Origin of the sequence: Streptomyces sp. NPDC058198, assembly GCF_042882605.1 — a bacterium.
Lineage (GTDB): Bacteria > Actinomycetota > Actinomycetes > Streptomycetales > Streptomycetaceae > Streptomyces.
On sequence record NZ_JBHVVP010000004.1, the window covers coordinates 395,505 to 493,125 of the forward strand.

91 protein-coding genes, 1 tRNA gene, 3 pseudogenes and 1 riboswitch (1 of these 96 running past the window's edge) are annotated in these 97,621 nt (G+C 71.1%); of the genes and pseudogenes, 53 read left to right on the plus strand and 42 right to left on the minus strand.

Features of this window, described 5'->3' with window-relative positions; genetic code table 11:
- A protein-coding gene (locus ACFVWW_RS17880) for an HAD-IC family P-type ATPase (protein WP_386878625.1) crosses the window boundary here: on the plus strand, positions 1 to 2,231 show its 3' portion. The gene continues 304 nt to the left of window position 1, outside the view; 2,231 of the gene's 2,535 nt are visible here — the last part of the coding sequence; the start codon falls outside the window, past its left edge; the stop codon is at positions 2,229 to 2,231.
- 63 nt (positions 2,232 to 2,294) lie between these two features.
- Here the strand turns inward: ACFVWW_RS17880 and ACFVWW_RS17885 are convergent, their stop codons facing one another.
- The 6 genes from ACFVWW_RS17885 to ACFVWW_RS17910 form a co-directional block, all read right to left on the minus strand.
- Entirely contained in the window at positions 2,295 to 3,155 is an 861-nt protein-coding gene (locus ACFVWW_RS17885; protein WP_386878624.1) for a DUF5707 domain-containing protein, read from the minus strand.
- A gap of 114 nt (positions 3,156 to 3,269) precedes the next feature.
- Entirely contained in the window at positions 3,270 to 6,407 is a 3,138-nt protein-coding gene (locus tag ACFVWW_RS17890) for a sacsin N-terminal ATP-binding-like domain-containing protein (RefSeq protein ID WP_386878623.1), read from the minus strand.
- Positions 6,408 to 6,634: 227 nt separating this feature from the next.
- Entirely contained in the window at positions 6,635 to 7,288 is a 654-nt protein-coding gene (locus ACFVWW_RS17895; RefSeq protein WP_386878622.1) for a response regulator, read from the minus strand.
- Positions 7,289 to 7,292: 4 nt separating this feature from the next.
- The gene (locus ACFVWW_RS17900; protein WP_386878621.1) at positions 7,293 to 8,798 is read right to left on the minus strand and encodes a sensor histidine kinase; all 1,506 of its coding nucleotides are present in this window, start codon (positions 8,796 to 8,798) and stop codon (positions 7,293 to 7,295) included.
- A gap of 135 nt (positions 8,799 to 8,933) precedes the next feature.
- Positions 8,934 to 10,151 carry a Clp protease N-terminal domain-containing protein gene (locus tag ACFVWW_RS17905; protein WP_386878620.1) on the minus strand — a complete coding sequence of 406 codons (1,218 nt, stop codon included), beginning with the start codon at positions 10,149 to 10,151 and terminating at the stop codon, positions 8,934 to 8,936.
- Positions 10,152 to 10,306: 155 nt separating this feature from the next.
- Positions 10,307 to 11,275, minus strand: a complete 969-nt coding sequence (locus ACFVWW_RS17910) for a DUF3027 domain-containing protein (RefSeq protein WP_384332072.1) — start codon at positions 11,273 to 11,275, stop codon at positions 10,307 to 10,309.
- Positions 11,276 to 11,786: 511 nt separating this feature from the next.
- Here ACFVWW_RS17910 and ACFVWW_RS17915 point away from each other — a divergent pair.
- The 9 genes and pseudogenes from ACFVWW_RS17915 to ACFVWW_RS17955 all read left to right on the plus strand — a co-directional run.
- Positions 11,787 to 13,184, plus strand: a complete 1,398-nt coding sequence (locus tag ACFVWW_RS17915; protein ID WP_386878619.1) for an MFS transporter — start codon at positions 11,787 to 11,789, stop codon at positions 13,182 to 13,184.
- Between the two features lie 62 nt (positions 13,185 to 13,246).
- Positions 13,247 to 13,726: a DUF2771 domain-containing protein gene (locus tag ACFVWW_RS17920; RefSeq protein ID WP_384332069.1), complete on the plus strand. Its 480-nt coding sequence runs from the start codon at positions 13,247 to 13,249 to the stop codon at positions 13,724 to 13,726.
- Positions 13,727 to 13,799: 73 nt separating this feature from the next.
- The gene (locus ACFVWW_RS17925) at positions 13,800 to 14,552 is read left to right on the plus strand and encodes a futalosine hydrolase (RefSeq protein WP_384178771.1); all 753 of its coding nucleotides are present in this window, start codon (positions 13,800 to 13,802) and stop codon (positions 14,550 to 14,552) included.
- Positions 14,549 to 15,388 (plus strand): 1,4-dihydroxy-6-naphthoate synthase, encoded by an 840-nt coding sequence (locus ACFVWW_RS17930; protein ID WP_384332063.1) that lies wholly within the window; start codon positions 14,549 to 14,551, stop codon positions 15,386 to 15,388. The genes ACFVWW_RS17925 and ACFVWW_RS17930 overlap by 4 nt, the downstream gene beginning before the upstream one ends.
- Positions 15,389 to 15,984: 596 nt before the next feature.
- Entirely contained in the window at positions 15,985 to 16,497 is a 513-nt protein-coding gene (locus tag ACFVWW_RS17935; protein WP_384178767.1) for a hypothetical protein, read from the plus strand.
- Entirely contained in the window at positions 16,494 to 16,892 is a 399-nt protein-coding gene (locus tag ACFVWW_RS17940; protein WP_386878618.1) for a transcriptional regulator, read from the plus strand. Before ACFVWW_RS17935 ends, ACFVWW_RS17940 begins: the two co-directional genes overlap by 4 nt.
- Complete coding sequence (locus tag ACFVWW_RS17945) at positions 16,889 to 17,866, plus strand: ABC transporter ATP-binding protein (RefSeq protein WP_386878617.1); 978 nt, start codon at positions 16,889 to 16,891, stop codon at positions 17,864 to 17,866. The genes ACFVWW_RS17940 and ACFVWW_RS17945 overlap by 4 nt, the downstream gene beginning before the upstream one ends.
- 23 nt (positions 17,867 to 17,889) lie before the next feature.
- Complete coding sequence (locus ACFVWW_RS17950) at positions 17,890 to 18,834, plus strand: ABC transporter permease (RefSeq protein WP_386878708.1); 945 nt, start codon at positions 17,890 to 17,892, stop codon at positions 18,832 to 18,834.
- A 124-nt stretch (positions 18,835 to 18,958) separates the two neighbouring features.
- Positions 18,959 to 19,269 (plus strand): annotated as a pseudogene (locus tag ACFVWW_RS17955) (hypothetical protein); the annotation flags it as partial.
- 35 nt (positions 19,270 to 19,304) lie between these two features.
- On the opposite strand, the gene ACFVWW_RS17960 reads toward ACFVWW_RS17955, so the two are convergent.
- The gene (locus ACFVWW_RS17960) at positions 19,305 to 19,688 is read right to left on the minus strand and encodes a cold-shock protein (RefSeq protein ID WP_384178759.1); all 384 of its coding nucleotides are present in this window, start codon (positions 19,686 to 19,688) and stop codon (positions 19,305 to 19,307) included.
- Positions 19,689 to 19,858: 170 nt separating this feature from the next.
- On the opposite strand from ACFVWW_RS17960, the gene ACFVWW_RS17965 reads away from it, so the two are divergent.
- On the plus strand, positions 19,859 to 20,149 hold the full coding sequence (locus ACFVWW_RS17965; protein ID WP_384332057.1) for a hypothetical protein: 291 nt from the start codon (positions 19,859 to 19,861) through the stop codon (positions 20,147 to 20,149).
- Positions 20,150 to 20,201: 52 nt separating this feature from the next.
- Here the strand turns inward: ACFVWW_RS17965 and ACFVWW_RS17970 are convergent, their stop codons facing one another.
- Positions 20,202 to 20,852, minus strand: coding sequence for an HAD family hydrolase (locus ACFVWW_RS17970; RefSeq protein ID WP_384332054.1), 651 nt, complete (start codon positions 20,850 to 20,852; stop codon positions 20,202 to 20,204).
- A 170-nt stretch (positions 20,853 to 21,022) separates the two neighbouring features.
- Here ACFVWW_RS17970 and ACFVWW_RS17975 point away from each other — a divergent pair, with 170 nt between their 5' ends.
- The 3 genes from ACFVWW_RS17975 to ACFVWW_RS17985 are packed head-to-tail and all read left to right on the plus strand — an operon-like array spanning position 21,023 to position 24,014.
- Positions 21,023 to 22,069 carry a FecCD family ABC transporter permease gene (locus ACFVWW_RS17975; RefSeq protein ID WP_384178753.1) on the plus strand — a complete coding sequence of 349 codons (1,047 nt, stop codon included), beginning with the start codon at positions 21,023 to 21,025 and terminating at the stop codon, positions 22,067 to 22,069.
- A complete protein-coding gene (locus tag ACFVWW_RS17980; protein WP_386878616.1) occupies positions 22,066 to 23,181 on the plus strand; it encodes a FecCD family ABC transporter permease in 1,116 nt (371 codons plus the stop codon). The genes ACFVWW_RS17975 and ACFVWW_RS17980 overlap by 4 nt, the downstream gene beginning before the upstream one ends.
- A complete protein-coding gene (locus ACFVWW_RS17985; protein WP_386878615.1) occupies positions 23,178 to 24,014 on the plus strand; it encodes an ABC transporter ATP-binding protein in 837 nt (278 codons plus the stop codon). Before ACFVWW_RS17980 ends, ACFVWW_RS17985 begins: the two co-directional genes overlap by 4 nt.
- A 24-nt stretch (positions 24,015 to 24,038) precedes the next feature.
- On the opposite strand, the gene ACFVWW_RS17990 is transcribed toward ACFVWW_RS17985, so the two are convergent.
- Positions 24,039 to 25,052, minus strand: coding sequence for a hypothetical protein (locus tag ACFVWW_RS17990; RefSeq protein WP_386878614.1), 1,014 nt, complete (start codon positions 25,050 to 25,052; stop codon positions 24,039 to 24,041).
- Between the two features lie 217 nt (positions 25,053 to 25,269).
- Between ACFVWW_RS17990 and ACFVWW_RS17995 the strand changes: the two genes are divergently transcribed.
- Positions 25,270 to 27,855, plus strand: a complete 2,586-nt coding sequence (locus ACFVWW_RS17995) for a helicase-associated domain-containing protein (RefSeq protein ID WP_386878613.1) — start codon at positions 25,270 to 25,272, stop codon at positions 27,853 to 27,855.
- 12 nt (positions 27,856 to 27,867) lie between these two features.
- Here the strand turns inward: ACFVWW_RS17995 and ACFVWW_RS18000 are convergent, their stop codons facing one another.
- Together ACFVWW_RS18000 and ACFVWW_RS18005 are read right to left on the minus strand one after the other, a co-directional pair.
- Positions 27,868 to 29,670, minus strand: coding sequence for a pectate lyase (locus ACFVWW_RS18000; protein ID WP_386878612.1), 1,803 nt, complete (start codon positions 29,668 to 29,670; stop codon positions 27,868 to 27,870).
- Positions 29,671 to 29,898: 228 nt separating this feature from the next.
- Positions 29,899 to 30,633 carry a VanZ family protein gene (locus ACFVWW_RS18005; RefSeq protein ID WP_386878611.1) on the minus strand — a complete coding sequence of 245 codons (735 nt, stop codon included), beginning with the start codon at positions 30,631 to 30,633 and terminating at the stop codon, positions 29,899 to 29,901.
- A gap of 175 nt (positions 30,634 to 30,808) precedes the next feature.
- Between ACFVWW_RS18005 and ACFVWW_RS18010 the strand changes: the two genes are divergently transcribed.
- From ACFVWW_RS18010 to ACFVWW_RS18020, 3 genes are all read left to right on the plus strand, one after another.
- A complete protein-coding gene (locus ACFVWW_RS18010) occupies positions 30,809 to 31,567 on the plus strand; it encodes a hypothetical protein (protein WP_386878610.1) in 759 nt (252 codons plus the stop codon).
- A complete protein-coding gene (locus ACFVWW_RS18015) occupies positions 31,564 to 31,953 on the plus strand; it encodes a GntR family transcriptional regulator (RefSeq protein WP_386878609.1) in 390 nt (129 codons plus the stop codon). Before ACFVWW_RS18010 ends, ACFVWW_RS18015 begins: the two co-directional genes overlap by 4 nt.
- Before the next feature lie 283 nt (positions 31,954 to 32,236).
- Complete coding sequence (locus ACFVWW_RS18020; protein ID WP_386878608.1) at positions 32,237 to 33,922, plus strand: DNA repair helicase XPB; 1,686 nt, start codon at positions 32,237 to 32,239, stop codon at positions 33,920 to 33,922.
- Between the two features lie 58 nt (positions 33,923 to 33,980).
- On the opposite strand, the gene ACFVWW_RS18025 is transcribed toward ACFVWW_RS18020, so the two are convergent.
- The gene (locus ACFVWW_RS18025; protein WP_384178737.1) at positions 33,981 to 35,180 is read right to left on the minus strand and encodes a glycosyltransferase 87 family protein; all 1,200 of its coding nucleotides are present in this window, start codon (positions 35,178 to 35,180) and stop codon (positions 33,981 to 33,983) included.
- A 78-nt stretch (positions 35,181 to 35,258) separates the two neighbouring features.
- Positions 35,259 to 35,456 (minus strand): hypothetical protein, encoded by a 198-nt coding sequence (locus tag ACFVWW_RS18030; RefSeq protein WP_384178735.1) that lies wholly within the window; start codon positions 35,454 to 35,456, stop codon positions 35,259 to 35,261.
- A gap of 378 nt (positions 35,457 to 35,834) precedes the next feature.
- On the opposite strand from ACFVWW_RS18030, the gene ACFVWW_RS18035 reads away from it, so the two are divergent.
- Positions 35,835 to 37,976 (plus strand): HelD family protein, encoded by a 2,142-nt coding sequence (locus tag ACFVWW_RS18035; protein ID WP_386878607.1) that lies wholly within the window; start codon positions 35,835 to 35,837, stop codon positions 37,974 to 37,976.
- Between the two features lie 116 nt (positions 37,977 to 38,092).
- Here ACFVWW_RS18035 and ACFVWW_RS18040 read toward each other — a convergent pair whose 3' ends face one another.
- Positions 38,093 to 38,806, minus strand: coding sequence for a copper homeostasis protein CutC (locus ACFVWW_RS18040; protein WP_384332027.1), 714 nt, complete (start codon positions 38,804 to 38,806; stop codon positions 38,093 to 38,095).
- 197 nt (positions 38,807 to 39,003) lie between these two features.
- Between ACFVWW_RS18040 and ACFVWW_RS18045 the strand changes: the two genes are divergently transcribed.
- The 5 genes from ACFVWW_RS18045 (at position 39,004) to ACFVWW_RS18065 (ending at position 46,953) form a co-directional block, all read left to right on the plus strand.
- Positions 39,004 to 41,301 carry a heavy metal translocating P-type ATPase gene (locus tag ACFVWW_RS18045; RefSeq protein WP_386878606.1) on the plus strand — a complete coding sequence of 766 codons (2,298 nt, stop codon included), beginning with the start codon at positions 39,004 to 39,006 and terminating at the stop codon, positions 41,299 to 41,301.
- A gap of 93 nt (positions 41,302 to 41,394) precedes the next feature.
- The gene (locus ACFVWW_RS18050) at positions 41,395 to 42,072 is read left to right on the plus strand and encodes a hypothetical protein (RefSeq protein ID WP_386878605.1); all 678 of its coding nucleotides are present in this window, start codon (positions 41,395 to 41,397) and stop codon (positions 42,070 to 42,072) included.
- Positions 42,073 to 42,256: 184 nt separating this feature from the next.
- Positions 42,257 to 43,561: a Cmx/CmrA family chloramphenicol efflux MFS transporter gene (locus ACFVWW_RS18055; RefSeq protein ID WP_386878707.1), complete on the plus strand. Its 1,305-nt coding sequence runs from the start codon at positions 42,257 to 42,259 to the stop codon at positions 43,559 to 43,561.
- Positions 43,562 to 43,630: 69 nt separating this feature from the next.
- Positions 43,631 to 44,050: a hypothetical protein gene (locus ACFVWW_RS18060; protein WP_386878604.1), complete on the plus strand. Its 420-nt coding sequence runs from the start codon at positions 43,631 to 43,633 to the stop codon at positions 44,048 to 44,050.
- 188 nt (positions 44,051 to 44,238) lie between these two features.
- Complete coding sequence (locus ACFVWW_RS18065; RefSeq protein WP_386878603.1) at positions 44,239 to 46,953, plus strand: hypothetical protein; 2,715 nt, start codon at positions 44,239 to 44,241, stop codon at positions 46,951 to 46,953.
- Between the two features lie 11 nt (positions 46,954 to 46,964).
- Here the strand turns inward: ACFVWW_RS18065 and ACFVWW_RS18070 are convergent.
- Positions 46,965 to 47,063 (minus strand): annotated as a pseudogene (locus ACFVWW_RS18070) (IS5/IS1182 family transposase); the annotation flags it as partial.
- 84 nt (positions 47,064 to 47,147) lie between these two features.
- Here ACFVWW_RS18070 and ACFVWW_RS18075 point away from each other — a divergent pair.
- Entirely contained in the window at positions 47,148 to 47,888 is a 741-nt protein-coding gene (locus tag ACFVWW_RS18075) for a hypothetical protein (RefSeq protein WP_386878602.1), read from the plus strand.
- Between the two features lie 112 nt (positions 47,889 to 48,000).
- Positions 48,001 to 48,477 (plus strand): hypothetical protein, encoded by a 477-nt coding sequence (locus tag ACFVWW_RS18080; protein ID WP_386878601.1) that lies wholly within the window; start codon positions 48,001 to 48,003, stop codon positions 48,475 to 48,477.
- Between the two features lie 17 nt (positions 48,478 to 48,494).
- Here the strand turns inward: ACFVWW_RS18080 and ACFVWW_RS18085 are convergent, their stop codons facing one another.
- Complete coding sequence (locus ACFVWW_RS18085) at positions 48,495 to 48,764, minus strand: DUF4031 domain-containing protein (protein WP_384178717.1); 270 nt, start codon at positions 48,762 to 48,764, stop codon at positions 48,495 to 48,497.
- Positions 48,761 to 49,210: a hypothetical protein gene (locus ACFVWW_RS18090; RefSeq protein ID WP_384179072.1), complete on the minus strand. Its 450-nt coding sequence runs from the start codon at positions 49,208 to 49,210 to the stop codon at positions 48,761 to 48,763. Before ACFVWW_RS18090 ends, ACFVWW_RS18085 begins: the two co-directional genes overlap by 4 nt.
- A gap of 117 nt (positions 49,211 to 49,327) precedes the next feature.
- On the opposite strand from ACFVWW_RS18090, the gene ACFVWW_RS18095 reads away from it, so the two are divergent.
- The 3 genes from ACFVWW_RS18095 (at position 49,328) to ACFVWW_RS18105 (ending at position 52,977) form a co-directional block, all read left to right on the plus strand.
- Positions 49,328 to 50,248 (plus strand): MurR/RpiR family transcriptional regulator, encoded by a 921-nt coding sequence (locus ACFVWW_RS18095; protein ID WP_384178715.1) that lies wholly within the window; start codon positions 49,328 to 49,330, stop codon positions 50,246 to 50,248.
- Between the two features lie 120 nt (positions 50,249 to 50,368).
- Positions 50,369 to 51,382: an N-acetylmuramic acid 6-phosphate etherase gene (gene murQ / locus ACFVWW_RS18100; protein WP_384178713.1), complete on the plus strand. Its 1,014-nt coding sequence runs from the start codon at positions 50,369 to 50,371 to the stop codon at positions 51,380 to 51,382.
- 41 nt (positions 51,383 to 51,423) lie between these two features.
- Complete coding sequence (locus tag ACFVWW_RS18105; RefSeq protein WP_386878600.1) at positions 51,424 to 52,977, plus strand: PTS transporter subunit EIIC; 1,554 nt, start codon at positions 51,424 to 51,426, stop codon at positions 52,975 to 52,977.
- 25 nt (positions 52,978 to 53,002) lie between these two features.
- Here ACFVWW_RS18105 and ACFVWW_RS18110 read toward each other — a convergent pair whose 3' ends face one another.
- Positions 53,003 to 54,169, minus strand: coding sequence for a permease (locus ACFVWW_RS18110; RefSeq protein WP_386878706.1), 1,167 nt, complete (start codon positions 54,167 to 54,169; stop codon positions 53,003 to 53,005).
- A gap of 132 nt (positions 54,170 to 54,301) precedes the next feature.
- Positions 54,302 to 54,958 (minus strand): DUF305 domain-containing protein, encoded by a 657-nt coding sequence (locus ACFVWW_RS18115; RefSeq protein WP_386878599.1) that lies wholly within the window; start codon positions 54,956 to 54,958, stop codon positions 54,302 to 54,304.
- Between the two features lie 292 nt (positions 54,959 to 55,250).
- Here ACFVWW_RS18115 and ACFVWW_RS18120 point away from each other — a divergent pair, with 292 nt between their 5' ends.
- The gene (locus ACFVWW_RS18120) at positions 55,251 to 55,424 is read left to right on the plus strand and encodes a hypothetical protein (RefSeq protein ID WP_386878598.1); all 174 of its coding nucleotides are present in this window, start codon (positions 55,251 to 55,253) and stop codon (positions 55,422 to 55,424) included.
- A gap of 229 nt (positions 55,425 to 55,653) precedes the next feature.
- Here the strand turns inward: ACFVWW_RS18120 and ACFVWW_RS18125 are convergent, their stop codons facing one another.
- Both ACFVWW_RS18125 and ACFVWW_RS18130 read right to left on the minus strand, forming a co-directional pair.
- The gene (locus ACFVWW_RS18125) at positions 55,654 to 55,878 is read right to left on the minus strand and encodes a hypothetical protein (protein WP_386878597.1); all 225 of its coding nucleotides are present in this window, start codon (positions 55,876 to 55,878) and stop codon (positions 55,654 to 55,656) included.
- Positions 55,875 to 56,108 (minus strand): hypothetical protein, encoded by a 234-nt coding sequence (locus ACFVWW_RS18130; RefSeq protein WP_384179068.1) that lies wholly within the window; start codon positions 56,106 to 56,108, stop codon positions 55,875 to 55,877. Before ACFVWW_RS18130 ends, ACFVWW_RS18125 begins: the two co-directional genes overlap by 4 nt.
- A gap of 119 nt (positions 56,109 to 56,227) precedes the next feature.
- Between ACFVWW_RS18130 and ACFVWW_RS18135 the strand changes: the two genes are divergently transcribed.
- Together ACFVWW_RS18135 and ACFVWW_RS18140 are read left to right on the plus strand one after the other, a co-directional pair.
- The gene (locus ACFVWW_RS18135) at positions 56,228 to 57,064 is read left to right on the plus strand and encodes a helix-turn-helix domain-containing protein (protein ID WP_386878596.1); all 837 of its coding nucleotides are present in this window, start codon (positions 56,228 to 56,230) and stop codon (positions 57,062 to 57,064) included.
- The gene (locus ACFVWW_RS18140; protein ID WP_386878595.1) at positions 57,048 to 57,413 is read left to right on the plus strand and encodes a DUF397 domain-containing protein; all 366 of its coding nucleotides are present in this window, start codon (positions 57,048 to 57,050) and stop codon (positions 57,411 to 57,413) included. The genes ACFVWW_RS18135 and ACFVWW_RS18140 overlap by 17 nt, the downstream gene beginning before the upstream one ends.
- Before the next feature lie 65 nt (positions 57,414 to 57,478).
- On the opposite strand, the pseudogene ACFVWW_RS18145 reads toward ACFVWW_RS18140, so the two are convergent.
- The 8 genes and pseudogenes from ACFVWW_RS18145 to thrC all read right to left on the minus strand — a co-directional run.
- A pseudogene (locus ACFVWW_RS18145) lies at positions 57,479 to 57,850 on the minus strand (VOC family protein); the annotation flags it as partial.
- Between the two features lie 50 nt (positions 57,851 to 57,900).
- On the minus strand, positions 57,901 to 58,818 hold the full coding sequence (locus ACFVWW_RS18150; RefSeq protein ID WP_386878594.1) for a transglutaminase-like domain-containing protein: 918 nt from the start codon (positions 58,816 to 58,818) through the stop codon (positions 57,901 to 57,903).
- A gap of 118 nt (positions 58,819 to 58,936) precedes the next feature.
- Entirely contained in the window at positions 58,937 to 59,926 is a 990-nt protein-coding gene (locus ACFVWW_RS18155; RefSeq protein WP_386878593.1) for an endonuclease/exonuclease/phosphatase family protein, read from the minus strand.
- Between the two features lie 125 nt (positions 59,927 to 60,051).
- Complete coding sequence (locus tag ACFVWW_RS18160; protein ID WP_386878592.1) at positions 60,052 to 60,981, minus strand: ADP-ribosylglycohydrolase family protein; 930 nt, start codon at positions 60,979 to 60,981, stop codon at positions 60,052 to 60,054.
- 141 nt (positions 60,982 to 61,122) lie between these two features.
- Positions 61,123 to 62,748 carry a chaperonin GroEL gene (gene groL / locus ACFVWW_RS18165; RefSeq protein WP_384178693.1) on the minus strand — a complete coding sequence of 542 codons (1,626 nt, stop codon included), beginning with the start codon at positions 62,746 to 62,748 and terminating at the stop codon, positions 61,123 to 61,125.
- A 365-nt stretch (positions 62,749 to 63,113) separates the two neighbouring features.
- Positions 63,114 to 63,317 carry a cold-shock protein gene (locus tag ACFVWW_RS18170; protein ID WP_005315736.1) on the minus strand — a complete coding sequence of 68 codons (204 nt, stop codon included), beginning with the start codon at positions 63,315 to 63,317 and terminating at the stop codon, positions 63,114 to 63,116.
- 359 nt (positions 63,318 to 63,676) lie between these two features.
- Complete coding sequence (locus ACFVWW_RS18175; RefSeq protein WP_384178691.1) at positions 63,677 to 63,952, minus strand: MoaD/ThiS family protein; 276 nt, start codon at positions 63,950 to 63,952, stop codon at positions 63,677 to 63,679.
- Positions 63,953 to 63,985: 33 nt separating this feature from the next.
- A complete protein-coding gene (thrC, locus tag ACFVWW_RS18180) occupies positions 63,986 to 65,281 on the minus strand; it encodes a threonine synthase (RefSeq protein ID WP_384178689.1) in 1,296 nt (431 codons plus the stop codon).
- 17 nt (positions 65,282 to 65,298) lie between these two features.
- Positions 65,299 to 65,428: riboswitch (SAM riboswitch) on the minus strand.
- A 168-nt stretch (positions 65,429 to 65,596) separates the two neighbouring features.
- On the opposite strand from thrC, the gene ACFVWW_RS18185 reads away from it, so the two are divergent.
- The 4 genes from ACFVWW_RS18185 to ACFVWW_RS18200 all read left to right on the plus strand — a co-directional run bounded on the left by ACFVWW_RS18185 (position 65,597) and on the right by ACFVWW_RS18200 (position 69,503).
- The gene (locus ACFVWW_RS18185; protein WP_384332334.1) at positions 65,597 to 66,556 is read left to right on the plus strand and encodes a glucosyl-3-phosphoglycerate synthase; all 960 of its coding nucleotides are present in this window, start codon (positions 65,597 to 65,599) and stop codon (positions 66,554 to 66,556) included.
- A gap of 171 nt (positions 66,557 to 66,727) precedes the next feature.
- On the plus strand, positions 66,728 to 68,140 hold the full coding sequence (locus ACFVWW_RS18190; RefSeq protein ID WP_386878591.1) for a trehalose-6-phosphate synthase: 1,413 nt from the start codon (positions 66,728 to 66,730) through the stop codon (positions 68,138 to 68,140).
- Between the two features lie 252 nt (positions 68,141 to 68,392).
- Positions 68,393 to 68,869 (plus strand): GNAT family N-acetyltransferase, encoded by a 477-nt coding sequence (locus ACFVWW_RS18195; protein ID WP_386878590.1) that lies wholly within the window; start codon positions 68,393 to 68,395, stop codon positions 68,867 to 68,869.
- Between the two features lie 160 nt (positions 68,870 to 69,029).
- A complete protein-coding gene (locus tag ACFVWW_RS18200; RefSeq protein ID WP_384178683.1) occupies positions 69,030 to 69,503 on the plus strand; it encodes a hypothetical protein in 474 nt (157 codons plus the stop codon).
- Positions 69,504 to 69,625: 122 nt separating this feature from the next.
- Here the strand turns inward: ACFVWW_RS18200 and ACFVWW_RS18205 are convergent, their stop codons facing one another.
- From ACFVWW_RS18205 to ACFVWW_RS18225, 5 genes are all read right to left on the minus strand, one after another.
- On the minus strand, positions 69,626 to 70,069 hold the full coding sequence (locus ACFVWW_RS18205; RefSeq protein WP_386878589.1) for an SRPBCC domain-containing protein: 444 nt from the start codon (positions 70,067 to 70,069) through the stop codon (positions 69,626 to 69,628).
- A 135-nt stretch (positions 70,070 to 70,204) separates the two neighbouring features.
- Positions 70,205 to 70,477 (minus strand): hypothetical protein, encoded by a 273-nt coding sequence (locus ACFVWW_RS18210; protein ID WP_384178679.1) that lies wholly within the window; start codon positions 70,475 to 70,477, stop codon positions 70,205 to 70,207.
- 56 nt (positions 70,478 to 70,533) lie between these two features.
- A complete protein-coding gene (gene otsB, locus ACFVWW_RS18215) occupies positions 70,534 to 71,382 on the minus strand; it encodes a trehalose-phosphatase (RefSeq protein ID WP_386878588.1) in 849 nt (282 codons plus the stop codon).
- Between the two features lie 203 nt (positions 71,383 to 71,585).
- Entirely contained in the window at positions 71,586 to 71,876 is a 291-nt protein-coding gene (locus tag ACFVWW_RS18220; RefSeq protein ID WP_384178675.1) for a DUF3263 domain-containing protein, read from the minus strand.
- Positions 71,877 to 71,888: 12 nt separating this feature from the next.
- Positions 71,889 to 73,109 (minus strand): extracellular solute-binding protein, encoded by a 1,221-nt coding sequence (locus ACFVWW_RS18225; protein WP_386878705.1) that lies wholly within the window; start codon positions 73,107 to 73,109, stop codon positions 71,889 to 71,891.
- Positions 73,110 to 73,426: 317 nt separating this feature from the next.
- Between ACFVWW_RS18225 and ACFVWW_RS18230 the strand changes: the two genes are divergently transcribed.
- From ACFVWW_RS18230 to ACFVWW_RS18245, 4 genes are all read left to right on the plus strand, one after another.
- Positions 73,427 to 74,359, plus strand: a complete 933-nt coding sequence (locus ACFVWW_RS18230; RefSeq protein WP_384178673.1) for an ROK family protein — start codon at positions 73,427 to 73,429, stop codon at positions 74,357 to 74,359.
- Positions 74,359 to 75,513 (plus strand): N-acetylglucosamine-6-phosphate deacetylase, encoded by a 1,155-nt coding sequence (gene nagA / locus ACFVWW_RS18235; RefSeq protein WP_386878587.1) that lies wholly within the window; start codon positions 74,359 to 74,361, stop codon positions 75,511 to 75,513. The genes ACFVWW_RS18230 and nagA overlap by 1 nt, the downstream gene beginning before the upstream one ends.
- Before the next feature lie 150 nt (positions 75,514 to 75,663).
- On the plus strand, positions 75,664 to 76,635 hold the full coding sequence (locus ACFVWW_RS18240) for a 1-phosphofructokinase family hexose kinase (RefSeq protein ID WP_384178669.1): 972 nt from the start codon (positions 75,664 to 75,666) through the stop codon (positions 76,633 to 76,635).
- Positions 76,636 to 76,719: 84 nt separating this feature from the next.
- Positions 76,720 to 77,583 (plus strand): ketose-bisphosphate aldolase, encoded by an 864-nt coding sequence (locus ACFVWW_RS18245; protein ID WP_384178668.1) that lies wholly within the window; start codon positions 76,720 to 76,722, stop codon positions 77,581 to 77,583.
- Here ACFVWW_RS18245 and ACFVWW_RS18250 read toward each other — a convergent pair whose 3' ends face one another.
- Together ACFVWW_RS18250 and cdgB are read right to left on the minus strand one after the other, a co-directional pair.
- The gene (locus ACFVWW_RS18250; RefSeq protein WP_384331956.1) at positions 77,584 to 78,618 is read right to left on the minus strand and encodes a CBM35 domain-containing protein; all 1,035 of its coding nucleotides are present in this window, start codon (positions 78,616 to 78,618) and stop codon (positions 77,584 to 77,586) included.
- A 200-nt stretch (positions 78,619 to 78,818) separates the two neighbouring features.
- Positions 78,819 to 80,537, minus strand: coding sequence for a diguanylate cyclase CdgB (gene cdgB, locus ACFVWW_RS18255; RefSeq protein WP_386878586.1), 1,719 nt, complete (start codon positions 80,535 to 80,537; stop codon positions 78,819 to 78,821).
- 299 nt (positions 80,538 to 80,836) lie between these two features.
- Between cdgB and ACFVWW_RS18260 the strand changes: the two genes are divergently transcribed.
- Complete coding sequence (locus tag ACFVWW_RS18260) at positions 80,837 to 81,448, plus strand: flavin reductase family protein (protein WP_384331953.1); 612 nt, start codon at positions 80,837 to 80,839, stop codon at positions 81,446 to 81,448.
- A gap of 143 nt (positions 81,449 to 81,591) precedes the next feature.
- Here ACFVWW_RS18260 and arfB read toward each other — a convergent pair whose 3' ends face one another.
- On the minus strand, positions 81,592 to 82,023 hold the full coding sequence (arfB, locus tag ACFVWW_RS18265) for an alternative ribosome rescue aminoacyl-tRNA hydrolase ArfB (protein ID WP_384178660.1): 432 nt from the start codon (positions 82,021 to 82,023) through the stop codon (positions 81,592 to 81,594).
- Between the two features lie 179 nt (positions 82,024 to 82,202).
- Here arfB and ACFVWW_RS18270 point away from each other — a divergent pair, with 179 nt between their 5' ends.
- Both ACFVWW_RS18270 and ACFVWW_RS18275 read left to right on the plus strand, forming a co-directional pair.
- Positions 82,203 to 82,778 (plus strand): TerD family protein, encoded by a 576-nt coding sequence (locus tag ACFVWW_RS18270; RefSeq protein ID WP_384178658.1) that lies wholly within the window; start codon positions 82,203 to 82,205, stop codon positions 82,776 to 82,778.
- Between the two features lie 275 nt (positions 82,779 to 83,053).
- Positions 83,054 to 83,563, plus strand: coding sequence for a GNAT family N-acetyltransferase (locus ACFVWW_RS18275; protein ID WP_383914375.1), 510 nt, complete (start codon positions 83,054 to 83,056; stop codon positions 83,561 to 83,563).
- A 58-nt stretch (positions 83,564 to 83,621) separates the two neighbouring features.
- Here ACFVWW_RS18275 and ACFVWW_RS18280 read toward each other — a convergent pair whose 3' ends face one another.
- Positions 83,622 to 85,025 (minus strand): M1 family metallopeptidase, encoded by a 1,404-nt coding sequence (locus ACFVWW_RS18280; protein ID WP_386878585.1) that lies wholly within the window; start codon positions 85,023 to 85,025, stop codon positions 83,622 to 83,624.
- 199 nt (positions 85,026 to 85,224) lie between these two features.
- Between ACFVWW_RS18280 and ACFVWW_RS18285 the strand changes: the two genes are divergently transcribed.
- Complete coding sequence (locus tag ACFVWW_RS18285) at positions 85,225 to 85,773, plus strand: hypothetical protein (RefSeq protein WP_384178654.1); 549 nt, start codon at positions 85,225 to 85,227, stop codon at positions 85,771 to 85,773.
- Positions 85,774 to 85,933: 160 nt separating this feature from the next.
- On the opposite strand, the gene ACFVWW_RS18290 is transcribed toward ACFVWW_RS18285, so the two are convergent.
- Positions 85,934 to 86,191 carry a hypothetical protein gene (locus ACFVWW_RS18290; RefSeq protein ID WP_384178652.1) on the minus strand — a complete coding sequence of 86 codons (258 nt, stop codon included), beginning with the start codon at positions 86,189 to 86,191 and terminating at the stop codon, positions 85,934 to 85,936.
- Positions 86,192 to 86,302: 111 nt separating this feature from the next.
- Here ACFVWW_RS18290 and ACFVWW_RS18295 point away from each other — a divergent pair, with 111 nt between their 5' ends.
- Entirely contained in the window at positions 86,303 to 86,800 is a 498-nt protein-coding gene (locus ACFVWW_RS18295; protein ID WP_384178650.1) for a hypothetical protein, read from the plus strand.
- Between the two features lie 258 nt (positions 86,801 to 87,058).
- Here ACFVWW_RS18295 and ACFVWW_RS18300 read toward each other — a convergent pair whose 3' ends face one another.
- Entirely contained in the window at positions 87,059 to 87,796 is a 738-nt protein-coding gene (locus ACFVWW_RS18300; RefSeq protein ID WP_384178646.1) for a pentapeptide repeat-containing protein, read from the minus strand.
- Between the two features lie 98 nt (positions 87,797 to 87,894).
- Here ACFVWW_RS18300 and ACFVWW_RS18305 point away from each other — a divergent pair, with 98 nt between their 5' ends.
- From ACFVWW_RS18305 to ACFVWW_RS18315, 3 genes are all read left to right on the plus strand, one after another.
- Positions 87,895 to 89,196, plus strand: coding sequence for an NAD(P)-binding protein (locus tag ACFVWW_RS18305; RefSeq protein ID WP_386878584.1), 1,302 nt, complete (start codon positions 87,895 to 87,897; stop codon positions 89,194 to 89,196).
- Positions 89,197 to 89,243: 47 nt separating this feature from the next.
- Positions 89,244 to 90,242, plus strand: a complete 999-nt coding sequence (locus ACFVWW_RS18310) for a zinc-binding dehydrogenase (protein ID WP_386878583.1) — start codon at positions 89,244 to 89,246, stop codon at positions 90,240 to 90,242.
- A 93-nt stretch (positions 90,243 to 90,335) separates the two neighbouring features.
- Entirely contained in the window at positions 90,336 to 91,868 is a 1,533-nt protein-coding gene (locus ACFVWW_RS18315; protein ID WP_386878582.1) for an MFS transporter, read from the plus strand.
- A gap of 20 nt (positions 91,869 to 91,888) precedes the next feature.
- On the opposite strand, the gene ACFVWW_RS18320 is transcribed toward ACFVWW_RS18315, so the two are convergent.
- A complete protein-coding gene (locus tag ACFVWW_RS18320; protein ID WP_386878581.1) occupies positions 91,889 to 92,371 on the minus strand; it encodes a GNAT family N-acetyltransferase in 483 nt (160 codons plus the stop codon).
- 170 nt (positions 92,372 to 92,541) lie between these two features.
- Between ACFVWW_RS18320 and ACFVWW_RS18325 the strand changes: the two genes are divergently transcribed.
- Entirely contained in the window at positions 92,542 to 93,198 is a 657-nt protein-coding gene (locus ACFVWW_RS18325; protein WP_386878580.1) for a rhomboid-like protein, read from the plus strand.
- Positions 93,195 to 94,586, plus strand: a complete 1,392-nt coding sequence (locus ACFVWW_RS18330) for an NAD(P)/FAD-dependent oxidoreductase (protein ID WP_386878579.1) — start codon at positions 93,195 to 93,197, stop codon at positions 94,584 to 94,586. The genes ACFVWW_RS18325 and ACFVWW_RS18330 overlap by 4 nt, the downstream gene beginning before the upstream one ends.
- 126 nt (positions 94,587 to 94,712) lie before the next feature.
- On the opposite strand, the gene ACFVWW_RS18335 is transcribed toward ACFVWW_RS18330, so the two are convergent.
- Positions 94,713 to 94,786 (minus strand) — tRNA-Thr (locus ACFVWW_RS18335).
- A gap of 204 nt (positions 94,787 to 94,990) precedes the next feature.
- Between ACFVWW_RS18335 and ACFVWW_RS18340 the strand changes: the two genes are divergently transcribed.
- The 3 genes from ACFVWW_RS18340 (at position 94,991) to ACFVWW_RS18350 (ending at position 97,515) form a co-directional block, all read left to right on the plus strand.
- Entirely contained in the window at positions 94,991 to 96,115 is a 1,125-nt protein-coding gene (locus tag ACFVWW_RS18340) for an ABC transporter ATP-binding protein (protein ID WP_384178631.1), read from the plus strand.
- A gap of 222 nt (positions 96,116 to 96,337) precedes the next feature.
- On the plus strand, positions 96,338 to 96,760 hold the full coding sequence (locus ACFVWW_RS18345) for a hypothetical protein (RefSeq protein WP_386878578.1): 423 nt from the start codon (positions 96,338 to 96,340) through the stop codon (positions 96,758 to 96,760).
- A gap of 38 nt (positions 96,761 to 96,798) precedes the next feature.
- Positions 96,799 to 97,515: an NDP-sugar synthase gene (locus ACFVWW_RS18350; protein WP_384178625.1), complete on the plus strand. Its 717-nt coding sequence runs from the start codon at positions 96,799 to 96,801 to the stop codon at positions 97,513 to 97,515.
- The last annotated feature ends 106 nt before the right edge of the window (positions 97,516 to 97,621 follow it).

Genomic DNA, 97,621 nt, shown 5'->3' on the forward strand with positions numbered 1-97,621 from the left:
CGCCGATCCAGGACACCCTGTTCGGCTTCGTGATCATCGCCAACACCGGGATCGGCATCGTCCAGGAGATGCGCGCCAAGCGGACCCTCGACGGCCTCGCGGTCATCGGCGAGGCCAAGCCGACCGTACGGCGCGACGGCGTCGCCGCCGAGATCTCCACCACCGAGATCGTCCTCGGGGACGTGATCGAGCTGGGCCCCGGTGACAAGGTCGTCGTCGACGGCGAGCTGACCGAGGCCGAGAGACTCGAAATCGACGAGTCGCTGCTCACCGGCGAGGCCGATCCCGTCCTGAAGCGGCCCGGCGACCCCGTGATGTCCGGCAGCTTCGTGGTCGTGGGCGGCGGCGCGTTCCAAGCCACCAAGGTCGGCCGCGAGGCGTACGCGGCGCAGCTCGCCGAGGAGGCGTCCCGCTTCACGCTCGTCGACTCCGAGCTGCGCAACGGCATCAGCACGATCCTCAAGTACGTGACGTGGATGATGATCCCGACCGCGATCGGGCTGATCATCAGCCAGCTCGTCGTCAAGCAGAGCGACTTCAAGAACTCGCTCGCCAGGACCATCGGCGGCATCGTCCCGATGATCCCCGAGGGCCTGGTGCTGCTGACGTCCATCGCCTTCGCGATCGGCGTCATCCGGCTCGCCCGTCAGCACTGCCTGGTGCAGGAGCTGCCCGCCATCGAGGGCCTCGCGCGCGTCGATGTCGTCTGTCTCGACAAGACGGGCACGCTCACCGAGGGCGGGATGGACGTCCGCGAGCTGCGGCCGCTGGGCGGCGCGGACGAGACATACGTACGGAAGGTCCTCGGCGCGGTCGGGGCGTCCGACCCGCGTCCGAACGCCAGCCTCCGGGCGGTCATCGACGCCTACGGCGGCGACCGCGAGGACTGGCGGGTCACGGGGGCGCTGCCCTTCTCCTCCGTACGGAAGTACAGCGGCGCCGCCTTCGTCGAACCCGGCGCCGCCGACGAGTCACGCTGGCTGCTGGGGGCGCCCGATGTCCTGCTGCCCGCCGGCGATCCCGCGCTCAAGGAGATCGACCACCTCAACGAGCAGGGCCTGCGGGTGCTGCTCCTCGCCCGCGTCACCCGTGACCTGGACGACCCGGACGCGGCAGCCGGGGCGCGGGCGACCGCGCTCGTCGTCCTGGAGCAGCGGCTGCGGCCCGACGCCGCCGACACCCTCGCGTACTTCGCCCGGCAGGACGTCGCCGCCAAGGTCATCTCCGGCGACAACGCGGTCTCCGTCGGCGCGGTGGCCAACAAGCTCGGCCTGGCCGGCGCGGAGCACACGGTCGATGCCCGCGAACTCCCCGCCGAGCGGGAGAAGATGGCCGAGGTGCTGGAGTCCGCCACGGTCTTCGGCCGCGTCACCCCGCAGCAGAAGCGCGACATGGTCGGCGCGCTGCAGTCGCGCGGGCACACGGTCGCGATGACCGGGGACGGCGTCAATGACGTACTGGCGCTGAAGGACGCGGACATCGGCGTCTCGATGGGCTCGGGCTCGGAGGCGACCCGGGCCGTCGCGCAGATCGTGCTGCTCAACAACAGCTTCGCGACGCTGCCTTCGGTGGTGGCGGAGGGCCGCCGGGTCATCGGCAACATCACGCGCGTGGCGACGCTCTTCCTGACGAAGACGGTCTACTCGGTGCTGCTGGCGATCCTGGTGGCCTGCTTCCAGGTGGAGTATCCGTTCCTGCCGCGGCATCTGACGCTGCTGTCGACGCTGACGATCGGCATCCCGGCGTTCTTCCTGGCGCTGGCCCCGAACAGGGAGCGGGCGCAGCCGAACTTCGTGCGCCGGGTGATGCGTTACTCGATTCCGTCGGGCATCATCGCCGGCATCGCCACCTTCGTCACGTACATGCTGGCCAGAAGCTACTACGTCGGTGCGGACGCCCTGACCGCCGAGACCAGCGCGGCCACACTCACGCTGTTCCTGGTCTCCATGTGGGTGCTGGCGATCGTCGCCCGCCCGTACACCTGGTGGCGGTACGTCCTGGTCGTGGCGATGGCGCTGGCGTTCCTGGTGGTCCTGGCCGTGCCGTCGCTCCAGCACTTCTTCGCCCTGCGGCTGGTGGGCGCGACGATGCCGTGGACGGCGGTGGGTGTCGCGGTGGTGGCGTCGGTGGCGGTGGAGTTCTGCTGGCGGTGGGTCGGGCGCCACTTCCCGGCGAACGCGAAGGGCTTCCTTCCGAAGCGGGCACAAGCCGCTCCGGAAGAAAGCCCGTAGAACCGCCGTACGCGGAACTGCTCCCGCGCGGGACTGCTCAGCGCGGGACTACTTCGCGCGGGGCTACTTCACGTCGACGAAGTCACCGGTGGCGTTGACCGCGGGGGTCGAGACCGTACCGGCGAAGTTCCAGCGCCAGTAGCCGTCCTCCACCGCCTTCATGGTGGTCTTCAGCTCGCCGGTGCTGGAGCCGGTCACCGTCTTGACGGTGGTGTAGGTGTCGCTGTTCTTCTTACGGAACTGGAGCTTCACCGACTGCGTCGCGTAGCCCTTGTAGGTGCTGGTCTCCCAGTTGGCCCGGGACAGCTTGCCGGTGACCGTGATGGTGCCGCCCTTCTTCACCGGCTCCGGCGCGGCGTTGACGGTCAGCTTGGAGTACCGCTGGAACCTGATCTTGGTGGCGTAGTCGTTCTGGACGACCTCGCCATCGTTGGACAGCACGATGGCGCCGACGTTCCACCACGTGGCGTTGTCGTTGATCAGGTACCACGGGTCGACCGTGACGCTGAGCGTGCAGGTCGAGGTGGTGGCGCTGGCCGCCTTGCAGCTGGCGGCGTCCTCGTTCTGGCCGAAGCCGTAGTAGGTCTCGCTGTCCTTGTTGAACCAGAGGAGCGTGGCGGCGTCGGCGATCCCCGAGCTGTGGGACGCGGTGATCGCGATCGACACCTTCTTGGTGTCGGTGGTGCCGACGACGATGGGCTTGCCGCCGTTCACGACGACCTTGCTGATGACCGGAGCCACGGCCGCCTTCGCGGCGGCGAGGCCCTTCGCCTTCGGCGCGGCGGCGCGCTCCGGCGCCGAGAAGCCGTAGGACGGGACGGCCGGGAGGTCCTCGTGGGACTGAGCGGCCTGCGACGCCGGGACGGCGAGGGCGGACAGGGCCAAGGCGCCGGAGACAGCGGCAACGGTGGCACGAATACGCATGTGTTCCCCAAGTCTGGTCTGCGGGTCTGTTGACCCACGGACCAGACCTGGGACGCACGTGAAAGGTTGTACAGAAAGATGAATTCTTGGCGAAGAAGAGTTTGAGGCGGCCCGTCAGTCGAACCAGCGGTCCCGCGCCAACTCCGCTGTCCGTGAAGGATCTTCCAGCAGCGCCGCCACCTCGAAGCGCCGTGGCCACTGCCCCGCCGACCAGGCCAGGCCCGCCGCGACACCCTCCAGCGTCGCCGCGTGCACGACGCCGTCCGGCGTACGGCGCCAGTCCAGTTCGACGCCGCCCGCGAGGAGTTCCTCGTGCTCGACGTACGTCTCGGGCGTGCCCGCCCCCAGCAGTACGTGGACGGAGTCCGGGACCGTGTGTTCCTCGCCGGCCGAGGTCACGTCCGCGACGACCGTCTCGCTCAGCCGGCGTACCTGGAGCAGCTCCGCCAGCTCGGCCGCCCGCGCCGGTGACACCGGCAGCAGCGGCAACTCGGCGGCCAGCGGCAGCAGATCGGGCGCGTCCGCGATCACGGCGTCCGCCGCGTCCACGACCCGCACCTCTCCGTCGACGACCGCACGCAGCTCGTCCGGCAGGGTCACCTGGTCCGGGTCGAGGTCGGCGAGCGCGGTGTAGAGCGCGTGGAGTTGCTCCGCGCTGACCGGCCGCTCCGGTTCGGCCAGCCGGCCGAGCAGTTCGGCCGCGCCGCCGGGCTCGTCGAGCAGCGCGGCGACCGAGGTCCGTACGCCCAGCGCCCGCAGCACCTGCACATCGTCGAAGCCCGTCGCGTCCACGGAGTCGTACAGCCCCGCCAGCATCGGGTCGCCGCCCGCGGACCGCAGCCCGGCCGGGCGCCGCCCGTCGAGCACCGGATGATCGCGCAGCCACCACGCGGTGTACGAGCGCACGGTCTCCGTCGTGCCGTCCGGCAGCAGGATCCGCACGGGCTGGATCAGCGCGTCCCGCAGCGGCGGACGGGCCAGCAGCGCCAGCGCCTGCGGCCACGCGTCGTCGTCCACCAGGTCCAGGTCCCGTACGGCCACGATCTCCGTGGCGACCGGCGGCACCGGCGTGTCGGGCAGCCGGTCGAGGACGTCTTCGCACCACACGTCGACGGCGTCCAGCAGCCCGGCGTCGTCGGGCTCGGCGAAGTCCCCGTCGCGGGGCTCCAGTTCGTCGGGGTCGAGGACGACGTCCGTGGCGCGTACGAGCGCGAAGCCGGCCAGCACCCCGCAGGCGGCGAGCGGCTGCTCGCCCCAGCGCTCGGCCAGTTCTGCGTCGCAGAGGGCGAGTTCGTCCTCGCGCATCACGGCGGCGAACGCGCTGCCGGGCAGGACGAGTTCACCGGCGGGCGCCAGTTCACCGTCCTCGTCGGTCAGGGCGAGCGCCGCCAGCCACGGCTCGTCGCCCGCTTCCAGGCCCGCGTCCCGTACGAGCCGCAGGACGGTCTCGGCCAGCTCCTCGGCGTCCGGCGTCGTGTCGTCCTCGTCCCACACCTCGCCGGAGTCCAGCGAGGCGGCGACCGCCGCGCGCACCTGAGGGGTCGTCAGGACAGCGCGCGGCGTGGCGGGCAGCGCGCCCAGCTTCTCCAGCAGGGGGTGGGCTGCGTCGGGGTGCGCGACCTTCAGACCGAGCCTGGCGAGGTCGGCGGGCGCCCCTCCCCCGTCCGTGTCCGTGCCCGTGTCGGGCAGGGGCAGCAGGACCTGGCGCGGGCCGATCGTCGTACGCCCGTTGGCCAGCGGCACCGGCAGTCCTGACAGCCGGTCCGGGTCGACACCCGCGAGGGACTCGTACAGCCGTCGCCACCACGCGGGCGGCCGCTCGGCGCCCGCGATCCGCTCGATGGCCTCACCGAGCGGGAGCCGGCCGACGCCCAGCGTGCGCAGCTCCGTGCGCCGCTCGAACCCGGCGGGCAGCAGGGTCGGCAGCACCTCGGCCAGGACCTGTACGGTGTCGGCGCCCGCGCCCTCCACGACCTCCGCCTCGAAGGGCCGCAGCGCGGTCAGCTCCTCGCTCGGCGCGGCCGGGGCGAGGAAGGCGACCCGCGGCAGCCGCTCGAGGATCGCGGCCCGCAGCCGGCCGTCCAGCTCGCCCTTGCCGAGCGGTCCAGGGACGAGATCGATGGTGCCGGTGGAGACGGGCTCCCAGCCGCCGAGCAGCTCGGCGTACGCGTCGGCGGCCTTCCCGACGAGGAAGTCGGTGAGCGGTCCCGGCGCGGGATGGCGCCGGGTGGTGTCCAGCGGCAGCGAGGCGATCAGCAGCGCGGGCACACCGAGGGGCTCGTCGGTGGGCGTCGGAGCGTGCACGACGGGTGCGGTACGGGGCCGGGCCGGGGCGCCCTCGCTGTCCACGGGCACGGCCCAGGTGACGGACCAGTGGGGGCGCAGCCGCTCCTCGACGGGCCGTCCTTCGAGCAGCGCGGGCGCGGTGGGGCCGTTGTGGCTGACCACGCGCCAGCGGTGGATGTCGCCGCCGCCCGCGCTGTCGTCGACATGGACGTACGGACCGTCCTGGGACCGGCGCAACACCCGTTCCCCGTCAGCGGTTTCGACCGCGATCTCGGCGAGCCCGGCGAGGGTCAGCAGCAGGGCGTCGTCGATCCCGGTGAGGAGCCGCTCGACCAGGTCGGCCGCGGTGCCGTCGCGCAGCGGCAGGATGACGACGGTGTCGTACCCGTCGGGGGCCGTGCCCTCGGCGGGCAGCGGCAGCCGCAGCAGCGGTACGTGCCCGTCGCGGCGGCGCAGCTCGTCCCCGAGGCCGGGGCTGGCCTGGGAGGTCTGCCGGGCCAGCTCGCGGGCTTCGGTGAGGGACCAGCGGACTCCGCCGTGCCGGCCGATGACGGCGGGCTCGTCGCTGACGGCCAGGACGGCGGCGAACCCGACGCCGAACCGCCCGACGGCGGCCTCGTGCCCCTCGCGCTTGGCGGAGGCACGGAGGGTGCTGAGGGACTCGACGCCGGTCGCGTCGAGGGGCGCGCCGGTATTGGCCGCCACCAGCACGGCGGGGCTGTCGGCGGTCCCCGGCCGCAGGGTCAGCCTGAGCCGGCCGGGCACCCCGGCGCGGGCGGCGGCATCGGCGGCGTTCTGCGCCAGCTCGATCACGAGCCGGTCGCGATAGCCGCCGAGCGCGAGATCCTCCTCGGCGTTGGCGTCCTCCCGGAACCGCGCGGGACTGGCGCCCCACGCGTCGAGCACCCCGCGCCGCAGCCGCGCCGTTCCGAACGGGTCGGCCCCCTCGGTCGTCCTGACGCTCACGCTGTGACTCCGCTCTGTCCGCCTGCCTCTACTACGTGCGGGCCCGAAGGTACCGCGCCCGGGCGGCCGCCCTCGCCCCGCACCGGCCGGGTGAGACGGGACGGTGCCCCGGGGTGCCGTTCGCGGGCGGTCTCTTCGAGTGTCGCGCCCGCCGGGCGAGCGTCAAGGCGGGGTTCCGGGCGGGCGGCTCGGGGCGCGCGCCCGGGGGTCGTCACCCGGCCCAGGGGTCAGCGGTCGGCGAGCAGGTCCGCGTCGTGCGCCAGGACCGCGGCCTGTACGCGGTTGACGCAGCCCGTGCGCGTCAGGATCCGGCTGATGTGCGCCTTGACCGTGCTCGCGCTCAGATACAGCTGATCGGCGATCTCGGCGTTGGACAGGCCGGTCCCCAGCAACCGCAGGATGCCGCGCTCGGCGGCGGTCAGGTCCTCGATCCTGCGCAGGGCGGCCTGGGTGTCGTGGGCGGACCGTACATGCTGTTCCATCAGCCGCCGGGTGATCCGGGGCGCCAGCACCGGCTTGCCGCCGGCGGCGAGCCGCACCGAGTGGATCAGCTCGACGGGGTTGGTGTCCTTGAGCAGGAAGCCGCTCGCGCCGACCCGCAGGGCCCGCGTCACGCTCTGCTCCTCGCCGAACGCCGTGAGCATCACCACGTAAGTCGAGGGCGAGACACGGGCGATGTCCTCGGCGGCGGCGATCCCGTCCCCGCCCGGCATCTGGATGTCGAGCAGCGCCACGTCGATGGTCCGGTCGCGGCAGGCCGCGACGGCTTCATGGCCGTCACCCGCCTCGGCCACCACCTCGATGTCCTCGGCGTTCTCCAGGATCAGCCGGATGCCGGCGCGCATCAGCGCCTCGTCGTCGGCTATGAGGACTCGTATCACCGGTTCATCGTAGAGCGGCCGTCGTGAGGAGCACGATCAGGAAGGTCACGGTGGGCAGGATCACGAGCGCGGACGCGCAGCCCGCGCCCAGCACCCGTGGCCAGGTGAGGACCTCGCCCGACAGGGGGGCGCGGGCCCCTGCGGGTGCGGCGCCGCCCCACGAAGCCCCGCCGCCCCACGGGGCTCCGCCGCCCCACGGGGCCCCGGGGCCGCCTGCGGCCGCCTCGCCCGTGGCCGGCGGGGGTACGGCCAGGGTGATTCCGTTCGGACGGGCCGGCAGGACGGCGATCAGGCGAAACCCGCCGTCCGGCAGGGGGCCCGCCGTGAAAGAACCCCCGAGCAGTGCGATGCGCTCCTCCAGGCCGGCCAGCCCGCTGCGGTTTCCGGCCTGCGGGTGATGTCTCTCGCGCGGCGCCTCGTTGGTGACGGAGACTTCGATCTCGCGGTGGGTGCCCCTGACCTCCACCCGCGTGGGCGCCCCCGACGCGTGCTTGAGCACGTTCGTCAGTCCCTCGCGGACCACGCGGTGGGTCGAGTGGCGGGTGGGCGCGCTCGGATCAGCGGTGTCGGGGACCGACCAGTCGAGCTCGACGGTGACCCCCGCCTGCCGGGACTCCGCCACCAGAGCGGTGATGTCCTCGCGGGTGCCCCGATGCCCCTCGGACTCGGGCTCCGCGTCCTCGCGCCGCAACACGCCCAGGATCTCGCGCAGTTCCTCCATCGCAGTCCCGGCGGTGGTGCGCAGCAGCTCGGCCCGTCCGGCCAGCGGCGGGGCCTGACGCGCGGCGGCCAGTTCCAGCGCCCCGGCGTGCACCGATATCAGGCTCAGCCGGTGGCCGAGGAGATCGTGCATCTCGCCGGCGATGCGGGTGCGTTCCTCCATCCGCGCGGCGGCGGCGGTCAGTGAACGGGCCTGTTCCAGATAGGCGTTGCGTTCGCGCAGCAGACTGACCAGCGGCCGGCGCCGCCCCAGCAGTATCCCGGCGAGCGCGGGGAGCAGCACCAGGAGAACCGCGGAGAGACCGTTCCCGGCCAGCTCCTCCAGCCAGGCGCCGGGCCGGATTAGGCTGCCGACCGCCGTCAGCACCACGATCACCGCGCAGGCCGCCCCCACGGCGTGCCACGCGCGGCGCGGCGGAGCGATCCGGCGGGTGGCAGCCGCCACGATCAGCGGCACCACCGCCAGCGTCCATACGTTGGGGCCCACGAGCAGTGGCCCGGTGCCCAGCACCGCCAGGACCGGCCGGTGGCGCCGCAGGGGCATCAGGAACGCCGCGTACAGCGCCTCCACCACGGCCAGTACCGGCCGGTCGGGGTGCACCAGCAGCAGGGGGACCAGTCCGAGGGCCGCCGTCAGCGCACCGGCCAGTGCCTCGGTGGCGACGGTACGGCGCGGGGCGCGGCGCAACGCGGCCCAGTCTTCCGCGACCGCGCGCCGCACCGACCGCGCGGCGTGCGCTATCCCGCGCCTCGCGGCGTGCACCATTCCGTCCCGCGCGGTATCCGCCATCCCGCCCCTCGCGGCATCCGCCGTCCCGCGCCTCGCCCGTGCCCGGACCCACCGCGCACGTTCGGGCGCCCGCCCCACTGTCATCCCCGCCCTCACCCCTCGTTCCCGTACAGCTCCCGTACAGCGCCCGGCCCCTCACGCGCTCAGTCGGAGGCTCAGGCCCGTCTTCAGCGCGGCCAGGTCCACACCCTGCGCCCGCAGCCGCTGGGCGACCGGTCCCTCGGCGTCGTCGAGGAGCGCGGCCACGAGGTGCACCGTTCCGACCGTGGTGGCGCGGTGCTCGGCAGCGCTGAGCCGTGCCACGGCCAGGGTCCGCTCGGCCTCGGCGGAGAGCGGCACCTCACCGGATACGGGGAGCGGGTCGGCGGCGACGGCCGACAGGGCGAGCGAAGCGGGCCGTACCCCGTGCGTACGCAGCAGCCCTGCGGCCTCGTTGACGGCTGCCCGCTCCTCGGGCAGCGACCGTCCGGCGAGGGACAGCGCCCGGTCCAGAGCCAGGACGGCCAGCAGCAGATCCACCGGTTCCGCCGCACTCCGTCCGCACCGTACGGCCTGGCGTGAGGACTCCGCGGACACCGCGAACAGGACGGGCGTACCGTCGCCGGTGCTCCAGGTCATCCACGACGTCAGGGCGCGCGCCAGCCAGTTGCCCCGGTCCTCCAGCACCCCGGCCCGGAGCAGGAGGGTGACGGCCGCGGATTCCGGCTCGTCGGTCCCCGCAGTGGCCGCGGCCTCCGTGTCCAGCGTGTCCAGCGCGGCGTACGCGGCGGCCAGGTCCAGCCGCCTCAGCGTGAACGCTTCCCTCGCCCTGCTGTCGGGGAAGTCCAGCAGGGCGCGGGCCACATGCCGGCAGCGGACACCGGGCGATGCCTCACCACGGGCGAGCCGGAGGGCATGGAGCAGGCAGGCACGCAGCGCCCCTGACAGCTCGGGCCACTGCTGGTCGCCCTCAGTGACCGGCCGGGGGGAGCGCTGTGCGGTGCGCCACTGCGCCAGGCGCCAGGCGGCGGCGACCTCGTGCTCGTGCTCATCAGCGGCTACGGCCGACGTGCCGTCGTCGCTGTCGCTGTCATCGCTGTCGTCGCTCACCCATCCGCGCCCCGCCCGGCCGGAGATCACTCCGCTCAGTGCGCCGGCCCGCCGCATGCCGGGGGCGATGGCCGCGCCGGCTGCCGAGTCACCCATGACCAGTGCGGCCAGGAGGTCCTCGGTGCCCACCTTCGGGGACGCGTGCTTGAGCGCGCGGAGCAGCGTCTCGCCGAGGAGGTCCATGACGTCGGGCGCGAACTCCGTTGCCTCGGCGCTGAGATGTGCGGCGCCGGTGCGCTCCGTGACGGGAGGTCGGTTTTCCATCGGGCGGTTCCCCTCGGGGTGCGGTGGGCTGTTCCGCGACCGACGCTAGGTGCGCGCCCCGTACCGGCACATCGGCCGACCGGTCAGACGCGCGGTCCGATCGGCCATGGCACCGTCGGCCCCACCGACCGGCCCGCCTTCGAGCCGCTCCCGCCTCAGGAGTGGCCCAGGTCCTCCGACTCCCCGTCCGCCTCCGGCGGCACCGAGCCGCTGTCGGGCGACGGGCGCAGCGAGAAGGCGTCCGTGGCCAGCGAGTCCAGGACCGGCGGCGCCGGGCGCAGGGGCTTCGGCATGACCGCCGCCTCCGAGTGGCCGCCGCAGCCGTACGCCAGGGAGACGACCCGGCCGTCCGCCGGGGAGAACTCGTTCGCGCAGACACCGAAGGCCTGTCTCAGCGAGCCCGCCAGCGGCAGCAGGAAGCCGCAGGACACGCACGGCGCCGGGGCCGCCTGCGCCATGGGGGTCTTCGGGCCGAATGCCTCGTCCCAACGGTCGGCCGCCACGTGCAGTCCGTACCGCGACAGCACCCGCGCCCGGCGCATGCCGAGCTCCTCCGCGACCGAAGCGATCGTGCCGCGTGCCGGTACGGCGCCCGCCGTACGGTCCCCGGGCTCCGCCTCCGCCGTCGGACCCGCGTCCTCCGCCTCGACGAGATCCGCGAGGGTCTGCGGGGTCACCGCCGTGTCCGGCACCGCCCCGTCCATCACGACCGAGTTCGGCGGCGGGGCGTCCTCGCCCGTGTAACCGGGCTCCAGCCGCAGATCCTCCGCCTCCGTCGGCAGCAGATCTCCCGGGCCCATGTCGCCCGGCCTGAGCCGCTCGCTCCACGGCACCCATTCGGGGGCGAGCAGTGAGCCGGGGCCCGGCAGCAGCACCGTTTCGTCCAGCGTGACGACCTTGGCGCGGGATGCCCGCGCGACCGTCACCGCCCAGCGCCAGCCGCGGTAGCCCGCGTCCTCGCACTCGAAGAAATGGGTGACGACCCTGTCCCCGTCCGCCACCGCCGAGACATGTTCCCCGACGATTCCTGGCGCGGCCGCCTCCTCGGCAGCCGACCGGGCGAGGTCTACCGCCTCGGCGCACAGACGGTCGGGGGTTCGGCTTCGCGTCGTCGCTGCACTCACAGGTCTCGCTTCTCTCCTACGCCGTCTCACGGGTGCGCCGGCCGAATCGCGATGTACGAGCCGAGGGCGGAGCGGACCTGAGGGCCGCATCGACGTCCACGCCCGATCTCTCCTCGGGCACACCTACCGTCATCCATTCTGCGGGATGACAAAGAGGCGCGCGGCCGAGAACAACCGCCGGTGGCGCGCTACGCACGCTACCTCCTCTGCCGCCCCCCGCCCACCTGCACGCCGCCTTTCCCGTACTTCGGGCCACACCGCAACAAGGCCGTAACCCTGTAAACAGCGGTCAGGGGCGCGGTCAGAACCCGCGCAAGAGAATTTCGGGACCGCCGAGAACACCGGCCCGAAGACCCGCACGAAGACCCGCACGAAGACTCGCACGAAGACCCGTAAGAAGACCCGCCCGAAAGCTGGCACGAAGGCCCGCGTGAACGCTTTCGGTGAACACCTCCTGTCCCACCGGTGACACGTCCCGGCTCGTCCGACATGGCGCCGTCACGGCCCCGTCATGCCCGGAATCGGTTCGCACCACGGCCCCTTGGGGCACTATGACGGAGTGGCAGCCGCAAGGTCGTCCAACGACGCAGCCGGCCCGCTCCGCAGGACGGCGCGGGCGATCGGCCATGCCCTGCGGCTTCCGTTCACCGGCACCGCGAAGGGCATCCGCAAGGCCACCCACGCGCACGGCGCGGGGGAATCCGGGCTCGGCAAGCTGATCGAGCTGCACGCCGTGAACGGCGCGGGCGATGTCATGATCACCGTCGCCCTCGCCTCGACCGTGTTCTTCTCCGTGCCGACCGACGAGGCACGCGGCCGCGTCGCGCTCTATCTCGCCATCACCCTGGCCCCCTTCGCCCTGCTCGCCCCGGTGATCGGCCCGCTCCTCGACCGTATTCCGCACGGCCGCCGCGCCGCGATGGCGGCCGCCATGCTCACCCGCGCGGTACTCGCCATCGTTATATCGACGTTAGTGGTCACCGGCGGCCTGGAGCTCTACCCGGCGGCGCTGGGGGTGCTCGTCGCGTCCAAGGCGTACGGAGTCGTCCGCAGCGCGGTCGTACCCCGTCTGCTGCCGCCCCGGTTCTCGCTCGTACGAGCCAACTCCCGGGTCACGCTGGCCGGGCTGCTGGCCACCGGAGTGGCCGCGCCGATCGGTGCCGGGCTCCACCAGATCGGCCCTCAGTGGCCGCTCTACGGCGCCTGCGTGATCTTCCTCGCCGGTACGGTGCTGGCCTTCACGCTGCCGCCCAAGGTGGACTCGGCGAAGGGTGAGCACAAGGCCCGGCTGGCCACGCACGGCGAGAAGCGGCCGAGTCTGCGTACGGTCGGCCCGTCGGTCCTCCACGGTCTGCAGGCCAACGCGGCGCACCGCGCCCTCTCCGGCTTCCTGATCTTCTTCCTCGCCTTCCTGCTGCGCGAGCACCCGCTCTCCGGCTACAGCGCGGCGGTCTCTCTCGGCATCGTGGGCGTCGCGGCCGGAGCCGGCAACGCCCTGGGCACCGCGGTCGGCGCCTGGCTCAAGGCCCGCGGTCCTGAACTGATCATCGCCACAATGCTGGGCCTCGCCCTCAGCGCGGCGGTCCTGGCGGCGCTGTTCTTCGGCGGCGCGCTGATGGCCGTGGTGTGCGCGGTCGCGGGTCTGTCGCAGGCGCTGTCGAAGCTGTCCCTGGACGCGGTGATCCAGCGCGATGTCCCGGAGGAGGTGCGGACGTCCGCGTTCGCCCGCTCCGAGACCCTGCTCCAGATGGCCTGGGTGCTGGGCGGCGCGGTCGGTATCGCGCTGCCGCTCAACGGTGTGCTCGGCATGTCGGTCGCCGCCTGCATCGTCGCGGCCGGGGCGCTCTTCGCCGTACGGGGGCTGCTGACCACGGCGAGGCGCGGCTCACCGCACCCCCGCGTTGCGTGACCTGCGGCGGCTCGCCGCACCCCGGCGCGGCGTGGAGCCGGGCGAGCGATAGCCTTCGACCCATGACCGTTGCGTTCTTCTCTGGTAAGGCCCGCCGGGCCGGCGTCGCTCTCGGCGCCGTGTCCGCCGGACTCCTCGTCCTCGCCGCCTGTGACAAGCCGACGCCGCTCGCGACCGTGACGGTCGGCGACAACTCGGTCAACACCGAGGCGACCTGCTACAACGACGGCAAGGCGATCAGCGAGTCCGACATCCAGCCCTGCCTGAACAAGAAGGCGGACAAGACCATCGACGTCGCGATGGACGACAAGATCCGCTTCGGGGTCGACCCGGAGATCGCGGACCACGGCTGGACGCTCTTCATCAACGGCCAGCAGGCCGAGCAGGAGCCGTACAAGAAGACGTACCGGACCATCCCGGGCAGCGCCTTCTTCACCAGCCAGACCGGCGAGACCACGAAGGACACGCAGGTCAGCATCGTCGAGACCGACGGCAAGAAGCTGACCGGCATCTGGCACTTCGAGTTCAAGAAGACTTCCTGACCCGACCCCGACCCCGGCTTCGGCCCCGCGCCCCGGTGCGGTGGACGGCCGGGCGTCCCTGAGAGGCTCCGCCATGCGTGTGCTTGTGGTGACGGCGGTGGCGGCGGAGGCGGACTCCGTCGCCGCGGGGCTCGGCCGGTTCGCGGGCGGTGCCGTCCGGGAGATGACCGGCGGGTACGAGCTGACGAGCCACGCGCAGTACATGCCCCGGCCGTCGTCCGTGCAGATACCGGTGGTGGACGTCCTGGCGGGCGGGGTCGGCCCGGCCGCGGCGGCGGTCGCCACGGCGACGGCGCTGGCCTCCTCGCCGTACGACCCTCCGTACGACCTGGTCATCTCGGCCGGCATCGGCGGCGGCTTCCCGCACCGTGCCCCGCTCGGCTCGCTCGTCGTCGCGGACTCGATCATCGCCGCGGACCTGGGCGTCGAGACCCCCGACGGCTATCTGCCGGTCGACGAGCTGGGCTTCGGCCGCAGCGTCCACCGGCCCCCGGCGGAACTGACGGTACGTATGGCCAAGATCCTGGGCGCCGAAGCGGCGGCCGGCGCGGTCCTCGCACCCGTCCTCACCGTCTCCACCGTGACCGGCACGGCCGCCCGCGCGGCCGAACTGACCGCGCGTCACCCGCTCGCCGCCGCCGAGGCGATGGAGGGCTTCGGTGTCGCCGAGGCGGCCGCCGTCCACTCCGTACCGTGCGTCGAGATCCGCGCGATCTCCAACGCCGTCGGCCCCCGCGACCGCGCGGCCTGGCGGATCGGCCCGGCGCTGGACTCGCTGCGGACCGCGATCACGCTGCTCACCCCAGTCTTCGAGGAGCCGTCATGACCGTGCGGATCGCCTACTCCCCCTGCCCGAACGACACGTTCGTCTTCGATGCCTGGGCCCACGGCCGGGTGCCCGGGGCCCCCGGCCTCGATGTCACCTTCGCGGACATCGACGTCACGAACGGCATGGCGGAGCGCGGTGAGTTGGACGTACTGAAGGTCTCGTACGCCGTGCTGCCGTGGGTTCTCGACGAGTACACCCTGCTGCCCTGCGGCGGCGCGCTGGGCCGGGGCTGCGGCCCGCTCGTCCTGACGAAGGAGCCGGGCGCCGATCTGACGGGCCGGACCATCGCCGTACCGAGCGAGCGCTCCACGGCCTATCTGCTCTTCCGGCTGTGGGCGGCGGAGGTCGTTCCCGGTGGGGTGGGCGAGGTCGTCGTCCTGCCCTTCCACGAGATCATGCCGGCGGTACGGGACGGCAAGGTGGACGCCGGACTCGTCATCCACGAGGCGCGCTTCACCTACCAGGACTACGGGCTGCACCGCCTCGCCGACATGGGCGAGCACTGGGAGTCCACGACGGGCCTGCCGATCCCGCTGGGCGCGATCATCGCGAAGCGCTCGCTGGGCGCGGAACGGCTCCAGCTGCTGGCCGAGTCGACCCGCAGGTCGGTCCGTATGGCCTGGGACGACCCGGAGGCCTCACGCCCGTATGTCCTGGAGCACTCCCAGGAGATGGACCCGTCGGTGGCCGACCAGCACATCGGCCTGTACGTCAACGAGTTCACCGCGGACCTGGGCGTCGACGGCTACGCGGCGATCCGCGGCCTGCTCACGCGCGCCGCGGCCGAGGGGCTGGTGCCGCCCCTCGGCCCCGACGCGCTGCGTTTCGTCTGATCCGCGAAGATCCCGCCGGACAGGACCTGCTGGACAGGGCCTTCCCGCAAGGCCGGGTAGTTAGCGTTCCCGCAGAGGTGGAGCACACCCCAGGTTCGAAGCGTCGATCGCGCGATGGAGCCTGTCAGACGTTCGGGAGATGTGGCTTCCGTGGGCTCTCATCCCGTTGCCGGCCAGGGAGTTGGGATCTTCGTTCCCCGGTATCGGTAGCGTGTCGTGCCTGCCTTCGCCGGATTGAACAGTGATCGTTCCTCCGAGGCCGGCCACCACACCGCCCTTGCGGTAGCGGCAGCGCAGGTCCTTCCAGCTGGACCAGCGGTGTTTGCGGCGCAACCATCGGCCGACCTGTTACCCCCTCGTGGCGCGCCGCGGGATGTCGCACACAACTGCTCCTCACTCCTGCCGGTTGAACTCGGCGAGACCCGCCGACACCGACACACTCACGACTTGCCTTCCGGGAAAGTCGGGGGTACTTTCCCAGTAGGAAAGTAAAGTGGGGCTCTTCTCGCACGGCCATATGCCGTTCCGACCCCTCTCGAACTTCCTTGAACCGCACATGAAGTGTCTTGAACTGTCTTGATTCGTCATGGGAGGCGATGGCCGTGAGCACACCGGTGGATGCCGAACAGGCCTGGAAAGATCTTCAGCGCATCCGGGTGCCGCAGGAGCGGGTGTACGACGAGATCGAGCGGTGCGCGTCCGGCGGCCCCGGCGCGGCATACGCCACGGCCGCGATCATGTGGGTCTTCCTGGCCGGTCTGGGCCTGGACCTGCCCCGGTGGGGCGTCTGGCTGCTCGTCGCCGCGTACGTCGCGCTGCTGAGCGTGCTGGCCGTGATCTACAGCCGCAGGAGCCGGATGCGACTGCACCGCTCCCGCTACAACTGGCGGACGTCCGCCACGTTCGTCGCTGGGGGAGGAGTGACCGGCGGGACGGTCCTGCTGTCCGGCCACCTGGTCGAGTCACTGGAGCCAATGTTCGCCAGTCTGATCCAGGCCACGGTCTCGGCGGCCGTGTTCCTGCTGTTCGTCGGGCCGGCGAGCCGCTGGTCGGCCGGCTCGTTGCGCGGCCACGGCGAACGGGCGGCCCGCGAGGAGGCCGGCCGATGAGCACCCCCACCGGCTTCGACGAGCTGATCCATCCCGCCACCCGGCTGTCGGTGGTCGCACTGCTCGCCACCACCGAATGGGCGGACTTCGCGTTCATCCGCGACAGCCTCTCGCTCAGCGACTCCGCGCTCTCCAAACAGCTGCACACCCTGGAAGAGGCCGGATACCTGGAAATCCACAAGGAGGGCGGCGGCCGCAAGCGGCGCACGAAGGTACGGCTGACGGACCGCGGCCGCACCGCCTTCGAGGGTCATGTGGCGGCGCTCCGGGCGATCGTCGAGGGCGCCGCCCCCACGGCGGCGACCGGCCCGGCAGCGACAGCGGACGACGTTCCCGCGACGGCCGCGACCGGGGCGGCACAACGGCAGCAGCACCACGCGGAGGCCGGACGATGACGACGCTCAAGCACACACCCGCACAACCCGCACCGCCCACCACGCCCCCCGAGCCCACCCCGACCACGGCGTTCACCACAACCGCCCAATCCGTCATCCGGGCACGCGGTCTGGCCATGGCGTACGGCGACGTCGACGTCCTCCACGGCATCGATCTGGACATCCACCGCGGCGAGGTCTTCGCACTCCTCGGGCCCAACGGCGCCGGGAAGACCACCACCGTGGAGATCCTGGAGGGCTTCCGGCAGCGCTCCGCCGGGGAGGTCAGCGTCCTCGGTGCGGACCCGGAGCGGGGCGATGACGCCTGGCGCGGCCGAATCGGACTGGTCCTGCAGTCCTGGCGCGACCACCGCCGCTGGCGGGTCGCCGAGCTGCTGACGCACTTCGCGACGTACTACCCCGACCCGCGCGACCCGGCCGAACTGCTGGCCCTGGTCGGCCTCACCGACCAGGCCGACCAGCAGGTGGACCGGCTGTCCGGCGGACAGCGCCGGCGGCTGGATGTCGCGCTCGGCATCGTCGGCCGCCCCGAGCTCCTCTTCCTGGACGAGCCGACCACCGGCTTCGACCCGCAGGCGCGGCACGAGTTCCACGCCCTGGTCGAACGACTGGCCCGCGACGAAGGCGTCACCGTCCTGCTCACCACACACGACCTGATGGAGGCCGAGCGGCTCGCCGACCAGATCGCCATGCTGGTCAGCGGCCGGATCCGGGCCTGCGGCACCCCATCGGAACTGGCCCGGCGGGCCGCCGCACAGGCCGAGGTCCGCTGGACGGCCGACGACGGGACGTCCCACCGCGAACGCACCGAGGACCCCTCACGGCTGGTCTGGGAACTCCATCAGGACGCGGACGGCCCGATCGCCGACCTGGAGGTCCGCCGCCCGACGCTGGAGGACACCTATCTGCACATGGTGCATCGGGAGGACGACGGCACGGACGGGGTCGTGGACGGGGAGGCACAGGCCGTATGAGGGGGACACACGTGACGAACAAGATGAAGAAGGCGGACGCGGCCGACGCGGCAGACGCGGCAGGCGTGACGGACGTGAACGACGCGCCGGGTGGGACGGAGAAACCGCGCCGCCCCACCCGCGGCTACTGGCGTGCCGGCTTCCTTCGCGGCGGCATCGAGCTACGGCACCTCCTCCGCAATCCCAAGGAGATGTCCGGCCACCTGACCAATGTGGCCGTCGCGCTGCTGGTCGCCGCGTACGTCAGCAAGGATGTGCCCGGCACCGATACCCCGATGTCCCATCTGGTGCTTGCGGGCTTCGCCGCCTATCTGGTGTTCCAGATCGGGCTGATCAACCTCCCGCAGATGCTCGTGACCGAGCGGGAGGAGGGCGTCCTGCTGCGGCTGCGCGCCACGCCCGGCGGGATACCGGCCTATCTCGTCGCCAAGTGCCTGCTGGTGGTCGTCGTGACGGTCGGCAACCTGGCCCTGCTCCTGGTAGCCACGGCGCTGCTGGTGGACGGGCCACTGCCGCACGGGCCGGGCGGCTGGCTGACGCTGCTGTGGGTCACCACGCTCGGGCTGCTCGCCGTCGTACCGCTGGGCGCGGCCATCGGCGCCGTGCTGCCCAACCCGCGCGAGGCGCTGGCGTTGATCATGCTGCCCACGATGGGGCTGCTGGTCACCTCCGGAGCGGTGTTCCCGATCACCTCGCTGCCCGTGCCGGTCCAGCAGGTGGCCTCTGTCTTCCCGCTCAAGTGGATGGCACAGGGCCTGCGCTCGGCGCTGCTGCCGGACGCCGCACGGGCCGCCGAGCCGGCCGGCTCCTGGGAGCTGCCCACGGTCGCCCTGGTACTGACCGCCTGGGCAGTCCTCGGGTTCCTCCTCGCGATACCCCTCCTGCGCCGCGCCGCCCGCCGCGAGTCCGGCTCCCGCCTGACCGCGCGTCACCGCAAGGCGGCACAGAGCGGGGCGCTGCCCGCGTAGGCGGGCTCGTCAGAGGGGCAACGAGGGGTGATCCGGTAATCGCGGAAGGGTTGGTCCGCTGTCGGACCTACGCCATACGATCGGACGACAGCACGCCACCGCCCGTCGGAGAATGAGCCCCTCCATGGCCCAGCAGCCGCCCCTGCTCCGCGATGTCATCGACATCAAGGAGCCCCTCTCGGCCTCGGACTTCGTCCTCCAGCTCTCGGAGGCGACGACCCCGCAGGGCGCCGAGCGCGGCCTCCGGGACCAGTGGTCACGGAGCGGCTGCGGGACAACTTCGACCAGGCGCTGGGCCTCATCAAGGCGGCGCTGGACGGACACACGTCCGCCGCCCGTGCCCGCACCGACCTGGATCCCGTGCTGACCGAGCACGACTGGCTCGGCACCGACGGGAAGAGGTTCCTGCTCGTGCCGTACCACCTGCTCGGGGCCAGCCAAAACCCTGGCGGCCGCCTTCCCGACAGGACTTAGACGTCGAGCTGGTCCGCGACCGCGCGGAGCAGGCCCGCGATCTTCGCGCCGTTGGCCTTGTCGGGGTAGCGGCCGCGCTCCAGCATCGGCGTGATGTTCTCCAGCACCGTCGTCAGATCCTGGACGATCGAGGCCAGTTCGTCGGGCTTGCGGCGCTGGGCCGCCGCGACCGAGGGGGTCGGGTCGAGGACCGTCACCGAGAGCGCCTGGTCACCGCGCTGGCCTGCTACGACGCCGAACTCCACGCGCTGGCCCGGCTTGAGTACGTCGACTCCGGCAGGGAGGACCGACGAGTGAACGAAGACGTCGCCGCCGTCGTCACGGGAGAGAAAGCCGAAGCCCTTCTCGCTGTTGAACCACTTGACCTTGCCGGTAGGCACGTCTGTCCTCGTCCTCGTTGGGGCGCTGGCGCGCACAAAAACGGCTCTGAATAGCACTACAGCGGGTCGACCGACCCGCCACTCCCCAGGCTAATGGTCCAGGGGCTGGTGACAAGACGTTGCCGAGTGGTTCCTGTCCGCTGCTGTCCGCAGGGAACTACCCTGGTGGCGTGACTGCTACTCCTTCATCCCGCGCACTCAGCGCGACGGACGAGGCCGGACCCGGCGACGGGCTGGTCCGTATCGGCGCGATCGTCTTCATCATCGGCGCCGTGGCCACTCTGGTCACCGTGGCGCCGCTGTTCCTCGGCTCCGACCCGTTCCCGTCCCTCGCGTATGCCGTCTGCATGCTGATGGGGGTGGGGTTCCTCATCGCCGGCGCGGGCGTGCTGCGGACGATCGCGGCGCAGCGCCGGGATGCCAGGTCGGCTGCCGCCGCCGCGTCCTCGCCCGCCGCGTAGGGCGGCGGGCGCCGGCCGCGCGGGCCCGTACCCGAAGCCCCGTCAGACGACGTCAGAGCGCGTCCGCCACGGCCTCACCTGCGGCGTAACGCTCCAGCCAGGCCGGGAACTGCGTCAGGTCCCGCAGGATCACATCCGCTCCCGCCGTACGCAGCTCCTCCGCGTCGCACGGCCCTGTCGGTACGGCGACGGAGAGCGCCCGCGCCGTGCGCGCCCCGCGCACATCGCCCGTGTGGTCGCCGACGTACACCGTCGCGCCGTGCTCGCGCAGCGCCACCGCCTTGGCCTCGGCCCACAGCTTGCCGACGATCACATCCGGCTCCATGCCGAGGTGAGCGAGGTGGAGTTCGGCGTTCGGCGTGTGCTTGGCGGTGACGACGATCGCGCGGCCGCCCAGCGTCTGGACGGCGGCGATGGCCTCGCGGGCGCCGGGCATCGCGAGGGTCGGGACGATCGCGAATGTGGGATAGATCTCCCTGTAGCGGTCGCCCATTTCCGCTATCCGGTCCTCGGGGAACCAGTGCGCCAGCTCCAGTTCGAGCGGCGGCCCGAGCCGGGTGACGGCGAGATCGGCATCGATCGGAACCCCGGTCTCGGCGGAAAGCGCCAGGTAGGCGGCGTGAATACCCGGTCGTGAGTCGATCAGGGTCATATCGAGGTCGAAGCCGACCGTGGGCGCGGGCCGAGCCGTGAGGGAAGCCATAAGAGCCATTGTGCCCAGGCGAGTGGCTTGATCCAGGTGCTTAGACTTAGCCAAGCCTAACCATGGCCCTCACCATGACCTGTCCGCATCGCCCGTCTTCGCCCCCTGTCTTCATCGTCTGTCCCACCCTGCCCGTACCCGCTTCCGGCCGCACCTCCTGATTGGTTCCGATGCCAGCCGCCGCCCCGACGACCCACAGCGTGCCCCACAGCGCCCGACGCGTCCTGACAGCCCGCCGTATCGGCTGGACGGCGGCAGCCGTCGTGGCCGTGCTGCTCGCCGTCCTGCTGAGTCTCGCGGTCGGGGCGCGCGCCGTCGCTCCGTCCGCCGTCGTCGACGCGCTGCTGCGCGGCGGGCACAGCGACGACGCCCAGGTCGTACGGCAACTGCGCGTGCCCCGGACGCTGATCGGCCTGATGGTCGGGGCCGCGCTCGCCCTCGCCGGCACCGTCCTCCAGGGCATCACCCGCAATCCGATCGCCGACCCCGGCATCCTCGGCATCAGCCAGGGCGCCTCCGTGGGTGTCGTCCTGGCCATCGCCTTCGCCGGGGTGCACACCCTCTCCGGCTATGTGTGGTTCGCCTTCGCGGGCGCGGGGGTCGCCTCCGTGGCGGTGTACGCCATCGCCTCCGGCGGACGCGGCGGCGCGACGCCGGTCAAACTCGCCCTCGGCGGCGCCGCGATCAACGCACTGCTGGTGTCGGTGACGATGGCGGTGCTGACGACCAACGCGGCGACGCTGGACGAGTTCCGCTTCTGGCAGGTGGGGTCGATCGCGGGCCGGGACGCCGAAGTGGCCGGTCAGGTCTGGCCGTTCCTGCTGATAGGCACGGTGCTGGTGATATCCGTGGCCCGCGGTCTGGACGCGCTGGCACTGGGCGAGGACGTCGCGAAGGGCCTCGGCCAGAATGTCGCCGCCGTACGCGTCCTGGGCGGCCTCGGCGCGACGGTGCTCACCGGCGTGGGGGTGGCGGCGGCCGGCCCGATCGCGTTCATCGGCCTCGCCGTTCCGCACATCGCCCGCGCGATCGTCGGCACCGACCATCGCTGGGTGCTCCCGATGGCCGCCCTGATCGGGCCGGTCATGCTGCTGGTCTCCGATGTCATCGGCCGGATCGTCTTCCCGCCGAGCGAAGTCCCCGCGGGCGTGATGACAGCCCTGCTCGGGGTGCCGTTCCTGGTCGCTCTCGTACGACGGAAGGCGGTGCCGGCATGACCACGGCCACCAAGGCCGCCAAGGCCGCCGGCGCCGACGGCCGGGCGGATCCGGCCCCCGGCGGCATACGGCCCGCGGGCTACGCGCTCGTACGGACCGGGCGCGGATCGTTCCTGCTGCACCGGCGGGCGGCCGTCGTCGCCGCCGCGCTCACCGTCCTGCTGGCCGGGGTCTGCGTCGCGTATCTGAGCGTGGGCGAGAGCTTCGTACCGCCCTCCGAGGTCCTGAAGGTGCTCCTCGGGCAGCCGTCGGCGGACGAACTCGTCGTCGGCACGCTGCGGCTGCCGCGCATGGTGGTCGGGCTGCTCGTCGGCCTCGCCTTCGGCATCGCGGGCGCGCTGATCCAGACGGTCGCCCGCAACCCGCTCGCCAGCCCCGACATCATCGGCATCAGCCAGGGCGCGAGCGCGCTCACCGTCGGCGCGATGACCTTCGGTGTCACCTCGTTCAGCGTCCTGCCGTATCTGTCCGTGACGGGCGGGATCGTGGCGGCGGCGCTGGTGTACGTCTTCGCCTGGCGCGGCGGGCTGCACGCCACGCGCTTCGTGCTCATCGGCATCGGCTTCGCCATCGCGCTGCGTTCGATCACCACGCTCTTCCTGACCAAGGGCGACTATCTGGTCGCCCAGCAGGCCCAGGTCTGGATGACCGGCTCGCTCAACGGCCGCGGCTGGGACGAGGCGGCGCCGCTCGGCTGGGTGCTGCTGGCGCTGCTGCCCGGGGTGCTGTGGGCGGCGTACGCGCAGCGCACGGTGTCGATGGACGACGACACGGCCACCGCGCTGGGGGTACGGCTCGGCCGCGTCCGGCTGGGACTCGTCCTGCTGGGCGTGGTGCTGGCGTCGGTCGCGACGGGCGCGGCGGGCCCGGTGGACTTCGTGGCGCTGCTGGCACCGCAGATCGCCCGGCGCATGACCCGTACCGCGCAGATCCCGCTGCTGTGTTCGGCGCTGCTGGGCGCGGTGATCGTCGTCCTCGGCGATCTGCTGGCCCGCAAGCTGCTGTCCCCCACGGAGCTGCCGGTGGGTGTACTGACGGCGGCGGTGGGCGCCCCGTATCTGATCTGGCTGATCATCCGCGGCCGTACCGCGGGAGCAGGAGGCACAGCATGAGCAGGCTCGTCGCCCGGGAGCTGACGCTCGCGTACGAGGACCGTACGGTCGTCCACGAACTGGAACTGGCCGTCCCCGACGGGCGGGTGACCGTGATCGTCGGCCCGAACGCCTGCGGCAAGTCGACGACGCTGCGCGCGCTGGGACGGCTGCTGAAGCCGCGGGGCGGGGCGGTGCTGCTGGACGGCGCCGAGCTGGCGAAGATCCCGACGAAGAAAATCGCGCAGTCGATCGGGCTGCTGCCGCAGTCGCCGGTCGCGCCGGAGGCGATCACGGTCGCGGACCTGGTCTCGCGCGGCCGCCAGCCGCACCAGCACTGGTGGCAGCAGTGGTCGGACGAGGACGAGCGCGCGGTGACGGACGCGATGGAGCGCACGGACGTGACCGCGCTCGCCGACCGGCCGGTGGACGAACTGTCGGGCGGTCAGCGGCAGCGGGTCTGGATCGCGATGGCGCTGGCGCAGGAGACGGACCTGCTGCTGCTGGACGAGCCGACGACCTTCCTGGACATCGCGCACCAGGTGGAGGTGCTCGACCTGGTCCGCCGCCTCAACCACGACCAGGGCCGTACGGTCGTGATCGTCCTCCACGACCTCAACCAGGCGGCGCGCTACGCGGACCACCTGGTCGCGATGAAGTCGGGGCGCATCGTGGCGGAGGGCCGTCCGCAGGACATCGTGACGGCGGAGCTGGTACGGCAGGTCTTCGGCCTGGAGTCCGTGGTGGTCCCCGACCCGGTGACGGGCTCCCCGCTGGTAGTCCCGGGAGCCCCCTACCGCCCGAACCCGACCGGCGACGCCCAGGCCGCATCCACCCGCCCGAGCCCGGCTTAGGCGTATTTACGACCTGGTGCACGGCTACTTCCGCCGGGATCGCGAGATCAGGTACAGCGCCGAGGTCACCGCCGCCGTTCTGACCACCACCGGCCAGGTGCCCGACAGGGCCTCGGCCATGGCGTCGTCCGGGATCGGGTCGCCCCAGCGGCCGTCGAGGCGGCCCCAGAGCCAGACCAGGCCGCCCGCGGCCGAGACGCTCGGGAGGCCGAAGACCGCCCATTTCGCCTCGGCGCGGGAGAGCGTGCGGGAGGCGTAGGCGAGGAGCCAGCCGCCGCCCAGGGCGATCCAGGAGCCGAGGAAGGCTCCGACGACCAGCAACGCCGCCGCCAGCAGCAGGAACGGGTTGGACAGGGCCCTGGCGCCGGACTGCTTCCCCGCGCCACGGCGGGGCAGCCGCAGGCGAAATCTGCGGCGGCCCTCGTCCTCCTCCGCCCCCTTCTCGACCGCCTCCCCGGACTCGGACCCGGCCTCACCCTCCGTCTCGCCCTCCGCCTCGTCCTCCGGGTCCTTCGGCGGCGGTTTGAGGATGTCCGGGATCTCCACCCCGCCCACGAACCCCGGCACACCCGTCGGCGCCACGCCCATCGGCCCCGACTCGATCCGCCACCAGTCGGGCTCCCTCCCGGGGGCCTGCGCGCCGACCGGACCCGGTCCGTCCGTGGCGGCCGGATACGGCGCCGCCCCCGAAAGCGCCCCCGACGGCGGCGCCGACGCCTGCTCCGGGATCACCGCCTTCCTCAGCCGCCGCGCCCGCTGCTCAGGCACGGCCGGCTCGGGCAGCACCGGCGGCGGCGCGGCGCCCGTGCCGCGCGCGGAAGCCGCCCGTACCAGCGCGTCCGGTTCCCCCAGCCGCCCCAGAATGCGGCGCACGGCCGCCGGGCTGTCGCTGCCGAACTTCCCCCGCTGTCGGTCGATCTCGTTCCGCAGCGTCGACACCAGCCGCATCCGGTCCCCGGACTCCAGCTGCTGTTGCTGGGCCGCGTCACCGACGCGGCTCAGGTAGTCGTAGACCAGCTGGTCGCTCTCGATCCCCACACAGTCCTCCGCACCCAGCGCACAGCCCTACCGCCACACGGCACCCGCACGCGATGGTGTCGGAGTCATCCCCGTAACGTCCACCCCGAACCTCCCGCCGAACGTCCCGTACGAACAAGGCCCGCCGCGCCCCCGGGCCCCGGGGGCGCGGCGGAGCGCCCCTCAGGGGCTAACGTGGAACGGATGGGGACCAGCGAAGCCTGAGCAGGAGGCGCACGTGCCAGAAGGAACCGGCGGTACGCCACCGCGCACGCTCGCGGAGGCCCTGCGCATCCAGGGCGACGACTCACTCGCCGCCCTCCTGCGTGCCCGCCCCGATCTGCTCACTCCCGTACCGAACGACCTCTCGCAGCTCGCGACACGTGCGGGCACCCGCGCCTCTGTCGTACGGGCGCTGGAGCGGCTCGACCGGTTCACGCTCCAGACGGCGGAGGCCCTGGCCGTCGCCCCCGAGCCGGCGCCGTACGCCACCCTGAGCGCGCTCCTGACCGGCGACGAAGGGGACGCGCGGATCGAGGCGGCCCTGCCCCTCGCGGTGCGGACCCTGCGCGACCAGGCCCTCATCTGGGGGGCGGACGACCGGCTGCGGCTGGTGCGTACCGCACGCGAGCTCCTCGCGCCCTCCCCCACCCACCCCTCGCCGACCGGCCTCGGCCCGACCGTCGCCGAGGCCACCGCGGGCATGTCGCCCGGCCGGCTCCAGGAGATCCTGACCGCGGCCTGGCTGCCCTCCACCCACGACCCGGTCTCCGCGGTCGCCTCGCTCACCGCGCTCTTCACCGACCGGACGCGGATGGCGGCCCTGCTCGACACCGCCCCGATGGAGGCGCTCTCGGTCCTGGACCGGCTGGTGTGGGGGCCTCCGTACGGAGAGGTCACCTCCAGCCCCACCCCGCCCGTGCGATGGCTGCGCGACCGCGGGCTGCTGCTGCCCGCGACCACCCGCACGGTCGTCCTGCCGCGCGAGGCCGCGCTGCATCTGCGCGCCGGGCGCGCGCACCGTACGCCGGAGCCCGTGGCGCCCGACGTCGCGCCCCGCTCCACGGAAGCGAGCGCCCCAGGCCGCCCGCAGATCGTGGACAGCACGGCCGCCGGGCAGGCGTACACCGCGCTCGCCACCATCGAGGAGCTGGCCAAGGACTGGAACGAGGGCGGTCCGAACGTCCTGCGGGCCGGAGGTCTGTCCGTACGTGACCTCAAGCGCACCGCCGCCGCCCTGGACGTCACCGAGCCCGTGGCCGCCTTCTGGGTCGAGCTCGCCTACGCGGCGGGACTGCTGGCGGCGGACGGCGAGGCCGACGAGAGATACGCCCCGACGCCCGCGTACGACGACTGGCAGGAGCTCCCCTCCCCCGAGCGGTGGGCCCGCCTCGCCACGGCCTGGCTGACGGCCACCCGTACCGCGGGACTGGTCGGGAGCCAGGACACCAAGGGCCGTACGCTCGCCGCGCTCGGCCCGGATCTGGACCGCGGCCCTGCACCCGAGGTACGGCGACGGATCCTCGACCTCCTCGCGACCCTCCCCGAGGGCACGGCCCCCGACCCCGAATCACTGCTGGCCAGGCTGCGGTGGGAACGGCCCCTGCGCGGCGCGTCCGCGGCCGGGCGGCCCGACGATCTGCGCGCGCGGCTCGCGGCCTGGACCCTGAACGAGGCGGAAATGCTGGGGCTCACCGGCCGGGGCGCGCTCTCGTCGCACGCCCGCGCGCTGCTGATGTCCGTATCCGACCCGTCCGAGGACCCGGCCCGCGCCCGGGCCGAACTCGCCGCCGCCGGTACCCGCGCCGCCCTCGCCCTCGCCCCGCTCCTGCCTGAGCCCCTCGACCATGTCCTCCTCCAGGCCGACCTGACCGCCGTCGCCCCCGGCCCCCTGCTGCGTCCCCTCGCCGAGCTGCTCGCCATCGCCGCCGACGTCGAGTCGAAGGGCGGCGCGACCGTCTACCGGTTCACGCCCGCGTCCGTACGCCGCGCCCTCGACGCGGGACAGTCCGCCACCGATCTGCACGACCTGCTGAAGACCCACAGCCGCACGCCCGTCCCCCAGCCGCTCGCCTACCTCATCGACGACGTGGCCCGTAAGCACGGCCATCTCAGGGTCGGCTCGGCCTCCGCGTACGTCCGCTGCGACGACGAGGCCGTACTCGACGAGATCCTCGCCGACAAGCGGTCGCACGGACTGCGGCTGCGCCGCCTCGCCCCGACCGTACTGGCGGCCCACGCCGACCCGGCGGCGGTGCTCGACGGGCTGCGCGCGATCGGGTTCGCGCCGGCCGCCGAGTCCGTCGAGGGCGACGTACTGATCACCCGTGCCCACGCCTACCGCACCCCTCCGCGCACCGCGCCGGTCCCCGTCCCCGACGGGCCGCGCGCGCCCGGCGCGACGCTGCTCGGGGCGGCGGTGAAGGCGATCAGGGCGGGAGACATGGCCGCCACGGTCGTCCGCAAGCCGGTGCCGGAACCGTCCACGTCCGGATCCACGACGGCCGCGGCTGCCGCAGCGGCGCGAGCGGCCGGGAGGGCGGCCGGGAAGACCCCCGCCCCCGGCTCCCCGTCGGGGAACGGCGACCTCCCCCGCACCACCTCCGCCGAGACCCTCGCGACCGTCCAGGCCGCCGCGATGACCGGCTCGGCGGTCTGGATCGGCTACGTCAACGCGGACGGCGCGGCCAGCCAGCGCGTCATCGCGCCGGTGCGCGTCGAGGGCGGGTACGTGACGGGGTACGACCACACGGCGGACGAGGTCCGTACGTACCCCCTGCACCGCATCACGGGAGTGGCCGAACTGGCCGACGACCCGGCCTGACCGCACCAGACGTCAGGGCCGCGCCACATACCCGATGAGCTTGGCCATGTTCGCCACGTACGCGGACGAACTGATCCCCAGCGGGTGTTCGACGGGCTGGTAGGGCGGCTCCTGCGGCGGGTCCTGCGGGTTGTACGGCGAGGTGTCGCGCAGGTCGCCGACGTTCTTGCTCATGTACGCCTTGCCGTCGTACGGCGTCGTCGAGCCGGGCCCCTGATAGGGGTTCGTGACGGCGTCGATCGGGGTCAGCCAGTAGTCCTTCGTACCGAGGCCGTCGACGAGCGCCGACGCCTCGGCGTCCGTCACCACCGGCAGCGGCAGCGGCGCGTCCCGCAGCAGATCGGACAACTGGAGGTCACGGACCGAGAAGTAGCGGGGCAGCGGAATCGGCCGGCCGTGCGAGGACGCGGGCGAGAGCGGCGACCGGGCGCGCATGGCGGCCACTTGCGCCGGCGTCATCGCGGCCAGCTCCTCGTACGTACCGCGCAGACCCGCCAGGTCCACGGAACGCCCGGCCGAGTAGTGGCTCAGCGTCTCCCGGTGGTCGTAGTCGTTGTAGTACGCGCCGTTGCGGATGTTGGAGCCGAAGCGGTGGACGAACCGCGCCCGATTGGTGCCCAGTTCGACGAAGGTCGGGTGGGTACGGCCGGCGAGCAGCGGGTTCTCCGCGATCTGCTCGCTCGTCAGCTTGCAGCTCTCCAGCCAGTCGAGTGCCTCGGGCACCCGCCCGAGGAAGGCGCGGTCGCCGGTCAGCCGGAAGTAGTGGAACAGCTGCTGGACGTTCGTCTGGGTGGTGTGCGTGGCGAGGGCGCGCGGTTCGTACGACCGTGCGCCCGCGGGCGCCCCGGCGGGCCGGCCGCCCTTGGCGCGGGACAGGTGCTGGAGGCCCCAGCCCGCCTGCGGCCCCGGCTGCTGCATCCGCTTCAGGCAGGCCATCGCGCGGGTCACAGGACCGGCCAGGTCGCGCCGGCCCAGCGTGGACATGCACATCAGCAGGAACTTGATGTTCTCGCCCAGGACGTCGTCGTTGAAGGTGACCTGCTGGGTGTAGTCGCCGTCCTCCATGCCGTGCTGGACGCCGCGCGGCAGCCAGTCGGGACGCCTGTCCGGCCAGGGCATCCGGCTGACCGCGCCCGCGAACGCGGGATAGCGCTGCGGCCAGCCGCCGTCGGCGGTGCCGCCGCTGAACTGCGAGGCGAGTACGAAGCCGATGGCCCGGTCCAGCGACCGCTTGAAGCGCGGGTCGCGGCGCTCCGCGTACAGCCGCAGGATCAGCTGCGCGGCGGCCGAGGTGCCCGCGTCGTCGAACGTGGCGTTGCCGTAGTAGTGCTGGAACTCCTCCAGCCGCCAGCCGTTGGCGCCGATCGTCTCGTACCAGTCGCGCAGGGATTCCTCGCCCGCGAAGTCATGGATGTAGTTCCAGCCGCCGACGGGGAGCTGCGCCTCGACGAGCGCCAGGCCGGTGCGCGCGGCGGCCCGGTAGCAGACCTCTTCGCCGGTGGCGTGGTACGCGTCGAGCATGCTGTGGCCGACGGACGGGGTACCGGGCGGCTGGACCCAGCACATGGTGCGCTTGGCCTCCATCTCGCCCCAGGTGACGGACAGGTCGGGGAGGTAGTTCCAGACGTAGCCGCCCCGGTACGAGACGGTCCCGTCCATGAAGGCGGCGGCGCGGCTCATGGCACGGACGGTCAGGGCGCGCTGCGGCGCCGGGGGCGCGGCCTGGGCCGCCCCGGGCCGGAGCACGGCCGGGGCCGCGAGCAGCGGGGTGACGGCGAGCTGATGGAATGTGCGGCGGCTCAAGGGCTTCTTCATGCGGTGAAGTGCCTTCCTCACGGGTGGCCGGAGCGAACGCGGCAATCACCCTCATGTTCAGTGGGCTGAACAGAGGTTCCGCGTTCAACAAGGGGGAAGGTAGTGATCCCCTCCGCACTCTTCAAGTATGTGGATGACACTTTCGTATAAGAACCACAGCGCACATGAGTCAGCCCCGCGTTCGCGGGGCTGAGGGCGGGGTTGAGGGCTCGGGACCGTACGGACGGATCAGCGACGCCGGGCGAGGCGCTCGGTCCACGACGGACCACCCGCCGAGCCGGACTTCCTCAAGGACGGCTTCTTCGCGGTCTGCTTCTTCACGGCGGGCTTCTTGGCTGTGGGCTTCTTGTCGGCCGGCTTCTTGTCGGCCGGCTTCCGCTTCGTCGTCGCCGGCTTCGTCATCATCGGCTTGGACCGCGCCGGCTTGGACCGCGCGGGCGCGTCCTTCCTCACGGGCGGCTCGGCCAGCGCGTGGAACCGCCGCCCGATCCGCCGGCCCAGCAGCAGATACCCGATCAGCGCGCCGCTCGTGTTCATGATGACGTCATCCACGTCGAAGGCGCGTCCCTCGACGATCGAGCCCTGCGCCAGCTCCACCAGCACCATGACCACCGCGGTCAGCGCCACCACCCGCACCATCCGCGCCCTGCGCGGTACGAGCACCGGCAGGATCAGCCCGAAGGGCACGCCCATCAGCAGATTGCCGCCGATCTGCTTGCACGCGGCGAGGAAGGTGTAGTCCTCCGCGTACTGCCGCAGCGAACGCCCCGGCTGAAGATTGGACCCGGCGATCTCCGCCGACGCCGGGGACGGCGTCAGCGTCAGTTCGGCCAGCACCGCGGAGAAGGCCACCAGGGCGGCAAAGGCCACCACCGTGATGATCACCCGCAACAGGATCCGGCCCCACGAATTACCCGCCGGGGCGGCGCTCCCCGACCCGGTCCCTTCCGTTTCAGCGGTCATACGCCCCTGATGCCCCCACCCCCGCCGTATACGCCGCCCACCCGCGCCAGAAAACCCACCGGCCCCGGATCGGCCCGCGATGGGCGAAACTGTGTCATCGCCTTGACACAGTCGCCTTCCGGTCGGCAGATTGTGTCAGGAAACTGACACACTTGCAGACGTAAGGGGGATCCGCATGCCCAATTCCTGGGAGGCGAAGAGCAGTTGGCGGAGCTGGGCGGACACGCCCGTTCGGTGGGGTGGGCCGGCGGTCGGGATCGCCGTCAACAATCTGGTCACTTTCAGTTCCGAGCCCGATGTCGAGCTGCTCTACGCCATTCCCGTCTTCGGGCTCTGCGCGGTGGGCGGTGTGCTCCTGGCGGACCTGATCGCACATCCGGCAGCCAGCGGAGTGCGGTCGGCCGAAGTGACTCCGCGCCGCATACGCGATCACATCCCCCGCGGGCTGACAGCGTCCCTGGGCATCCAGGCCGTGATCTTGACGGCCCTGTTGGTCGTCGCCGTCGCGACAGCCTCGACAGACACCGCCGGCCGCGCGGGCAGGGCCCTGTCCATGAGCTGCCGGGGCCAGACCCAAACCACCGGGCCCTGGCCCGGCGCCTACTACGCCTGGCCGGTCCTCGGGGGCCTCTTCATCGGCACCGTGGTCTGCGCCTTGGTTCTGCGGCGCATCACCGTACGCGCCGCGAGTGACGACCAGCGCCGGATCAGTTCGCGGGCCACCGTCGGCGCCTGGGGGCTGCTTGTGGCCGCACCGCTGTTCGCTGTGTCCCTGACCATGGCGGTCGCGCTGCAGAGCCTGACCTGCGGAAGGTGGGCGGAAAACATGACCCTGGGTGGCCTGGGGCTCACCGCATTCGTCTCGGCGCTGACAGCCGGCTGGACTCTGGGCGCCCTGCTGCTGCCCCAGGCGCATGTCAGGGAGCAGTCATGAAAGCCGGGTCGGTCGTCATCCGAGTGGATCCCTTCACGCCGGTCCCTCCGTTCGAACAGATCAGAACGCAGCTCGCCGATCTGATCTCCGTGGGCAGACTGCGCGAAGGCGACAAACTACCCTCTGTGCGCCAGCTCGCCTCCGACCTCGGACTGGCCAACAACACAGTGGTCCGGGCTTACCGAGAGCTGGAGTCGGCGGGCCTGGTGCACAGCCGCAGAGGATCCGGCACCCGCGTGGCCGCGTCTCCCGCGAACGCCGCGGCGAGGGACAGGCTCGCGGACCACGCCCGCAGCTACGCGACGGCCGTCAGAAACCTCGGCGTCACCAACGAAGACGCCCTGGCAGCGATCCGCCACGCGCTCGCCACTCCTGACGTGACCTGAGCCACGGCGTCGGCGGGGTGGAGAAGACCAGGACGACCAGGACGTCGAAGCCGGCCGGACGAGTGGCGAGACGAGTGAGGACGCGTTGCGGCCGGGACGGTCCAGCCCACGAGAAAAGCGGGAGGTGCTCTCCCCGGTCTCGCGCGATGAGCGAACATAGATGGCGGCGCGCATACCCGGCGCGCCGGCCGGGACACCCTTCCGGTGCCGAGCACGGGGCATAGCCCGTGCCGTGGCAGGCGTTGTTCCTGTCACCGGACGACCCAATTCTCTGGAGGAATGTGTGTCCTGCCTAATCGTCCAGAGCGACAAGACATTGCTGCTCGAAGTCGACCACGAGCAGGCGGACGCGTGCCGTCGCGCCATCGCGCCCTTCGCCGAACTGGAGCGCGCCCCCGAGCACATCCACACCTACCGGCTGACCCCCCTCGGTCTGTGGAACGCCCGCGCCGCGGGGCATGACGCCGAGCAGGTGGTCGACGCGCTGGTGGAGTTCTCCCGGTATCCCGTGCCGCACGCGCTGCTCGTCGATGTCGCGGAGACGATGGCCCGCTACGGACGGCTCACGCTCTCCAAGCACCCCTCCCACGGCCTCGTCCTGACCTGCACCGACCGGCCGGTGCTGGAGGAGATCCTCCGCTCCAAGAAGGTCCAGCCGCTGGTCGGCGCCCGGATCGACCCGGACACCGTCGCCGTACACCCCTCCGAGCGCGGCCAGATCAAGCAGACGCTCCTCAAGCTGGGCTGGCCGGCCGAGGACCTCGCCGGTTACGTCGACGGCGAGGCGCACGCCATCGAGCTGGACGAGACCGGCTGGGCGCTGCGCCCGTACCAGAAGCAGGCCGTCGAGGGCTTCTGGCACGGCGGCTCGGGTGTTGTCGTGCTGCCCTGCGGCGCGGGGAAGACGCTGGTCGGCGCGGGTGCGATGGCCCAGGCCAAGGCGACCACGCTGATCCTGGTGACCAATACCGTCTCGGCCCGCCAGTGGAAGCACGAGCTGGTGAAGCGTACGTCCCTGACCGAGGAGGAGATCGGCGAGTACAGCGGTACCCGGAAGGAGATCCGCCCGGTCACCATCGCCACGTACCAGGTGCTGACGACCCGCCGTAAGGGCGTCTATCCGCATCTGGAGCTGTTCGACTCGCGCGACTGGGGGCTGATCCTCTACGACGAGGTGCATCTGCTGCCCGCGCCCGTCTTCAAGTTCACCGCGGACCTCCAGGCCAGGCGCCGGCTCGGGCTGACCGCGACGCTCGTCCGTGAGGACGGCCGCGAGTCGGACGTCTTCTCGCTGATCGGGCCGAAGCGGTTCGACGCGCCGTGGAAGGAGATCGAGGCGCAGGGGTATATCGCCCCGGCGGACTGTGTCGAGGTACGGGTCAACCTCACCGACCGCGAGCGGCTGGCGTACGCGACCGCCGAGACGGAGGAGAAGTACCGCTTCTGCGCGACGACCGCGACGAAGCGGAAGGTGACGGAGGCGCTGGTACGCAAGCACCAGGGCGAGCAGACCCTCGTCATCGGCCAGTACATCGACCAGCTCGACGAGCTGGGCGAACATCTGAACGCCCCCGTCATCAAGGGCGAGACCAGCAACGCGCAGCGCGAGAAGCTCTTCGAGGCGTTCCGGCAGGGCGAGATCTCGGTGCTCGTGGTGTCGAAGGTCGCGAACTTCTCGATCGACCTGCCGGAGGCGACGGTCGCGATCCAGGTCTCGGGTACGTTCGGCTCCCGCCAGGAGGAGGCCCAGCGCCTCGGCCGGGTGCTGCGCCCGAAGGCGGACGGCCACGAGGCCCGCTTCTACTCGGTCGTCGCCCGCGACACCATCGACCAGGACTTCGCGGCCCACCGTCAGCGCTTCCTGGCGGAGCAGGGGTACGCGTACCGCATCGTGGACGCGGACGAGCTGCTGACGGAAAACCCGGAGAGCACAGAGAGCACAGAGAGCACGGAGAGCACGGAGAACTGAGCCGGCGGCCCGGCCCGCCGCGTCAGCCGGGCGCCCGCCGGGGTGCACGGCCGCGTCGTCAGCCGGTGCCCGCCGGGGTGCTCAGCCCGGCTTCCGGGCGGGGGGCCGGAAGGGCGGCGCCGGCCCGGGCCGGGGCCGTACGCCAGGTCGCGAAGGCCAGCAGGCCCAGCGTGAACAAGGGGTACGGCGAGGCCAACGGCTGCTGCCACCAGGGCAGTTGGAGGTCCAGCTCCCCTTCGTGCGGTACGGCCCAGAAGCTGCGTGCCGTCCAGACCACCCCGACCGCCGCCGCCGTACGGAGCCGGCCCTCCGCGATCAGTACCGCCAGCAGCGGCACGCACCACACCCAGTGGTGCGACCAGCTGATCGGCGAGACGAGCAGCGCGGTCAGCGCGGTGATCAGCACGCCCCAGGTCTCCAGACCGCACCGTACGACGGCCCGGCGGGCCAGCCACAGCCCGGCGGCGGCCGTGAGCGCGGCGGCCACCACCCACACCGCGCCCGGCTCCGCGGTGTGCAGCACCCGCGCCAGCAGCCCGCGCAAAGACTGGTTGTCGACGACCCAGGTCTTGCCTACCCGGCCGGTGTCGAAGACGCGGCTGGTCCAGAATTCGGTGCTGGCCTGCGGGAGTACGAGCATCCCGAGCAGCACGGTGCCGGTGAGGGAGGCGATGGCGGTCAGTCCTGACCGTACGCGGCCCGTCACCAGCAGATAGACGATGAAGACGGCCGGGGTCAGCTTGATGCCCGCCGCGATACCGAGGGCGAAGCCCTTACCGAGCGCGTGCTCGGGCCGCGAGAGGTCCCAGAGGATCAGACAGGCGAGCGCGAGATTGATCTGTCCGAAGACGACGGTCTGGAACACGGGTTCCAGCCAGAGCCCCGCGGCGACGGCGACGAGGAGCGGTACGGGCCCGGCGGGCAGTCCGGCGAACCGCCACGACAGGCGCACGAACAGCGCCAGCAGCGCGGCGTTCCCGGCGACGAAGACGACCTTGAGGGCGGCGACGGGCAGCCAGGTGGTGGGGACGAAGAGGATCGCGGCGAACGGCGGGTACGTGGCGGGCAGCTGCCACTCGGTGACCGTGAACCCGTAGAGATCGGTGCCGCCGACGACGGCCGCGCCTTCCGCCCGGTAGACGAGTGTGTCGGCCATCTCGATGCGCAGGGCGACGCAGAGAGTGGCGAGTGCGGTCAGCGACAGGGCGAGCGCGCTCACTGCGGCGAGTGAGCGGAGGGTCACGGTCCGGTAGGTCACGGCCGCGACCCTAGTGGATCGGAGGCACTACTCAGGTGCGGGCCGTACAGGGGCGGCCCGGGTCGGCCCGGATACGGATCAACGGCGCTTGATGCCCGCCTCCTCGGCGTACTCCCCGAGGACACTCACGCTGAACGCGGTGGTCACGAAGACCTTGATCGCGCGCAGCGCGTTGCCGAGGCGGTGAGCGGGGTGTGGGGTGGAGCCCGTGGCGGTCGCACCGGGAACGGGTGCGCCGTGCGGGGCGTGGGTCGGGGTATAGGTCGCAGCACTCATATATCCATGATGGATTCCGTACATAGTCAGGCACATCGGTCTGCGGACGGAATCTTTCGTGGCGGCTCGTACGACTCCAGGCAGAGGGCACCCCCTACGTGGAGGGGACGGGCGTGGAGGGGACAGAGCGGCGGGGACTGTGTGGAGGGGACAGCGTGGAGGGGACAGAAAAGCATTCGCCCGCACGTCATCGACTGGCTACAATCGCCGGTCTTGCCCGCCTCCCTTGCGGAGTGCCGTCGTCCGGACGGAAACCGGACGGCTGCCATGACGTGACCCCACGTGGTCCCACGTGATTCCACGCCGACCGGATACCGCCGCCCCGTCGTCCGACGGGCTCGCGGCCCGTCGGCCTGCGTACAGCCCGGAGGCAACACCGTGCCCGCGCACGACCAGCGACCCCAGTCCCTCGACTCCCTAGACGCGCCCTGTGCGCCCGCCCCCACCGCCCCCGCCGTCGTCACCGATCCCACCGACCCCGCCGATCCCCTCGCGCGCGAACGTGCCCACCTCGGCGCCTCCCGCGCCGCGCTCCGCGCCATGCGCGAGGACGTCCAGGCGCTCGACATCCGCGATGTCACCGCGAACTGGGTCAACGCCGCCGTCCTGGAGGCGCAGATCCAGGAGCGCATCAAGGCCCTCGCCGATCTCTCCCACACCCCGCTCTTCTTCGGCCGCCTCGACTATCTGCACGTGGTGGGCGCGGCGGAGGCCGAGGGCGCGGAGGGCGAGCGCTTCTACATCGGCCGGCGCCACGTCCACGACGCCGACGGCGACCCCATGGTCATCGACTGGCGTGCCCCCGTCTCGCAGCCGTTCTACCGGGCGTCCAAGAAGGACCCGCTGGATGTCGGGCTGCGCCGCCGTTTCGGCTACACCGCCGGTGACCTCACCGCGTACGAGGACGAACACCTCTCCGACCCCACGGAGGCGGCGCAGACCAGCAAGCTGCTCCAGACCGAGATCGAGCGGCCGCGCGTCGGCCCCATGCGGGACATCGTCGCGACGATCCAGCCCGAGCAGGACGAGATCGTCCGGAGCGACCTCGGCGGCACGGTGTGCGTACAGGGCGGTCCCGGCACCGGGAAGACGGCCGTCGGCCTGCACCGGGTCGCGTATCTGCTGTACGCGCACCGCGAGCGGCTGGCCCGTACCGGCACGCTGGTCATCGGGCCGAACGCGTCCTTCCTCCACTACATCGAGCAAGTCCTCCCCGCGCTGGGCGAGTTGGAGGTCAAACAGGCGACGGTGGACTCGCTGGTCGGCTCGGTGGAGGTACAGGGTACGGACCCTGCCGACGCCGCCGTCATCAAGGGCGACGCCCGTATGGCCGAGGTCCTGCGGCGGGCGGTGCGGTCGCATGTGACGCTGCCGACGGAGCCGGTCATGGTCGTCAGGGGTTCGCGGCGGTGGCGGGTACCGGCATACGAACTCGAAGAGATCGTCCAGCAGCTGCTGGCCCGGGACATGCGGTACGGCGCCGCGCGCGAGGCCCTGCCGCAGCGGATCGCGCACGCCGTGCTCGTACAGATGGAGCAGGCCGGCGAGGCGCCCGACGACCGGGTGCAGGACGCGGTGGCGCGCAGCGCGGCGGTGAAGGCGGCGGTGAAGGCCGCCTGGCCGCCGGTCGAACCGGCAAAGCTGGTGCTGCGGCTGCTCGCCGACGCGGAGTTCCTGGCCGCGCACGCGGAGGGCGTGCTGACGCCCGACGAGCAGCGGACGATCCTGTGGGCGAAGCCGGCGCGGAGCGTGAAGTCGGCGAAGTGGTCGCAGGCGGACGCGGTGCTGATCGACGAGGCGGGCGATCTGGTCGCCCGTACGCACTCGCTGGGGCATGTGGTGCTCGACGAGGCACAGGATCTGTCCCCCATGCAGTACCGCGCGGTGGGCCGGCGCTGCTCGACCGGCTCGGCGACGGTGCTGGGCGACCTGGCCCAGGGGACGACGCCCTGGGCGACGGCGAGCTGGGCGGACGCGCTGCGGCATCTGGGCAAGACGGACGCGGTGGTGGAGGAACTGACGGCGGGCTTCCGCGTGCCGCGCGAGGTGATCGCGTACGCCTCGCGGCTGCTGCCGGTGATCTCGCCGGGGCTGGCGGAGGTGGCGTCGGTACGGGAGTCCCCGGGCTCGCTGGAGGTACGCGAGGTGCCGGAGGCCGCCGAGCTGAACCAGCACGTCATCGCGGCCTGCGTCGAGTCGCTGACGCACGAGGGCTCGATCGGCCTGATCGCGGCGGACGCGCGCATCCCGGCGCTGGCCGAGGCGCTGACGGCAGCGGCCCTGCCGTACCTCCAGCCGGGCGAGGAAACCACGACGACCGCCCGCCTGACCCTGGTCCCGGCGTCCCTGGCCAAGGGCTTGGAGTACGACTACGTGGTCCTGGACGAACCGTCGGCGATCGTCGCCGCAGAACCGGACACCCGAACGGGCCTACGACGCCTGTACGTGGCCCTCACCCGAGCGGTCTCAGGCCTCACCATCCTCCACGCGACCCCCCTCCCCCAGGCCCTGACGACGTAACGCCCACCCCCGCCGCGCCGGCATACACGGGGGGCGCCGGCGGGGCCCGAGGTCTTCCGGGGGGGCGGGGCTTGGCCCGGGGTCGGGGAAGGGGCGGGGAGGGGGAGAGCCGGCGGTTACGCGTCCAGCGCCTTGCGCCATCCCCGTACCGCCTCCGCCGAGACCGAACCCGACCAGCCCGCCGGCCTTGCCGCGCCGCCGATGTGGAACGCGTCCACGCCCGCCGACCGCAGCACCGGCAAGTGGTCCAGCCGCAGGCCGCCGCCGACCATCAGTCGCGCCTCGTAGCCCGCCTCGCCCCACCCCGACGCCGCCGCTTCCGCCAGTAGCGTCGGCAGGCCCTCGTCCACGCCCGCCGGCGAGCCCGCCGTGAGGTACGTGTCCAGGCCCGGCATGTCCGCCAGCCGCAGGCGCAGCGCGTTCCGGTCGCTCGCGCGGTCGATCGCCCGGTGGAAGGTCCACCGGCAGTCGTCCAGCTCCGCGACCAGCCGCTCCACCGTGACCAGGTCCGGCGTGCCGTCCGCGTCGAGGAAGCCGAACACGAACTCCTCCGCCCCCTCCGCCCGCATCCCCCGCGCCGCGTCCACCAGCGCGTCCACCCCGTCGGGCCCGCCCGGTTCGCCCACCGAGAAACCGTCCGCCAGCCGCAGCATCACCCGCAGCGGGATGTCGACGGCGTCGCGGATCTTCGCGAAGGTCTCGCGGGACGGGGTCAGCCCGTCCGCGGCCATGTCGGTGACGAGCTCAAGGCGGTCCGCACCTCCGCTCCGGGCGGCGACGGCGTCCTCCGCGTCGAGAGCGATCACCTCCAGGACTGCGCGCTTGCTCATGAGACCTCATTCGTATGGATAGATGGCGACGACAGGCTAGCTATAGGTCTAGTCCAATGTCCCAGCCTAAGGGCCCGCGCACCCCGGCGCATCAGTGCACACCCTTGAATTGCATACCGTAGGGGGGTATACCTGAAGGAGCGCAATACCCCTAGGGGGTAAGATGCACAGGGATCGATGACAAGGAGCCGTCAGCCATGAGCCTCACACGGACCACCGGCGCGCGCCCCGGCGCACAAGCCAAGGAACCCGCCGGCACACCAGCCGAAGTCGAGCTCACCATCGGCGGCATGACCTGCGCCTCCTGCGCGGCCCGCATCGAGAAGAAGCTCAACCGCATGGCGGGCGTCGAGGCCACCGTCAATTACGCCACCGAGAAGGCCAAGGTCAGCTACCAGGTCGGCGACGGTCTCACTGTCCAGGACCTGATCGCCACCGTCGAAGCCACCGGTTACACCGCCCAGGAGCCCGCTCCGGAAGACGCGCAGAGCGCCGCGAAGGACGTCGAGGACGCCGAAGACGCCGAGCTCCGGCCCCTCCGTCAGCGGCTGATCACCGCCGTCGTCCTCTCCGTACCCGTCATCGCCATGGCAATGATCCCCGCCCTCCAGTTCACCTACTGGCAGTGGCTGTCCCTCACCCTCGCCGCCCCCGTCGTCACCTACGCCGGCTGGCCCTTCCACCGCGCCGCCTGGACCAACGCCCGCCACGGCGCCGCGACGATGGACACCCTCATCTCCGTCGGTACGTCGGCCGCGTTCCTCTGGTCGCTCTGGGCGCTGTTCTTCGGCATGGCGGGCATGCCCGGCATGACCCACGCCTTCGAGCTGACCATCGCCCGCACCGACGGCGCCGGGAACATCTACCTCGAAGCCGCCGCCGGCGTCACCGCCTTCATCCTGGCCGGCCGCTACTTCGAGGTCCGCTCCAAGCGCAAGGCGGGAGCCGCGCTCCGTACGCTGCTGGAGCTGGGCGCGAAGGAAGTCACCGTCCTCCGGGACGGACGCGAGGTCCCGCTCCCCACCTCGCAGCTGCGGGTCGGCGACCGTTTCCTCGTACGGCCCGGAGAGAAGATCGCCACGGACGGCACCGTCGTCGAAGGCTCCTCCGCCATCGACGCGTCGATGCTCACCGGAGAGTCCGTCCCCGTGGAGGTCTCCGTCGGCGACGGCGTGACCGGCGCCACGCTCAACGCGGGCGGCCGGCTCGTCGTCGAAGCCACCCGCATCGGCTCCGACACCCAGCTCGCCCGCATGGCCCGCATGGTGGAGGACGCGCAGAACGGCAAGGCCGCGGCCCAGCGGCTCGCCGACAGGATCTCCGCCGTGTTCGTACCGGTCGTGATGGTCCTCTCGCTCGCCACGCTCGGCTTCTGGCTCGCCACCGGCGGCGGCCTGACGGCCGCCTTCACGGCCGCCGTGGCCGTACTGATCATCGCCTGCCCCTGCGCCCTCGGTCTGGCCACCCCGACCGCGCTCATGGTCGGCACCGGACGCGGCGCGCAGCTCGGCATCCTCATCAAGGGGCCCGAGGTCCTGGAATCCACCCGCCGCGCCGACACGATCGTCCTCGACAAGACCGGCACCGTCACCACCGGCCGGATGACCCTCCTCGCCACCCACACCGCCGAGCACACCGAGGAGTCCGAGGTCCTGCGGCTGGCGGGCGCGTTGGAGCACGCCTCCGAGCACCCCATCGCCCGCGCTGTCGCGGACGGCGCCGCCGAGCGCGTCGGTACGCTGCCCGTCCCCGAGGACTTCGCGAACATCCCCGGACTCGGCGTCCAGGGGGTGGTCGAGGGCCACGCCGTCCTCGTCGGCCGGCCGAAGCTGCTCGCGGAGTGGGAGATCCACCTTCCCGAGCCGCTGGACCTGGCCAGGCGGTCCGCCGAGGCGGCGGGCCGTACGGCAATCGCCGTGGCCTGGGACGGCGAGGCACGGGCCGTGATCGAAGTCGCCGACGCGGTGAAGGAGACCAGCGCGGAAGCGATACGCCGGCTGCGCGCCCTGAACCTCACTCCCATCCTGCTCACCGGCGACAACAAGGCCGTCGCGGAGTCCGTCGCCGCCGAGGTCGGCATCGATCAGGTCATCGCGGAGGTCATGCCCGAGGACAAGGTCGAGGTCATCAAGAAGCTCCAGGCCGAGGGCAGGTCCGTCGCCATGGTCGGCGACGGCGTGAACGACGCCGCCGCACTCGCCCAGGCGGACCTGGGCCTCGCCATGGGCACCGGCACGGACGCCGCCATCGAGGCCGGCGACCTCACGCTCGTACGGGGTGACCTCCGCGTCGCCGCGGACGCCATCCGCCTCGCGCGGCGCACCCTCGGCACCATCCGTACGAACCTGTTCTGGGCCTTCGCCTACAACGTGGCCGCGCTGCCCCTCGCCGCGGCCGGGCTGCTGAACCCGATGATCGCGGGCGCGGCCATGGCCTTCTCGTCGGTCTTCGTCGTCGGCAACTCGCTGCGACTGCGCGGCTTCAAGGCCTCCTGAGCCCTGTCCCACCGAACACGTGCCGGATACGCATCGGATACGCGCCGGGCCCCGGAACCCCTCCGTTCCGGGGCCCCGCTCTATCGTCGTCCCATGCCCGACTCCGACCCCGATCTCCGCGGCCGTTTCGCGACGGCGCTCCTCGCTCTCCGCGACGGAGCCGCGCACACCGACCCGCACGCCGACCCGCACGACTACGCAGACCCGTACGACTACGCCGACCGCCTCCTCGCCCGCTGGGCCGAGCCGCAGCGGCGGTACCACACCACGGATCACCTGCTCGCCGTCCTGGACCACATCGACACGCTCGCCGCGTACGCGGACGACCCCGATCTTGTCCGCCTCGCCGCCTGGTTCCACGACGCCGTCTACCGCCCCGACCGCTCCGAGAACGAGGAACGCTCCGCCCGCCTCGCCGAAGTCGCCCTTCCCGAGGCCGGTCTGAACCAGGACCGTACGCACGAGGTCGCCCGGCTCGTCCGGCTCACCACCAGCCACGCCGCCGAGCCCGGCGACCGGAACGGCGCCGTCCTGTGCGACGCCGACCTCGCCGTCCTGGCCGGGGCCCCCGCCGCGTACGCCGCCTACGCGGCAGCCGTACGGGAGGAGTACGGCTTCGTCCCGGACGACGCCTTCCGCACCGGCCGGGCCGCCGTACTGGAGCAACTGCTCGCCCTGCCGAGCCTGTTCCGTACCCCGCACGGCCTGGCGGAGTGGGAGGCGCGCGCCCGCGAGAACCTGGCGGCCGAGCTGCGCACACTCACCGCCTGAGCCGCCCGAGCCGGCGCCGCCGAACCCGCCGCGAACGCACCACCGAACCCGCCGCCGAACCCGCCACGAACCCGCCACGGGCGAGACGCACAGCACACCGGAGCCGGGAATGTAACGCCTGACCCGCACGTTGGCACCTGTCATGCCAGACTCCGCCGATCGAAGCGCACCCGTCCGCGCCGGAATGCCGCTCGCCGTCTACATCCTGGGCCTCTCGGTCTTCGCGCTCGGCACGAGTGAGTTCATGCTCTCCGGTCTGCTGCCGGCCCTCGCCGACGACATGGACGTGTCCATCCCGACGGCCGGACTCCTCATCTCCGCGTTCGCGATCGGCATGGTGGTCGGCGCCCCGCTGCTCGCCGTGGCCACCCTGCGGCTGCCCCGCCGTACCACCCTGATCACGCTGATCTCGGTCTTCGGCGTCGGCCAGGTGGCGGGCGCGCTCGCCCCGACGTACGAGGTGCTCTTCGCGTCCCGCGTCATCAGCGCCTTCGCCTGCGCCGGATTCTGGGCGGTCGGCGCGGCCGTCGCCATCGCCATGGTCCCGCTCAACGCACGCGCCCGCGCCATGGCCGTGATGATCGGCGGGCTCTCCATCGCGAACGTACTCGGCGTCCCGGCCGGCGCGTTCCTCGGCGAACACCTCGGCTGGCGCTCGGCGTTCTGGGCGGTCGGCGCGGCCTCCGCCATCGCGCTGATCGGCGTGCTGACGCTGATCCCACGCATCCCGCTCCCCGCCGAGAAGCCGCAGCTCAAGCGGGAGCTGACCATCTACCGCGACCGTCAGGTCTGGCTCGCCATCGCCATCACCGCGTTCGCCGCGGGCAGCGTCTTCTGCGCGTTCTCCTACCTCGCCCCGCTGCTGACCGAGGTGGCGGGCCTGGACAGCGGCTGGGTGCCGACCGTGCTCGCGCTCTTCGGCGTCGGCGCGCTCGTCGGTACGGCGATCGGCGGCCGGTACGCGGACGCGCACCTCTTCGGCGTCATGATCAGCGGAATCACCGCGTCGACGGTCCTGCTGGTCGCCCTGGCGCTCACCGCCTCGAACCCCGTCGCCGTCATCATCCTGACCTTCCTCCTCGGCGTCTCGACCTTCTATACGGCTCCGGCGCTCAACGCCCGTATGTTCAACATCGCCGCCGCGGCCCCCACCCTCGCCGGCGCCACCACCACCGCCGCCTTCAACCTGGGCAACACGGGCGGCCCCTGGCTCGGCGGCGCGGCGATCGACGCGGACTTCGGCTTCGCCTCGACGGCATGGGCGGGCGCGGCGATGGCGGTGGCCGCGATCGGCCTGACCGTCCTGTCGCTGCGCTACCACCGCAGGGCCGACACCCGGATCGTCACGGGCTCGCTCCAGACCACGTCCATCGACAGCGCGTCTGACAGGATCCCGTCGAACGGAATCGCGCCGGACGGAATCACGTCGAACGGAATCGCGTCGGACGGGATCGCTTCCGGCGGAACCGCCACGACGGGGCGCGGCTAATATCGGCTCCCCTCGGCCGGGACCTGAAGGCTGTCCGCCAGGGCCACCGGCCCGCGAAGGAGACGACCGATGAGTGACGAGAACGTGCTCGGACACCGCGACGACGTAACGGCGGTCCGTGGAGAGGAACGCGCCGTCGCCACGCTGACCTGGGCGGTCGACGCGCGCGCGGAGTCGTACACGGTCAGGGCGGACGGCCCCTGGGGAGCGGTTGAGGCGCAGGGTCACGACCTGGTGGCGGCGCTGGACACCGTACGACGTGAACTGGAAGGCGAGCGCTGGCTGCTGGCGCTCAACGCGGCGCGCCCCGACGTCGCCCAGAGCGGCATGCTCCGGGGCTCCGGAAGCAGCCGTGCCTATCTGCTGCGGCACGGAACGCCGGGTCGGCGCGACGCCATGGTGAACCTCTTCGACGACGCCCCGCCGTCGGCCGTCACCACCGTGGACGCGCAGAAAGAGGCGCACGAGCGCTGGCTTCGCTCCCTCTGAAAGAGCGAGCGAAGGGACGGGGCGAACTGCCCCGGGGCCCAGCATGGTTCATCGCGTGGTTGGGCCCCCGAGTAGGCCCTGGGGCCCTTTCGGCTGGGCCTGTCCGTACCTAGGCTTCTCACGCTCGGGGGAGCGGTGGCTCAACGCCGTCGGCGGACTGCCGGTACCAACTCGTAAGGGGCTTCCCTGTGTCCGAGTCAGACGTCTTGACCCTGCAAGGCGCCGGAGCGCGGGGTGACCTACGGGAGCTGCCGCGCACACTCGGCGCGGCGCGGATCCTGCTGCACCTGATGTTCGCCATTACGGTGACGGGCGGCCTCAGCCTTCTCATATCCATGCTCGGCCGGGGCCCCATGACCCCCGGACTGTTCCTGCTGGCTCTGTACGCGCTCGCGCCCGGCATCCTGGGCCTGGTGCTCGCCCAGCTCATACGGACCGGTGGCAGGGGGGTGTGGTTCGGCCTGCTCGCCTTACCGCTGGGACTCCTGCTCGGCAGCCTGGTCAACCTGTACATCGGCTCCGGGCGCGGCTTCAGCCAAATGCTGCTTCCCTGCGCGGTGTTGACGCTGATCGCCGGCAGGCACAGCCGCGCGTGGTTCGAGCTTCCGCAGTACCTCCGGCTGCCCCCGGCACCGCCGACCGGCGGACTGCTGTCCCGTCTCACGCTTCCGTCGCTGCCGCACCTGATCAAGTGGCGCCGCGACCGCGGTCAGACAGCGGTCGAATACCTGGGACTCATCGCCATGGTGGTGGCGATCATCGGGACGATATCCCTGGCCGGCATCGGTCCCCGGATCTCCGCCGAACTGCACTCCGCGATCTGCAGCGTGACCGGCAGCACGTGCACCACGGTTGTCGCCGGAGAGGGTGGCGACGGCGGCGGCAGTACCGGTGGTGGTAGTGGCGGTGGTGGCGGTGGCGGTGGCGGAAACGGTTCCGCTGGTGGCACCGGGGCGAACGGCGGAGGCTCCAACGGCGGGAACTCCAATGGCGGTGACGCCGGTTGGAGCGGCGGGACTGGTTCGAGCGGCGGCAGCTCCGGCGGGACGAGCGGCGGCAGCAGCGGCGGTAGCAACGGCGGTAATTCGTCGGGCGGCGACCCTTCGGGTGGGGCGAGTGGCGGTTCCGGTGGGGCCGGCGGCAGCAGCGACAGCGGCGGTAACTCCACAGGCGGAAGTTCCAGCGGTGGCAGCTCCAACGGTGGGAACTCGACCGGCGGGAACGACGACGACGATGACACGGCCGCCGTGGGCGGCGCCTCGGGCGGCTCCTCCGGCGGAAGCGGTAACTCCGGCGGTAACGCCTCGGGCGGCAACAGCAGCGGCGGTAACTCCGGCGGAGCGAGCGGCAGTTCCGGCGGCAGCAGCGGCGGAAGCTCCACCGGCGGGAACGACGACGACGATGACACGGCTGCCGTGGGCGGCGCCTCGGGCGGCTCTTCCGGTGGCAACTCTTCCGGCGGTAGCTCTTCCGGTGGCAATTCCTCCGGCGGTAGCAGCAGCGGCGGAAGCTCCGGCGGAGCGAGCGGCGGCAGCTCCGGCGGCAGTTCCGGCGGCAGTTCCGGCGGCAGTTCCGGCGGCAGCTCTGGAGGTAGCAGCGGCGGCAGTTCCGGCGGCAGCAGCGGTGGCAGCAGCAGCGGTGGCAGCTCCAGCGGCGGAAGCAGCTCCGGCGGTAGTTCCTCCGGCGGTAGCAGCAGCGGCGGAAGCTCCGGCGGAGCGAGTGGCGGAAGCAGCGGCGGGATCTCCGGAGGAATTTCCGGAGGAATCTCGGGCGGGATCTCCGGCGGCAGCTCCGGCGGGGCGAGCGGCGGAAGCAGCACCGGCGGTAGCAGCGGCGGCAGTTCCGGCGGAGCCAGCGGCAGTTCCGGTAGTAGCAGCAGCGGCGGCAGCTCCACCGGCGGGAACGACGACAAGAAGGACGACAAGGACAAGGGCGACGACAAGGACGACGACGAGAAGGACAAGTGCGGCGACGGTAAGGGACTGGCTTCGCAGCTGTTCTCCCAGCGGCCCATCGCCACGAAGGCGTCCTTCTCCACCACGGTGAAGACGCCAACGGCCGCCGGCACCGTCCGCGCCAGCTCCAGCTACAGCTACGCCACGGTCAGTAGTCACACCTTCATCGCCGCGCCCGAAGACGACGGGGACGGCGGCATAGCCGAGCTGATCGACGCGATGTCCCGGCTTTCCCTCCCCGGCTACGACACGTACCGAGAAGCCGAGGACGCGGCGCGGGACGCGTTCGACGACACCATGTCGGAGGACACCCGGCCCGAGCCGGAAAATCCGGACTCCGACACGGAGATGACGAGCCCGGACAACTGCCCCACCGAGGACGACCACCGCGAGATCGCCGCCAACCCCGAGGTCAACTGGGACGGCATCCCGGACTACGCCGTCTACCGCACCACGAACGAGCCCCTCTTCCGCTCGGACAACCGCGACCCCTCGGAAATCTTCGAGCAGGGCTTCCAGCCCAAGAACGACTACAACGCGGACCTGGACAACTACGTACTGACCAACCAGCCCGCGATATACGTCTCCACCTCGACTTCGGGCAACCTCGCCTTGAGTTGGGGTGCGAAGTACACCTATGACATCCGGACGCCCACCAGCGGAATCGATGTCAACGCCACCTATGGAGACCAGTCTCCTTACCCGGACCAGGAGGAGATCGCCTTCCCCGGCGGGATCGACCCGAAATACATCAGGGGCGCGTGGACGGACGGCCCCCAGGGCTACATCCCGAACCCCAACTACGACCCGGGCCCGGGCGTGGTCGAAGGTGAAGTCGACCCGGTCAGCGACATCGAGATGCAGGACGCACCGCCCGACACACCCATGACCCGAGGCGAGGACGACCTGACGGGCCCGGACGCCCCCGACTTCATGGACATCGACTAGGTCCTGTCTGGTCGCAGCTTGTTGATGGCCCGCTCGACGGTGTTGCGTTTCTTGTAGCGCTGCTTGTCGAAGCCGGGTGGCCGTCCGCCGCGTGAGCCTTTGCGCCGGCGGGCGGGTGGCCCCAGGCCGGGACAGCGATCCGACGAGGTGAAAGTCACGCGGGCGGACACATCCCGGGGCTTACGCTCCCGCGCATGACCAAGTTCTTCGCCACTGTGTGCCTGCCGCCGACCGCGCCTCGGAAGGTTCCACAGGCGATAGCTGCCGCCATGGCGCCCTACAACGCCGACCTCACCGAGGAATGGAATCCGGTCGGCCACTGGGACTGGTGGGCCATCCACTCCAGCGCGGGCAACGCCTACCTCGTGTTGCCTCCGCACGACGGCGACCGCAGGCTCGTCACGGCCTCAACCGTGCCGCGCAGGAAGGCCAAGCTCGATGCCCTCGGGCCGCTGGAATGCTACGGCGGGCCTCGGGGTCTGCTCGACTTCGACGGTATGCGGAAACGAGCGGCGCGCGCGCATGACGCCCGGCTCGCCGCTTGGACCGAGCTGACCGCGATACACCCGCCGGCCCGCCCGCTCACCGACTTCCATGCTCGCCACGAGGCCGATCCTGAAAGGTACTCCCTGGCAGACGCCAGGAAGGATCATCTGGTCCAGCCGCTGGTGCAGGACGTGGCTCAGCGGGCCGTCGCGGGAGACCCGCACTTTGGCACGTCGTTCCTGCTCAACGACCCGCTCGCCTACTTCGCGCAGGAACACGAGGAAGCCCGGCTGTGGGCGGTCCGGTGCGCCGTGCCCGGCTTCGCCCTGGTCACCCTTGACGGCTCGTGGATGGACGCGGACACAGACGGCCACTGGGAACAAGCCAACCGCTATCTCGACGGCCTCGACGCCGAGGCCGTCGTCGTCGACCTGCTCTGTCACTCCTGAGTCGTCAGACCGGGCCGACCCCCAGCCCCCCGAACCCCAGCCAGGGGCCACGGCGCTAGAGTGCGATGTTTGTTTGATTCGCCGCATGGCGAAGGGGTGGGGGGTGGGGGCCGTGGGTGCACAACTCAGGGACATCGCAGGGGGTTTGGCGGGGCTGCTCTGGCGGGAGCACACCGTGTACCGGGAACGGTCCGGGGGTGTGGTCATCCGGGGCGAGCACGTGCAGCGCTGGATCAGTCTGGCCCCCGCGGGCGGCCAGGGCGAGATCCTCGTCCGCGCGGGACGCATCCTGGACGGCGGCACCACCGCCCCGGCGCGTTCGGAGGCTGTGGTGCCACTCTCCGCCGGTACGGGTGAACTCGCCGCCACCTGCCGCCGACTGCTCGCCGAAACGACGGCCGACGTAACACCTGCCGCGGCGTCCCGCCGATCCGGAAAGCCCGCGCGGTCCGGGAGATCCGGGAGATCCGGGAAGCCCGCGCGGTCGGGGCGCGGCAGGAGGCATACGAGCTTCACTTCCTGGGTGATCATCGCCTGCGTGATCGCCGTACTCGCGCTCGCCGTCTACAGCACAACGGCCGGCCGCTAGGTGCGACCGGACAGGGCCTAGGCGGCCGGGCGGCCCTTTGGGCGGCGTAGGCCCGCCTCCGTGATCCTGCGTACGAGTTCCTTGGAGCCGATCTCCACCGCGCCCGCGCGCACCGCGTCCTCGTAGTGCCGCGACGGGACGTCGTAGTGGTCCCGTTCGAAGGCGCGCGGCGGGCAGCCGATGGACGCGGCGAAGGCGTGCAGTTCGTCGAACGAGACGTCGCTGACCAGGTGCGACCACAGACGTCCATGGCCCGGCCAGGTGGGCGGGTCGATGTAGACCGTCACGAAGTCCCCGCCCGGCCCGCCGGCCCCGCCTGACCCGTCGCGCCCAGCGCGCCCACCGCCGCGACCGCCACTGCCGCCTTCACGCACACCCAGTGCGGATCGGGCCCCAGCTCCGGTTCCACGTCGAGCGCGTGCGGCTCGGCCTCCTCGCAGACCGGGCAGAGCGGCCAGCGTCCGTACCGCTCCAACAGTGCGTCCTGGACATCCTGGGCGACCAGCCCGGCCACGTACGTGGCGCCTTCCGGCCACTGCTCGACCCACCAGCGGCGGTGCGAGACCGACTCCTCGACCAGGGACACGACGTCCGCGCGGGCGACATCACTCGCGGCGAGGTCGGCCAGCACCAGGGCTCGGGCGGCGTGCAGCGCCTGCTCCAAAGGGTTCACCTCGGCGTTCACGTCCGGCTGAGCACCGGGATCCGTATCGGGATCCGCAGCGGGATTCATATCTGGGTTCGCGTCGTCCATCAAGCCATTGTCACCCGTTCGCCGGGCACACGGTCGTGAGCCGGACCGAAACAGGGGGGGTTGACTACCAGCCAATTTCGAAAATATCTTTCAGAGGTGACCCAAGACGTGAAGGAAAGTTTCAGCGGTGTTACCCCGCCCGCGCCCGCCGCCCTCGCCGCCAAGGTGCGGACCCTCGCGCCGTCCATGACCCGCTCCATGCAGCTGGTCGCCGAAGCCGTGGCCGGCGACCCGGCCGGCTGCGCCGCCCTCACGGTCACCGGTCTCGCCGGGCTGACCGGTACGAGCGAGGCCACCGTGGTCCGTACCGCCCGGCTCCTCGGCTACCCCGGCTACCGCGATCTCCGCCTCGCCCTCGCCGGTCTCGCCGCCCAGCAGCAGTCCGGCCGCGCCCCCGCCGTCACGGCCGACATAGCGGTCGACGACCCCATCGCGGACGTCGTCGCCAAGCTCGCCTACGACGAGCAGCAGACCCTCGCCGACACGGCCGCCGCGCTCGACACCGTCCAGCTCGGCGCCGTCGTCGCCGCGGCAGCCGCCGCCCGCAGGATCGACATCTACGGCGTCGGCGCGTCCGCCCTCGTCGGGATGGACCTCGCCCAGAAGCTGCTGCGTATCGGCCTGATCGCCCACGCCCACAACGATCCGCACCTCGCCGTCACCAACGCCGTGCAGCTGCGCGCCGGCGATGTGGCCATCGCGATCACCCACTCCGGCTCCACCGGCGATGTCATCGAGCCCCTCCGCGTCGCCTTCGACCGCGGTGCGACGACGGTCGCGATCACCGGCCGGCCCGACGGTCCCGTGTCCCAGTACGCCGACCATGTGCTGACGACCTCCACCGCCCGCGAGAGCGAGCTGCGCCCGGCCGCCATGTCGAGCCGTACGAGCCAGCTGCTGGTCGTCGACTGCCTGTTCATAGGTGTCGCCCAGCGCACGTACGAGACGGCCGCCCCGGCCCTCTCCGCGTCGTACGAAGCCCTCGCGCACCGCCACAGCCCCCGCAGCACCCGCTGACCGGCAGGCCCCGTCCGCACCACCGGCAGCCACGCCCACCGGCACCCGCGCCCCAGGCACCCGGCACCCGCGCCCACCCGCGCCCCGCCCCGTACCCGTAGAAGAAAGAGCCGCTTCTTCATGACCTCCACGCCCGCCGACGCCGCGACCTCGCACTACGGCGAACTCCGCGCGCAGCTCGACACCCTCACCACCGAGGCCTTCCGCCCCGAGCTGGCCGAGATCGACCAGCTGCCCACCCTGGACATCGCCCGGATCATGAACGGCGAGGACGCCACCGTCCCCGCCGCCGTCGCCGCCCAGCTCCCCCGCATCGCCGCCGCCATCGATGCCACCGCAGCCCGGGCCGCCCGCGGCGGCCGGCTGATCTACGCGGGCGCGGGTACGGCGGGCCGGCTCGGCGTGCTGGACGCCAGCGAGTGCCCGCCCACCTTCAACACCGACCCCGCCGAGGTCGTCGGCCTCATCGCGGGCGGACCCGGCGCCATGGTGACGGCCGTCGAGGGCGCGGAGGACTCCAAGGAGCTGGCCGCCGCCGACCTGGACGCGATGAAGCTCACCGCGCTCGACACGGTCGTCGGCATCTCCGCCTCCGGCCGCACCCCGTACGCGATCGGCGCGGTCGAGCACGCCCGCGGGCTCGGCGCGCTCACCATCGGCCTCTCCTGCAACGCGGACAGCGCGCTGGCCGCGGCGGCCGAGCACGGCATCGAGGTCGTCGTCGGCCCCGAGCTGCTCACCGGCTCCACCCGCCTCAAGGCCGGTACGGCACAGAAGCTCGTGCTCAACATGATCTCGACGATCACCATGATCCGGCTCGGCAAGACGTACGGAAACCTGATGGTCGACGTCCGCGCCTCCAACGAGAAGCTGCGCGCCCGCTCCCGCCGGATCGTCTCGCTCGCCACCGGCGCGTCAGACGCCGAGATCGAGGCCGCCCTCGCCGCCACCGACGGGGAGGTGAAGAACGCCATCCTCGCCATCCTCGGCGACGTCGACGGACCCACCGCCGCCTCGCTCCTCTCCGACTCCGACGGCCACCTGCGCGCCGCGCTCAAGGCCGCAGGCACAGGCACAGCCACAGACACCGGCCCCAACACAGGCACAGCCGCAGGCACAGACACCGCTGATTGAACGCCCCGCCCCACCCCTCGCACAGCAAGGCACCACGCACCATGGCACCAACAGACAAGAACCGCGCCACAGCCGAAGCGATCCTCCCGCTCGTCGGGGGCGCCGGAAACATCACGTCCATCGCGCACTGCATGACCCGGCTCCGCCTCGGTCTGCACGACCGTTCGCTGGTCCAGGACGAGGCCCTGAAGGCGCTCCCCGCCGTCCTGGGCGTGGTCGAGGACGAGACGTATCAGATCGTCCTCGGCCCGGGCACGGTCGCCCGGGTCACCCCGGAGCTCGAATCCCTGGTGGAGGCGGAACGGGCCGCCGCCCCGGCGCCCACTCCCGAGCCCCCCAAGACCGGCACCGCCGACGAACTGGCCGCCCAAGGCGCCGCCCTCAGGGCGGCGCGGAAGGCCAGGAACGCCACCCCGTTCAAGCTCTTCCTGCGCCGCATCGCCAACATCTTCGTCCCGCTGATCCCCGCCCTCATCGGCTGCGGCATCATCGCCGGCCTCAACGGCCTGCTGACGAACCTCCACTGGCTGCCCGCCCTCGTCCCCGCCCTCGCCGCGCTGGCGTCCGGCTTCATGTCGCTGATCGCCGTCTTCGTCGGCTACAACACGGCGAAGGAGTTCGGCGGTACGCCGATCCTGGGCGGCGCGGTCGCCGCGATCATCGTCTTCCCGGGCGTCGCGAACATCGACGCCTTCGGCCAGAAGCTCTCCCCCGGCCAGGGCGGTGTGCTGGGCGCGCTCGGCGCGGCGGTCCTCGCCGTGTACGTGGAAAAGTGGTGCCGCAGGTGGGTTCCGGAGGCCCTGGACGTCCTGGTCACCCCCACGCTGACCGTCCTCGTCTCCGGTCTGGTCACCCTCTTCGGCCTGATGTACGTCGCCGGTGAGGTCTCGACGGCCATCGGCGACTTCGCCAACTGGCTCCTCGCGAACGGCGGTTCCGGCGCGGGCTTCGTCCTCGGCGGGCTGTTCCTGCCGCTGGTGATGCTCGGCCTGCACCAGGCGCTGATCCCCATCCACACGACCCTGATCGAGCAGCAGGGCTACACCGTCCTCCTCCCCATCCTGGCGATGGCGGGCGCGGGCCAGGTCGGCGCCGCGGCGGCGGTCTACTCCCGCCTCCCCCGCAACGGCTCGATCCGCAGGACCATCAAGTCCGCCCTCCCGGCCGGTTTCCTGGGCGTCGGCGAACCGCTGATCTACGGCGTCTCGCTCCCCCTGGGCCGCCCCTTCGTCACGGCCTGCGTCGGCGGCGCGTTCGGCGGCGGCTTCGTCGGCCTGTTCAACCAGCTCGGCGGCGCGGTGGGTTCGACGGCGATCGGCCCGTCCGGCTGGGCGCTGTTCCCCCTGCTCGACGGCAACAAGGGCCTCGGCGAAATGATCGCGATCTACGCGGGCGGCCTGCTCGTCGGCTACATAGCGGGCTTCGTCGCCACGTACTACTTCGGCTTCACGAAGACGATGCTGGCGGAGCTGAACGTGAACACGGACCCGACGACGCCCCTGCCGCTGGGAACGAACCCGGCCCCGGACGCGACACCGGACCCGGAGTCGGCCCCGGACCCGACAGCTCCGCAGCAGGAACCGGCGCGGGCCTGACCGCCCGGGTGGCACACGGCGGCGGTCATCGGTGATCGTCCTGGTGCGCGGCTGGGCCGGTATCGGGTGAGCCGCCCATCGTGCGGAACATCCCCGCCCCGCCGGTACGCCAGAAACGCACCAACAGAGCCGCGGCCAACAGGAGGAAGACGATGTTGAGAAAGGTCGTGTAGTTCCAGCGCACGCCCTCCATCGGGATCTTCGCGTCGGCCTGGTCGGGGATCAGCCCCAGGCCGCCGAAGGCGAACTCCACGATGTACCCGGCGATGACCATGGCCACGTAGAAGGTGCCGAGCAGGAAAGCGGCCATCTTCGCGCCGTAGTACTTCCGGTAGATGTTGAGGATCGGCAGGATCAGCAGGTCGGCGAAGATGAACGCCACGACTCCGCCGAAGCTGATACCGCCCTTCCACAGCACCACGGCCAGCGGCACATTGCCGATGGAGCAGACGAACGAGGCGATGGCCACCAGCGGCCCGATGACCGGGCCCCACAGCTTGGACGCCAGAGGATGGCCGTCAAAGAAGAAGGTGCGCCAGAAGGAGTCGGGCACCCAGGCGGCGATGGCCCCGGCGATCAGCAGGCCGACCACCAGGTCCCGCAGGATCGCCGCCCACTCCATGACGAAGACGTGTGACGTCGCCGTGAGCCCCTCCCGCGACAGCAGACGGCGAGCGAAAGGGCCTTCGCGACGGATGGACATGTCCATCGCCGCGTGGCCCTCCATCGATCCGGCGAGCCCGCGCTCGGCCTGCTCGCGCGCCCGCCGCAGCAGTGTGTCCCGCAGGAACAGGCGGAACAGCACCGCGAGGACGATGATCATGATGGGGCCGCCGACGAATTCCGCCACGGTGAACTGCCAGCCCATCAGCAGGGCCAGGATCACGCCGAGCTCGACCACCAGGTTGGTCGAGGCGATCTCGAAGGCCATCGCGGCGGTGAAGTTCGCCCCCTTGCGGAAGAGCGAACGAGCCAGCGCGACGGCGGCGTACGAACAGGAGGAGGAGGCCGCGCCCAGACCGGCGGCGACGACAAGGGTGCGGGGCCGGTCGTCACCGAGGAGCGAGACGACCGTGGATTTCCGTACCACCGCTTGCACCACGGCCGAGAGGGCGAAGCCCAGGATCAGAGCCCAGGTGATCTCCCAGGTCATGGATCCGGTGATCGACAGCGCGTGCAGTACGGCGGGCAGCACGGCGTCCGGTACGGCGCTCAGTACGGCGCTCATGGAGCCTGACCCTTTCTCGCCGGCGGATCATCAAGGGCGACCCGCCGTTCCGGGCCCTCTTCGGAAGAGCCCGGAACGGCGCTGGTGAGGCAGAGGTCAGAGCCGGTCGAGGATCTTGTTCATCTTCTCGATCTCGGCCTTCTGCGCCGTCTCGACCGCGCCCGCGAGCTTCTTGGCATCGGCGTTGCGGCCTTGGTTCTGGAGGGCCTGGGCCATGGTGATCGCGCCCTCGTGGTGACCGATCATCATCTGGGTGAACTTCCGGTCGAAGTCCTTGCCCTCGGCGGCTTTGAGGCCGGCCATATCCGTTTCGGACATCATGCCGGGCATGGCTGAGCCATTGGTGGAGCTGCCGCCGTGGTCCATGGCCGGCGTGCCGCCGTCCGCCGACGGCGAGGCGGGCTTGCCCCAGGACTTCAGCCAGTCCCGCATGGTGTTGATCTCCGGGCTCTGAGCCTTCTCGATGTCCGTGGCCAGGACCTTGAGCTCCGGGTCGGAGGCCCGGCCGTCGGCCAGTTCGGCCATGTCCACGGCCTGCTGGTGGTGCGGAATCATCATCTGCGCGAACGTCACGTCCGCGTTGTTGAACGTGCCGGACGCCGACGCGGAGGAACCGCCGCCGTGGCCCATGCCGGGCATGGCCGCGTCCTTGGAATCGGGGCCGCAGGCAGCAAGCCCCAGGGCCAGAACGGCGGTGGTGCCGACCGCCGCGAGAGCACGACGACGAGCAGGGGAACGCAGGGAAACAGACATGTCAGGGTCTTTCCGGTGTGGGCACGCCACAGCGGTGAGCGAGGGCGCGCGCGGCAGAAACAGGGCACATGTGCCAAGCCCGGCCGGAGAGCCGGGATTGGCGGGAAGTGCCTGTCACGTCCGCGTCGTACACACCTGGAGCAGCAGACCTCGCCCGTATATCGGCGGCCCCCGCCGCCCGGTGGTCAGAGCACCCGACGGCCGGCGGGGCAGAGCCCAAGCGGCCACAGCGGCAAGCGAGGCGACGGCGAGCAGGCCCGCCGCGGGAAGCGGAAGCCGGTCCCGTACGGGCGTGGCCACGCACGTCGCCCCGCTCGTCCCGTGCGCGCCGACGGCATGGGCCGAGGCGGCGGAATGCGTGGCCGCCCCCGTCGAGTGCGGCAAGGAAGCCGAGGACGCCTCGGCCGTGTCCGCGTGCGTGGTCTGCGACGCGTGCGTGGTCTGCGACGCGGGCGTGGAGCCGTGACAGCCCGTGGCGGCGGAGGCCGGGGAACCGTGCATGAGGAACAGGCCGAACAGGACGGCGCACAAAGTCAGCCACCGGGCCGCGCCCGGTCGGCATGTGTGCCTGCTGCTGCCCGCCACTGCCGTCGTCCCTCCTGGAAGAGTCCAGCCGTATCCGGTGCCGACGATACCCCCACCGGGTTACCCCGGCAGGCCGGCCCGTCCCCCGTCCGCCGCCGGCCCGCCGCCGCTCACGGCAGCCGCCGCTCGCGGTTCAACTCCTTCACCCTCGCCCGGAGAACCTCCCCCGGGGATGCCTGCCGGACGCACTCCGGCGGACAGTCCCACTCCACCCCGCCCCCCGGCGGGCGCAGCTGGACATACGTTCCTTCAAAGCCCATCACCCGTCCCACCCGCCCGTCCCGGGAGTCGACGGCGTACGAACCCAGCTCGGGGACGTACTCGTACGCGCTCATCGCCGCACCTCTTGCAGTACGGCGATGAGCCGCCGCGCCGTGTCGAGGTTGCAGCGGCCGAGGTCGATCAGCGGGGTGGGCTCGTTGCCCGCGGACGACACCGGATCGATCCGCAACGACGGCAACACCACCCCCACCACCCCCAGCCCGGCCCGCAAAACCGCCACCGTCTCCTCCGCCGCCCGTACGTTTTCCGCCGCCGGGCGTCGCTGCTCGCTCGCTTCGTTCATCACCATGGGTTTCTACCTCCACTCTGAGTATTCACGTTCGCCACACAGAGTGGTCAACCGTCGCTAGGCTGAACAGTGACGGCAGCACAACATCGCGACATGTCCCACCGGGAGTCCCTATGCCTCCGAAGCCCCTCGACCCGTCCGCCTCCCCGCGTGCCATGCTCGGCGCCGAGCTCCGACACAAGCGCGACGAAGCGGGTATGTCGCAGGGCGAGTTGGGCGGGCCGCTGTTCGTCAGCGGCTCGTTCATCGGCCAGCTCGAAGCGGGTATCCGCAGGATGCAGCCGGAGTACGCGACGCACTTCGACCAGGTCTTCCAGACGGACGGCTTCTTCTTGCGCAACTGCATCGCGCTGAAGAAGTCGAAGTACCCGGATCACTTCGCTGCGGCGGCGGAGGCCGAGGCAGCGGCGACGAGGATCAAGGAGTACTCGCTGCTACTGATTCCGGGCTTGTTGCAAACAAGGACGTATGCGAGGGCGGTCTTCCGCGCGTACCAGCCGACCGCGACGGAAGAGGCGATCGACGAGCTGGTGTCCGCACGACTGGATCGAGCCAGTCTGCTGAAAGATCCAACAACGCCCCTCGTTTGGATGGTGCTTGACGAGGCGGTACTGCGCCGGGTGGTCGGCAGACCTGCGGTGATGGCGGAGGCACTGCGTCATGTCGTGAGCCTGATGCGACGACACCGAATCATCGTGCAGGTACTGCCGTTCGGGGCAGGCGCTCATGCGGCGATGGACGGCGGGCTCAAACTGATGGCGTTCTCCGACGCACCCCCGCTCGCCTACCTCGACGGCCTGGGTACAGGCCAGTTGCTAGATGATCCGGCATCGTTGGCCAGGTACGAACTGACCTACGATCTGCTGGGGGCCAGCGCATTGTCACCGGAAGCATCCTTGGCCCTGATGGAATCAGTGGCGGAGGATTACACCCATGCAGAGCAGCCATGAGTACGACCTGAGCGCCGCGTCCTGGCACAAGTCCACCTACAGCGGCGGCGACGGCGGCAACTGCCTCGAAGTGGCGCGGGACTTCCCCGGCGCCGCGACCTGGCGCAAGTCGACGTACAGCGGGGCCAGCGGTGGCGACTGCCTCGAAGTCGCCCAAGACTTCCCCGGCGCCGCGTCCTGGCGGAAGTCCACGTACAGCGACGGCAGCGGCGGCAACTGCCTGGAGGTCGCCGACGGCCTCACCGGCATCGTGCCGGTCCGTGACTCCAAGATCCCGCACGGCCCGGCGCTCGTCTTCCAGGCCGCGACCTGGTCCGCCTTCGTCTCCGAGGTCAAGGCGGCCGGCTAGTCCGTTGGTGTTCGAGGAGCGGCGGAGACGGTCAGCCGTCGCGGCCGCTCCTCAACACCTCAGGCCGCCGCCCGCTCCGCCGCGCTGCGCTCCACACAGAACTCGTTGCCCTCCGGGTCGGCCAGGGTCACCCAGCCCCCGCCGTCGGGACGGCGGAGGTCGCCCACGAGCGTGGCGCCGAGGGCAAGAATGCGGTCGACCTCCTCGTCGCGGGTGCGGTCCTGCGGCTGGATGTCGAAGTGGATCCTGTTCTTGATCGTCTTGCCCTCGGGGACCACGATGAAGAGCAGCGTGATGCCCTCCGCCGCGAGCAGTGCCTCGGGGTCTCCCGGGAAGTCGTCATCCGCCAGGGAGGCGCCGAGCACCTCGCCCCAGAAATTGCCGAGGGCGTAGGTGTCGGCGCAGTCGATCGTTACGTGGTGCACAAGGGAAGTCATGCGCGCCACTCTGAGTCTTCCGTCCCAGCCTGTCCAAGGGGTTTCTGCTGTCACCGGAGGGTGACCTCGCTCGGACCGTTGAACTGCGCCAGCGACAGCACCGTCTTCGGCGTCCGCAGCCCCTCGTTCTCCTCGAACAACTTCCTCGCCGCCTCGAAGGGCACGTCGTCGCCCGCCACCAGCGATGCGTCGTCGTACAGCTCACGGATCGCGTCGTTCATCCCCTCGTCGCTGTCCGCGCCCGCCCCCCAGATGTCCCACAGCAGCGTCTCCGCCTTGTTGAGCGCCGCGAGGTCGAGCCGCACGTTGCCCGCCACGAACCACTCCCCGATCAGCGCCATTTCAGGGATCTGGAGCCCGAACGTCTTCGGGTCCGCCCCGCCCGCGCGGATGGCCCGCCATGCCGAGCCGGCGACCAGGAAGCGGTCGCGGGGCACGTCCATCGGGTCGAAGCCCACGCTGAACGTGTCGATGATCACCGGGTCGGTCAGCTGCGGATCGGCGAGCAGCCAGCCGCGCTCGTCGTCCCAGTACTCGGTCACCACGTGGTCGGCGTGGAAGCCGTCCGAGCCGAAGTAGTCGGCGAAGCCGGACCGCAGCCGGGCCGGAACGCCCGCGTGGCGCAGGAACGAGCAGAACAGCAGCGCGAAGTCGCGGCAGATACCGACGAAGCGGTCGCCCATCTCCCGCCGCCGCGCCAGCGGCGCGTCGTCGCGCTCGGTGATGATGCGCAGGATGTCGTCGATGTAGCGCGTCTCGGCGTCGTTGTGCAGGCGGTCCTGCGGGATGGCGTAGCGGAAGAGCTCGCCCTCCATGCGGTGGACCATGAGATCGCGGACCACGCGGGCGAGTTGAGCCGGATCGCGCGGGAGGTCGGCGTAGAGCGGGGCGAGGGCGCCCGGGTCGGAGAAGGCGCTCTGGGTGGCGTAGAAGGCGGCGGCGTCCGGTGCGAGGCGGGCGGATGGCATGGCTGGACCCCCGAGGAATATCGGCCACACGTTCGATTACCGGGCCGGTGCTGCACACCGTGCCAAATGTCCCCCGGTCGTGTCCAGATGCCGCGGGCCGGCGCGTCAGAGTCTCGCGTCAGAGTCTGATGCGGGCGGCGATGGGCATGTGGTCGCTCCCTGTCGTGGGCAACGTCCAGACGTGGGTGACGGACGCCGCCCGGGTCATGATCTGGTCGATCCGCGCCAGCGGAAAGGCCGCCGGCCAGCTGAACGCGAAACCCGAAGGCGGGGAATCCAACTGCGAGCTGACCGGGGACAGACCGCGGTCGTCCACCGTGCTGTTGAGGTCCCCGAGCAGAATCACCCGGTCCAGCGGCTCAGCGGCTATCGCCGCCCCGAGCAGCACGGCGCTCTCGTCCCGCCAGGCCGAACCGAACCCCTTGCTCAGCCCGAGGCGCACCGAGGGCAGGTGGGCGACGTACACGGCGACATCTCCCTGAGGCGTCCCGGCGGTCGCCCTCAGCCCACGCTCCCAGCCCTCCCCGATTCCGGCCGGCTTGATGTCCACCCGCCGTATGTCGGCGAGCGGATACTTCGACCACAGCCCGACCGTTCCGATGACCGCGTGGTGGGGATAGTCCGACGCCAGGACTTCTGCGAACAGCGGCACGGCGGAGGGCGTCAACTCCTCCAGGGCGATGAGATCGGCCTGAGCCCTGACCAGCTCCCTCGCTGTGCCCGCCGGATCCGGATTCTCGTCGCTGACATTGTGCTGAAGCGCGGTGACGTCGTACTCCGAGCCGGACCGGGAAAAAGCCAGACCGCCGAAGAGACTGACCCACGCCACCACGGGCACCAGCAGCGCGGCCAGCCCGACGACCGAGCGGCGCAGCAACGCCACACCCATCAGAACCGGAACGGCCAGGCCGACCCAGGGCAGAAAGGCCTCCAGCAGACTGCCCAGCCGGCCGACCGCATTGGGCACGGCGCCATGAAAGACCAGCAGACAGCCCACCACGACGGCCAGCCCACCGAGTACGCGCTCCCCCACCCCGAACCGGAGCGGCAGCCAACGAGCCCCCGCCCCCCGCGTCCCCGATATCGCCTTCCCCGCCTGCTCCACCATCGCCCACCCGCACTCAAGCCCGGCCCAATGCCGCACCCTACGACGACGCAAAGCCCCAAGCCCCGGTTCCCGGCACCCGCCGACGTCCCGGGGCGTGACCGAGGCCGGTCCGGTGCTGGACGGGCTCAGGCTCCGAGGCGGTGCGCGAGGTCGAGCAACTGCGGCAGCTGGAGCACCCGTCCGCCGGACCCCGGCAGCGGAACGTGCAGGGGCTCGGTCCAGCGAGTGGGGATCGCGTCCAGCCCGTAGTACGCACCCGCGAGGCCGCCGGTGACCGCGGCGACGGTGTCCGTGTCACCGCCGAGATCGATCGCGGCGCGTATCGCGTCCTCGTAACTGGCCGTGGTCCGCAGGGCCCAGACAGCGGAGCCCAGGCATGGCCAGACGGCTCCGTTGAACTCGGTGGCCTGATCGGGGTGCCAGTCGGCGGCGAGGACCGTGGCGTACCGCGGGCGGTGGTCCGGGTGGACGAGGTCCACGATCCCGGGCAGAGCGGCAAGAGGCTCGACATCGTCCAGCGTGACTCGGACGAGCTCATGGAAGACGGCCGTGCCTTCCCAGGCGGCGCGATCTCCGTGGGTCAAGGCAGCGACGCGCCGGGCGGCGTCCATGGTGGCCTGCTGTCCGCCGCGTGCGAAGTAGACCGCGGAGGTGGCTGCCCGCATCAAGGAGCCGTTGCCCGCAGCGCGCCGGTTGACCTGGAAGTGAATGGCGGCCGCCAGGTCCCAGGGCATGCCGTTGGTGAGGACATCCTCGGTCTGCAGGCCGATGTCCTTGGGCTCGGATGCCGCCCATCGCTGGAAGCGGCCAAAGATGTCGGGCAGATCCAGTCCGCCTCGTTCCAGCAGTGACTCCGCCACCAGGACGGCCATCTGCGTGTCGTCCGTGGCCTCGCCGGGATCCCAGCCGCCGCCTCCGCACATCTCGCCGTGGGCACCGGGCGCCGAGAACCGTGCGGAGAATGCTCCCGCCGGGCCGAACTCGAAGGGGCCTCCCAGCGCGTCACCCACCGCCGAGCCGATGACCGCGCCGGCGGTCCGCTGTGTCCGTTCCACATCGTCAGGTTATCGGCGCGCGGTCCGGGGCCGGCTTCCTTCGGGCCGGGCCCGGAAAACACCCGAGGGCGGCACCCCTGGGATAGGGGTGCCGCCCTCGTTCAGGACGGTTGATCAACCGGTGGCCGGAGCCGGGGTCGATCAGAAGTCCATGTCACCGCCCGGCATGCCGCCCGGAGCGCCGGCGGCGCCGGCCTTCTCCGGCTTGTCGGCGATAACGGCCTCGGTGGTGAGGAACAGCGCCGCGATAGAGGCCGCGTTCTGCAGAGCAGAGCGGGTCACCTTCGCGGGGTCGATGATGCCCTCGGCGATCATGTCGACGTACTCGCCGGTCGCGGCGTTGAGGCCGTGGCCGATCGGCAGGTTGCGGACCTTCTCGACGATGACGCCACCCTCGAGACCACCGTTGACGGCGATCTGCTTGAGCGGGGCCTCCAGCGCGAGCTTGACGATGTTCGCACCCGTCGCCTCGTCGCCTTCGAGCTCGAGCTTCTCGAACACCGAGGAAGCCTGGAGCAGAGCCACGCCACCACCGGCGACGATGCCCTCCTCGACGGCGGCCTTGGCGTTGCGCACCGCGTCCTCGATGCGGTGCTTGCGCTCCTTGAGCTCGACCTCGGTCGCGGCGCCGGCCTTGATGACGGCCACGCCGCCGGCCAGCTTCGCGAGGCGCTCCTGGAGCTTCTCGCGGTCGTAGTCCGAGTCGCTGTTCTCGATCTCGGCACGGATCTGGTTGACCCGACCGGCGACCTGCTCGCTGTCACCGGCACCGTCGACGATGGTGGTCTCGTCCTTGGTGATGACGACCTTGCGGGCGCGGCCCAGCAGGTCCAGGCCGGCGTTCTCGAGCTTGAGGCCGACCTCCTCGGAGATGACCGTGCCACCGGTGAGGATGGCGATGTCGTTGAGCATGGCCTTGCGGCGGTCACCGAAGCCCGGGGCCTTGACGGCGACGGACTTGAAGGTGCCACGGATCTTGTTGACGACCAGGGTCGACAGGGCCTCGCCCTCGACGTCCTCCGCGATGATCAGCAGCGGCTTACCCGACTGCATGACCTTCTCCAGCAGCGGAAGGAGGTCCTTCACGTTGCCGATCTTGGAGTTGACGATCAGGATGTACGGGTCGTCGAGGGACGACTCCATACGCTCCATGTCGGTGGCGAAGTACGCCGAGATGTAGCCCTTGTCGAAGCGCATACCCTCGGTGAGCTCGAGCTCCAGACCGAAGGTCTGAGACTCCTCGACGGTGATGACGCCTTCCTTGCCGACCTTGTCCATGGCCTCGGCGATGAGCTCGCCGATCTGGGTGTCAGCGGCGGAGATGGAGGCGGTCGAAGCGATCTGCTCCTTGGTCTCCACGTCCTTGGCCTGCTCCAGCAGGGCACCGGAGACGGCCTCGACGGCCTTCTCGATACCGCGCTTGAGGGCCATCGGGTTGGCGCCGGCCGCCACATTGCGCAGGCCCTCGCGGACGAGCGCCTGGGCGAGAACGGTCGCGGTGGTCGTACCGTCGCCGGCGACGTCGTCCGTCTTCTTGGCGACTTCCTTGACCAGCTCGGCGCCGATCTTCTCGTACGGGTCCTCGAGCTCGATCTCCTTGGCGATGGAAACACCATCGTTGGTGATCGTGGGGGCGCCCCACTTCTTCTCGAGGACGACGTTGCGACCCTTGGGGCCAAGGGTGACCTTGACGGCGTCGGCGAGCTGGTTCATCCCGCGCTCGAGACCGCGCCGAGCCTCCTCGTTGAACGCGATGATCTTGGCCATGTGAAGTGGTCCTCCCGGACTGGGGTGGATTGCTCCGGACCGTGCTGGCGCCCGCGACGGACGGCCTGAGAGCCGTGCGGTTCCTTGCCCCACCGGCTCTTCGGGCCTCACCGACCCGGTCCTTAAGTTGTCACTCTCACTTGCAGAGTGCTAACGCCAATGATTAGCACTCGACCCCTGCGAGTGCAAGCTTGTCTTGCCGACTCGCCACCTGTTCGCACCTCTGCCGCCCCCGGGTCGCACACGGGTCGCCCCCGGATCCCGCCCCGGATCCCGCCCTCCCGGGAACGCACGAAGGGCCCGTATCCCATCTCTGGGACACGGACCCTTCGGCGTGAGTGCGTCGCTGGCCGATCGCGCCGGAATCAGACGGCGAGCTTGACCATGTCCGCCTGCGGACCCTTCTGGCCCTGCGAGATCTCGAACTCCACTCGCTGACCTTCTTCAAGGGTGCGGTAACCGTCCATCTGGATCGCGCTGTAGTGGACGAAAACATCCGCACCACCGTCGACCGCGATGAAGCCGTACCCCTTCTCCGCGTTGAACCACTTGACGGTGCCCTGAGCCATGCCTAACTCCCCTATTACTGGCCCTTGCGCGGGGCCACTTTTCGCGCCGGAACGCGTCGACCGCGGCTGAATGTATCTGCCCAACTGCCCTCTGCAACAGGTCAATCGGACGAGAATTCTGGGCATGGCTGAACACGCATAGCGATGAATTCCCCACGTTCCGGGGCAAGTCGGGCCGGGCAAAGCGCATCTACTGCGCAAAGGGCACCAAGACTTTGACCCCATGTTGTCGCGTTCTCATAGGCGTTGAGCCTGCGCGGGGGAGGGGGCGTTCCCATACTGTATCGCGCTCAACCATACAGAACGGCCCCCTCCGCTTCTCTTGCGGAGGGGGCCGGACCGATCACTGAGCGTCGAAATCAGCCTCCGGCGACGGCGGGGATGATCGAGACGCCGACCCCCTCGGGGGTGGCGGTCTCCAGGCCCTGCTCGAAGCGGACGTCGTCGTCGTTCACGTACACGTTCACGAAGCGGCGCAGCTTGCCCTGGTCGTCCAGGACGCGCGCGGCGATCCCCGGGTGGCTCTGCTCCAGGGACTGGATCACCTCGGAGAGGGTCGTGCCCTCCGCCGGGACCTCGGCCTTGCCACCGGTGTACGTACGGAGAATGGTGGGGATGCGGACGTTGACGCTCATGGTGGGGTGCCTTCCTTCAGTGGTGGGCGGAGCTCAGCGGGCCAGGCCGGCGGCGCGGAACGCGTCGAGGCTCGGACGGATCGTCGCGGTCGGCCCGGTGGTCGGCGCCACGGCGTCCAGCGTCTTCAGGCCGTCACCCGTGTTCAGGACGACGGTGGTCAGGGTCGGGTCGAGGACTCCGGCCTCGATGAGCTTCTTCGTCACGCCGACGGTCACCCCGCCCGCGGTCTCCGCGAAGATGCCCTCGGTGCGCGCCAGCAGCTTGATCGCGTCGACGATCTGCTCGTCGTTGACGTCCTCGACCGCGCCGCCGGTGCGGCGGGCGATGTCCAGGACGTACGGGCCGTCGGCCGGGTTGCCGATCGCCAGGGACTTGGCGATGGTGTTGGGCTTCTGCGGCCGTACGACGTCCTGGCCGGCCTTGAAGGCGGTGGACACCGGCGAGCAGCCCTCGGCCTGGGCGCCGAAGATCTTGTACGGCTTGTCCTCGACCAGGCCCAGCTTGATCAGCTCCTGAAGTCCCTTGTCGATCTTCGTGAGCTGGGAGCCCGAGGCGATCGGGATCACGATCTGGTCGGGCAGCCGCCAGCCGAGCTGCTCGCAGATCTCGTACGCGAGCGTCTTGGATCCCTCGCCGTAGTACGGGCGGAGGTTGACGTTGACGAAGCCCCAGCCCTCGCCCAGCGGGTCGCCGATGAGCTCCGAGCAGAAGCGGTTGACGTCGTCGTAGTTGCCTTCGATGCCGACGAGTTCACCGCCGTAGATGGCGGCCATGACGACCTTGCCCTGCTCCAGGTCGTGCGGGATGAACACGCACGAGCGGAAGCCCGCGCGGGCGGCCGCGGCGCCGACGGCGCCCGCGAGGTTGCCGGTGGAGGAGCAGGAGAGCGTGGTGAAACCGAAGGCGCGGGCGGCCTCGACGGCGATGGCGACGACACGGTCCTTGAAGGAGTGCGTCGGGTTGCCGGAGTCGTCCTTGATGTGGAGGGAGCCGGTGACGCCCAGTTCACGGGCGAGATTGTCGGCCTTGACGAGCTTGGTGAAGCCGGGGTTGATGTTGGGCTTCGTGGCCACGTCGGCGGGGACGGGCAGCAGCGGGGCGTAGCGCCAGATGTTGTCCGGGCCCTCCGCGATGCGCTTCTTCAGCTCTTCGGGGGTGCCGCTCGGCAGGTCGTACGCGACTTCGAGCGGCCCGAAACAGCTGGCACAGGCGAAGATGGGGCCGAGGTCGAAACGCTCTCCGCATTCGCGGCACGAAAGTGCGGCGGCGGGTCCGAGATCGATCGATCCGGGGGCGGCTTCGGTGGGGTGGACGGTCTGCACAGCCATGGAGGCGAGGCCCTTTCTCCTCATCTTCCTCGCGACGTACTTCGCCGCAAGACGGAATTGGCACCTTCCCCACCGTGACCTCGATTGGTCGGCAGGAGGGTTGCCGGGACTTCAACGGGCCGTTCCCTCTGTCCCTCTGGATGAGCGCTATGGCGCCGGATGCGGGATCCGGTGCGTTTGTTCACCTGACGACCCCCGGCATGCGGCGGTCATCGGTGTTGTTCAAGACTGTAACCGAAGGAGCGGATGGTTGAGATAGTCGTCCGCACCGCGAGATGGATCACGTTCATGCATCACGTACAGGGAGTACCGACCGTGCTGGAAGAGGTGGAACGCTGGCTGACCAGGCGTTCCTGGTCCGCAGCCGACCGTCCGCTCGACCGGCTCCTGGTGGCGAAGGCCATGCGTGGCACCACGGTGAGCGTGGTGCTGCCGGCGCTCGACGAGGAGGAGACGGTCGGCGAGATCGTCTCCGTGATCCGGCGTGAGCTGATGGAGAAGGTGCGGCTCGTCGATGAACTGGTGGTGATCGACTCCGGTTCCACCGACCGTACGGCGGAGGTCGCGGCGGCGGCGGGCGCGCGGGTGGTGTGCCGGGACGCGATACTGCCGCGGCTGCCCGCGCTGCCCGGCAAGGGCGAGGTGCTGTGGCGGTCGCTGCTGGTGACGAGCGGCGACATCGTGTGCTTCGTGGACGCCGATCTGCGGGAGTTCTCGGCGGATTTCGTGTCGGGGATCGTGGGGCCGCTGCTCACGGATCAGGACGTGCAGTTCGTGAAGGCGATGTACGACCGGCCGCTGAGCGAGCGGGCCGGGGGTGCCGCGGCGGGTCAGGGCGGGCGGGTGACGGAACTGGTGGCGCGGCCGCTGCTGAATCTGCACTGGCCGCGGCTGGCGGGCTTCGTCCAGCCGCTGGGCGGGGAATACGCGGTGCGGCGCTCGCTGCTGGAGCGGCTGCCGTTCCCCGTCGGGTACGGCGTGGAGCTGGCGCTGCTCGTGGACGCGCTGCACACGGTGGGTCTGGACGCGCTGGCCCAGGTCGACGTGGGGGTACGGATCCACCGCCACCAGGACGACCGGGCGCTGGGGCGGATGGCCGCGGCGATCTACCGTACGGCTCAGCTGCGGCTGTCCCGGGGGCATTTGGTGCGGCCGGAGCTGACGCAGTTCGAGCGGGGCGAGGACGGTTTCGTACCGCGCACGCATGCCGTGGACACGGAGGAGCGGCCGCCGGTGCGGGAGATCGCGGAGTACACGGCGGGGCGCGCGGCGTAGCGGTTCGGCCGCGGGGGTGGTCGCGGCGGCCGCGGGGGTGGATACCCCTGGGGCGTGACCCCCACGGGCGTGCCCCCGCGCCCCGCGCCCCGGGCGCTCGTGGCCGGAGTCACCCGCACGGAGACTCGCCCGTACGTTTGAGCGTTTACGGGACGGGCTAGGTTTCGGCACATGGTCTCCGAGCAAGCCGCCCAGGTACTCGTCGCGTCCAATCGCGGCCCCGTCTCGTACACGCTGCGCGACGACGGCGCGCTGGAAGCGCGCAGGGGCGGCGGCGGGCTGGTGTCGGGCCTGTCGGCCATCGGGCCCGAGACAGACGCCGTGTGGGTGTGCGCGGCGCTCGGCGACGGCGACCGGGAGGCCGTACGGCGTACGGACGGCCGGCTGGACACGGCCGACACGGGCGGACAGCGCGTCCGCATGCTGGGCATCGCGCCCGAGGTGTACGAGGCCGCGTACAACGGCGTCGCCAACTCGACGCTGTGGTTCGTCCACCACCTGCTCTACCAGACCCCGCTGGAACCGGCCTTCGGCCCGGAGTTCCGCGCGCAGTGGGCGTCCTACGAGACGTACAACCGCGCCTTCGCGGAGGCGCTGGCCGACGAGGCGGGCGAGGGCGCGGCCGTCCTGGTGCAGGACTACCACCTGGCGCTGGTGCCCGGGATGCTGCGCGCGCTGCGCCCCGACCTGAAGATCGGGCACTTCTCGCACACGCCGTGGGCGCCGGTCGACTACTTCCGGCTGCTGCCCGACGACATCGCGCGCCAGCTGCTGCGGGGGATCCTCGGCGCGGACCGCGCGGCGTTCCTGACCCGCCGGTGGGCGGACGCGTTCACGGCCTGCTGTACGGAACTGCTGGGCGGGACCGGCAACACCCGCATCGGCGTCCACGGCCTCGGCGCGGACGCGGACTTCCTGCGCGAGCGCGCGCACCGCCCGGATGTGGACGAGCGCCTCGCCGCGCTGCGCGAACAGATCGGCGGCACCGACCGGAAGACCATCGTCCGGGTGGACCGTACGGAACTGTCCAAGAACATCGTCCGCGGCCTGCTCTCCTACCGGCAGCTGCTGGCCGACCGCCCCGAGTGGCGCGAACGCGTCGTCCACGTCGCCTTCGCCTACCCCTCCCGCCAGGACCTGTCGGTCTACCGCGACTACACCGCCGAGGTGCAGCGGCTGGCCGACGAGATCAACGCCGAGTTCGGCACGGAGGGCTGGCTTCCGGTCGTCCTGCACGTAAAGGACGACTTCGCCCGCTCCCTGGCCGCCTACCGGCTGGCGGACGTGGCCCTGGTCAACCCGATCCGCGACGGCATGAACCTGGTCGCCAAGGAGATCCCGGTGGTCTCGGAAGGCGGCTGCGCGCTGGTGCTGTCGCGGGAGGCGGGCGCGTACGAGGAGCTGGCCGACGACGCGATCGTGGTGAACCCGTACGACATCACAGCCACGGCGGCGGCGCTCCACGAAGCCCTGACCATGCCCCCGGCCGAGCGCGCGGAACGCACGAAACACCTCGCCGCGGCAGCAACGGCACTCCCCCCACAACGCTGGTTCCTGGACCAACTCCACGCCCTGCGCGACTAGCTAGCCTGCTGAGGATCGATCGAGAAATGACGGGCGGCCGCGCGTGCTCCTGTGCACACTGGCACGCATGCTGATCGGCATCTGGCCGCTGAGGGCCCTGCGCATACGGTCGCCCCGTCTAGAGCTGCGGCTTCCGTCCGAGGAAGAGCTGGCAGCGGTGGCCGATGTGGCAGCGCAGGGAGTTCATGCCCGAACCGCACGGCCGTTCCTGACGCCCCGGATCTGCCACCTGCTGAACGTGCCCGCCACGTCGTGCGGCAGCACTGGAGCCGTCTGGGGGCGTGGGCGCCTGACGACTGGGCCCTGGAACTCGTCGTGTTCTTCGAGGGGCGTCCCGTGGGTATCCAGGAGATCCGCGCCACCGACTTCGGTATCCGACGCGAGATCGTGTCGGGCTCATGGATCGGGCTCGACCACCAGGGCAAGGGAATCGGAACCGAGATGCGGGTCGCCATGCTTCATCTGGCGTTCGCGGAACTCGGCGCCGGGTCCGCCAAGTCGGTGTCCTTCACCGACAACCACGCGTCGCTGTCCGTGTCGCGGAAGCTCGGCTATCAGCCCGACGGCATCACGCGCGACGTCCTCCACGGGCAGGTCGTGGAGTCCCAGTGGCTCCGGCTCTCGCGGCAGGACTGGAGCCGTCAGGAGCATGGGCCCGTGACCGTCAGCGGGCTGACGGCCTGCAAGGACTTCTTCGGGCTGGCCACTGAGCCTGCGAAGGTTCATTGATCACGAGCGGATCCAGATGAGGAACCCGGCGGCGGTCACGGTGCCGCGGAAGACGTACCCGGTACCTCAACTTCAGTGATCCACGTCATAGTTGACGTCAGGTTCGGTTGGATGGAGGCAGGATGCCCGTGAGCAGCCGAGCTCGGGAGAGAGGGCCGTCATGATCCTCCTCATACCGGTGGCATTCCTCGCCGCCATCGCGTTGGTCATGTTCTTCCTGCTCCGATCCCTCAAAGTTGCCTTGCCGGGGAACAGACACTGGGCCGGATGGCGCCGTGTGGCCGTTGCTGCCGCCTTTGCCTGCGCAGCCACGACTACTGCCTCCTACTCGTTGGGGGCCATCAATCTGATGTCGACCGTGGCCGTGGCGCAGGACGGCGGGGCGGACTCGGCTCCGTTCCCCTACAACCACCCGTGCCGGGCTCAGTTGAAGGGAGCGGTGGGGTATGACGTCCAGTTCCTCACCCTGCGCACCGTATGCATCATGGAAGACGGAGAACGTAAAGCAGTCGACGACGTGCCGCAGGGGGTGCGGGTGACGGCAGCGGTATCGGGGGCCTGCACTGCCGTGTTGGCGGGGATCGCGTTGGCCGCTCGGCCCCGTGTGCGCACTTCTGTGAGCGGGCGCCGCTAGGCACTGTCCGGCGGAGCATGTGGCCTTCTGACCGGTTGCTCCGCGTCGGGGCCGTACCGCTGCTTCGCTCGGGAAGGAGCGGGTACGGCCCCGATGAGAACGTGCGGCACCGATCCGGTGTGTCAGTTCGCGGTCTTGAGGAAGGCCGTCAGGCTTCCCAGGAGCATGGTGGTGCCCTGCTCGGCGAGGTCGCGCTCGTCGGCGGTGTCGCAGGTCTGGGCCACCACGATGCGCGTCCGGTGAGCACTCTGCTCGGCAAGTTCGACGGTCATGACCGCCGGCTCGTTCTTCCCCGGTACGTCCATGCCGATCACCAGACGCCGGTTCTCATCGACCTCGGAGTACGAGCCGGTCAACGGGAACTGTCCACCGTCCGGGGTGACCATCGTCGCCTTCCACGTCCCACCCGGCCGCACGTCCATCTCGACGGACCCTGGGGCGGCATAGGACCACTGCGCGTAGGGCTCCGCAGTGGTCCAGGCGCTCCAGACCGCCGCCACAGGAGTCTCCAACGTCCGCTCCAACGTGTAGGAGAAACCCTCGGCCGTTCTCTGTTCCCTGATCATCTCGCGCTCCCTGTATCGCTCTTGTCGGGTTGTCGCGGTGTAGACAGGGGCCGGCCCCAAAAGTCATCGGTCTTCCGCGCGTTCGCGGCGTTGGGCGGCCGGCGCGTCGGGATGACGCGCACCAACCCGGCGAACCTATGGGGTCACAGCACTAGAGGCGGCGGACCGCCTGGGCCTCGGCGCGTTCCACTGGGCGTACCGGGAGCCGTTCCACACGGGCACCCGGTCACCCTCCAACCGGGCGCGCTCCTCCACCTCCTCGACCTCCGCGCGCCAGACGGCCAGTTCGGCGGGCAGCTCGACCTCCTCGTCCAGCACCTGCACGTGGAGGGAGTCGGGGGTGATCGAGAGATCGCCGTCGCCCTCGACGATCAGGACGACGCCGTTGGCTATATCGATTCCGTCCACGCTGCGCAGCGTAGTCAGTCAGCAGGCGCTTCTCCGGGAGTCCGCCTGCCGGGCCGTCAGCCGTCCGTGAGGGCCTGCGCCAGGGCCGCCAGGAAGTCCACGACCGCCGCCGGGCCCGGGAGCACGAGGTCGGCGCGCTCGGCCAGTTCGGGGACTTCCGAGCCGCTGCACACCAGCAGGCCCGCGTGGCCGTCGGAGCGGAGTTTCTCGACCGCCGCGAAGGCCGGGAGGTCGCCCAGGTCGTCGCCCGCGTAGAGGACCGTCCCGGCGCCCGCCTCGCGTACGTACTCCAGGAGCGCCACGCCCTTGTCCACTCCGGGCGGGCGCAGTTCCAGGACCATGCGGCCGGGTTCGACGATCAGGCCGTGGCGGGCGGCCAGCTCGCTGAGCGGATCGCGCAGGGCGTCGAAGGCGGCCTGCGGGTCGGAGGCGCGGCGGGTGTGGACCGCGACCGCCTGGCCCTTTTCCTCGATCCAGGTGCCGTGCCAGGCGCCGAACCGGTCGAGGAGTCCGGGGAGTTCGGCGCGGGCCGCCGCCACGCCCGGGTGCGGGGCGGGGGCGTGGACGGTGCTGGAGACCGCGTCCCAGCGCTCCGCGCCGTAGTGGCCGAGGACGACCAGACGGTCCAGGCCGGGCACGCCGGCGAAGCCGCCGTACCGTACCGCCACCCCGGCCGGGCGGCCGGTGATCACCGCCACGGACGCCACGCGCGGTGCGAGGGCGGCCAGGGCGGGGACGGCGCGCGGGTGGGCGCGGGCCTGTTCGGGGTCGGGGACGATCTCGGCGAGGGTGCCGTCGAAGTCGAGCGCGACGACGGCTTTCCTGGGCCGGGCGAGAAGCGCGGCCAGGCCGTCGGCGCCGGCGGGAGTGGTCGGATTCGGCAGGGGGTGCGGGTTGCTGCCCATGTCCCGACCCTATCCGCGTACCCCGGATCACAACCATGGGGAACAGGACACAGGGAAGTGAAGAGGCGCACTCGCGGGAAAGCGGCCCGTATTCAGCGGCGCGGGCTCAGCGGCCCGGGCTCAGCAGCGCGGGCTCAGCAGCGCGGGCTCAGCAGCGCGGGCTCAGCAGCGCGGGCTCAGCAGCGCGGGCTCACGGCCCGTACTCAGCGGCGCTCTCTGCGTTCGTCCCTGATCCGCCGCAGCCGGTTCACCGTCACCGGGTCGTGCTCCGCCGCCCGCGGATCGTCCAGCAGAGCGGTCAGCAGCTGGTAGTAGCGGGTCGGCGACAGCCCCAGCTGCTCGCGGATGGCCCGTTCCTTGGCGCCGGGCCCCGGCCAGCCGCGCCGCTCCATGGCGAGAACGGCGCGGTCCCGCTCGGACAGCTCCGCGGGACCGCGTACGTCTACGTCTTCGGACTCGGCCGGATCTCCGGCGTCCGGCGTGCGCGCGGTCATATGCCCGACACGCTACCGGGCGGCCTCCGCGGCGGACGCGTCGCGGGCGATCCGGCTGAGGACAGCCCTCGGATCCCCGCCGGGCCCGACCGCCTCGCCGATGTTCTTCTTGATGCTCTCGCTGACGCTGGTCCAGGAGTTCTTGCCGTACGGGTACAGCTCGGAGGTGGCCAGTGCCTCCTGGAACTTGCTCAGGTTCTTGTACTCCGGGTCCGCGGCCATCGCGTCGTTCGCGCTGTAGGTGACCGGCAGCAGGTCGTACTGCCCGACGAAGTCCAGGACGTTCTTGTCGTTGTACGCGAAGTCCAGGAACTTCCCGATCTCCGCGCCGTGCTTGTTCTTCTTGAAGGCCATCAGCCAGTCGGCGACACCCAAGGAGGACTTGGCCTGGCCGCTGATTCCGGGCAGCTGCACCGTACCGACCTTGATGCCGGCCTTCTCGGCGTCCTGCATCAGCGTCGGGTGGCCGTTGAGCATGCCGACCTGGCCGCTGCTGAACGCCTTGAAGGCGATGGTGCGGTCGAGCTTCCCGGGGGCGACCGGGCCAGTCAGCTTCGGCTCGACGAGGTTCTTCCGCAGCCACTCGAAGGTCTTGATGTTCTGGTCCGAGTCGATGCTGTACGAGCCGTCGGCGTTCTCGGTGTAGCCGCCCCCGCCGCTCAGCAGCCACATCAGCGTCTCGCCCTGCGCCTCCTCGGAGCCCAGCGGCAGCGCGTACGGCGTCGTGACGCCCTGCTGCTTGAGGGCCTCGGCGGCGGTCCTGATGTCGTCCCAGTTCTTCGGGGCGCTCAGCCCTGCCTGGTCGAAGAGCTTCTGGTTGAAGAAGAGCAGCCGGGTCGAGGCGATGAACGGCAGCCCGTACTGGATCCGGTTGACCTTGCCGGCGTCCGAGAGCTGGGTGAGGAAGTTCGCCTGGGTGGGAATGGAGAGCAGGTCGTCGGCGGCGTAGAGCTTGCCGTGCTTGGCGTAGTCGGCGTACGAGCCGATCTGCGCGATGTCCGGATCCCTGCCCTGCTGGACCATCTCCGCGACATCGCGGTCGACGATCTTCCACGAGCGGACATCGACATCGATCTTGATGCCGGGGTTGTCGGACTCGAACTCCCTGGCCAGGGCGGACCAGTACTTCTCCGAGCTGTTGGCCGATCCGTTGCCGTAATCCGCGGCGACGAGCTTGAGGGTGACGGGCCCGGGCCCACCGGTGTCGCCGCAGCCGGCCAGCACCATCGTCATGCCCAGCGCGGCTATGGCCGCGCCCACTCTCAGGTAGCGCTGCTGCACAGCTCTGTTCCGCCCTTGTTGTTCCGTTGCCCGTAAGGTCCCCGCCGGTCCCCCGTGAAGCCCTGTTATCAGCCAGTTATTTTCCCCTATCCGGAGGTTTGAGGTCCACACAGGGCTGATTGCGCTTCGGCAACGTCTGTGCCAGGCACATGTCAGGGTGGGAGAGGGTCGAGTACCGGCCGTCGACGGCGATTCGCGTTTGTATGGCCGCGCAACAATCCAGGACAGTGGACTAGACCTTTCAAGGCTCTACGCGCGACACTGTCCCTGTGAGACACGTCATCGCCCTGGATGTGGGCGGCACCGGCATGAAAGCCGCCCTGGTCGGGGCGGACGGCGCACTGCTGTACGAGGCGCGCCGGCCGACCGGCAGAGAGCGCGGCCCCGAAGCCGTGGTCGAGACCATTCTCGGCTTCGCCGCCGATCTGCGCGCCTACGGCACCGAGCACTTCGGCGAGAGCGCCGTCGCCGCCGGGGTCGCCGTGCCGGGCATCGTCGACGCCGAGCGCGGCATCGCCGTGTACGCCGCCAACCTCGGCTGGCGCGACGTACCGATGCGGCAGCTGGTCGGCGAGCGGCTCGGGGGCGTACCCGTCGCGCTCGGGCACGACGTCCGTACCGGCGGCCTCGCCGAGGGACGGCTCGGCGCGGGCAAGGGCGCCGACCGCTTCCTGTTCCTCGCGCTGGGCACCGGGATCGCCGGAGCCATCGGCATCGACGGCCTCATCGAGGCCGGCGCGCACGGCTCCGCGGGCGAGATCGGCCATGTCGTGGTCCGCCCCGACGGGCCGCTGTGCGGCTGCGGACAGCGCGGGTGTCTGGAGACCCTCGCCTCCGCCGCGGCCGTGACCCGCGCCTGGGCCGCCGCGAGCGGCGACCCGGAGGCGGACGCCGCCGACTGCGCGAAGGCCGTGGAGTCGGGCGACCCCGCGGCCGTACGGGTCTGGCGGGACGCGGTCGACGCGCTCGCCGCCGGACTGGTCACCGCGCTCACCCTGCTGGACCCCCGCACGCTGATCATCGGTGGCGGACTCGGCGAGGCGGGGGAAACCTTGTTCACACCCCTGCGGGCCGCGGTCGAGGAGCGAGTGACGTTCCAGAAGCTGCCCGAGATCGTCCCGGCGGCCCTCGGGGACACCGCCGGATGCCTGGGCGCGGGGCTGCTCGCCTGGGATCTACTCGCCACGGAGGTAACCGCCTGATGGCCGCACGCGCCGAAACCACCGTTCTCGCCGGCGCCCGGGTGGTACTGCCCACCGGGACCGTGGACGGCGGGCGGGTGATCATCGAGGGCGGCCGGATCGCGGGCGCCGCCCCGGCGGACGCCGTCACGCTCGATCTGTCGGGGCACTGGCTGGTCCCCGGCTTCGTGGACATGCACAACCACGGCGGGGGCGGTGCCTCCTTCACCTCCGGGTCGGTGGACGAGGTGCTCAAGGGCATCCGTACGCACCGGGAGCACGGCACCACCACGCTCGTCGCCTCCGGCGTCACCGGCGAGATGGACTTCCTCGCCCAGCGCGCGGGCATCCTCTCCGAGCTGGTCGAACAGGGCGAGCTGGCCGGGATCCACTTCGAGGGCCCGTTCATCTCCCCGTGCCGCAAGGGCGCGCACAGCGAATCGCTGCTGCGCGACCCCGACCCGGCGGAGGTGCGCAAGCTCCTCGACGCCGCGCGCGGCACGGCCAAGATGGTCACGCTCGCCACCGAGCTGCCGGGCGGCATCGAGTCCGTACGGCTGCTGGCGGAGCACGGCGTGATCGCCGCGATCGGGCACACCGCCGCGACGTACGAACAGACCGTCGAGGCGATCGACGCGGGCGCGACCGTCGCCACGCACCTCTTCAACGCGATGCCGCCGCTCGGACACCGCGCGCCGGGGCCGATCGCCGCGCTGCTGGAGGACGAGCGGGTCACCGTCGAGCTGATCAACGACGGTACGCATCTCCACCCGGCGGCCCTGGAGCTGGCGTTCCACCGCGCGGGCGCGGGCCGGGTCGCCTTCATCACGGACGCGATGGACGCGGCGGGCTTCGGCGACGGGAAGTACCAGCTCGGCCCGCTGGCCGTCGAGGTCAAGGACGGCGTCGCCCGGCTGGTGGAGGGCGGCTCGATCGCCGGCTCCACGCTGACCCTGGACACGGCCTTCAAGCGGGCGGCAACGGTGGACGGGCTGCCGGTCGAGGACATCGTCCAGGCCATCTCCGCCAACCCGGCGAAGCTGCTCGGCGTGTACGACAAGGTCGGCTCGCTGGAACCGGACAAGGACGCGGACCTGGTCGTGCTGGCCGCCGACTTCTCCGTGGCGGGCGTGCTGCACAAGGGCGAATGGGTGGTTGAGCCCCACCTAGGGTGATTTTTTCATAAGTCTGTACGAGTCTGTATGAATCTGTACGAGTCTGTATGAAGGCGGTCGGTCCGGGGGTCTGGGCCAACCGCCTTCTTTTTGACATGATCGCCCCGGCAACCGGCCGGGCAAGCGCGTTCTTCGGGGGAAGGGACACGGATGATCCTGACGGTCACCCTCAATACCGCGCTGGACATCACCTACCGCACGCCCGTGCTGGTTCCGCACGCCACGCACCGCGTCAGCGAGGTCGTCGAACGCCCCGGCGGCAAGGGGCTGAATGTCGCGCGGGTGCTGTCGGCGCTGGGCCACCGGACGGTGGTGACGGGGTTCGCGGGCGGCCGGACGGGCGATGTGCTGCGGGAGCTGCTCGCGCAGTGCGGAGACGGCCGGACGGGGCCGTCGCGATCTTCCATGACCTCTTCCACGCGGCCGGTGGACGCGCTCGTACCGATCGCCGGGTCCACCCGGCGCACCATCGCCGTCGTCGACGAGGCGACCGGCGACACCACCCAGCTCAACGAGCCGGGCCCGACCGTCTCGCCCGCCGAGTGGAGCGCCTTCCTCAGCGTGTACGACCGGCTGCTCACCGGCGCCGACGCCGTCGCCCTGTGCGGCAGCCTGCCGCCCGGCATCCATGTCGGCGCGTACGCCGAGCTGATCCGCCGGGCCCGCGGCGCCGGGGTGCCCGTGCTCCTCGACACCAGCGGCGAGCCCCTGCGCCGGGGCGTCGCCGCGCGCCCCGACCTGGTCAAGCCGAACGCCGAGGAACTCGCCCGGCTCACCGGCTCCCGCGAGCCACTGCGCGCCGCCCGCGACGCCCGCCGCCGCGGCGCCCACTCCGTCGTCGCCTCGCTGGGCGCCGACGGTGTCCTCGCGGCCACCCCGGACGGCATCTGGCAGGCGACCCCGCCCGCGCCGGCCAAGGGCAATCCGACGGGCGCGGGCGACTCGGCGGTGGCCGGCCTGCTGTCGGGCCTCGTCGAACGCCTCCCCTGGCCGGCCCGGCTGAGCCGCGCGGTCGCCCTGTCGACGGCCACGGTCCTGGCCCCGGCGGCGGGCGAGTTCGACGCCGGGGCGTACGAGGACCTGCTGCCGCGCATCGCGGTGACGGAGCACCAGGCGGCGTGACGCGCGCCGCCGCAGAGCCGGGCCGTACGCAGTCGGCCCGGCACCGTAAGGACGGGCCTGACAGCCCGGGAAACATGGGGGCGTATGCCACTCGTCAGCACCGCTGAACTCGTCACGGCCGCCGCGGCCCAGGGACGCGGGATCGCCGCCTTCAACGTCATCACGCTGGAGCACGCGGAGGCCATCGCCGCAGGCGCCGAGCAGGTGGGTGCGCCCGCCGTCCTGCAAATATCCGAGAACGCCGTGGCGTTCCACGGCGGCCGGCTCGACGTCATCACCGCCGCCGCGGCCGCGGTCGCCCGCGCCTCCTCCGCGCCGCTCTCGCTCCACCTCGACCATGTCGAGTCGGCCGGACTGCTGCGGGCCGCGGCCGCCACCGAGGGCCTCAGCTCGGTGATGTTCGACGCCTCGAAACTGCCGTACGCGGAGAACCTCAAGGCCACCGCCGATGCCGTGCGCCGGTGCCATGACCAGGGCATCTGGATCGAGGCCGAGCTCGGCGCGGTCGGCGGCAAGGACGGTGAGCCGTCCCTCGGCGCGCACGCCCCCGGCGTCCGTACGGATCCGGCAGAGGCGGTCGTCTTCGTCGCCGAGACCGGCGTCGACGCGCTGGCCGTCGCGGTCGGCTCGTCCCACGCGATGACCCGGCGTACGGCAACGCTCGACCACGCGCTGATCGCCGCGCTGCGGGAGGCCGTCCCTGTACCGCTCGTCCTGCACGGCTCCTCCGGCGTCCCCGACGAGGAGATCCGCCGGGCGGTCGCCTCCGGCATGGTCAAGATCAACGTAGGGACGGCGCTCAACACGGCCTTCACCGGAGCCGTACGCGACTACCTCGCGGCGAACCCCACGACCGTGGACCCCCGGAAATACCTCGCCCCGGCTCGCGAGGCGATGACCGGGACGGTGGCGGGGTTCCTACGGGTGATCAGCTCCGCGGCAAGGTGATCAGTTCTTCCGCGGAGGCGTGACCTCGAGCCAGTCGAGGATGGCATCGCACTGGTTGCCGTCCTCGCAGGAGATCTTGATCGTGTTCTTGCCCTGCTGAAGCTCGACCGGCGCCCAGGTGGTCTGCCAGTTCTTCTCCCAGTTGGGATCGCTGGAGTGAATGAAGTTCTTCAGCCCCAGGGGGGAAGTGTTCGCCTTGCCGTTGACGGTCAGCGTGGCGTTCGCGTCCTTGCCCGGGATGGCGTAACGCACGGACAGCGCGTAGGGACCGGCCTTCTCGATGTCGGCGGTCCAGGTCACCGAGGCGCCGACGGCGTTGAAGCCGGACACATACGCCCCGCCGGTGCCCTGGGCGCCCTTGATGTCGGTCGCCAGGACGGCGGGCGGTCCGAGCTGGAGGGTTGCCGCGTCCTGCTTGGGCAGCTGGATCGCCTCGTCCGGCTTCGGGTCCTTGCCGGCCACTTCATCACCGGGCTGCTGCGACTCGCCGATCGACGGGCCGCCGGACGGCGTCGCGCCGTCGTCCTTCGTGCCGCCGTTGTTGGAGAGCAGCGCGGCCGTGATGCCGATCACGACGACCGCGACCACCGCGATGGCGCCGATCAGCAGGCCCTTGGTGTTGGGGCCGCCGCCGCGTCCGCCGCGCTGGGCCGGCACCTGGCGGGTGGTGGCACCGCCGGGGTGGGTCTCGGGGGCCGCGTAGTGGGCGTTCGGCTGCTGGCCGTAAGGGGCCTGGCCCTGCTGCTGGCCGTACTGACCCTGCTGCCCCTGCTGGCCATAGGGCTGCTGGCCGTACTGACCCTGCTGGCCGTACGCCTGCTGCGGCGGGACCTGCTGCTGCCCGTACTGGCGCTCGCCGACCGTTCTGACCTGGTTGTACGAAGTCCTGGGCACACCGGGCTGCGCGGCCGGTCCTGGGTAGCCGTAGCCGCCCTGGCGTCGCTGATTGGCGGCCGCCGCCTGTCCGTCCTCGTACAGGTAGCCGAACGGATCGTCTTCCTCGGGCGTGCTCGCGCCGTTGTTCCCGGCCGTCATCCCTGGGTCACTCCTTACCATCTCGCCAGCGTCGCCGACCGGCCGAGCCTACCTCGAATGCGTAAGCCTACGGACGGGCCTTGACTGGTGGCAGCCACTGTGCGGCGCCTGGGTGAACAACGCGTCGCGGCCATGTCCCAGCCCTGTCCCAGACCGGTCCCGTAAGCGAACGGGATCCCCTCCGAGGCTAAGCCCTCTTCCTAACCGGCCCGCCGGTGATCCTTGTTCCGCGACCGCTTTTCGATGTACATCCGCTGGTCAGCGGATTGCAGCACTTCCTCCACCGACATCCCGCAGCTCGCCCAGCTGATGCCGAAGCTCGCCCCGACCCGGACCGCCCGTCCGTCCACCCTGATCGGCGGAATGATCGCGTTCCGCAGCCGTACGGCGAGGTCGGCGGCGTCCGCCGCGCCCAGGCCGTCCGCGAGAACGACGAATTCGTCACCCCCGAGCCGGGCCACGGTGTCCCCGTCCCGTACACCGGTCGTGAGCCGGCGCGCGACCTCGATCAGGACCGCGTCGCCGGTGTTGTGGCCGAAACGGTCGTTGATCGACTTGAAGCCGTCGAGGTCGCAGAAGAGGACCGCGAGGCCCTTCGTACCGTCGTCGGCCTCCCCGTCACCGGTGGGCGCGGTCATATGGACGTGGTGGTCGAAGGACCCGCCGCCGACCGGCAGGCCGAAGCCGTCGAGGCCGAGACCGCCGCCGAGGGCCGCCTTCTCCTCGTATCCGTCGTAGCCGTCGTACGCGTCGTATCCGGGCTCGTACAGGACGGTGCCCTCGTACCCGCCGTACGCCGCGTCCAGGGCCTCCACCGCGGTCTCCCGCATGGCGTCGGGGCGCGAACAGAGCCGTGAGCTGAGACGTGATCGCAGCTCCGCGCTGTTCGGCAGGCCGGTGAGCGAGTCGTGCGAGGCGCGGTGGGCGAGCTGGAGCTCGCGGCCCTTGCGCTCCTCGATGTCCTCGACATGGGTGAGCAGAAACCGGGGGCCGTCGGCGGTGTCCGCGACGACGGAGTTACGCAGGGAGACCCAGACGTACGTGCCGTCGCGGCGGGTCAGCCGCAGCTCGGCGCGGCCGCCCTCGGCGGAGGTGCGGAGCAGCGTCCCGATGTCCTCGGGGTGGACCAGGTCGGAGAAGGAGTGGCGGCGCATCGCGGAGGCCGGGCGGCCCAGCAGCCGGCAGAGCGCGTCATTGGTCCGCAGCAGCCTGCCGTGCTGGTCACCGCCCATCTCGGCGATGGCCATGCCGCTGGGCGCGTACTCGAATGCCTGGCGGAAGGATTCCTCACTGGCCCGCAGCGCCTGCTGTTCGCGCTCCAGCCGGACGAGGGCGCGCTGCATGTTTGCTCGCAGCCGGGCGTTGCTGATCGCAATCGCCGCCTGGGACGCGTACATCTGCAGGGCTTCCTGCCCCCAGGGCCCGGGACGGCGGCCGCCGCGCGGCCGGTCGACGGAGATCACACCGAGCAGCTCACTCCCGCCGCCCGACGCGTACATCGGGGCGTAGAGACGGTCCTGCGGGTGCCACTCGTCCTCGAAACGGGGGTCGGGGCCCTCGGTGTACCACTGCGGAACGTCGTCCTCCAGCAGGACCCAGCCCTCGGTGTGCGATATGAAGCGGAGCTCACCCCAGCTCTCGCCCATCGCGAGGCGGCGCTCCCAGGAACCGCGGGAGCCGACCCGGCCGGTGATCAGGGCTTCGGCGGCCGCGCTGCCCGCGAAGGCGGCGACGACCAGGTCACCGTCGGCCTGGACGACATTGACGCACGCGAGCTGATACCCGAGTCCGTCGACAACGCCGTCGGCGACGGTCTGCAGCGTGTCAGCAAGACTTCGGGCCGTGTTGAGTTCGGCGACGGCCTGATGCAGCTGCCGCAGGGTCGCAAGACGGACATACGGCTCCGACTCGGTCTCCATTGCTCGCTCTCCCCGAGACCTCGACAGCAACTCCAGGATTCTCATCGACTCTCGTGTTGCACTGTCCTCGCAACTGAATCACAGCGAGCTGTGCGGCCGGTACACAGGGTCAACAAATACTGCACACTGTGACTCAAGTCACATCATATGACGAAGGAGTGGCGGATTTCATGGGAGCGCTCCATGGCTTCTTGAACGCAAATCCGGGCGCCCAGCAGGGGTTCGGCGGGCATCCCGAGCGCCGGCGCGCACGGCTCGGGTCCTAGGACCGGCTTGGTCCCCTGGCCCGATGCGGGCACATGACGGCCGAGACTAGCGTCTCCCCTGTGCCCCAGACGACCCCCGCGCCCCGCCCCGAACCCCTTCCCCGTGCTTCACGGGCCATCCCCCATCCTGAGGGGGTGAGCAACGACGACTTCCGCGCCGCCCTGTCCCGGCTGGCCTCGGGTGTGGTGCTGGTGACGGCCCACGAACCCGCATCGAGCGCGGACGGCCCGCGCGGCGAGGACGCCGGTATGACGGCGACCGCCTTCATGTCGGTCTCCCTGGACCCGCCGCTGGTGCTGGTCAGCGTCCGCAACGGCTCCCGTATGGACGACCTGCTCGCCGAACAGCCGCTGTGGGCGGCGTCTTTGCTCACCGAGAACCACCGGCACATCGCGGGGCGGTTCGCGATGAAGGGCCGGATCAGCGACCGGCTGCTCTTCCAGGAGATTCCGTACCGGCGGGGCGAGGTGAGCGGAGCGCCGCTGATCGAGGGTTCGCTGGCGACGCTGGAGTGCCGTACGGAACAGCGGGTCGAGGCGGGCGACCACACGCTGGTCATCGGCCGGGTGGTGGCGGTGGAGCTGCCGGGCGCGGAGGGCGGCCCGCTGACCCACTACAAGGGCCGCTACCGCCAGTTGGGTTAAGGGTAGGCGGCGGGGCGGAGGACGGAGGGGCGAGCGGGCGGCGGGCCTGCGGCTCGTACGGCTCTCGGCGGCTCGTACGGCTCCCGGCGGGCGGGAGGGCTCGCGGCTCGTACGGCTCCCGGTGGCCCGTACGGCTCGTACGGTTACGACCAGCCCTGGCCCGTGCGGCCACGCTTCGTTTCCGCGCGCTGCTTCTTCTCGCGCAGCCGGCGCTCGTTGATGCCGCGCGGGATCTTCGTCTTACGGCGCGCACGCGGCGGCGGGGCCGTCGCCTCGGCGAGCAGCGCCGCGAGCCGCACCGCCGCCGTCTCGCGGTTGCGCCACTGAGAGCGGTGCTCCGACGCGCGTACGGTGATCACGCCACCCACCAGCCGGTTCGCGAGCCGCTCGAGCGCCCGCTCCTTCCACACCGGCGGAAGCGCCTCCGTCTTCGCGAGATCGAACCGGAGCTCCACCTGCGAGTCGCTGGTGTTCACATGCTGGCCGCCGGGCCCGGACGAACGCGAAAAACGCCACATCAGTTCGGCCTCCGGCAGGGAGACCGAACCGCGGATGACATGAGGAGACCCGGACATGTACCCATGGTCCCGTGCCCACGCCGCCCGCGTCACCCCTTTTTCCCGGGCGTGTCCCTCTCCCGGGTAAAGAAAGTAAAGCGGGGCGGAACCCTGCGGTCCTCTGCCTGCGTTATGTCGGGTGACGGTAACTTCGGGAGCACTCGAAGCCCGCACACGTCAACGAAAGGGACATCCCCATGGCTGTAAGCCTGTCCAAGGGCGGCAACGTCTCGCTCACCAAGGAGGCCCCGGGCCTTACCGCCGTCACGGTCGGCCTCGGCTGGGACGTCCGCACCACCACCGGCACCGACTTCGACCTCGACGCTTCGGCCATCGCGGTGAACCCGGGCGGAAAGGTCGTCTCCGACGGCCACTTCGTCTTCTTCAACAACAAGTCGACGCCGGACCAGACCATCGTCCACACGGGTGACAACCGCACGGGCGCGGGCGAGGGCGACGACGAGGCGATCAACGTCAACCTGGCGGGTCTGCCTGCCGACGTCGACAAGATCGTCTTCCCGGTCTCCATCTACGACGCCGAGTCCCGCAGCCAGAACTTCGGCCAGGTGCGGAACGCGTACATCCGCATCGTCAACCAGGCCGGCGGCACCGAGATCGCCCGCTACGACCTGAGCGAGGACGCCGCCACCGAGACCGCCATGGTCTTCGGCGAGCTGTACCGCAACGGTGCGGAGTGGAAGTTCCGCGCGGTCGGCCAGGGCTACGCCTCGGGTCTCGTGGGCATCGCCACGGACTTCGGCGTCAACCTCTGACGCGAGCGCCGACGCTGACGCGCACGCAGGAGTGAGTACGAGTGGGCCCCGGCCGCGGCCGGGGCCCACTCGCGTCCGGACCAGTTCCCCGCGCGCCGTAGGGGTGTCCGCTTCCCCGCACGGCGTACGGCCAGTTCCCCGCGCGCCGTACGGGTGTCCGCTTCCCCGCGCGCCGTACGGCCGGTTCTCCGCGTGCCGTACCGGCGGCCGGTTCCCCGCGCGCCGTACCGGCCGGTCCCCGCCCGGCCGCGCCCCTCGTCGGTAGCCTGCGCCACATGATCGTCGAACCGCTGACGCCCGTGGACGGCGCCTTCCCCGGGCCCCTGCTGACCGAACTCGCCGCCCTCTACGCCTCCAACCGGGAGTTCCAGCAGCTCAGCGGGGACTTCCCGGACCCCGGCAACATCCGCCCCGAGCAGGTCGCGGTCTCCCTCGCCGACGAACTGGCGCACCCCGACGCGAAGGTGCTGCTCGCCCGTTCGGCGGGCCGGCTCGTCGCCATCGCCGTCACCCTCGCCCACCACCCCGACCCGGACGACCCCGATCCCTGGATCGGCCTGCTGATGGTGCACGCGCACGACCAGCGCGCCGGGTACGGAAGCGCGTTGGCCCGGGTGGTCGAGGATCGGTTCCTGGCGGCAGGGCGTACGGGCATCAGACTCGCCGTACTGGAAACCAACCAGAAGGCCCTCGCCTTCTGGGACGCGCTCGGATACGTGGAGATCGACCGCCGCCCGGACACCACGCGGGGCCGCCTCTGTGTCGTGCTGCGCAAAGCGCTCTGACGGACGTCCGATCGCGGTTGCCGGAAGCCCGCTCGTGGTCACGGAAGCCCGCTCTTGGTCACAGGAGCGGCGGCTTGCCCTTGCCGTACAGCCAGCCGTTCCACACCCCGCCGAGGGGCCGGCCCGCCTCCTTCTCCGCGTACGCCGTGAAGTCGCGCGTGGAGGCGTTGCCATGACGGTACGTCCGCAGCCAGCCCCGCAGGATGGAGAAGAACAGGTCGTCGCCCACGGTCACCCGGAGCCGGTGCAGGACCATCGCCCCGCGTCCGTACACCGGCGCGCGCGAGATGTCCGCCGCGGAGGGCGGATCGGACGGCGGGAAGGTCCAGTTGTCGTCATCGTCGTACGCCTCGGCGAAGTTCTCCCGTACGGGTACGTCGTTGGTGTCCTCCTCCCAGAGCCATTCCGTGTACTCCGCGAACCCCTCGTTGAGCCACATGTCCCGCCAGGACTCCGGGGTGACGGAATTGCCGAACCACTGATGGGCCAGCTCGTGGACCAGCGTCCCGAGACCGGTCGGGCCGGGGAGGAAGGGCCTGTTCTGGGTCTCCAGGGCGTACCCGGAGTCGTCCCGCTGTCCGATGACCACACCGGTGGAGGAGAAGGGGTACGGACCAAGGGTCTTCTCCCCCCACGCGATGATCCCGGGGACCGCCGCGACCAGGTCCGCGCTGTCCTCGGCGACGGTCGGATCGACCGCCGAGTAGACGGGCAACGCGCCCTTCGATCCCCTCGTCGCCTTGGTCTCGTACGGGCCGATGGCGACCATGGCCAGATAACTCGCCATCGGCTCCGCGCAGTGCCAGTCGAAGGCGGTACGGCCGGCCGTCGTACGCTCGCTCGTCAACTCGCCGTTGGAGATGGCCTTGAGCCCCGTGGGCACGGTGACCCGGATGTCGTACGACGCCTTGTCGCGCGGGTGGTGATTGCCCGGGAACCACGCCATCGAGCCGGTCGGCTCGCCCAGCCCGACCGCCCGCTCCCCCGACCTGAGCCAGCCCTCCTCCGACTCGTCGGGGTCGGTGATCGTCCGCGGCGCGCCGGAGTAGCGGACGACCGTACGGAAGGTGTCGCCCCGGCCGAGGGCGGCGGGGGGCCGCAAGGTGAGTTCCGTACCGGCCCGGTGGACGGTGGCCCTCCGGCCGTCGACGGTCGCGGAGTCGACCGTCATCCCGGCGAAGTCGAGATTGAAGGCGCTGAGGTTCTGGGTGGCGCGGGCGGTGATCTCGGCGGTGCCCTGAAGCCGGCCGGTGGCCGGGGCGTAGTCGAGGGTCAGTCCGTAGTGCGTGACGTCGTAGCCGCCGTTGCCGATCTGCGGGAAGTACGGATCGCGCAGGCTCGCCGCGCCCGGCCGGGCGTGCGCACCGCCGTCGGTGCAGCCGGCGAGGACGGCCAGAGCCATGGCGAGGGGTACGGCTACGGCTACGACACGGCCTGGGGCTGCGGGAGTGCGCTGGTCCACGCGGTGATCGTAGGCCGCGGAGGGCGGCGGACGGCTGCGGCACGGCTCGGCGGCGGGGCGTCGGCGTGTTGATGATGTTTGGTCGAAGGGCGGTACTTCGATGCGGTGAACCCGCGGGTGATCTTGGTTGGTGGAGCGCCGGGCGTAGCAGCCTTCCTGTGACCGGGCGCTTCCCGCGCCCTGACGGAAGGACACCACCATGCTGCGCACCGTCGCAGGTACGTTCGCCGCAGTCGCCGCTCTCGGCATCGGCGTAGCCGCCCCCGCAGTCGCCGCTCCGGTGCCGGTGACGGGCCTGAACTGTGACGGCGACACCTACAAGTGCACCGCCAACCTCCGCTTCGGCGACGGCAACTGGAAGGCGAACTGGAACGTCAGCGTCTTCCACCAGGCGACCAGGACCGTGACCCCGACCGTGGCCGCGCCGTCCATGGCGGCCCCGTTCCTGGCGGCGTCGGCCCCGAGAGCCGCGGCCCCCGTGCCGGTGACGGGGCTGAACTGTGACGGCGACACGTACAAGTGCACCGCCAACCTCCAGTTCGGCGACGGCAAGTGGAAGGCCAGCTGGAACGTCAGCGTGTTCCACCAGGCGACCAGGGCCGCGACACCGGCCCTGGCGGCCAAGGCCCCCGTGCCGGTCACCGGCCTGAGCTGCGACGGCGACACCAACAAGTGCACCGCCAACCTCAAGTTCGGGGACGGCAACTGGAAGGCCGCCTGGAACGTGACCGTCTTCCACCAGGCGTGACGCACGGCCTCCGGTCCGGCGTGCGCCGCGCATCCGCCGAGCGTTGTCAGGGCATCGCTCGGAGCGCGCCACGCGCCGGACCAGAGGCCACACCGAACCGCGCCGGCGGACTCTCGCCCCGGCCGGCCCCGCGCGCCCGCACTTGATCAGATCCGCGCGCTCACTTGATCAGATCGTTGCCGGCCTTCACCGCGTCGGACCCGGCCTTCACCGCGCCCTTCACGGCGCCCACCTTCTTCTCCACCTTGTCCCCGGCGATACCGTCAGCGACCGGCTCGGCCTTCGCTCCGGCGGCAGCCGCGGTCTGGGCCGCGCCACTCAGGGTTCCGCCGAAGTCGGCTGCCTGGGCGGCGGGCGCGACGGCGGCGAGGAGCGCGGAGCCGGCCGCCGCGGTGGTGAGGAATCGACGCATGTTCATGAGCGGTACAACGCGCGGGCAGGTCCCCAGGACACGCCCGGCACACGCCCTGATCCCCTCCGCGCCCGGGGCCGCGCGGCCCGCGCGGCCGGCCGTGACACCATCGGGCCCGTGCTCGACATCGGCTACTCCCTCTCCCGGCGCTTCCCGGATCCCCCGCAGACCGACTACCGCCTCGCGGACGTCCGGGCGCTGCGCCACGACCTCTTCTGCGGGGACGTCTATCTCGCGGACACCAAGGCGGACCGCGAGGTGTCCACAGCCTGGGGATGGGTGCCGGTGCTGGACTTCGCCTGGGCGCTGTGCGACATCGTCGAGCAGCTCGACCGCGACCCGCGCGGCAGCCGGGCGGCCAAGCCGCAGTACGCCGAGCTGGACTTCACCGAGTCGGCCGACCGCATGCTCTTCCAGCGGCGCTTCGGCTGGGTCGATGTGGAGGCCGACTGGATGCCCGGCGACGAGCCCCCGCTCAACTTCAGCCACCGGCTGCTGCGCCGTGAGGCACGCGACTTCCTGCACGATCTGATCGCGGACCTCACCGATATGCACGAGGGCCTGGCCGACAACCCGATCGTCTGGGATCTCCAGTCCCGCTTCCCCCGCGCCTGACCAGCTACGTTGTAGGACCCACGCATCGCCCCCACAGCGTGGTCACAGACCCCACTCAACGAGTTTCGAATCGGCAGGCGTACATCCCGCATCACCGGGCAGACGAGGACTTGCCGAGGTACTGCTGGGAACCGGGCGACCTGTTCCTCCCCCCACAGAAGGCCGTACCTCTGGAGCACCACGAAGGCCCCGGCCCATCCCCCCAGGTCGGGGCCTTCGAAAATCCCCGCCCCGGGGCGAGTGTCCGGCGGACAGGACCTAGTCCTCCACCCGGACTCCTATCTGCGCCGCGAACGCCGGTGCCAGCTGGAGCAGTTGCGCCGAGTTGATCACCGCGCCCGACAGCCGTTCCAGCCCGCGCGCGATATCCAGCTCGGCGACCGTCCGCAGATCGACGTCCTTCATCCGTACGCCGCTCAGATCCGCCCGCCTGAGCACGCAGTCCCGGAACTCCACCCGCTCCAGCTCCGCGCCCGCGAAGTCCGCCTCCGACAGGACGCAGCCCTCGAAGACCACATCCTTCAGCCGGGCGTCCCGCAGATTCAGATAGTCGATCTTCCCGCCCCGGAACAGCACCCGCTCCAGCACGGCGCCGTGCAACTGCGCGCCGCCGAGGCGCGCGTCGACCACCTCCACATCGCGCAGCGACGCCCCCGCGAGATCCGTGCCCACCCCCCGGACACCGCTGAGCACGCAATCGATGAACCGCGCCCGCACGAGCGTCGTCTCGTCCAGCGCGCAGTCCCGCAGCGCGCAGTCGATGAACCGCGCGCCAGGACCGTCCTGTCCGCCCAGGTCGAGGTCCTTGAACTCCAGCCCGTCGTAATCACCGTCCGGGTCGAGCCCGCCGCCGTACGGACTCAGCGGCGGCAGCCGCACCTCCGCCCGCCGCACCTCCACCCGCTTCGCCGAAGCCCCTCTCGCCCCTCTCGCCCCGGACGACCCGCTCGCACCACTCGTACCGCTCGCACCGCTCTTCGTCGCCTTCCGTGCCATGCCCCCATGGTGACGCACGCCACTGACAACGCTCCGATGTCACATCGGGACGGCCGGCATCCGTCACATCGGTGAGAGCGAGCGAAGGAGAAACCGTCATGAATCCCAGGAATCGCGTCACCGTCGTCGGGGGCGGGTTCGCCGGGCTCACCGCGGCCATCACCGCCGTCGAGTCGGGCGCGCACGTCACCCTCTACGAGGCCCACCACACCCTCGGCGGGCGGGCACGCACCGCGGAGGGCCCGTATCTGACCAACGAAGGACCGCATGCCCTGTACCGCGGCGGGCCGCACTGGGCCTGGCTGCGGCAGCGCGATCTGCTCGGCCCGATGGCCGGCGTGTCCCTGCGCGAAGGGCTCCGCTTCCGCTTCCACCGCGGCGGCGCGCTGCGCAGGACCCCGCCCCTCGGCCTGCTCGCACTCGCCCGCCGCAAGGCGGGACAGGCCCCGGTGGACGTCGACTTCATGACCTGGGCCACCGAGGTGGCGGGCCCGCACACGGCCCGCACCGCCGCGAACTGTGCCGCCGTCGCCGTCTATCACCACGACCCGGGCGCGCTCTCCGCCGCCTTCGTCCAGGAGCGGCTGCGGCGCGCCACCTCGCTGCCGCCCGAGGCCCGCTTCCCGGTCGGCGGCTGGGGCCGGCTGATCGACCGGATGGCCGCGCACGCCTGGAATCTGGGTGTCCGGATCGAGACGGCCGCCCGGATCGACACCGTTCCCGAGGACACCCCCGTCATCGTCGCGACCTCCCTGGAAGCGGCCCGCCGCCTTCTCAAGGACGACAGCCTGCGCTGGCCCGGCGGCCGTACCGCCCTGCTCGATCTGGCGCTGCGTACGGGCAGGGGCGAGCCGTTCGTCATCTCCGACCTCGACGCCCCCGGCTGGCTCGAACGGTTCACCTCGCAGGACCCGTCCCTCGCCCCGGCCGGCGAACAGCTGCTCCAGGGGCAGTTCCCGGTCGGCCCCGGCGACTCCAGGGCGGACGGCATCGCCCGCGCCGAAGCCCTGCTCGACCTGGGGTTCCCCGGCTGGCGCGAGCGCACCGTGTGGCGGCGCGAGGCCCTCGCGACCGGCCGTACGGGAGCCGTCGACCTGCCGGGCACCACCTGGCGCGACCGGCCCCGGATCGACCGCGGCAATGGCATCCAGCTGGCCGGCGACCAGGTCGCGGCGCCCGGCGTGCTCTGCGAGGTGGCGTTCAACAGCGCGATCGGGGCGGCCGCCCTGGCCCTCGGGCAGCTGAAGCACCTGAAGGCCCCGAGGGGCGCCAAGGGCCTTACGCCCCCGAGGGGCGGCGCGGGATCCTCGAGGGGCGGCACGGGATCCTCGAAGGGCGGTCAAGGTTTCACGCCCCCGTCGGACCCGGGGCCGACGCCGCTTGACCTCAAGCATGGTTGAGGTCGGAGGCTGATTCCCGCAGCCAGCCGACCCCTAGGGAGCCCACCATGCGCGCCGTCCGCCTCCACGCCTTCGGTCCCGCCGAGAACCTCACGTACGAGCGGACGGAGGACCCCGTCCCCGGCCCCGGCCAGGTCCGGATCGCCGTCGCCGCCGCCGGGGTCCATCTCCTCGACACCGCCCTGCGCCAGGGGATGCGGGGCCCGTACCCGGCCCCGGCGGAACTGCCCACCGTCCCCGGCCGGGAGGTGGCCGGCACGGTCGAGGCGCTCGGCGAGGGCGCGGACGCCGGCTGGCTCGGCAAGCGCGTCGTGGCGCATCTCGGCATGGCCCCCGGCGGGTACGCGGAGCTCGCCGTCACCGACACCGCCCGGCTCCACGAGATCCCGGCCGGGCTCGACGAGGCCGAGGCGGTCGCCATGATCGGCACGGGGCGTACGACGATGGGCATCCTGCAGTTCACGGACCTGGGCCCCGGTGACATCGCGCTCGTACCGGCCGCGGCGGGTGGCATCGGCACGCTCCTCGTCCAGTACGCGAAGAACGCCGGTGCCACCGTCATCGGCCTCGCCGGCGGCCCCGCCAAGGTCGCCCGGGTCGCCGCGAACGGCGCGGACCTGGCCGTCGACTACACCCTGTCCGACTGGCCGGAGCGGGTAACCGCCTATCTGGGTGACCGGGGCGCGACCGTCGTCTTCGACTCCGTCGGCGGGGCGGCCGGACTGGCCGCCGTCGGCCTTCTCGCCAAAGGCGGCAAGCACCTCGTCTTCGGCTGGTCCGGCGAGGGCCTGCACGACGGGTCGCCGCTGACGTTCACCGACGAGGAACTGACGGAGCGCGGCATCACATCCGAGTCCGTCCTCGGTCCCGTGATGCTCCAGAAGGCGGGCGGCGACGTACGCGTACTCGAAGAGCGCGCCCTCGCCGAGGCCGCGGCGGGCCGCCTGCGCCCCGCCGTACAGCGCTTCCCGCTCGCCGAGGCGGCGCGGGCCCACCGCGCGCTGGAGACCCGCGGAACCATGGGGAAAGTCGTCCTGGATCCGTAGCGGCGGGCCCTGGGAATCGCGAGGGGCGAAGAGGACCGATTCATGGTGTTGTGGGTGAGGTCCGACAGAGATCCACTGCGAAGGAAGATCTCGATGAGCGAGGACCCAGAGCCCCCAGAGCCCGGCACCTCCGAGACCGACACCTCCGAGACCGACACCCACCGCTGGTGGGCCCTGGCCGTCATCGCGACCGCCCAGCTCATGGTCGTACTCGACGCCACCATCGTGAACATCGCGCTGCCCTCGGCCCAACGGGAGCTCGGCCTCACCAACGGCAACCGGCAGTGGGTGATCACCGCGTACACCCTCGCCTTCGGCGGACTCCTCCTGCTCGGCGGCCGTATCGCCGACCTCGTCGGCCGTAAGCGCACCTTCATCATCGGACTGATCGGCTTCGCGGCGGCGTCCTCGATCGGCGGCGCCTCCAGCGGCCCCGAGATGCTTTTCGCCGCCCGCGCGCTCCAGGGCGTCTTCGCCGCCCTCCTCGCCCCGTCCGCGCTCTCGCTGCTCACCACCACCTTCACCAGCGGCAACGACCGCGCCAAGGCTTTCGGGATCTTCAGCGCCATCGCGGGCGGCGGCTCCGCCATCGGCCTGCTGCTCGGCGGCGTCCTCACCGAATACCTCAGCTGGCGCTGGTGCCTCTACGTCAATGTCCCGATCGCCGTCATCGCCGTCATCGGCGCGTTCACCCTCCTCAGCGACCGGGCCGGCACACGCGGGGCGCACCTCGACATCCCCGGCGTCATCCTGGGCTGCGGCGGACTCGTCGCCATCGTCTACGGACTCAGCGAAGCCCAGTCCGACAGCTGGACCGCCCCGCTCGTCCTCGGCCTGCTCTTCGGTGGAATCGCGCTCCTCTGCGCCTTCACCTGGTGGCAGACCCGCTCGCCCGCCCCGCTGCTGCCCCTGCGCATCGTCCGTGACCGCAACCGGGGCGGCTCCGTACTCATCATGTGCCTGACGACCATCGGGCTGTTCGGGGCGTTCCTCTTCATGACGTACTTCCTGCAGAACATCCTCGGCTACTCGCCGCTGAGGACCGGCCTCGCCTTCCTGCCGTTGTCCGCCGCGATCATCATCGGAGCCACCCAGATCTCCGCCCGGCTGCTGCCCCGCGTCGGGCCACGGTTTCTGCTGACCCCGGGACTGCTGCTCGCCGCGGGCGGGCTGTACTCCCTGACCTTCATCGACACGCATTCCAGCTACCCGGCCCACATCCTGCCCGGCACCACGCTGCTCGGCCTCGGCCTCGGGCTCACCTTCATGCCCGCCATCGCCACCGGCACCTCGGGAGTGCCCCCGAAGGACGCGGGCGTCACCTCCGCGACCGTCAACACCGCGCAGCAGGTCGGCGGCTCCATCGGAACGGCGCTGCTGAACACCATCGCGACGACCACGACGAGCGCCTACCTGGCGACCCATCTCGCCGAAGCGGCCAGAAAGGGCGGCCTCACCCCGGCCGAGAAGGCCAATATCGTGAACACGGGCACCGTCCACGGCTTCACCGTCGCCATCGCCTGGGCGGCCGTCATCCTGGTCGTCGCGGCGGTCATCGCCGCGGTCCTCGTCACCGCCGGCTCACCCCGCAGCCGCGAGGCGGCCGAAGCCGCCGCGCGCACCTGACGCCGTGCACACCTGGCCGTCTAGTCGGCGGCGGGCCCACCCAGCGCGCCCAGCGGCTCGTCCGTCAGCCGGAACACCGTCCACCCGTCCTTGGGCCGCGCGCCCAGCGACCGGTAGAACGCGATCGACGGCTCGTTCCAGTCCAGGACCGACCACTCCAGCCGCTCGTAGCCGCGCTCCACACAGATCCGCGCCAGCTCCGTCAGCAGCGCCGTACCGTACCCGCCGCCGCGCCGCTCAGGACGTACGTACAGGTCCTCCAGATAGATGCCGTGCACCCCGCGCCAGGTCGAGAAGCTCAGGAACCACAGCGCGAACCCCACCGCCTCCCCGTCGTCCGACTCCGCGATATGCGCGAACGCCGCGGGCCGCTCACCGAACAGCGCCTCACGCAGCTGCTCCTCGGACGCCCGGACCTCGTCCAGAGCCTTCTCATACGCCGCCAGCTCACGGATCATCGCGTGGATCACCGGAACATCAGCGGCTGTGGCAGTACGAATCATGACCGCAGCCTGCCCTCTTCCCCGGCCACGGCGCCAGCGGCGACCGAGCGACGGACACCGATCGGGGCCGAGCGCCCGCGACGAACACGAGATCGGGGCCGAGCGCCGCCCACTCCGGATCCGGAATGTCGATCACGTCCCGGATCCGGCGGCCGTGCGTGAATCGGCCCATGCGCCGCATCCTCCACACCGTCCGTACCTGGATCACGCGCGCCCCCGGTACCTACCTCTGGCTGGCCGCCCTCTTCGTCACCACCGTCGCCCTCCACCACATGTCGCCCGAATTCGAGAAGCAATTCCTGCTCCAGCGCTCCACCAACATCCACGAACTGTCCACCAACCCCGTCCGCGTCCTCATCGCCAGCGCCTTCTGGATCGACAGCGGCAGCTGGCTCCCCTACGCCCTGCTGTACACCCTCTTCCACGCCCCTGCGGAACACTGGCTCGGCACCCCGCGCTGGCTCGCCGTCGTCGCCCTCGCCCACATCGGCGCCACCCTCATCAGCGAAGGCGTCCTCGGCTGGGCCATCCACCACGGCCACGCCCCGCAATCCGCCCTCAACACCCTCGACGTCGGGGTCAGCTACGCCCTCGCCGGAGTCGTCGCCGTCCTCACCTACCGCGTCCCCCGCCCCTGGCACCTGCCCTATCTGGCCGTCGTCCTCATCTTCTTCGGCACCCCGCTCTTCACCAGCCGCAGCTTCACCGACCTCGGCCACTTCGCCGCCGTCCTCATCGGTCTCGCCTGCTACCCCCTCACCCGCGGCCGCCGCCCCCGGCAGAACCTGGACAAAAATACGAACAACGGTGTACGAACACCCTCATGACGAGCACGATCAACGGCGGCATCTCCTTCTGGTACGCGCAGGACGGCATCCCCGCCCCCCGGGAGCCACTCCCCGGCGACGCGACCGCCGACGTCTGCATCGTCGGCGGCGGCTACACCGGCCTCTGGACGGCCTACTACCTCAAAAAGGCCGTCCCCTTCCTCAACATCACCGTCCTCGAAGCCAAGTTCTGCGGCTACGGCGCCTCAGGGCGCAACGGCGGCTGGCTCTACAACGGCATCGCGGGCCGCGACCGCTACGCCCGGCTCCACGGCCACGACGCCGCCGTACGCCTCCAGCAGGCCATGAACGACACCGTCGACGAAGTCGTCCGCGCCGCGGCGGAGGAGAACATCGACGCCGACATCCACCAGGGCGGCGTCCTCGAAGTCGCCTACACCCCGGCCCAGCTCGCCCGCCTCAAGGCCCACCACGCCGCCGAGATCGCCTTCGGCGAAACCGACCGCACCCTCCACGGCGCCCGCGAAACCGCGGACCGCGTCCGCGTCACCGGCGCGGTCGGCTCCAGCTGGAGCCCGCACGGCGCCCGGCTGCACCCCGTCAAGCTGGTCAAGGGCCTCGCCGCGGCCGTCGAAGCGCTCGGCGTCACCATCCACGAATCGACACCCGTCACCGAGATCAAGCCCAAACACGCCATCACCCCGTACGGCACCGTCCGCGCGCCCTACGTCCTGCGCTGCACCGAAGGCTTCACCGCGGCCCTCAAGGGCGCCCGCCGCACCTGGCTCCCGATGAACTCCTCGATGATCGCCACCGAGCCCCTGCCCGCCGCCATCTGGGACACCATCGGCTGGGACGGCCGCGAAACCCTCGGTGACATGGCCCACACCTACATGTACGCCCAGCGCACCGCCGACGACCGCATCGCCCTCGGCGGCCGCGGCTACCCGTACCGCTACGGCTCGAAGACCGACAACGACGGCCGCACCCAGGCCGCCACCATCGAAGCCCTGCGCGACATCCTCGTCCGCTTCTTCCCCACCACCGCGGGCGTCCGCATCGACCACGCCTGGTCCGGCGTCCTCGGCGTCCCCCGCGACTGGTGCGCCACCGTCACCCTCGACCGCTCCACCGGCCTCGGCTGGGCCGGCGGCTACGTGGGCTCCGGCGTCGCCACCACCAACCTCGCGGCCCGCACCCTCCGCGACCTGATCCAGCAGGACTCCGGCCAGTCGGGCCCCACGGACCTCACCACCCTGCCCTGGGTCAACCACAAGGTCCGCAAATGGGAGCCGGAACCCTTCCGCTGGCTCGGCGTCCACGGTATGTACGCGGCCTACCGCACCGCCGACCGCCAAGAATCCACCGCCCGCACCACCACAACCCACCCCATAGCCCGCACCGCCAACCGCATCTCCGGCCGCTGAACACCCCCCAAAGCCCAGGCCCCCACCACCGGCCTGGGCTCCCGGCGGCACGCGCGCCGGCGCCGTCGCCGGGTTCGTTGAACGGAAAAGCCCAGCTCAGAGGCGTCTCTGGGCTGGGCTTCGCGGAGCCCCCTGTCGGATTCGAACCGACGACCTACGCATTACAAGTGCGTTGCTCTGGCCAACTGAGCTAAGGAGGCGTGCCGGAGCAGTGTAACCGGCCTGGATCACCGGCCGGTCGGGAATTTCATGTCCGCCGGACTACTGACAGATCAGGGATCGCCAGGTAGCGTCACCTCAAGTTCACCCAGGTGGACTAGACCCATCTTCCGCCCCACGGCGGCAGAACCATTCCTTTACTCGGATCGTCCGGCACGTTCCTGCCGGTGGAGGGACACATCACCATGGCAACTGTCTCGTTCGACAAGGCAACCCGTGTCTACCCGGGTTCCACCAAGCCCGCTGTCGACCAGCTCGAACTTCATGTCGCGGACGGCGAGTTCCTCGTCCTCGTCGGTCCTTCCGGTTGTGGCAAGTCGACCTCCCTGCGCATGCTCGCGGGTCTTGAGGACGTCAACGGCGGCGTCATCCGTATCGGTGACCGCGATGTCACGCACCTGCCGCCGAAGGACCGGGACATCGCGATGGTGTTCCAGAACTACGCGCTGTACCCACACATGTCCGTCGCCGACAACATGGGCTTCGCGCTCAAGATCGCCGGCGTGAACAAGGCGGAGATACGCAAGAAGGTCGAAGAGGCCGCGAAGATCCTCGACCTCACCGAGTACCTGGACCGCAAGCCGAAGGCGCTCTCCGGTGGTCAGCGTCAGCGTGTCGCGATGGGCCGCGCCATCGTGCGTGAGCCGCAGGTATTCCTCATGGACGAGCCGCTGTCGAACCTGGACGCCAAGCTCCGTGTCTCCACCCGTACGCAGATCGCCTCGCTGCAGCGCCGCCTCGGCATCACCACCGTGTACGTGACCCACGACCAGGTCGAGGCCATGACCATGGGTGACCGGGTCGCGGTCCTCAAGGACGGTCTGCTCCAGCAGGTGGACTCGCCGCGCAACATGTACGACCGCCCGGCCAACCTCTTCGTCGCCGGCTTCATCGGCTCCCCCGCCATGAACCTGGTCGAGGTGCCGATCACCGACGGTGGCGTGAAGTTCGGCAACAGCGTCGTCCCGGTCTCCCGTGAGGCGCTCTCCGCCGCCGCGGACAAGGGCGACAGCACCGTCACGGTCGGTGTCCGTCCCGAGCACTTCGACATCGTCGAGGAGGGCGGCGCCGCCGGTGCGCTCTCCAAGGACGCCCCGGCCGGTCTGGCCGTGACCGTCAACGTCGTGGAGGAGCTGGGCGCCGACGGTTACGTCTACGGCACCGCCGACCTCGGCAGCGAGAAGAAGGAGCTCGTGGTCCGGGTCAACGGCCGCTCCGTGCCGGACAAGGGCGCCACGCTGCACGTCGTGCCGCGCGCGGGCGAGACGCACGTCTTCTCGACCTCGACCGGCGAGCGTCTGACTGACTGATCCACCTGCGCACCCACGCGTTCGCGCCGCGCAACGGCCCGAATTCGTCCGCACGGCCCCGCACTTCGGTGCGGGGCCGTTTGCGTATGTCGATAAATACCCCGGCAGACCGGTCATTTCAGACGGGCTTGTCAACACTGGATTCGAAAAAACCTATCGAACCATCCCCCGGCAGAGTGACTAAATGTCGCCAAATCATCACTGACCGCTACGCTCGCCAGCGTGACCCACACAGCCCGCCGTATCGGCCGAACTCTCGCTCTCGTACTGCCCGTCGTCCTGGTGCTCTCCGGCACCCTCGCGGTCGCCCGCGTCCCGTGGGCGGCCGACCACTCCGACTCGCGGATTCTGACCGCTTCCTCGGACACCGCCTCAATCCCGGCCATCGCCCGTACCCCCCAGGACACTCTGCGCGACCAGCTTCTCGTAGAACTCCAGGAGAAGGATCCGGGAATCGCCCTGACCCATCTCCAGCGGCGGATCGAGGAGCGCCCGTCGCTCGCCCGGCACTGCATGTCGATCGCCCGGGCCCTCGGCCGCGCCGCCGTGGCCGCGTACGGACCGACCCGCGCGCAGTCGTTCTCGCGTCCCGTGTGCGACACGTCGTTCGCGTACGGGGTCTCCCAGCAGACCGCGGGGAGCTGACCGCCGGCTCCCTGTCCGCCCCGCCTATGGTTCACGGCATGCATACGTATCCGACGCAGGCCGTGGTCCTCGCGGGCGGCCAGGGGTCGCGGCTGCGCCCGTACACCGATGACCGTCCCAAGCCGATGGTCGAGATTCCCGGAACGGGAACCCCGATCATCGGCCATCAGCTTGCCTGGCTCGCCGCCGAGGGCGTGACGCACGCCGTCGTCTCGTGCGGCCATCTCGCCGAGGTCCTGCAGGAGTGGCTGGACTCGGCGGACCTTCCGCTGCGTGTCACCACCGTGGTGGAAACCGAGCCCCTGGGGCGCGGCGGGGGCCTCAAGTACGCCGCCGCCCGGCTGCCGGAGCCCGATCAGCCGTGGTACGCCACCAACGGCGATATCTGGACGCGCTTCTCGCTGCGCGACATGGCCGCGTTCCACGCCGAGCGCGATGCCACCGCCACGCTCGCCCTCGCCCGCCCCCGGATCCCGTGGGGAGCCGTCGAGACCGACGAGTTCGGCCATGTCCTCGACTTCATCGAGTCGCCTCCGTCGCCCTATCTGATCAACGCGGGTGTGTACGTGTTCTCCGCGGCCTTCGTCGGGCTGCTGCCGGACCGCGGCGACCATGAGCGGACCACCTTCCCCCGGCTCGCGCGCGAGCGCCGGCTCGCGGGCTACCCGCTGCCGAACGGGGCGTACTGGCGGGCCATCGATACCGCGAAGGACCTCACGGAGGCGGCCAAGGAGCTTGCCGCCGGGGCTCGCTGACGCATGCAGACAGCGCACGCAATACGGCACAGGTAATACGAGTGTCGTACTGAATGCAGGCGGGAGGGGCGGCCACCCCCCCCCCCGGGGGGCCCCCCGCCCCCCC

What these genes read in the sequence shown, in the direction of transcription:
- ACFVWW_RS17885 (WP_386878624.1), bottom strand. Translation starts at nt 3,155, where the DNA reads ATGCGTATTCGTGCCACCGTTGCCGCTGTCTCCGGCGCCTTGGCCCTG.
- ACFVWW_RS17900 (WP_386878621.1), bottom strand. Translation starts at nt 8,798, where the DNA reads ATGGCGGATACCGCGCGGGACGGAATGGTGCACGCCGCGAGGCGCGGG.
- ACFVWW_RS17905 (WP_386878620.1), bottom strand. Translation starts at nt 10,151, where the DNA reads ATGGAAAACCGACCTCCCGTCACGGAGCGCACCGGCGCCGCACATCTC.
- ACFVWW_RS17915 (WP_386878619.1), top strand. Translation starts at nt 11,787, where the DNA reads ATGCCCGGAATCGGTTCGCACCACGGCCCCTTGGGGCACTATGACGGA.
- ACFVWW_RS17920 (WP_384332069.1), top strand. Translation starts at nt 13,247, where the DNA reads ATGACCGTTGCGTTCTTCTCTGGTAAGGCCCGCCGGGCCGGCGTCGCT.
- ACFVWW_RS17925 (WP_384178771.1), top strand. Translation starts at nt 13,800, where the DNA reads ATGCGTGTGCTTGTGGTGACGGCGGTGGCGGCGGAGGCGGACTCCGTC.
- ACFVWW_RS17930 (WP_384332063.1), top strand. Translation starts at nt 14,549, where the DNA reads ATGACCGTGCGGATCGCCTACTCCCCCTGCCCGAACGACACGTTCGTC.
- ACFVWW_RS17935 (WP_384178767.1), top strand. Translation starts at nt 15,985, where the DNA reads ATGGCCGTGAGCACACCGGTGGATGCCGAACAGGCCTGGAAAGATCTT.
- ACFVWW_RS17940 (WP_386878618.1), top strand. Translation starts at nt 16,494, where the DNA reads ATGAGCACCCCCACCGGCTTCGACGAGCTGATCCATCCCGCCACCCGG.
- ACFVWW_RS17945 (WP_386878617.1), top strand. Translation starts at nt 16,889, where the DNA reads ATGACGACGCTCAAGCACACACCCGCACAACCCGCACCGCCCACCACG.
- ACFVWW_RS17950 (WP_386878708.1), top strand. Translation starts at nt 17,890, where the DNA reads ATGAAGAAGGCGGACGCGGCCGACGCGGCAGACGCGGCAGGCGTGACG.
- ACFVWW_RS17970 (WP_384332054.1), bottom strand. Translation starts at nt 20,852, where the DNA reads ATGGCTTCCCTCACGGCTCGGCCCGCGCCCACGGTCGGCTTCGACCTC.
- ACFVWW_RS17975 (WP_384178753.1), top strand. Translation starts at nt 21,023, where the DNA reads ATGCCAGCCGCCGCCCCGACGACCCACAGCGTGCCCCACAGCGCCCGA.
- ACFVWW_RS17980 (WP_386878616.1), top strand. Translation starts at nt 22,066, where the DNA reads ATGACCACGGCCACCAAGGCCGCCAAGGCCGCCGGCGCCGACGGCCGG.
- ACFVWW_RS17985 (WP_386878615.1), top strand. Translation starts at nt 23,178, where the DNA reads ATGAGCAGGCTCGTCGCCCGGGAGCTGACGCTCGCGTACGAGGACCGT.
- ACFVWW_RS18000 (WP_386878612.1), bottom strand. Translation starts at nt 29,670, where the DNA reads ATGAAGAAGCCCTTGAGCCGCCGCACATTCCATCAGCTCGCCGTCACC.
- ACFVWW_RS18005 (WP_386878611.1), bottom strand. Translation starts at nt 30,633, where the DNA reads ATGACCGCTGAAACGGAAGGGACCGGGTCGGGGAGCGCCGCCCCGGCG.
- ACFVWW_RS18010 (WP_386878610.1), top strand. Translation starts at nt 30,809, where the DNA reads ATGCCCAATTCCTGGGAGGCGAAGAGCAGTTGGCGGAGCTGGGCGGAC.
- ACFVWW_RS18015 (WP_386878609.1), top strand. Translation starts at nt 31,564, where the DNA reads ATGAAAGCCGGGTCGGTCGTCATCCGAGTGGATCCCTTCACGCCGGTC.
- ACFVWW_RS18030 (WP_384178735.1), bottom strand. Translation starts at nt 35,456, where the DNA reads ATGAGTGCTGCGACCTATACCCCGACCCACGCCCCGCACGGCGCACCC.
- ACFVWW_RS18040 (WP_384332027.1), bottom strand. Translation starts at nt 38,806, where the DNA reads ATGAGCAAGCGCGCAGTCCTGGAGGTGATCGCTCTCGACGCGGAGGAC.
- ACFVWW_RS18045 (WP_386878606.1), top strand. Translation starts at nt 39,004, where the DNA reads ATGAGCCTCACACGGACCACCGGCGCGCGCCCCGGCGCACAAGCCAAG.
- ACFVWW_RS18050 (WP_386878605.1), top strand. Translation starts at nt 41,395, where the DNA reads ATGCCCGACTCCGACCCCGATCTCCGCGGCCGTTTCGCGACGGCGCTC.
- ACFVWW_RS18055 (WP_386878707.1), top strand. Translation starts at nt 42,257, where the DNA reads ATGCCGCTCGCCGTCTACATCCTGGGCCTCTCGGTCTTCGCGCTCGGC.
- ACFVWW_RS18060 (WP_386878604.1), top strand. Translation starts at nt 43,631, where the DNA reads ATGAGTGACGAGAACGTGCTCGGACACCGCGACGACGTAACGGCGGTC.
- ACFVWW_RS18075 (WP_386878602.1), top strand. Translation starts at nt 47,148, where the DNA reads ATGACCAAGTTCTTCGCCACTGTGTGCCTGCCGCCGACCGCGCCTCGG.
- ACFVWW_RS18090 (WP_384179072.1), bottom strand. Translation starts at nt 49,210, where the DNA reads ATGAATCCCGCTGCGGATCCCGATACGGATCCCGGTGCTCAGCCGGAC.
- murQ (WP_384178713.1), top strand. Translation starts at nt 50,369, where the DNA reads ATGACCTCCACGCCCGCCGACGCCGCGACCTCGCACTACGGCGAACTC.
- ACFVWW_RS18105 (WP_386878600.1), top strand. Translation starts at nt 51,424, where the DNA reads ATGGCACCAACAGACAAGAACCGCGCCACAGCCGAAGCGATCCTCCCG.
- ACFVWW_RS18115 (WP_386878599.1), bottom strand. Translation starts at nt 54,958, where the DNA reads ATGTCTGTTTCCCTGCGTTCCCCTGCTCGTCGTCGTGCTCTCGCGGCG.
- ACFVWW_RS18125 (WP_386878597.1), bottom strand. Translation starts at nt 55,878, where the DNA reads ATGAGCGCGTACGAGTACGTCCCCGAGCTGGGTTCGTACGCCGTCGAC.
- ACFVWW_RS18130 (WP_384179068.1), bottom strand. Translation starts at nt 56,108, where the DNA reads ATGAACGAAGCGAGCGAGCAGCGACGCCCGGCGGCGGAAAACGTACGG.
- ACFVWW_RS18135 (WP_386878596.1), top strand. Translation starts at nt 56,228, where the DNA reads ATGCCTCCGAAGCCCCTCGACCCGTCCGCCTCCCCGCGTGCCATGCTC.
- ACFVWW_RS18140 (WP_386878595.1), top strand. Translation starts at nt 57,048, where the DNA reads ATGCAGAGCAGCCATGAGTACGACCTGAGCGCCGCGTCCTGGCACAAG.
- ACFVWW_RS18150 (WP_386878594.1), bottom strand. Translation starts at nt 58,818, where the DNA reads ATGCCATCCGCCCGCCTCGCACCGGACGCCGCCGCCTTCTACGCCACC.
- ACFVWW_RS18155 (WP_386878593.1), bottom strand. Translation starts at nt 59,926, where the DNA reads ATGGTGGAGCAGGCGGGGAAGGCGATATCGGGGACGCGGGGGGCGGGG.
- groL (WP_384178693.1), bottom strand. Translation starts at nt 62,748, where the DNA reads ATGGCCAAGATCATCGCGTTCAACGAGGAGGCTCGGCGCGGTCTCGAG.
- ACFVWW_RS18170 (WP_005315736.1), bottom strand. Translation starts at nt 63,317, where the DNA reads ATGGCTCAGGGCACCGTCAAGTGGTTCAACGCGGAGAAGGGGTACGGC.
- ACFVWW_RS18175 (WP_384178691.1), bottom strand. Translation starts at nt 63,952, where the DNA reads ATGAGCGTCAACGTCCGCATCCCCACCATTCTCCGTACGTACACCGGT.
- thrC (WP_384178689.1), bottom strand. Translation starts at nt 65,281, where the DNA reads ATGGCTGTGCAGACCGTCCACCCCACCGAAGCCGCCCCCGGATCGATC.
- ACFVWW_RS18190 (WP_386878591.1), top strand. Translation starts at nt 66,728, where the DNA reads ATGGTCTCCGAGCAAGCCGCCCAGGTACTCGTCGCGTCCAATCGCGGC.
- ACFVWW_RS18200 (WP_384178683.1), top strand. Translation starts at nt 69,030, where the DNA reads ATGATCCTCCTCATACCGGTGGCATTCCTCGCCGCCATCGCGTTGGTC.
- ACFVWW_RS18205 (WP_386878589.1), bottom strand. Translation starts at nt 70,069, where the DNA reads ATGATCAGGGAACAGAGAACGGCCGAGGGTTTCTCCTACACGTTGGAG.
- otsB (WP_386878588.1), bottom strand. Translation starts at nt 71,382, where the DNA reads ATGGGCAGCAACCCGCACCCCCTGCCGAATCCGACCACTCCCGCCGGC.
- ACFVWW_RS18220 (WP_384178675.1), bottom strand. Translation starts at nt 71,876, where the DNA reads ATGACCGCGCGCACGCCGGACGCCGGAGATCCGGCCGAGTCCGAAGAC.
- ACFVWW_RS18225 (WP_386878705.1), bottom strand. Translation starts at nt 73,109, where the DNA reads ATGACGATGGTGCTGGCCGGCTGCGGCGACACCGGTGGGCCCGGGCCC.
- nagA (WP_386878587.1), top strand. Translation starts at nt 74,359, where the DNA reads ATGGCCGCACGCGCCGAAACCACCGTTCTCGCCGGCGCCCGGGTGGTA.
- ACFVWW_RS18240 (WP_384178669.1), top strand. Translation starts at nt 75,664, where the DNA reads ATGATCCTGACGGTCACCCTCAATACCGCGCTGGACATCACCTACCGC.
- ACFVWW_RS18245 (WP_384178668.1), top strand. Translation starts at nt 76,720, where the DNA reads ATGCCACTCGTCAGCACCGCTGAACTCGTCACGGCCGCCGCGGCCCAG.
- ACFVWW_RS18250 (WP_384331956.1), bottom strand. Translation starts at nt 78,618, where the DNA reads ATGACGGCCGGGAACAACGGCGCGAGCACGCCCGAGGAAGACGATCCG.
- cdgB (WP_386878586.1), bottom strand. Translation starts at nt 80,537, where the DNA reads ATGGAGACCGAGTCGGAGCCGTATGTCCGTCTTGCGACCCTGCGGCAG.
- ACFVWW_RS18260 (WP_384331953.1), top strand. Translation starts at nt 80,837, where the DNA reads ATGACGGCCGAGACTAGCGTCTCCCCTGTGCCCCAGACGACCCCCGCG.
- arfB (WP_384178660.1), bottom strand. Translation starts at nt 82,023, where the DNA reads ATGTCCGGGTCTCCTCATGTCATCCGCGGTTCGGTCTCCCTGCCGGAG.
- ACFVWW_RS18270 (WP_384178658.1), top strand. Translation starts at nt 82,203, where the DNA reads ATGGCTGTAAGCCTGTCCAAGGGCGGCAACGTCTCGCTCACCAAGGAG.
- ACFVWW_RS18275 (WP_383914375.1), top strand. Translation starts at nt 83,054, where the DNA reads ATGATCGTCGAACCGCTGACGCCCGTGGACGGCGCCTTCCCCGGGCCC.
- ACFVWW_RS18285 (WP_384178654.1), top strand. Translation starts at nt 85,225, where the DNA reads ATGCTGCGCACCGTCGCAGGTACGTTCGCCGCAGTCGCCGCTCTCGGC.
- ACFVWW_RS18290 (WP_384178652.1), bottom strand. Translation starts at nt 86,191, where the DNA reads ATGAACATGCGTCGATTCCTCACCACCGCGGCGGCCGGCTCCGCGCTC.
- ACFVWW_RS18300 (WP_384178646.1), bottom strand. Translation starts at nt 87,796, where the DNA reads ATGGCACGGAAGGCGACGAAGAGCGGTGCGAGCGGTACGAGTGGTGCG.
- ACFVWW_RS18305 (WP_386878584.1), top strand. Translation starts at nt 87,895, where the DNA reads ATGAATCCCAGGAATCGCGTCACCGTCGTCGGGGGCGGGTTCGCCGGG.
- ACFVWW_RS18310 (WP_386878583.1), top strand. Translation starts at nt 89,244, where the DNA reads ATGCGCGCCGTCCGCCTCCACGCCTTCGGTCCCGCCGAGAACCTCACG.
- ACFVWW_RS18315 (WP_386878582.1), top strand. Translation starts at nt 90,336, where the DNA reads ATGAGCGAGGACCCAGAGCCCCCAGAGCCCGGCACCTCCGAGACCGAC.
- ACFVWW_RS18320 (WP_386878581.1), bottom strand. Translation starts at nt 92,371, where the DNA reads ATGATTCGTACTGCCACAGCCGCTGATGTTCCGGTGATCCACGCGATG.
- ACFVWW_RS18325 (WP_386878580.1), top strand. Translation starts at nt 92,542, where the DNA reads ATGCGCCGCATCCTCCACACCGTCCGTACCTGGATCACGCGCGCCCCC.
- ACFVWW_RS18330 (WP_386878579.1), top strand. Translation starts at nt 93,195, where the DNA reads ATGACGAGCACGATCAACGGCGGCATCTCCTTCTGGTACGCGCAGGAC.
- ACFVWW_RS18340 (WP_384178631.1), top strand. Translation starts at nt 94,991, where the DNA reads ATGGCAACTGTCTCGTTCGACAAGGCAACCCGTGTCTACCCGGGTTCC.
- ACFVWW_RS18350 (WP_384178625.1), top strand. Translation starts at nt 96,799, where the DNA reads ATGCATACGTATCCGACGCAGGCCGTGGTCCTCGCGGGCGGCCAGGGG.